The sequence below is a fragment of the Paenibacillus sp. JCM 18996 genome (assembly GCF_055392555.1).
In genome coordinates this window covers 3,761,890-3,875,107 of the sequence record NZ_AP043884.1, presented here as the reverse complement: position 1 = coordinate 3,875,107, position 113,218 = coordinate 3,761,890, and the positions used below count along the sequence as shown (strand labels likewise).

The following is a 113,218-nucleotide window of genomic DNA, read 5'->3' as shown; positions in this document are numbered from 1 at the left end:
GCAGTTCAACCGCTTCCGGATCTTCCGCATAATCGAAATGGAGGGCCGCAGCCATGGCGAGTGCCAGGCGATCCGCGCTCAGACCAAGCTCAAACGCTTGTAAAGCGGGACGAACCAGCCGGTCGTTGGGAGATAATTTGCGGATAGGAGAACGCCCGACGCGGACAACCTCGTCCGTCAAGTACGGATTGCGGAAGCGGTCCAGGATTTTATCGATGTATGCTTTATGCTCCCCGCTGTCAAAGCCATACTTCTTAACCAGCAGCGCGCCCGTCTCTTCCAGCACTTGACGCACCTCGGCGGCGATTTCGCCGTCGGCCATGCTCTCCTGTATCGTCGTGTAACCATGCACGTATCCAAGATAAGCCGCGCAGCAGTGTCCCGTGTTCACGGTGAACAGTTTACGCTCGATGTACGGCTCCAGATTATCGACATAATGAACCCCTTCGATCAGCTTAAACCCTTCGAACATTTGAGAACGGTCGATGACCCACTCATAAAAAGGCTCCACAGTTACATGAAGAGGATCCTCATGATGCTGAATCGGAACGATCCGGTCTACCGCGGCATCCGGAAAGGCGGTGATTTTATCCGCCTCGCTCCGCATTTCCTCGCTCAAATGAGAGTAAACATGCTGTTTGAGCTGACTGCTGCCGCCGATCGCGTTTTCGCAGGCAATGACGGCAAGAGGCCCGAGATCCAGCTTCGTACGCAGCTCAATCCCTTTGGCGATGCCTCCGGCAACATGCTTCAGCACGTTGACACCTACTGCGGTGGTGACAAGATCTGCATGGGCGATGGCTTTCGCCACCTCCTCCAGTTCTTTGCCGTCCAATGCGGAAACGCCGCTTACGGTAAACCGGTCCTGCGACTCGTTCGCCAATGAAACCGTATATTCGCCTTTTTGGTGCAGCAGGTTTACAAGCGAGTCATTGACATCAATGAAACATACCTCATATCCCGAGCGTGACAAAAGAAGCCCGATAAAGCCTCTGCCGATATTTCCCGCGCCAAAATGAACCGCCCTCATGCTTCCAGCCCTCTTTCGAAAATTTGAATCATTTCCTCGGGCGTCGACGCGCTGCGGATGCGCTCCATGTTCTCTTCTTCGGAGCAGATCATAGCGACATTGGTCAAAATCCCCATATGCTCGTCTCCCGACGCTGCGATTCCTATGACCAGGTAAGCAGGCTCGCCCTCGCCGAAGTCCACGCCCGCGGGAATCTGTACGATCGACAATCCAGTGGAAGAGATCATTCCTTTGGAATCTTGGGTGCCGTGGGGTATAGCCAAACCTGCGCCCATGTATGTGGACAGCGACTGCTCTCTTTCAATCATTTTATCTACATAAGCGGGAGCGGCATGGCCTGCGTCAACCAGCAGCTGACCGGCGATGCGGATGGCCTCGAATTTGTCTTTGACATTGATGTTCAGCTTGATTTTTTCTTTAGATAAGATGCTCATGGTGAATTTCTCCCCGTTTCCGTTTTATTTTCGAAAAATCTTGCCAGTTCCATGGACATAAAATGCTTGATTTCGCTCTGTGTCCCTGTTTCCATCAGCTCAACCAATTCAGGCAGCAGCAGCAGGGAGCTGATTTCGCTCAGCACTTCCAGGCTTTCTTTGGACAGCTCCCGGGGACCCAGCATAAGCAGAAGATGCTTGACCTGAGCGGGAGTGTCCTTGTGCAAAGGCAGGCCGTGGCTTAACCGGAACAAAGAAAATGAAGGTTTCCCGATCCGCTCGCTTCTAGTGTGAAAAAGAGCAAGACCCGTGCCGGGAATCACTTGGCTGCTCAGCCGTTCCCGTTCCAGCAAAAGCTCTACGACCGGCTCCACATCTTCGATGATGCCGGCCTGTTGAATAAGCCCGCATACCGTCTCCAGCGTTTCCCGCAAATCGGAGAATCCGCGGTCCAATGTGTATACCTGGAAAGTATCCATGAGCCTTACAATTTCATTCAAGTATGCCTGCAGGCTGCGCAGCCACTCATCCGCAGGCTCATCTGCAGCAGGCGCTTCGGGAACGCCTCTTGTTTTTTTCTTCAAAGTCACTTCATTGATAAAATGCCGCAGTCTCTCCGTCTCTTCCTCTGTCAGCAGTGGAGTCAGCTTAATGTACTGGTCCGGCTCCAAAGGAAGGTCGACGGTGGAGATGATTAAATCGTACTCTTCCTCCGGAATCCGTACGGCTTCGAACCAGGAAGAGCGGCCGATGATGTCGATCTGTGGCAGCTTCCTGGCAAGCCGGACGGCGAGCATTTGCGACGAACCGATGCCGCTGGTGCATACCAGGATCGCCCTCACATTACGACGAAACTGCTTCAGCCGCTCCATGGACGCTCCAAAGTGCATCACCAGAAATCCGATTTCCTCGTCCGGCACATCGATCCCCGTCAAGATTTCATCTGCGGCTTCCCTAATAATGCCGAACAAATAGGCGTAGTCTTTCCTTGTCTGTGCCAAAAGAGGATTGCGTACAGGGTGATCTTCTTTCATTCTCAGCAGCGCAGGCTCCATGTGGTTGATCAATCCTTCGCGCAGCGAACGGTCTTCCCTGAACGCAATGTCCGTCTTATCCTCGATATAATTTATTAACCTTTGCACGGTCTCCATTAAACCCAGATCATCCTGGAGCAGCAGCCGATTGGGATCCGTCTCCGCCTTGGGTTCCAGCAGCCTGACGAGATACGCGAAGTCTTCCGCAGTCAAAGCCAAGTCCAGCGTTTCCGCCAATTGACGCACGGCCTGCCGCAGTGCAGGATCCCGGCTCTCTTGATCCGTCGTCCCGCTTCCTTCCACCCGCTTGCCCTTTCGAATTCGCTCGACCGCAACCGAAACCCGGATGAGAAGGTCCGTATATTCTGCTTCCGTCAGCTTGTTAAGCCATTTCTCCTCCAGCTGCCATAACGAGTCTTCGACTTTCATCATATTTTGCTTTCCGACCATCTGGAGCAGCTTAAGCGTTACGGACTTCCTCCTGTTCCCGGTCAAAGTGCCGAACAAGTCGGAATCATCCAAATGATTTCTCGCAAGCCGGGAGATCAGATTCCGCTTGCTCTCTTCGGCACCGCTGACTTCCACGCCATAACCTTTTTTCCTCACCAGGGCAAGGCCGCTTTTCTCGATCAAATTTTCCAGCTCATCCAGATCGGAAGTGACGGTGGGTACGGTCACCTTCAGGTCGCGGGACAAAGCGTAAAGCTTTGCCGGTTCATCTGCTTCCAGCAGCATGCAAAGCGTCATGACCTTACGCTCATCGGGAGAAAATTCCACGGAACCAGGATCTATCAACAGCTGCCGCATCGCCTCAAGCTTCTCCTCGGCACCGTCGATGTGCACGCCTTTTCCGGATTTTTTATGAAGCTCCAGCCCGAAGCTTGCCAGCTCCTTTTCCAATTCGGACAGCTCTCTGTGGATCGTTCGTGTGCTGACCTTGATGTGCGCGGCAATTTCGCTTGCTGTGATCTCATCCTTGCGGCCCAGCAGCAGCTCCAGAATTTGCCGGTGCCGGTTTGAAAAGTTCATCGCCATTCTTCCTCACAGACAATATGGAGATAACGCTGGCCGCAGCCAGCGTTTAGCTCAAATTTTCAATTATCAGCTCAATCTTTTAACCAGCTCGTCGTACTCCGGACTTTTCATGAAGTTATCGATCGAAACATGCTCCGCCTGCGGCTGTTGGGCTTTAGCGCGGTCCGTCAGCGATTTGTGGGTGATCACGAGATCCGCGTCCTTGGGAATTTCACTGATGGCCGTATTGATCACCGTTACGTCTACCCCGGCGTCTTTCATTTTCTTTCTTAAGATGGACGCGCCCATTGCGCTGGAACCCATGCCGGCATCGCAGGAAAAGACGATTTTTTTAATTTCCGATTTCGGCTTTGGGTCTGCCTCCAATGCTGAAGCCGACACCGCTGCCGCCGTTCCCGTCTGGCCGGAGCCTTTCATTTGCCGCATCTTTTCGGTGGCCTGGTCCAAATCTTCGTCTGCGTCTTTTCTCGAAGTTTTCAGCAGCAGGGCCGAAATCAGGAACGATACGGCGGTCGCCGTAATTACACCGCTGAATATCGGCAGCAGGCCGCCTTTTGGCGCCATCGCGATATAAGCGAATATACTTCCCGGAGAAGGTGTAGCAACCAGCCCCGCGTTAAACAGCGAGAAGGTAAACGTTCCTGTCACTCCCCCCGCGATCGTGGCAAGGATCAAGCGCGGATTCATCAGAATATAAGGGAAGTAAATCTCGTGAATGCCTCCCAGGAAATGGATGATCGCCGCTCCCGGCGCCGATTGCTTTGCCGAGCCCCGGCCGACCAGCCAATATGCGAGCAGGACTCCAAGTCCGGGACCCGGGTTGGATTCAAGCATAAACAAAATGGATTTTCCCGTCCTCGAAGCTTGCTCCAGCGCGATTGGGCTGAGCACGCCGTGATTGATCGCATTATTCAAAAACAGAATCTTGCCCGGTTCGATCAAAACGTTAGCGAGAGGCAGCAAGCCTGCGTTAACCAGAAACTGCACCCCGGCCGCCAGCATTTTGCTGATCACCTGCACGAAAGGTCCTACTACGGTGTAAGCAAGCAAAGCAAGAAGCGCGCCGATGATCCCGGAAGAGAAGTTGTTGACCAGCATTTCAAACCCTGAACGGATTTTGCCTTCAATTGCCCGGTCGAATCTCTTCAGAACCGAGGCCGAGAACGGGCCGACAATCATTGCTCCAAGAAACATCGGAATATCCGTTCCCACGATGACCCCCATGGTAGTTACGGCTCCTATGACACCGCCGCGCGTACCGTGAATCATCTGTCCGCCGGTGTAGCCTATCAAGACAGGCAGCAAATAAGTGATGATCGGTCCTACGAGTTTAGCCAAATAGGCGTTGGGAATCCAACCTGTCGGTATAAATAAAGCGGTAATCAAACCCCAGGCGATGAACGCGCCGATGTTAGGCATGACCATACCGCTGAGAAAACGGCCGAAACGCTGAACCTGAACTCTCAGATCTCCGGACGCGTTTTTCTGGGCTGCCGTCGTATTCATTAGAATGCCCTCCTTTTAAACTAATAATTTCCTTTGCCATGTTTCGACAAAGTTCTTTCTGATCTAATGATACGAAAAAGCGTTTTCAACATCAACCAAAGGAAAATCTGATTCCGTCATGAATACTGTTGCCAAGATTTAAATTTGTACTCCACACAAAAGAAAAAAGACCGCAGCAGCCCTCTCACTGGCTGAAAAACGGTCTTGCACCCGCCGGGCGGCCGTATACATCTTTTTCAATTAGCTTCTAAGCAAATCTGCAGGTATGAGGTAAATCACTTCAACCTCCAGAGTCCTGCTCCCCGCCCTGAGATGCGGCACCTTCCGCTTCCAGCCCCAGCTTCCGCGCAAGCAAACCGGTCGTGCCGGCCTGCAGCAGGATGGTGAGCAGCACCGCCATAAACGTGACCGACGAGATAAGGTCCGCGTGCTTCACCCCCATACCGGCCACCATGCCAGAGAGCGCCGCCGGGATAACCCCCGTCTCCCTTACCCAGAACATAAACGCGATTTCCTTCCACGTCCATCCGGCACTTCGGTCCGGCAGCGCGCTGATGAGTACCGTCAGAGGCCTTGCAATGAACATAAACACGAGGATGATGCCAAGGCTTGGCCACAAGTAAGCCAGAATCAGCGTGAAGTTCACCTGGCTGCCGAGCAGCACAAAAATGAGCATGCGCATCATTACCGTAATATTTTCGGCAAAATGGCCCATCTCCTCCAGCTCTTCTTTCATTTCCAGACGGAACAGATGGGCATTCCCCCATATCAAACCCGCGGCAAAGGTAGCCATAAACCCGCTGACATGCAGCAGATCCCCAAGCAAATAAGCTCCCAAAGCCGCCGTTATCATCATCAAAGCCGCATACGCCCGGAAGTGGCCCAGTTTGGGATGTCCCGCCAGAAATGAGAGCGCATACCCCACGATGACACCCACAGCAATGCCGCCCAAAGCGGTTTTCAGGAAATCGAGGATGCCCCCGCCCAAAGAAATCGACTCCCCGCCGACGATGATCCCAAGCACGGAAAAAGTAAGGATCGAGCCGGTCGCGTCATTAAAAGCGGACTCGCTCTCCACCGCCACCCTTACTTTTTCGCGGATTTTTACCTGCTTGAACACGGGAATCAAGGTCGCGGGATCGGTTGAAGAAATGATCGCCCCGAGCAGCACCGCGTATATCCAGGGCAGGCCAAGGAGCCAGTGGGCGGCCGCAGCTGTTACCGCACACGTCGCAGCCACGCCGGGAACGCTAAGCAGGCTGACCGTGAGCCATACCTTTTTCAATCCTGAAAGGTGGATATTCCTCCCTCCGTCAAACAGGATCAAGGCGGACCCGACTGTCAGAATGAACTGGTTCATGAAGGATGTTCCGGGCACATCGATCCAGTGAAACGCCTGTCCGGCGGCGATCCCCGCCACCAGGAAAAGGGCCACATCCGGCAAACGCAGCCATTCTGACAGCTTCCCGAACACCATGCCGAGTACCAGAATAAGCAGAAGCAGATACAGAATATGCTGCACATCGTGTAATACCGGGTTTTCCATCGGCTTCTCTCCAATCAGGAAATTTTGACGCAGACACCTGCTGCCGGCAGCCTGACAATTTACAGAATCATTTCCCTCTCAAAGTCCGCAATCTGCTCATTCGTTCCGATCAGTACGAGAAGATCATTTTCATGCAGAACATCCTCAGCGCTTGGTGCAATAATCACGCCTTGCCTCTCGCCTTTATTAATGGCGACCACATTGCAGCCAAAACGGGCCCGCGCGTCCAGGTCCTTCAGCGTTGTCCCGTCCAGGCGTCTCGGAACCGAAAGCTCCGCGATCGTATATTCTTTCGACAGCTCGATATAATCCAGCAAATTCGGTGAAACCAGCTGATGCGCCACCCTCACGCCCATGTCCCTCTCCGGGAAAATGACCCGGTCGACGCCGATTTTTTGCAGCACCTTTCCCTGCAGCTCGGACGCCGCTTTGACCACCACATGCCGGACTCCAAGATCTTTTAACAAAATCGAGGTCATGATGCTCGCCTGAATATCGTCCCCGATCGCTACCACAACAACGTCAAAGTTCCGTATCCCTATGGCGCGGAGAACCTCTTCGTCCGTCGTATCCGCTATTACGACGTGAGTGAGGTGATTCTTCATCTCCTCCACCATTTCTTCATCGCTGTCGATTCCAAGCACTTCATAGCCGAGGGTGGTAAGCTCTCTAGCCAAACTGCCTCCAAAACGCCCCAAACCGATTACAGCAAACTGCGATTTCACGGCTGCCGCCTCCTAACCTATTGTAATTTTTCCTTCGGGATACCTGAACAGCTCTTTCTGCGCCTTCGGACCCAGGGCATAAGCAAGCGTGAGAGGGCCCAGCCTGCCGATAAACATCATCGAAATAATCATTATTTTACCGAATAAGGTCAGGGACGTGGTAATGCCCATCGATAAGCCCACCGTTCCGAACGCAGAGGTTACCTCAAACAATATGGCGAGAAAAGATTTATGTTCCGTTGTGGAGAGCACCATGGCAACAAAGACCACAAGAAAAAGCGCGAGCAGAGTTATTGTTATGGCTTTCAAGAGCCTGTCTTTGCCAAGGCGCTGTTCGAAGAACACGATATCCTCCTTGCCCCGGGTCATTGCAAATACAGCGCCGACCAGGGTCGTGAAGGTAGTGGTCTTGATCCCGCCGCCGGTCGAGCCAGGAGAAGCTCCGATAAACATCAGTATAATGATGAAGAACTGCGATGCCTGCCTCATTCCTCCGATATCCACCGTATTGGCTCCGGCTGTCCGGGGCGTGACCGATTGAAAGAACGCGGCGAGCACCTTTCCGCCTGGACTCAGAGGACCTAGCGTTCTGGAATTCGAATATTCAAACACAAAAATCACCACGGCACCGACCAGGATGAGCAGAGCGGTTGAAGCCAGCACCACTTTGGAATGGAGCGACAGCCTGCGCCTAGACCGCTTGTATTCCACTACTTCCGCCATGACCACAAATCCTATGCCGCCAAGAACGATCAGGGCCATCGCCACCGAGTTAACGACAAAATCCTCCGCATATCCGGTCAAACTCCGGTACTCGCCGAACAGGTCAAAACCCGCATTGTTAAACAGCGAAACGGCGTGCCATATCCCATAATAAACAGCTCTGCCGACCGGCATGTCAAAAGACCAGCGGATGGCAAATATGACCGCTGCTATCCCCTCGATGGTCAGAGAATAAATCAGGACCTTGCGAATTAACAGCACAATCCCCTCTATGCTCCCTTGATTGAGCGCCTCCTGAAGAATAAGCCGCTCACGCAGAGAAATCCTCTTTTTCATAACAAAAGCAATCAGCGTAGCCATAGACATAAAGCCCAGGCCGCCCACTTGAATAAGAAGCATAATGACGATCTGGCCGAAAACGGTGAAGTCTCTTCCTGTGTCCACCACCACCAATCCGGTTACGCATGTAGCCGAAGTAGCTGTAAATAAAGCGTTGATAAAGGACACCGGTTTCCCCGTAGATGAGATGGGCAGAGATAATAAAAACGCGCCGATTAGAATGATGGCCGCAAAGCCCAACACCAGAATTCTGGGAGGGGTAAGGTGTAAGAAAGGATTATCCCGTTTAGTCAAAAGATCACCTCTAAGGGTTAAGGAATGCATATATTTACCCGCTTTGCTCGCGGATAAACAATGTGTTCTATGTACAGCAAAAGGATCTGAAGGGTACCGAAGTATCCTTCAGCGCGTTACGCATTCCCTATGCTTCGTACGCATTCCCTCTGCTTCGGCCAGAGCAGCCGGGGAGTTTCCGTACCGTGAAATAGCTAGGTTCAGCCGCGTTCGGCAGCTCCGGCAGACTCGCTAAGTTCGTTCCGCTTCGTCAGGCCCGGCGTGTACAGCCGATCCGGCAGTTCCGGGAGGCTTAGCATCGGTATGCCCGGCAGGCTCCACTTGTGTCGGCGGCCCGGCAGGCTCCGACCGTTCCTCTCCGCCAGCCGCATCCTGCGAATCTGTCACGCGAAGCGCTCTCAGAATCTGCGCGGCCAGCTTTTCCCCGATGCCCACTTCCCTAAAATCTTCCACCGAAGCTTCTTTTATCCGTTTCAACGAGCCAAAATGCTTCAGCATCGCTTTTCGACGCTTTTCACCGACCCCCGGAATTTCGTCCAGCCGGGAAGCGATCATCGACTTGCCGCGCGTATCGCGGTGGAAAGAGATGGCGAAACGGTGCACCTCGTCCTGGATCCGCTGCATTAAATAAAATTCCTGGCTGTCCCTGGGCAGCGGCACCACTTCAGCCGGATCCCCCGTCATCAGCTCGGCGGTTTTATGCTTCGCGTCTTTGACCAGTCCGCACACCGGGATAAACAAGCCCAGCTCATTCTCCAGAACGTCGACGGCAGCGGAAATCTGCCCCTTGCCTCCGTCGACGACCACCAGATCCGGCATCGGCAGATTGTCCTTCAGCACCCGTTCATACCGGCGGCGTATCACCTCCCGCATCGTCTCGTAATCGTCGGGACCCTGCACGGTGCGGATTTTGTATTTGCGGTATTCCTTTTTATCCGGCTTGCCGTCCGTAAACACCACCATCGCCGACACCGGATTCGTCCCCTGGATATTGGAGTTGTCAAAAGCCTCAATCCGGCGGATCGCGCCAGTTCCAAGCCACTGTCCGAGCCCCTCGACAGCCTTGACCGTCCTCCGCTCGTCCTTCTCCATTAAGCGGAAGCGTTCCTCCAGCGCCATCCGGGCGTTGTCATCCGCCATTTTCACCATCTGCTTCTTCAAGCCCCGCCGGGGAATAAACACCTTTACCTTCAGCCAACTTTGAAGAGCTTCACGTTCATCCCGCTTGGATTCCTCCGAAGTTTCGGATGCGTCGGGTTGCTCCGCTAATATCCTGTCTGTGGCCTCCGCATCTTCGGCGGATTCTGCACTCTCAACGGCTTCCGCACTTTCACCGGCATCCTCACTCTCGGCGGCTTCCGACTCTTTGACCGGACTCGGAAGGAATATCTCCTTCGGCAGAGCCGGATTATCGCTGTAATACTGCGTCACATAAGACATAAAATCCTCGTATTCCTCACCGTAGTACGGGAAGAACGAGGCATGCCGCTCCACCAGCTTGCCTTGGCGCATATATAGAATCTGAACGCACATCCAGCCCCGGTCGACCGCATACCCGAACACATCCCGGTCCTTCGCGTCCGCGCTGTTGATCTTCTGCTTCTCCATCACGGCGTCTATGGCGATTACGTGGTCGCGCATCTCTTTTGCGCGTTCGAAGTTCAGCTCTTCCGCAGCGGCCTCCATTTTGCGCATAAGCTCGTATTTGATCTGCTCATGGCCGCCGCTCAGGAAACGGTTAATTTCCTGCACCATCTGCTCGTTACTCTCGGCAGACACTTCCTGCACGCAGGGCCCGAGACACTGTCCGATATGATAGTACAGACAGACTTTGTCGGGCAGAGTCCTGCACTTGCGCAGCGGAAACAGCCGGTCCAGAAGCTTCTTCGTCTGCTGGGCCGCAAAAGCGTTCGGATAAGGCCCGAAGTATTTGCCCTTATCCTTCACCACTTTCCTCGTCACCTCCAGGCGGGGGTGCTCTTCGTGCGTGATTTTGATATAAGGGAAGGATTTGTCATCCTTCAGCAGCACGTTGTAACGCGGCTTATACTTCTTAATCAGGTTGCACTCGAGAATCAGGGCCTCCATATTAGAGGCGGTAATAATATATTCGAAATCGCAAATTTCCCCGACCAGCCTTTGGGTCTTTGCGTCATGGCTTCCCGTAAAATAGGAGCGGACCCGGTTCTTCAGCACCTTGGCCTTTCCCGCGTAGATGATGACTCCGTCTTTGTTCTTCATCAGATAACAGCCTGGCGAATCGGGAAGCAGCGACAGCTTGTTCCGGATTTGCTCCATCCGGCGTCCTGTGTTGTCCCCGTCCAAATGTCCTGTCATGGCTGGCATCCCCTTTCTTCAGAAAACCTTTAAATACAGCAAAAAAACTCCTTTCCCAATATACCAGAAAAAGAGTTTTTTCACACCTACTGGATTTTGAATTATTGATGCCTGGAAAGAACGCTTTTCAACGCTTCCTTCGATTGAAAACCGACGACTTTATCCACCGGCTGTCCATCCTTGAAAACGATCAGCGTAGGAATGCTCATCACGCTGTATTTGCTGGCCGCTTCCGGATTGTCGTCAACATTCAACTTCGCGATTTTTACGGAATCGCCCAATTCCCCGTCGAGCTCTTCCAGCACGGGAGCGATCATTTTGCAAGGTCCGCACCAAGGCGCCCAGAAATCCACCAGAACCGTACCTTGCTGTACCTCGGTATTAAAGGATGAATCCGATACGTTCACGATTGCCATAAAAGAATCTCTCCTTCCGTAAAGCATCCAATTTGTCATCAATATTATATACCACCGGCCCGGCACTGTTCAAACCTGATGAAGCGCAGAAAGAAGAAGCCTGCAGCCGTGTGCCAGTAAAATTTGCTTATTTGTCACTTTCCACAGCTTTACAATAAAGCACACTGTTGGGTATACTTAAAATTAACTAAGTCCAAGCGCATGGAGGAATAGCAATGAGCGATCCCAGAGAGCACGTGAATGAAGAGCCAAGAAACGATTTCATGGATACGGCGATAGGCTTTGGAGCTTTCTTTGGCTTCATGCTGGTTGTTGCGGTTATTGCGACGATTGTGAGCCTGTATAAGTAACATTTTCCGTACATAGGCCGTCTCTCCTTGGGAGGACAGCTACTGAGTGGAAGAGTCTGTCCCAAGGCGATGAAATTCGCTGAAGGACAGATTTTTTTATAGTAAAATGTACGGTTGGGAGAAAATATACATTGTGCACACAAGAAAATCTACCGCTAAAATCGTTTGCAATATCTTCCAATAGACACCGATAGTTTTGTGAAAAGAGCTAAACCGCCACGCAAATCTCTTTGTTACCGGTACGGTGACAACGAGAAACCACCAATCTCGCGGCCTTCCGGGATTAGAGCAGGCGCGTTGCGGCGCTTGCACAATAGTGTTCAGACCATGACACAGCCCCTTCTCACTCGCCAGCCATCCTACACGACTCCTCGCTGATTGCGTCCCTCTACCCGAATCTCTTCCACAAAAGGCCGAATGCGGTCCATAATCCGTCTGCCCTTGAATTCTTCCTCGCCGTCCTTGGACGTGAAGCTGAAATGCCGCTCCAGAGCCGCCAAATCGTAATTCGACGTAAAAAAGGTCGGTTTGCGGTTCATCCGGTAATTGAGGATGACAGCCATCACATGGTCCCTCAGCCAGGGATTCAAATTCTCCGCTCCGATATCGTCAAACACGAGAAGGTCGGTTTCTTTGAGCAGGTCGACCGTCTCCTTCAGCTTCAGCGGATCCCCGAACATCGCTTTCAGGTCCTCTGAAAAATCAGGCATGTATACAATAGCGCCGGTGTAGCCGGATTTGGCAAGCTCATGGAGCATATAGCACATCAAAAAGGTTTTGCCCGTCCCCAGGTTCCCCGACAGATACAGCCCGGACTTCTGCAGCCCTTCTTTCTTCGTCGCCGCCAAATAATTGACCAGTTCGTTGACCGCCCGGCCCCGGTCGAGGTCGCTGCTGTAAATCTCCTCAATATCGTAACCCTCCATCAACGCGCGGTCATCCACGTAGAAGGAGCGTATCCGTTTCCTGATCGCATCCTGCGACTGCTTGGCCAGAAACTTTTTGCAGGAAACCTTGAAGTCGTTAATAAACGTATTGCCGCCCGCCTCCTGCACCTCAAGCATCGTATAATGCCCCTGAAAATCGTTCGGGCAGCGCTCGAGACCGGGACAATGCGTACAGTGAGCGTGCTCGGTCACGTACTGGTATAACCGGTTCATATTTATTTTCAAATGCCGGTCGGTCAATTCGGGATGCTTCGTCCGGAATTTATAGATCAACGGGTCTGCCAAAAGCTCTCTCGCCCGTTCCTCGGCCTGCTTCATAACCTCATTTCTGGGCATATTGCGCAGCAGTTCCCCCAGAGATTCCATCGCTGTTCACCTTCTTTTACTCGCTTGATTGGAGCAGACGCCGCCCCATCCGTTCCCCGCGCCTCTACTTCAACTTTTCTCCCGCAGCCTTGTACCTCGACTGCAACTTTTCCCGCATCCTTGCACCGCTATTTCCGCTCTGCTTCCGTTTCCTCATACCTCTACTTCAACTTTTCTTTCGCTTCCATGATCATCTGGTCCAATTCTTCCCTGGTCAGCTTGTTCGTCTGCGAAACCGCCGTATCCTGGACAAAAGGAATCGCCGGCTTCTTTCTTCCCCTGCTTTTTCCAGCCGACGCTCCGCCGTTTGCCGCTTTGTCCTTATACCTGGTCCTCTCCCGCACAAATTCGACCGCCTGCTCGTAAGTGTTGACCTGCTTGCCCAGCATATCGGTTGCCACCGATTCGATGTAAGGCGCCGCCCACGTCTTCCCATGCATATGGATATAATGGATCAGCACGTTGATGACTTCCTCGTTCATCCTGTAATTCAGGTCAATTTTGTCAAAGAGCTTCTCCAGATTGCCGGGAACCGACCCGTTCGGAAAGAACTTCTTCAGCATTTCTTTGAAAGATAAATTCCGCAGGAACATATTGTATTGATGCGCGTCGCACTGGCCCTGTAGCAAAGGCGGAACCTCCAGGTAGTAGGCCATTTCCACCGTCTTTCCCTCGCCCTCTTCCGCTGTGTTTGCGGACTGTTTGCGCGCAGAGGCGGCAAGCTGCCTGGTCCGTTCCTCGTCCCTCTTTTTTTCCTGGTAGTAAGTCAAATTCGCTCTATGGTGAAAAAGGTCCTCCTGCAAAAGGCCCTCTCCGTCGAACATCCCGTCCTCATCCAGCAGCCGGCAGGTCTCATGGAGTGTAAGATCGTATTTTTTTGCGGCAAAATTGATCTTGGCCATCTCTTCCGGAAGAAACTTCAGGCCTTCGACGTACTCCCGGTTAACGGATTCCCTGGGGAACCTAATAATGATGTCCGAGTAAAGAAAGCCCTTGGCGGTAATGTTCGCCCTGGACTCGTTGTGCCGGCCCGAAGCGGTTTCATACAGCGCCTGCTCCAGCTCAAAATCGATCACCTGGGTGTTCAGCCGGAAAATCTCATAGAAAGGCATCGACAAATTCTCGGAGGAACAGTCCTCCAGTTCCTTGGGCTCGGGAGCCACAATCTCGTCACGCAGCTGCAGCGTCATGTACTTGCCGACTTTATCCCTCAGCAGCAAGCTCAGATGCTGATTCTTGAAAAATTCGTTCGGCGGCAGCGGCTGGAACAACGCATACTCGTAAATATAATCCTCGGAGGCAAGGGCGAATTTCCGCGACGTTTCAAGCAGCCCCACCGCCTCCAGCCGGGACGTGTGTTCGACCAGAAACTTGCGGCCCCTTTCACCGGGCTCCAGCTCGAGAGAAAGAAACAGCCTCCTCTGCTGCTCCAGAGAGGAGTAGCCCGCCTTATCGGCGGGAAGCTGCCCGTACAAGGTCGTATATATACTGACGGCAAAAGCTCCGATCATAGGTTGATAGATTCCGGACAGCATCCGGTAATCCAAAGCGCTCAAGGAGAAATCCCTGTATACGCAGAACCGGTGATTCTCCGTAAAATGCAGCGTATTCGTTATTTTCATTCCATTCATTCCATCCCAAAAACGATAATCTATATCTACCAGTCTACCATAAATATCGACACCATGCGCATATAGAAGTGCACAAAAAAAACCGCGCGTAAAGGGATTGTGACAAAGTCAAACCATTTTGTCAACAGCCCTGAAACCGCCGGTTGGCGCTGTATTATAAATCAAAGACGAAGCTTGTCCGGCTCCACCATCTGGTCAATCAGCGGAGAATGATGCAGATTCTCTTCCCACTCCGCGTTCTTTGCAGCCGGTCCTTCAATATGCTCCTGCTGCAGCTCTACCCAAAGGCGGATCAGATCATTCAGCTGAGCGGCGGCTTTTGTCGGGATCTGGTGTTTGACGTTTTTTATAATTTGTACTTTGCTGTTAGGCAGCCCTTCATAAAGAGTCCGCGCATAACTGAAGAAAGACGAATCCTTGTCCCCGTAAACCAGCAGAACCGGCTGATGGATCCTCCTTAATTTGTCCGTACAATTATAGGCCAAGCTGTATTGGTAATATTCCCGGATATTTTGAATGGAACCGTGCATCGCACTCGTAAACAGATTTTTACGGGTATATGCCATATCCGAGTTGCCCCAAGTGATCGCTGCGGCAATCAGCCTTTTGGTAAACCGGTTTGATAAGACCGCGGCCAACTTCAAGCGGAATTTGTTATAGAAATCTCTAAACTCCGACATCCCGCTGACGATAATGCTGCCTACAAAACGATCCGGATAAGTCAGCATCGCCTCAAGAGCGATCGAGCCGCCTGTCGAATAACCTAATAAATAAGCCTTCTCAATATTCAGAGCGTCAAGGAGCGACTTCATATCCTCCACGATCAGCGGATAAGTGACGGTTTGTTTGGAAGGCGCGCTGGCTCCGTGTCCTCTTATGTCAAAAGTGATGATTTTATACCGGTCGGACAGCTGAGCTTTCTGGTAATTGAAATTTTCACCTGTTAATAATGGAGGATGAATACAAAGAATAGGCGTCCCGTTTCCTGATACGTGATAATGCAGAGAGATGCCGTTTACACTGAGGAAGGGCATAAGAAAACCTCCAGCTATAGATTTCTTACATTTAGGTTGCCCCCTCGCGGAAGATTCATCCGCCCTGTTGCACCCTATTTTCTCCAAACCACATACGTGGAAGCGATACGGTCATGCAGCCCTCTTTTCTCCGGGTCGAAAGCGACCATCAAATAACCGATTCCCAGGATAAGGCCGGACACGAATTTGCCCACCACTTCCCTGAGCAGGGCAGTGCCAAACGAGACGGGACCTCCGTCTTGGCGGATGACCTGGATACCGACGACCATTTTGCCCAGGGTTTGTCCGTACTTGGCTGTTAAGATCACATAATAGGCCAAGGAAATAAGCAGGCTGAGAAGCGATACCCATAAGGGAGTGTCTCCCCTTGTTGTGCCGGTTGCCAGTTTAAGCACATAACCCACGATATTCATGATAATCCCATCCAAAATAACGGCGAGGAACCGGATCCAGAATCCGGCGTAACGCCGCGGAACGGTTTCGCCGGACACCCATCCTTCGCCGATCACAGAATTTTCACCAGAATACGTATTTTCCATGTAAATTCCCTCCTTATTTATTGATATAAGTAAAGCAGCCGCGGTCCGAGTGAAACCTCCGGCATGAAACCCTCAACAAGCTGAGACAGCGGCGATTTCAGCTTCGACTGCATGCCTCCGAACAAGGAACTCAGTGAAAATTTGTCCGAATATTTCACCACCCTGGCATTAGGCTGCCCGGTTTTGTCCTTCGCGTACTGTGTTGCGCTCTCCAGGCTCCCGAATCCATCGATCAAGCCCAATTCCTTGGCCTGCTGGCCTGAATACATTCTTCCGTCGGCTATAGCGAGCACCTTGTCGCGGGGAAGCTTGCGCCCTTTTTCTATGACCGTTACGAACTGCTGATAGCTCTCATTGACCAATCCTTGAAAAATTTCTTTTTCCTTGGCGGTCATTTCGCGCAGAGGCGAGCCGATATCCTTGAATTCCCCGCTTTTTATGGTATTTTCCTTGTAGCCGATTAAGCTGGCGGCTTTTTCATAGTTGGGAACGGAGAAAATGACTCCGAGACTTCCCGTCAGCGTCGCCGGATTGGCGTAAATAAAGTCTGCACCCGCCGAGATATAATATCCTCCGGAAGCAGCCACAGAGCCCATACTTACAGCGATGAGCTTGCCCGATTTTTTCACTTCCTCGATTTTATTATGTATTTCGTCGGAAGCCACCACCTCACCGCCCGGACTGTTCACCCGAATGACCACCGCCTTTACATCGGGGTCCTTCTGCGCCTGGTCCAGCTGCTTGATGAAGCTCTTGGAGCTGAAGCTGCTTGAAAATCCGGCCTGCTCCGCGATTGTGCCTTCCACAAACAGTTGCACGATTTTTTGTTTGCCTCGGCCTTCGCTTACCGTCGTCTCGTCCCAGCTCGTCTTCCCATTGCCGCCTGACGATTTTGGCAGTATCGCCGTCAGTGCAACCGCAGCAACAACGAGCATTCCTATTACTGTCAAAGCCCACCCTCTTCTGCCCATGCTAACCTCCTTTAAATTCCCCAGCAAAATAAAGAAAGCCAGAGAGAAACTCCTCCGGCATTAATTTAGAACATTTTATAGCCTTTCGTCCGCAGCGTATTGATCGCCCACCCGCTGATATAAGCGCCGACCAGACCGCCTATGACAGGAATAAGATCCCCGGCACCGTAATCCGTAATATTCATTCCGCGCGAACCTGTCGAGTAATATACGGCAAGGCCGACGATCAAGCCGACATAACCGAATACGGGAAACCATGTCGTCTTCATCAACATATTGAGGATAAATCCGATTCCAAAAAAAAGCACGAACAGCAGAACCGTCACTATAATGAGCTGAAGCAGATTAATCAAACAAAGCACTCCTTTTTGCCTGAAGATCACTCGTCCGTAAGCTTGTTCTTCAATTAGTGTAATCCGCCGGAACCCCGGTTGTCAACGATTGTCTGTTTGCCCTTTGAAACGGTTTTCGATACAATGAAACAATCATATAATAAGTAAAAGGAGTGTTATTTTCAAATGAGCGAAGCACTGCAGACGTTGGAAGGCTGGTACGCCCTCCACGATTTCCATTCTATCGATTGGCCGCTGTGGCACAGCGCCACCCAGGAGGAACGACGCCAGGCCGAAGATGAGCTTTACACTTTTCTTAAGCAGTGGAACATGGTGGAAGAGGAAAAGCGCGGCAGCCTCGCCGTATACAGTATTGTGGGACACAAGGCCGATTTCGTGTTTATGCACCTTCGTGAGAGCTTGCAGGAGCTCAGCGAGCTGGAAACCTCTTTTAACAAATCCTCTTTCGCCCGCTTCACCATACCGGCGTACTCTTATGTATCCGTTGTAGAGCTCAGCAGCTACATGGCCAAGCCGGGAACCAATCCTATGGAGGATCCGGACATTCTGGCCCGTCTGAAGCCTCAGCTCCCAAAAGCCAAGCATATCTGCTTCTATCCGATGAACAAGAAGCGTGAGGGCAATGACAATTGGTATATGCTTTCTTTAGAAGAAAGACGCGCGATGATGAGAAGCCACGGCATGATCGGGCGCACCTACGCGGGCAAGGTGAAGCAGATCATTACCGGCTCGGTAGGCTTTGACGATTGGGAATGGGGCGTGACTTTGTTCTCCGACGACGCGCTTCAATTCAAGAAGCTTGTCTACGAGATGCGGTTCGACGAAGTCAGCGCGCGTTATGGGGAGTTCGGCGAGTTCTACGTCGGCAACCTGCTCACTGAATCCACATTCAAACAGATGCTGAAAATATAAGTAAGCCATAAAGAAGCGGCAGCGCTAACGATTGTTTTACTAAGAAAAACCGTCAGGTACAGATGATCCTGACGGTTTTTCTTACTATGGTCTTAAGCGCTGTTGAAGCCGCTCCCTTTTATTCCTTGTCCTCTTCCGCCAGAACGGCCATCTCAGCTTCTGCCTGTGCCCGGCGCGATAAATATTCCTCGGTCTCCCGGTCCCGGGAGCGGCTCTTTTCCTTTAAACGTTCGATCGCGGGAAGGATTAGAGTGTCGATTTCCTTTTGCACGACGGCCGCAAGCTCATAGCGCTGTTGTGACTCCAAATAGCTTCCCACATCGATCAAACCGTTGTAACGGTCGAGCTCATGCCTTGTCAGCAGCCCCCGCACCTGTACGCTGCAGTGTCTCATTATTTCTACCCCCAGCCGTAGTATCGAGTTAGTCTAAAACCGCCCCTTGCGAATCACGAGCGGTATCCCTCCGATAATGTATAGGTAGCGAATATCCACCAGCTTCTTCATCCAGGCGGCCGCGTTTCCTTTGAGTTTACGGCTTCCCACGACACCTACAGCTTCGCCTTTGCCCAAAGAAGCTACAACGCCCTTATTATGGAACTGGAACTCCTTGGGCTGGCTGCCGCGGATGGAAGCGACCAGGTTATCGGCCACAGTGTCCGCCTGCTGCATCGAAATTTGGGCTGTAGGCGGATAAGGCCTGCCTTCCTCGTTAAGCACCAGCGAGCAGTCTCCTATAATATAGACATTCTCATATTGAGGGGAACGAAGCTGCGGATCGACCTTAACCCGTCCGCGCATAGCTTCGAATCCGGCTTCCTCCAGAAGACGGTTGCCCCGGACGCCGCCTGTCCATACAACGGTTGCGGCTTTAATGAACTCATCCGCAGCCAGAAGTACGCCCTCCGGGGTGCACTCTTTGATCGCCGTCGCAATTTTAAAGGTAACCCCTTTATTCTCCAGCACTTCCATCGCGTATTTTACAAGTTCGGGGTCAAAGCCCGGCAGAGCGGTCGGAGCGGCTTCGACGTTGATGATTTTGACAAACGCTGGATCGACATCGAAATCCCTGCACAGCTTCGGAATGCGGTCGGCGAGCTCGCCGAGGAACTCGATGCCGGTGAATCCGGCGCCGCCCACCACGAAAGTGAGCAGATCCGTACGTTCGGGAGTCTGCTTGAAGCTGGCGAAGCAGTAATCGATATGCTCTTTAATGAAGCGGACACTGTTGATGCTGCGGATGCTCAGCGCATATTCTTTCAGTCCCGGAATACCGAAAGTCTCAGGCTCGCCGCCCAAGCCGATCACCAGGTAATCGTAGGAGAGCGTGCCGTCTGCAAGGATGACCTTTTTCTCCTGGGGACGGATCTGCACCACTGTGGATTTTATAAAATCAATTTTGAACTCATCGATCAGTTGAAGAATGCTTACGCGGGCATTTTCGGCATTGTCGGTGCCGGCTGCCGGCATATGAAGGTGAGTGGTTATGTAATGGTAGTCATGCTTGTTGACCAGAGTGACATCAGCCTCATTATAGTTGAGTTCCTTCTGCAAACGCAAAGCGGTGCAAATCCCGCCGTAACCTGCACCTAAAATAACGATTCTGGGTATTTTGCTCATGCGGTTCCACTCCATCCATTCGTTCATTTATATATGTCTATTTTGTCCAACAAATATTGTGAAAAATTACACAAACGATTGCACAATTCAAAGTTATTATTTTGCTCGGAAAGGAAAATAATAATAATCGCGCAGTAATTCGCTGACATCTCCTGTTAGGCCATTCACATGCCATCATATAATTTCCATTTTTAAATATCAAGTGTTATTTTTATACAAAAAAATAGAAATACGGTGAATTCGCTTCTTTCCTTCCCGGCTGTCGTTTATAATTAATAAGATGTTCGATCCAAGTCCCGGAGGTGCTTTTTAGTGTCAAATGAGAACTCAGAAATCAATGTAGTCGATATCATCATCATAGGCGGCGGGCCTGCAGGAATGTTCGCCGGTTTTTACGGCGGGATGCGCCAGGCTTCGGTCAAAATTATCGAAAGCATGCCTCAATTGGGAGGACAGCTCGCCGCGCTGTATCCTGAGAAGTACATATACGATGTGGCGGGGTTCCCCAAGATTACCGCACAGCAGCTGGTGGAGAACCTGTCCATGCAGATGAAGCATTTTGACACAGAGGTCTGCCTTGAGGAAAAAGTGCTAAAGCTGCGCAAAGTGGAAGAGCGGCTGTTTGAGGTGACTACGGACAAAGGCGTGCATTACAGCCGGGCCGTGATTGTCACTGCAGGTGTAGGCGCGTTCGAGCCCAGAAGGCTGGAACTGCCGGAAGCCGTTTTATACGAGAAAAAGAATCTTTACTACTTCGTCAGCGACCTTCAGCAGTTTGCGGGGCTGAAGGTCCTGATCAGCGGAGGCGGAGATTCCGCAGTAGACTGGGCGCTGATGCTGGAGCCGATCGCCGCGCAGGTTACGCTTATCCACCGCAGAGACAAGTTCCGCGCGCATGAGCACAGCGTGGAGAATTTGATGAACTCCAGAGTGAACGTGGTCACGCCCAAAGAAATCGTCAAGCTGGAGGGCGCGGACCGCATAGAAAAAGCAGTGCTGGCTGATGTAAAAAGCGGGGAACAGTCAGAGCTGGCGGTCGATGCGGTTATCGTGAACTTCGGGTTCGTTTCTTCCCTCGGGCCCATCGCTGAGTGGGGTTTGAACATTGACAGCGGCTCGATTACGGTAGACTCCAGAATGGAGACGAACATACCCGGCATTTTTGCCGCAGGGGATATCACTACCTATCCGGGCAAACTGAACCTGATCGCGGTAGGATTTGGCGAGGCTCCGACGGCAATCAACAACGCGAAAGTGTATATCGATCCCACCGCCAAGCTTTCCCCAGGCCACAGCAGCAACATGAAGCTGTAGCATCCTTACCGATATTTGTACGAAAAAAGGGTATTCTATTCTTGTTTAGACCTCAAACACCAGTCTAACCAGGAGGGATGCCCTTTGTCTTATTACTGCCCCATCTGCAACGGTTTGCAAAGCTTGTCCGCACAGTGTCCGAAATGCCTTACGAGCGCGGAGGACTGCGGCCGTATGGACGATTATTTAGGCCCCTACTCTCCTTACCGGCAGGCGGAGGACATCAGCTTGTCCAACGGGTATGCGGACGTTCAGAATCATGTATGTATACATTGCGGCTACTGTGCGGAATGCGGCAGCACGTTCCCTGTGAGTGTAGGTCAATGGAGCGGCAATTTCAGCTGATTTTGTCGTATCTTGCCAGTTCTAAGGTCAGCTGTCTTCTCTTGATTTCCGCCAACAATAGCTCTAAAAAATCGGCATCCAATTTTAAATCCACCGCTTTGAAATAAGATTCCAGCAAGGTTTCGTTGGAAATCACTTTCATTTAAGATCACCTGATTTTCCATTTTTTTGGAATATTTTTATCTCGTTCCTTATATTACCATGTATGCAAAAATAGAACAATGTAACCGTTATACACAGCAATCTGTGTATATCTTGTGGACTACCTGTTGATATGTGTCATTTTATGTCTCCCGCCTAGGTGGATAATGTGGACAAAGTTATACACAGCCTCTGATCGGCAAAAAAATAAAAATATTTTGTATACCCTTGACAAGAATAAAGCATACTGCTTATGTACGATGAGTTAAGGAGATGGTAGCGTTGAACCATTCAGCGAAGCAACTCAAGGAGAGTCTTTTCTAACTTCATATAGAAGCGGAGGTGTGTGCCAAAGACACGATCCGGTGTTAGAAGCGATTCACCCGAGATTTCTGTAGCGAGAGTTTGAAAGAAAATCCCTCATCGTACAGGGGGCCCCAACAGGGCCCTTTTTCTTGCGGTCAATGCGTCATCTTTTAATACCCCCTTTGTCCGCGCCCCAAACAGGAAAAAATATCATCCACCTCTGAGCTCCATTGGCTGGCAACAGGATACCATAATGCTGGAATTCACAAAATGTGTTCACGTTTGAAATAAGCTAAAATAAAAACCTCCCAGATTTTGTGTATTTTGCTCATACACAATTCTGAAAGGTTTCAATTAAGAAATCCAACTTAGGCGCCATCAAGGTTGTTGATTCAAAAATCGATGATTATACGACGACCCAAAAGCGTTATACTGTTGCGGGTTCGTCATCGCATTTCTCTATCTTTCCAGCGTCAGCAGCCGTTCTAAAAGAGCTTCCACAGCCGCATGTCGCCACAGCGTTAGGATTGTGGATGGAGAAGCCTCCGCCCATTCCGCTGTCTTCAAAATCGATCTCCACGCCGTTGAGGTATTTGTGGCTTTCCTCGTCCACAACTACCTTCAAACCGTTCATTTCAATCACTTCATCGGATGCGGCCTGTTCGTCGTCAAAGCCCATTCCGTATGAAAATCCGCTGCAGCCTCCGGCCTTTACGCCCAATCGAAGAAACATGTTCGGAGTCTCTTCCGCGGCAAGCAGCTCTTTAATTTTATTTACAGCGGTTTCGCTGATCTTGATCATTGAAAATCCCTCCTGTCAACACTTTAAGGAATCGGTACTGCATTAAGTATACCTGTATTTATAGAATCCCTCAAGTGAACGGAAGAAATTAAATCTTCCGCCTGCAGAATTGAATCAACAGCTTGTCCAATTCCCGGCTGCAGCTCTGCACGTCCGGATGAAGGGGGCCATGTTTTTCACCGAGCCGGTTCATCCGCTCCCTTAAGCTCTCTATTTCCGAAGTCAGGTTTGAGGAATTGTGATTAAACACTAGAACCGTTCCCATTTTATTCACCCTTCCATCGAAATACCAACAGTATAGAATTGTACATGATTTTACAAAATTTGAAAACCGTGTGTTTTGAAAAATCATGTTAAAAAAATGTATATGTCGTCAAAATATTTCATATTGTTGCCGCCAATAGACTAAGGGTTTATAATGATAGGGAGATTTTTGGGGAATTATCGGACTGCATGTACATTTGTGCACCCGTTTCATCAGATAACATTGTACTATAATGGGCTGCGCACGTTTAAACAGGAATCATGGGAGGTAATAGTTTATGAGCTTGACCATAGAAAATGATCAACGCCGGATGGCGGAAATAGCGGAAAAGGTTGAAAACGGCGAAAGGTTGTCATTGCAGGACGGCCTGTTTTTGTATGAATCGGAAGATATACTGAGCATCGGCCAGATGGCGAACAAAATGAACCTCCGCATGAACGGAAAAAAGGTTTACTTTATCGAGAATATGAGCTTGTACTTCACCAATGTGTGCGAAGCCCACTGCGCTTTCTGCCATTTCCGCCGGGACGAAGGCGAAGAGGGAGCGTACACCCTCACACCGGAAGAAATGTTCGAATTTATTGACAACCATTACCATCCCGGCATGAGGGAGTTCCATATCACAGGAGGGCATAATCCTAATGTACCTTTCGAATACTATGTGAACTCCATCAGAGCGCTGAAAGAACGCTATCCCGATGTGACGATAAAAGCTCATACGGCGGCTGAAATCGAGTTTTTCTCGCGGATCAGCGGATTAAGCTACACAGAAGTGCTCCAAACGCTGCTGAAGGCGGGCTTAAGCACTTTGACCGGCGGCGGTGCGGAGATTCTATCCGAAAGATACCGCAAAAAGATGGGGGTAGGCAAAGCCACCACGGACCAATGGCTGCAGGTTCAGCGCAACGCCCATGCTTTGGGGATGCAGACCCACGCTACAATGCTGTACGGGTCGATCGAGACTTTGGAAGAGCGTTTGCAGCATATGATTCATTTGCGCGAGCTGCAGGATGAAACCGGCGGTTTTATGGTGTTTATACCAAACGCGGTGCAGCCTGCCAGCGTATCGGCGGGAATCAAAAGAAGAAACTCGGCCTTCGACGATTTGAAAACTATCGCCATTTCCAGATTGATGGTCGATAACATTCCGCATATTAAAGCCTACTTTATTAATTTGGGCACTCAATTGACCCAGGTGGCTCTTACCTTCGGGGCGTCCGATGTGCACGGTACCATTGTGCAGGAACGGATATCGCATGCGGCAGGAGCTCTGTCCCCGCAAGGATTAACCCGTGAAGAGCTTGTTTGGCTCATCAAGGGCGCGGGACGCATTCCGGTGGAAAGGGACACTTTCTATAACGATATCCAAGTTTACTGATCTCCAGGGAATCCGCATCGTTTGTTCATAGATCCGCGGCGCCCGGGAACGGCGCAGAAGCGGGAATCTATACACAGAAAGGGTTTTACGATGAAAAAGCTTGTTATTTTAGGCGGCGGCTACGGCGGATTGACGATCGCGAACCGGCTGCTGGATAAAGACCTGCCCAAGGACACGATCATCGAGATGGTCGACAGAATGCCTTTCCAAGGGCTTAAAACAGAATATTACGCTCTCGCGTCCGGCACGGTGTCCGAAAGCGAGGTTCGCGTTGCCTATCCTGACGATCCTCGGCTCGCTCTCAGATATGGCGAGATTACTTCGATCAATCTGGAACAACGGCTGGTTCAGCTGGAAGGACAGGAGCCCTTATCGTACGATTCACTCGTAATCGGATTGGGCTGTGTGGACCGGTACCACAATATTCCCGGGGCCCGGCAGTACACGAACAGCATCCAAACGATGTCAGCCACGCGCAAAACCTACCAAAACGTAAATGACGTGAAGCCCTACGGCCAGATTAGCATTATCGGCGGAGGGCTGAGCGGAGTGGAAATGGCGGCGGAGCTGCGTGAAAGCAGGCCGGACCTGAACATCCGGATTATCGACAGGGGGCCCAGCATCCTGTCCGCTTTCCCGGAAAAGCTGCAGAAATTCGCCCGCGGATGGTTCGAAGAGCATGACATCGAAATGCGTTCCCGTGTGTCTCTTTGCCGTATTGAGGGCGGAATTTTGCTGAACGGGGATGAGCCGATCTATACGGACTGTACGATTTGGACAGCAGGCATCCAGCCGGGCGAAGTCGTCCAGAACCTGAGCTTGCCCAAGGATGGCGCCGGCCGCCTGATCATTAACAAGTATCATCAAGTGGAAACGCACCCCGAGGTATATGTCGTCGGAGACTGTGCCAGCCTTCCCTTTTCTCCCAGCGGACAGGCGGCGATGGCACAGGGCGACCAGATCGCCGATGTCATCCTCGACCTGTGGAAAGGCGAAACCCCCAAGCTCGGCCAAATCAAGCTTAAGGGGGTGCTCGGGTCTCTCGGCAAGAAATCGGGATTCGGTTTGTTGGGCAAAAGCACTGTGATGACAGGAACAGTACCCCGGTTTATCAAGAGTGGAGTGCTGTGGAGATCCAAGCACCACTTCGGATGATCAGCCTCTATTCCCCAAGCAGGTTGAACATCTCTTCCGCCTCTTTGATTTTGGCAAGGATGTTTTCATACAGCTCGTCAGCCGTCTCGGCGGACACAATCTCGCCGTTCACCAAGGCGTAAGGGTTTGTGTAGCACTCCCCGCAGTTGCCCAGGCAGCCGTATTCAATCACATCGTATTCGGGGTTATTTTCGAGATTTTTCATAATCTCATCCGTTCCATGATGCATATTGTTCGTACAAAATTCAATGATCGGTCTCATGTTGTGTTCACCAGCCATTTTATTTTTAATGTAATTGTATTATAATAAGGTCATACCGAAGGCATATGTTAAAAATGGACTTCGAGTCTAAAGGGAGTTGATTTGCATGTCCGAGAATACACAAAGTACAACCATGTATGACGAAGTGCTTGAAGTACTTGATAAATTGCGTCCTTTCCTTCAACGCGACGGCGGCGATGTAGAACTGGTCGACGTAGAAGACGGAATCGTTAAATTGAGATTGATGGGCGCCTGCGGCAGCTGCCCAAGCTCCACTATCACTTTGAAAGCCGGTATCGAAAGAGCCCTGCTCGAAGAAGTCGAAGGCATTGAAGAAGTCGTTCAAGTATTCTAACATCATTCTATACACGGAGACTCACCTTAGGGTGAGCTCTTTTTTTGTTTCGGGCATCCTCCAGTGGAAGGGGGTCTGACCAACGGTACAGCGCCGCAAAGCGCCTCAGGAGAACCCGGTCTGTGGCAGTTGCCGCGGCTTGTCCGATTTAACGTTCTTCTCTGGCCCCTTCGATCGTATTGCGGATCGGGTCCAAACCGCCGGAAACGTCAATAATATTCCCTGTCAGAAAATCGGATTGGGACTGACAGAGAAAGGCTATCGTCCGTGCCACATCTTCTCCCGTGCCTGGACGCCCAACCGGAGATTCCTGGTCGGAACCCCGCTCGACGTCCTCGATCCTCTTCTCTTTATTTTCCCCCCGAATGTCTCCCGGACACAGCATATTGACCGTGATGCCGTTGACCGCTTCTTCTACGGCCAGCGATTTGGTGAAGGACACCAGTCCGACCTTCGCTGCCGCGTATACAGCCCGGTGGGGCCACCCTCTCGCCTCAGCCGCATGGCCGAAGCCGAAATGGATAATGCGTCCCCAACGCTTCCGCCTCATCATCGGCAGGACCAGATAATCCAGCTCGATGACTCCCAGCAAGTTGCCGCGCATCAAGTAATCAATCTCTTCCGGCTTGTAGTCGGCAAAAACTCTTCTTTCCCTGATAAAAGGGCCGGCATTGTTTATAAGCACGTCGATTCCGCCGAAGCGGCCCTCGACCTGCCGCACCAGCTGCAGGATGTCTTCCGGCTTGGACACGTCCGCTCGAAAAGCTTCAGCCCGGACTCCCAGCTGTTCGATCATCCCGCATAATTCATAAGCTTCCGGCTCACTGTTCACATAATTCACTGCGATCTCATATCCCTGTTTGGCCAAATGGAGAGCGCTCATCCTGCCTAATCCTTTGGCGCTGCCGGTAATTAAAGCCGTCCTTCGTCCCTCTCCCATCACTTGGCCTCCTGTGCGCCGTTCTTTTAATTACTATACTACAGCGGAGAAGCTGCACTCAAGTTACCGGGGCAGAGGAAGTTCGCCTTGTTCGCTCATCTCCAGCACATATTGAAAAGTCAAGGAAACCGATTGGCACACCAGTTGCAGCCCTTGGCGGAGATCGAGCAAATTTTGGCGGATATCCTCCACCTGTATATGCATGAACAGATCAGGGCTGGTCAGCAGCATGTCATCAATCGATTCCGCGTTAAACGAGTGGATTTCCATATTCCTCTGTGTTCGGAGTCTGTCAAGCGGCTCTTTTACACTCTCTTTCAAGTCGTACAGCTGCTGCTCGAATCGCGCATACTTGGCGTGGCCTCTCATCTGTCTGAGAACGGTAAAATACGAAAATTTGCGTTTGACCGATTCCGTCTTCAGCCCGAACAAGTCGTTCAGAAAAAATCCAAGCTTGTCAAGGATGGAGAACAGACGGATAAATCCGTTTTTATAGAAATAAACGTACCGGTAATATTCGTCGCTCTCTTCCTGCGACATTTCATCGGTGAACTTTTTGTTGATCTTCACTGCACATTTCTCTGCGGCAAACAAGCTTTGTTCGACTTCATCCAATGCTGCGAGAAACATCCTGCAGCGGATTTTGAATTTGTGCTTGCGGTCGCTGTCCCGAATATTGCCGTGGATCCAATTCATCCATTGTTTAATGCTCTGCAGCGCTTCCAGCAGTTCCCCTTCATCGCGCCGCCTTGGCATCCCGAACAGGCTTCTCAGCATTATGCTCTACCCCCGCGTTAAATGGATGGGAAAAGGCTCTTCCCGCCGTCCGCCTGAAGAACTCCTTCGTCCCCGGGCAAGCTGGCAAGAATGAGCCCTCTCCTGCTGCGTTTGTTGAAGATGCCGTGAATCGTACTAAGATAGTATGCGCCGGTAAAAAGGACTGCATTCCATCCCGGTTACGCAGCGTTTAAGCAAAATAATCCTTCCAGCGCCGATCGACGAGCTCGACAATATCTTCTCTGGGGAACAATTCGTCCGGATACCCCGGTTTCATTCTGGCGTCAATCAAAAGAGGCAGCTCGTAACTTACATGATGCCGTTGCAGAGAAGACTTCGCGTACATATCGCTGTCCGGGTTGAAGCGGGTAAATACCGTCCATAAAAAAGCGGTCTGGCTGCCGACAATGCCGGTACTGTCCGCCAGGATCACCAGCGGCCAATCTTGCAGCTGAGCGGCCGACTGCTCCAGCACCCGCTGGGCGAGGCCGGGATCCTGCTCGTAGGACGCGCCGGAGATGACCAGGCAGCCGGCGCAGTAAGGCGCAGCGCCGGTGATGCCCGGAAGCGCGGCGCCTGTGTAGGAGCGCGGCAGCTCCCTGACCAGGGAGCCCACGCCCATAAGCACGGCTTTACTGCCGTGGTTCAGCTTGTGGCCCGTGTAATCCAGCGTGTCGTGTGACGTGTTTCCGAACACGAACAGATCCTGGTGCGGGTTGAAACGCTCCAGTACGGTCTCGAGCAGCCTCGGGAAATCCGAGAGCTCGACCGCCTGATCGGTCACGATCAGGAATTTGGTCAGCGTCAGCTGGCCTTCGCCAAGGATGCGGAAGGCCGAGCCCAGCGCTTCGCGCGAGTAGCTCTCGCGGACGATGGCGGCGGCCAGCGGGTGGAAGCCGGTCTCGGCGTACGTCCACAGCGAACGTACGCCAGGCATCGCCAGCGGGAAAGCGGGTGACAGCAGCCGCTGCAGGAATTCGCCAAGATAGTAATCCTCTTGGCGCGGTTTGCCTACGACGGTCGCCGGGTAGATGGCGTCCTTGCGGTGCCACACATGATTGACGTTGAAAACGGGAAAATCATGTGTGAGCGAGTAGTAGCCGAAGTGGTCGCCGAACGGCCCTTCGGCTCTGCGCATATGCGGCGGCACTTCGCCGCATATCGCGAATTCCGCCTCGGCGACGAGGCGGTGCCCGCCCATGGGGTTATCCACCATGGGCAGCTTGCGGCCGATGATCAGCGAAGCGAGCAGCAGCTCGGGCAGGTGCTCGGGCACCGGCGCAATCGCGGAGGCGATCAGCGCGGGCGGGCCGCCGAGGAATACGGTCACGGGCAGGGAAGCGTTCTTCTTCTCGGCCTCGTGGTAGTGGAAACCGCCGCCCTTGTGGATCTGCCAATGCATGCCGGTCGTGCGGCCATCATATACGTGCATTCGGTACATGCCGAGGTTATGGTCGGCGCCGTCCGGATGCTCGGTGTACACGAGCGGCAGCGTGACGAACGGACCGCCGTCCTCCTGCCAGCTCGTGATCACCGGCAGCTCGGACAGCGGCGACGTACGGTTGCATACCTGCAGAATCGGTGCTTCCGAGCGGCTCGCGCTCCGTATGCCCACTTTCAGCAGGTCGAAGATCATTTGGCGCTGGTTCCACAGCGCCTTGGGTGTGGGAGGAACCATGGTGTCCTTAGCCGCTATAATATCCTTCATCAGCTGCTCAGGCTTGGGACCGAACGCCAGGTCCACCCTGCGGCTCGTCCCGAACAAATTCGTCACGACGGGGAACGGGCTCCCTTTTACATTCGTGAACAAAAGAGCGGAACCTTCTTCCTCTATCACCCTGCGGTGGATCTCCGCGATCTCCAGATAAGGGTCTACTTGCGCGGAGACTTCAATCAATTGATTTTCTTGCCGGAGCGCATCAAGAAATGCGCGTAGATTGCCGAACGACATAGCCTTCTCCCTTTCCCTCAACCGGTTCCCATTGTAACGTCAGCATGCACAAGTAGCTGAGCAAGCCGAAAAGGCATGAAATCAACACTGTATGGAGCAAACTGGCGAGCAAATACCAGTCATGCCCAATCATATAGGTTAGGTAACCCCCGCTGAGCACCTGAAGTACGGTTAGAATTAAAGCGGCTCTCACCCACGAATAAAAATTTGCGTTGCCCCGGTGGCTTTTTCGTACATACAGAAAAAGGGCCAGCACGGAGACAAGAAACAAGATAGCGGCCACTCTGTGAATGAAGACGATTGTCGTGGCTCCTTCGAGAGCGGGAACGAGCTTGCCGTTGCACAGCGGCCAGCCGATGCAGCCGGCGGTGGAGTTCGTATGCCGCACAAAGGCGCCAAGATAAACAACCACATAGCAGTAAACAGCGATGAGCCAAATTCCTGTGCTCAAGCCGCTTGAAAGCTTTAAAGGCTCAGTTTGCCCGGAATCCCATCCGCCATCCGCCGTCTTTTTGCCTCCGTAAGGAGAGTAAATGATGGCGAGCAGAAGAGTAAAGGCGAAAGCGATGAGAGAGAATCCGAAATGGAGCGCCAGAACGGCGGAAGACGTCGGCCAAACGACGGCCAAAGCGCCGAGCACCGCTTGCAGCAAAGTGAACAGCAAGGCGCCGGACACGTAGAATTTGGCATCGCTCCGTTTACTGTATATCCATACCAGAAGAGCCGTGGCCAGCAAAATCATGCTCACCGCGCCTACCACCAGCCGATGGTTATATTCAATGAGAGACTCGATCGTATAGGCCGGAATAAACCTCCCGTTGCACAGCGGCCAATCCTCTCCGCAGCCCCGTCCGGACTCGGTTTTCGTTACCAATGCGCCCATCACCAGAATGAGGAACATTCCAATCGCCGAAGCGTACGAGAATCTTTTCAAGTAGGCTTGCATCCGCTCTTTTATAGTAAAATCAGAAGCTTGTTTCATTCATATCACCTGATTCCGTTATGCTAACATCGTCGAATGATGTCAAGTATTATTATATCGATATTTTTAAGGCAAATCCATTTTGAATGTTACAATGCATTGACGGCACAAAAAAGACACGTTCTTGGAGAAAGTGTCTGATGCGGGAAACTGCCGGGGTTCCGACCTGCGCATAACGGGTTCCAGCCGCTGTTGAACTTTGGTTCCCTGATTATGTCAGGTGGAAGGAACCAAAGTTCAAAGGCGGGCGCTCCGCACTTCCACCCCTTATGCCAGTCCTCCACGCAACGGTTCCCGGCGATATAGAGCACGTTCTAAGCCGAACGCGGCTTTTTTGTTAAAGAGATGGAAGAGAAAAAGGCAAGAAAAACCGTAAAACCGCTACTTTGCCGCCGCGTTGGAAACTTCGATGGCACGGTCGAAGAACTGCTCGATCTCTTCCTTTGTTTTGCGAAGCTTGGAAACGAAGCGGACCAGCTCCTTGCCGCCGCGGAAAGCGATGAAGCTCGGAATGCCGAGGATGTTCAGCTTTTCACACAAATCCGCCATTTCATCCCGATCCAGTTCAATAAAATTGATCCTGTCGCCATACTTTTCTTCCAGCTCGGGCATGAACGGCTCAATGAAATGGCAGTCCTTGCACCAGGTCGCTTTAAAAACGGCTATTGTCAATTTATCGGAGGCTATATTCTGCTCGAACACCTGCTCGTTGTTAACTTTTTGCATGAGAAGCACCAGCCTTTGCCTTTGGATTGTTTTTGCTTTCGGTTTATACCGTTTTAACAAAGAATAGAACCGATGTCAATACATGCGCAAACGAACAGAGAGGCCGCCCATACATCATGGACAGCCACTCTACCTTCGCTTATTGGATTTCTTCGTCCGGTTTTCCCCAGAATTCCAGCAGCTGCCGGTCCTTCATGCAGTTCGGGCAAATATGCAGATGGTTCTGCATTAAGTTAGTGTCCGCTGTTTTTTCGTCGATTCCGCACACTTCACAGACGTTTGGCATTGCCGTTTCCCCCAGCCGAATTTTCGGTATGCCAATCATGCAGGCTGCTTTCGACTATCTGATCCCCGGTTTCAATTTCAAATCCCAGCTCGAGAACAGCCTCCTCAAAATCGTTCAGCGAAGCCGATAACTCATCATATGAGAAAGTGACTTCCCCGCGGTTAAGGCTCACATTCACCTTATTGATGCCCCATATCTCATGCAGGGCTTGACTTACTTTGTCGGCATCGGATTGATCATTCATACCCTGAATAACCATGGTTTTTGTAACCAACTAAACGCACCCTTTCATGAAAATCAGTGAGATTTGTTCAAACCGCGGCCCATGCCCTTTAAAAAATTCGTCAGCATTGACATGGAGGACAGCACTTCGGGTTCGCGCAAGCTTTTGGCCATACCCCATAATCCCGGCTTTTTCTTGTTTGGGTCCTTCTCGACAGCTTGCTCCACGCCCGCAGACACACCGTTCAATATGGTTTGAAGCTTCGCGGGATCCAGTGTGGTCAAAAATTGTACGGCTCCCATCCCGTTTTTTATCAGCCGGTGCGCACCCGGTTTGTTCAACTGGCCCAGCCCGACGAGAGCGATTTGCTTCTTGTTTTTCAGCATGGCCTGGACAGCCTCCAAAATTCCCATTTTATGCAGCTCATCGAGCACATCCATGAATGCGAGCAGCGATTCGCGATGAGTGGAGGCCGCTTTTAGAATTTGTTGAATAGATTGGGCTTCCTCTTCCGCCTGATTCGGGACTTGTTTATCAATGTCGATAATCGCCTTGGCCAATGCTATCCCCCCCGTCGATAATTTCCGGAATCGGTATGTAATCCGACCGTTTCCATTTGTCTTCCACCCTGACGCCCAGCTGCGGCACACGATTTCCGTAACGATGGTTCTCGCGGGGAAGCGGCCGTTCTCCTTTCCGCTCCAAAATCTCCATCTTGACACCCATTTCTTTATAATTCGGAGTGTGCGTGACACGGTCGTGATAACTGCTTGTCAAATAGTTCACAGCCGACTGGTTCTCGTTTGAATTCATCGTCAGATATAATTCGTTGCCGTGTACCCGGTCCGTTACTTCTACCCGTACCTCCACATGGCCGTAAGGCGAGGTAAGCCGGACCAGTGCGCCGCTGTCTATGCCCCGTTCTTTCGCCAGCTCCGGCGATACCTCCAGCCATTCGGTCGGCACCTTGTGCGAAATTCCGTCGGATTTGTACGTCATATTTCCTTCATGGAAATGTTCGAGCAGCCGGCCGTTGTTCAAATGGAGATCGTATTCTTCTCCAGCTTCATAAGGAGGCGTCCACTCCACCGGGAACAATTTGGCCCTTCCGCCGGGGAATCCAAACTTCACGGTGAATAAAAGCGGCGTGTCTTGTCCATCAGGCGCAACAGGCCAAAGCAAACTGCTCCATCCTTCCAGCCGTTCGTAGCTGACTCCGGCGAAAATAGGCGCCAGGCTGGCCGCTTCCGCCATAATTTCGCTTGGATGCGTATAGTTCCAGTTTGCCCCAAAGCGATTGGCCACTTCCTGGAAGATTTGCCAGTCCGGCTTCGAATCGCCGAGCGGCTCGAAAACTTTATGGAAACGCTGGATGCGTCTTTCCGTATTGGTAAACGTCCCGTCCTTTTCCAGGCTTGGCGAAGCCGGCAGCACCACATCGGCAAAATGGGCGGTTTTGGAGAAAAAGATATCCTGCACCACGAAAAAGTCCAGCTTCTCGAAGGCGGCCTGAACGTGATTCGAGTTCGAATCGACAAATGCCATTTCTTCCCCGAATAAATACATGGCTTTCAGCTCGCCATTATGGATGCCTTCCACCATCTGGTGGTTGTTGTAGCCCGGTTTTTCAGGGAGCTGCACGCCCCACGCTTTCTCATAGCGAGCTCTAACCGTCTCATCCTGTACGGCTTCATAGCCCGGAAACCAAGCTGGCATGGTGCCAAAATCACAAGCTCCCTGCACATTGTTATGTCCTCTTAACGGATAACCACCCGTCCCGGGGCGTCCAAAATTCCCTGTGATCAGCAGCAAATTGCATATCGCCGTGCTTGTGTCCGTTGCGCCCATGTGCTGAGTAACTCCCATGGCCCACAGGATGCAAACGGTTTTGGCTTCGTGGATCATAGTGGCAAGATGTACTAAATCCTCTTTCGTGAGACCTGTTCTCTCTGCCGCGTAGTCCAACGTGTATTTTTGTATAGATTGAATGTACTGCTCCACCCCATCCACACGGCTGCCCAGAAACTCCCGGTCTTCCCATCCCTGATCGACAATGTACTTAGTGACGGCGGACAGCCAGATCAGATCCGTGCCCGGTTTAGGGCGAAGGAAAACGTCCGCTCTTTCCGCCAGCTCATGCTTTCTGAGATCGATAACCGCCAATTTTTGACCATGGAGCTTATGGGCGCGTTTGACGCGTGTAGCTAATACGGGATGGGATTCGGCCGGATTGGCTCCGACAACAACCACCAGCTCCGAGCTGGCGATGTCGTAGATGGTCCCCGAATCGCCGCCGATTCCAACCGTCCGCATAAGTCCCGCCGTTGCCGGAGACTGGCAATAACGGGAGCAATTATCCACATTGTTGCTTCCCATGACGGCGCGTGCGAATTTTTGGAATAGAAAGTTTTCCTCGTTGCTGCATTTCGATGAAGCGATATAGCCGATAGAGTCCGGGCCGTGCGTTTCCTTGATCTCTTTCAGCTTGTCCGCAATCAGATTCAAAGCTTCATCCCATGTCGCTTCAAAAAACTTGTCTCCTTTTCGAATCAACGGCTTGGTTAACCGTTCTTCGCTGTTGACAAAATCCCATCCGAATTTTCCCTTGATACAAGTTGAAATTCCGTTGACCGGCGCTTCCGTCAGAGGTTGGATTTTCAGAATATCCCGGTCTTTCGTCCAAACCTCAAAGCTGCAGCCGACGCCGCAATAAGTGCAGACCGTTTTAGTCCGTTTGATGCGGGCCTGCCGCATGGCGGCTTCTACCTCGGATATGGCAAAAATCTCCTGGTAACCGGGTTCCACTTCTTTAGTGAGGTCAATCATCGGCAGCAGTACGTCATTCGGAATCTTCGTCAGAAATCCGGCCTCGCCGAGCATCGATTTTTCCATCAGCGCATTGCATGGACATACGTTTACGCAGTGCCCGCAGGATACGCAGGATGACTCATCAATGGGAACCCCGTTATCCCAAAGCACTCTCGGCCTTTCAAGATTCCAATCGATCGTCAGCGTTTCATTCACCTGCAGATCCTGGCAGGCTTCTACGCAGCGGCCGCAAAGAATGCATTGATCGGGCTCATAACGATAGAATGGGTGCGAGTTATCGGGAGGATACGGCTTTGGTTTAAATTCATATTTTTGATGCTCGACTTCCAAATATTCGGCCGTATTGTGAACGGTGCAATTCCCGTTGTTGTTGTCGCAGACGGTGCAGTAAAGCTCATGGTTCTGCAAAATCCTCTGCATGGCCTCAAGCTGCGCCTCCTTCGCCCTGGCCGACAGGCTGCTCACTTTCATCCCTGGCCGGGCTTTGGTGGCGCACGCCCTTTTTAACTCCCCATCCACTTCCACCATACACGTATCACAGGACTGGATGGCACCCAAGTTACCGTGATAACAGATATGCGGAATGTAATAATCATGGGACTCGGCCGCCTGCAAAATGCTCTGGTCAGGCTGACACAAGTAGTCCGTGTCGTTAATTTGTATAGAAAATGTCTGCTCCTTCATTTCGCACCACCTTGTCACTAGTCCATGTCTACTTATGCCTAACCCATATGGTTTCCGAATGATGGAAAAGCATACGCCGGCAGCAGTAAAAACTTGGGCAGTGTGGCCATGGCCAAATACGAATTAGCGATGCGGGTCTATTGGAGGTATTTTGAACTAAAGCTGTTGGAAGCTCCTTTCTGATCTGAGCTGGATTGTATTTCCTGCAACAGAACTTCCGAATACATCCAATTTCCGGGCTGCCGTTTGCATTTCATACAACGGATTTTCGGTGAAAGCAGGGGAATTGGAAAATTCAAGCGAAAACACTGTACTTTCTCCTAGGCCCCCTAATTAAACTGGAGTCCGAGCCCCCAATAAATTAGACTGAAGGTAATGGGAGGCGGGACAAAATGCGTTCGAAAAAAGTATTTGAAGAGACTCGGTTAAAGATCGTTCGAGAGGCCCTCTCAGGGATCAAGATTGCGGTATTAGCTAGAAAATACGAGATTCATCCCGAGACCATCCGTAACTGGCTTAGGGAGTACCGAGATCAAGTGGGTACCGACGAAATCCCTTCGACTGATGAACAAATTCAGGAGCTGAAAAGGCTTCAAGAGGTCGAAGAGAAATATGAGAAAGCAGTCAAAATTCTTGGTGAAAAAGAGCTTGAGATTGAAATACTGCGTGAACTCTTAAAAAAGAAGAACCCCGCTTATCCGAAAAATACGAAATAGCAGACCGGTTTATTAAGCGGGGTGAACAAGCAGCGCTAGTTCTGCGAATCATAGGTCTGTCAGAGTCAACTTACTACGATCGGAGGAAGCGAGCGGCTACAGAGACAGTTCACGCGTCTAACGGCCAGAAAGGTAGGCCCTGCCCCGGTTATTCATTGACAACCGAAGGGAAGAAAATAAGCGATGAACAGATTAAAGAATGGCTCTTGGAGCTTGTAGAAGGCGAGGAACATGTGTATGGGTATAAGCTCCTCGCCCAATCTCTCCGAAATGAGCGCGCATTGGTGCTGGATAAAAAGAAGTCCTATCGACTTTGTAAGGAACTCGGTATCCTGCAGAAACAGCGGGAGAAGCACACCAAGCACCCTCGCAGACTGCCTAAGAACCGCACAGTGACTGGACCGAACCAGCTGTGGCAAATGGATATTAAATACGGCTATGTTCCTGGTCGTGAACGCTTCTTTTTTGTACTCAGCATCATTGATGTGTTCGACCGTGTCGTCGTCGACTATTATAGAGGTCCTGTATGCGAAGCCAAACATGCCTGTCAAACGTTATGGCGAGCGCTACAGAAGCGAATCCATGCGGGAGAAACGCTACCCGTGATTCGCACGGACAACGGGCCTCAATTCGTCAGCACACTTTTCGGAGATACTTGTGAAAGTCTCGAAATGGTTCATGAGCGGATCCCGCCGCGAACCCCAAACATGAATGCATATATTGAATCCTTCCATAGCTTGCTGGAACGTGACCTCTTTTCAAAGATGGACTTCATGTCCTTTGAGGAGGCTTACGCCGAGATCGATCGTTACATGGACTTTTACAATAATCGAAAAATGCACGGCAGCTTAAAACGAATGCCGCCTGCTAAATTTTCAGAGTGGGTCATGCAACTGGAAGACCGTTCGATCTTCCACAAAGCCCTGTAAAATCTCGAGAAATAGAGCTATTCTGATAAACTACGGTTTTAATTGGTGCGGACTCCGGATTTAGGGGGCCTAGCCGCTTTTTACAATGGGAGCTTTTATCCACTGTCCATGTCCCTTAGTCTGCTGCACAAAATGCAATGGATTGGACGCTGCCCCTTCGTGTTTTTCGGAACTCATCGGAAAACCCTGCTGTTTCAATCGACTTTTTGATGGGTAAATCTATTAGGTCACAACGAGAATAACAGAAGCGAGGAGGAATACAGAAATTGAAAAAAGTAGGAGTATTATTTTTAACTGTTGCTATGTCTTCAGTACTGGCGTTGTCAGGGTGCAGCGACAATGCTAAAAGCGAGAGTGGAACAAGTACCGGCAGCGGTTCGACAGGCAGTGTTTCCAAAGATTCCGGAAGTGCAGGAGGCTCCACTGGTGCTTCCAAAGAAGGTTCCGCTGGCAGCTCCACTAAAGATTCGACAGGCAACAGCGACTCTAAGAGTTCCGGCAGTGCAGGAGGTTCCGCAGGAGCTTCCAAAGAAGGTTCCACTGGCGGTGCATCGGCAAAAAGTCCGACAAGCAGCGACTCTAAGAGTTCCAATAGTGCCGGGACATCGAAAGGCAGCTCCAAAGACGGAGCGACAGGTTCGAGTGGGGGAAATTAACCTACATATATAAGAATAATAATAATCAAGGGAGGTCTTCATTTGTCTCCTCCTAACAATATCTCTTTTACCTTACTTTCTAGCCATCCATTAAATGTAAAGGCGGCGAAGTGCTGATGCCGTTCGAGCGCATGTTCTGGGGCGCGATGTTTGGCCGTGTGCGTGATCCGTTTGGGGTTTGTTGGCAAGTGGTTACGCCACAGGAAAAATAGCATGAATTGAAAGAACACCGGGCCTGCAGCAGGAATGCTGTCAGGCTCGGTGTTCTTTAGGCGATATTAAAATAAAAGGACGGCCGCCCCGACCGTCCTCCAACTCGTTACTCTTTCGTAATCGTCACCGTGCGCGTGGCATTATCCCATTCCACTTTCGCGCCCAGCTGCTCGGCAATAAATCTGGCCGGCACAAAGGTTGAGCTGTTTCTGAACTCCGATGCGGAATCCATTACCTGCTCCTTGCCATTTACCAATGCTGCATTGCTGCCGACGGTAAGGACGATGACAATTCCGTTTGCCTGGTCCGTTATCGTCACCTGATTCAGATTTCCGTTCCAATTTACATCGGCGTCCAGACGTTCCGAGACGAACCGCGTCGGAACCATGGATAATCCATCCCGGTTAATGTAAGGCCGGTTATAGGAAGGGCTCACATCATTGGAATTCATGATCATCTTGATCACTTTCCGGTTCATATGAAGCTCGCCCACCATCAGTTTGTAGAGCTCAGATTGCTTATCCAGCGAGTTCAAAAACAAATTCGGCTTAAATTCATTTCCCACTTCCAGCTTGTTCCGGATATCGATCGGGGTGGCGGTCGTTTTGACGTTCACATTCCACAAGTCGTTCTCGGACACCATCCTGACCGCCTTGATGCCGCTCGCTCCGTCATTTGCAGGGATTTGAAGCTCTGTCTTCACTATGCGGGGGCTTAGCGCACTGTCTATGTAGAGATCCGTTTTCAGGTATAGATCGTCCGTAAGCAAAGATTTGGCGTCCTTTCCCTCCGGACTTGAGAGCCACTGCTCCGCCGACGTATCCAGTGCCCCGAGCGTCTGGGACAAATAGTTTCGGACGGCAGTATAGACGAATTCTACGGCCAATGTCTTATTCTCCATGTAGGGCTGCATCGCCTCGTTCCTGGAAGACTCCGGCCCGGCGCTCGTCATCGCCTCTTTAATTACAGGCAGCACCAGGTCATAAAGCTGGGAAATGAGTTCCTTTAACCCTTTTTCATCCGCCAGGATGTTGGACAGCAGCGCTTGCGCCAAAGGCAGCACCTCGGTCCCTTTCAATTCGGTATGGATTTTTTGCGAGCTTACTGATTCATTGTTCACTTTGACATTAGCCGGCTCGACAGAAACGGTATTCGTATTAGGCATGGTTTTGCTGAAGAAAGAGGCCAAGACAGTTGAGATATCACTGGATTTGGCGTTAAGCTGGTCCTGCATTTTCAAATAAGAAGATCCGAGCATTCCAGGCCTTCCATTCATGACGATCGGCTGAGGCGCCCCTTCGAGCTTGACGACGGTCTGATTATCCGATATCCAGAGCTGAAAAGGAATCCGGCCTTTGGTGTAGACGAATTCTCCGGTGACCGAAATGTTCCGCGCGTCCTGCATTTTGGTATTGATGATGTTTAGCTCGATATTCTTAAAAAGCTCCAGTTTTTGCCGGTCGTCCGCGGACACATTGGAGGTAACTCCCTGCACCAGCTCCAACGACAATTTACCTGAGCCTTCATAGGATTGTACCGACGCATAATTGACCAGCACCTTGCCCAGGTCCACCCCGCCAACGGGCTGACAGCCCGAAAGCAGCATCATCGTACCACCCACTGCTAAATAGCGTTTCTTCCATTGCGCCAAACCTCTCATTCTATCACTCTCTCCTATTTAATCCTGCTATAAATTACTATATCAAACCATTATACGTACGAATAGGAAAAAAATCTCATTTCATCCACCTTATTCCCATAAAATAGACTTAACAGGGCAACCTAACTATAAATGAGTCTTGGAGGCATGCCAATGTCCGCTGTAAAAATACGCCGCCCCCAGTGGAAACAGATGATGGGCACGCTAAAAACTCTTCCCCAGAGCCTGCTCCAGCTGCTGCTCGGCAAATGGGGTTCGCTTCAAACCAATCTGCATACGGCGCCCACCGCCCATACACTTCCCCTCTCCAAAGAGTCTGCGGAGTCGGTCAAATCCAAATTAAGGAAAACGCTGCTGGAGAGTCATTCAAATTCGGAACCTCTCACAGCGGCAGAGAAATCGATGCTGGCCTCTATCCGGCAGGAAACCGCCCGGCTGAACCGGAACAACATCACCCGGACGGCGGCCTATGCTGAGATATACCGGATGCATCCGGAGCTGCACTGGGCCTTCCTAGCCCACTGCGTGTCCCGCAACGGCGGCTGGTCCATGACGGATTTGAAGGGCGAACTGCTTCCGCGCCTGTTGAACGAACGCCAGCGGGAAGCGGTGTTTGTCTTCTTGGAGACTGCCAACTCGCTCATCTTCGGCGACGCCTATCCTCAGCTGCTGCTGTACCGGGAAGGACAGAAGCACCAAACAAACTTATCCCATTTGCTGCCACATTTGAGCGTATCCAAATTTATGCGTCCGGTATGGAACACGTTCTGGGAGCATCAGGATTCTGCGCTGCTCACAACCGGGCTCATTATAAACGAGCAAAATTACATAGAAGGAAGGATCGTGAGAAGTGACCACTTCAAGGCGAGCGTCCTGGAAACGATGTTTTTTCAAACTCAATCGATGCTTCAGCTGAACCATGTGGTCTTTCCTTATGAGGAAACGGATGGCGCGGCAAGCCTTCGCCTGGCTGGACTAATCCTTGAGAATTTCGGTGATCTGCAGGAGCGCATTGAAATAGGGAAAAAGCTGTACGGCATGTTGTTCGGTATTCCGGCGGTTCATGAGGGGGCCCGCCGCTTCACCGCAGCGGTTCCGCATACGGGTTCCCGCGCGGACTATTGGCCGCAGCTTTACACAAGCACAAAAAAGACGGCTCGCGGTGCCGTCCAGAAAGAGGCTGCGCGAGCCGCCTGTAAAATCAACGGTGTTCCCCAGCCCCGGCCAGGTGTAGAACCGTCAGCCGCCCGTCTGGTGAACTGCTCCCTCAAGCCGGGAGCGGAGCGTTACTACAGCCCGAAGCTGGAAGACGCGTGGCCTGACAGACCGCTACCTGAACCGGCGCCCGGAGACTGGTGCCGGGATTTAAGCCCGCTGGCCTTCTTTGAAAGCATCCGGCCTCCGCTGGCCTTCGATATGACGAATGAATGCTGCTTCGGATTAAACAAGCTGGAGATTGCGGTGATGACGGGAACGCAGTTCAGATGAAACAGGTTGACCACTCCCGCGCACCGCCTGCTCACCACCGTCGTACAACGCCGCTGACGCGCGCCAAGAGAACCGCACGTTGGGGTTATAACATCTACTTCAAGACTTGGCCCGTTTGAACAGCCGGCCGATGCGGGACACCAGCTTTTGTACGGCGCCCGGCATCGCATCCAAATCATGCGCCGTGACAACCTTTGTTGCCATTAGAAGCAGAGGGTACAGCAGCCCGACAACCCCGCACACTACAATAGTGCTGACCATATCGTTCAGCCTTTGCCATGCGAACCAATGGATATGGTGATACGTCACATACTCCAGCCCGGAGCCGGCCAGAACAATCAGCACAGTTGTGAGGATGAGACCGGGCCACCTATTGCCTAGAACCGAGTAGTTCACAGTCTTTTTCAATACCCGCATGTTGAGCCAGGTCATGACAATAAAACACATCAACGTCCCAGTTATAATTCCGTGGATTCCAAATGTAGGCGCCAGAATATAAGTAAATGCCAGCTTGACGGCAATGCCAGTAAAAACGTGTATGACCAAAGCTTTCATTTGGCCTAATCCCATAAGCACGGCGCCGGTCGTCTGCATCATAATTTGGAACATTGAGCTGATGGTCAGGTAGATGATAATTGAAATGACCATGCCGATCGATAGTTTGCTATCATATCCGAAGAGAAATCCGTTGAGCGGACGGGCCGCTATACAAACGAGCAGAACGGCAGGCAGACCGCTTAGCACGGAGAGCTGCATGACCCTTGTCGTCTGATTGTTCACTCTCGCCATATCTTTCTTCGAAAAAGCCGAGGAAATAATCGGCACTACCGACTGGCTCAAAGCGATGGCCAGAATGATCGGCAAACCCGCCAGCGATTGCGCTCTGCCTGTCAGCACACCGAGCGTTTCTTTAGCAATCGCGTGGGTCATCTGATTCTCCAACAATCCGATCGTAATCGTCGAGTCAATAAAATAGATAAGCGTCACGGTGACCGAAAATAAAACGATCGGGATAGAAAGGGTAAACAGTCTTTTGTAGATCTGCATAAAACCGGTTTGGGGCCGTCCGGCCTGTGAAGCGATCGATTCGACCACCTCAGGCTGCTTAAGGTCCGATCTGCGCAGCTTTACAGCATAATAGAGCATCACAGCGAACGCCGCGATACTGCCCATCACTCCGCCGAATGACGCTCCCGCAACAGCGGCCTCATCGCCGTAATTCAGCTTCAGCAGCATATAGGCGAGCCCTATCGCCGTGGACACCCGCAGAATCTGTTCGATCACCTGTGACAGCCCGTTCGGCAGCATGTTCTGCCTGCCTTGAAAATATCCCCGCATAATCGCAATCAAAGGAAACAGCAGCAGCGCGGGAGCGAGAGCCCTGATGGAGAGCGCAGCCGAAGGGTCCTTACTATACACGGCATAATAAGGCGCGGCCGCAACCAGCAGGACGGTCATGACCAAGCCCGCAGCGAGCGCGAAATAGACAGCCGCCCTATAGATCCGATTAGCCTCGGCGTAATTGCCAAGAGCGGTCTGCTCGGATATCATCTTGCTGAGCGCGCTCGGGATTCCGGCTGTTGCCACAACCAAAAGAATCGAGTAAATGTTAAACGCAATACCATAGGTAGCCATTCCCGGATCGTGAAGCAGGTAGAGAAGCGGAATCCGCTGGAACACGCCCAGGAAACGGGCCACAAGAGCGGCCACCGTCAGGATGATCGTTCCTTTAACTAATGAGTCCTTCGACATGAATAAATCTCCTCTGCTAACTCACTGTTTCTAATTGTCCCTTGGAGGGATATCTGAATTATTTAAAGCTTACCGTCCAAATGACAAACAGCAGAATCATCAGCGCCTGAAAAATGATTTTCACGGCAACGCTGGAAAAAAAGCCGAGCAGCGATCCCCATCCTACCCGTACCGCCTTGTGCAGGCTTGCTCCCTGCGTCAATTCTCCCAGCATCGCCCCCAGAAAGGGACCCGCGATCAAACCGACGACCGGGATGACGAAAGGCCCGATGATAATCCCGATCGTGCTTCCGATGACGGATGCGCGGGAGCCCCCGAATTTCTTGACTCCCATCGCGCCTGCGATATAATCAGCTGCAACAATGACCGCCGCAATCGTAGTCTGGATAAACCAGAACCAGAATCCAAACGGAGCAAAGCTGAAGAACAGACCGTATACGAAAAAAGCAGCGTAAATTGCCACTACTCCCGGAAGTACCGGCACAACGGCTCCGGCCATGCCGACGGCAAACAGCGCGATAATCAAGATCCAGCCCACAATGCTCATAACATTCCTCCTTATGGTCGGCATGATGGAAGATCCGCATGGCAGTGTTGTGCACCCCGCTGCTGCAGACGTCGGCACGATTAACCCAACACGTATTCGTTGATGATCTTGGCCACACCGTCTTCGTCGTTCGTCGCCGTAACCAGATCGGCCAGCTTCTTAACCTCTTCCTGGGCGTTGCCCATCGCCACTCCCAGGCCGGCGGCCAGGATCATGGAGCTGTCATTGAGGCTGTCGCCCATCGCTATCACTTCCGACATGTCGATGTCGAGAAGATTGCATACCTCTTTGACCCCGTTCGCTTTGCTGATGCCTTTCGGGTTGAGCTCCAGATTGTCCGGGTGAGAGTTGGTAATTTCAAGCAAATTCCATGATTCCAGCTCCTGCCGAATTTCGGAAAGAACCTTCCGGTTTTCGATAAAAAACCCGAATTTCAGCCACTCCGCCTTATCGATGTCGTCAGCCCACTGCTCCTTGTTGAACATGCCCTGCACCGAATAGGCCCAATACCAGGTATCATACTTAACGGCCATCCCGTGCATTCTGCGCACCAGCTCCACATCCAGCAGATGGCGGCGCAGCAGCACATGAGGCTCGCTCCACACTTCGCCGCCGTTAACCGCAACGATAGGCGTCTTGAGCTTCAGCTCGTCCGCGTAAGGCTGTACGTTCTGTACGCCCCGCCCGGTGGAAAAAATAACGGTAACTCCCGCATTGAGCGCGGCGTAGATTGCTTTGCGGTTCGCCTCCGAAATTTGTTTCAATTCATTGAGCACAGTGCCGTCCATATCCAATGCGACTAATTTATATTTTCCCATGGTCTCTCTCCATCCAGTTCCTCGATTATCTATAAGAAGCTGCAGCTAGCATAGGCACATCTTCCATATAAGCCATGTGCCACAGGGCGAAAATATAAACGATCCACAATCTTCTAGCGTAATCGCCCTGCCCGCTCTGGTGCTTGGCCAGCATGTTCTCTACGGCTTTTATATTGACATAGTCCTCAATCCCGCTCGCTTTAATTCTCTCCAGCAGCAGCGTTCCCTGCGAGCCTTGGAGCCAGTCCCTTAAAGGCACAGGGAAACCGAGCTTGGGGCGGTTCAGGATGAAGTCCGGAATGATCCCTTCCATCGCTTTGCGGAAGATGTATTTTGTCGTTCCTTGCGCAATCCGGTATTTGGCCGGAATCCTTCTCGCCACCTCAAACAGCTCCTTGTCCAGGAACGGCACCCGGAGCTCCAGGGAGTGGGCCATCGTCATTTTGTCGGCTTTCATGAGAATGTCGCCCGGCATCCACAGATTCATATCGATATACTGCATGCGGCTGACCGGATCCAGATGCTTCGTGCGGTCATAGAACGGCTTTGCGATGTCAAAAGGGTTCCTGTATTCCTGAAGCATCTCCTCGTCAACGCGCAGCACTTCGCTTTTCATGTCTTCGCTGAATATTTTGGCGTTGCCGATAAAACGCTCCTCCAGCGGAGTCGTGCCTCTCAGCAAGTAGTTGCGGCCTGTCAGTCCGCTTGGCAGCCTGCGGGCGATTGCATGCAGGATGCGGCGGACGCCCAGCGGCATCATTTCCAGCGGACGGAGCGACAGCGGCTCCCTGTAGATCCGGTATCCGCCGAATAGCTCGTCCGCTCCTTCGCCGGACAAGACGACGGTAACGTGTTCTCTTGCCAAACCGGCCACATGGTAAAGAGCGATCGCCGATGGATCCGCGACCGGTTCGTCCTGATGCCATACCGCTGTGGGAAGGGTGTTGAAATAATCATCTTTGGTGATCATTTTGTTGTAATGCTCCGTACCCAGCGCCTCCGCAGTTTGCGAGGCAATGATCGTTTCGTTGTTCGGCCCTTCGAACCCGACGGAGAAAGTGCGGATCGGCTCGATCGCTTTCATATGGGCCGCAATAGCGGTGGAATCGATGCCGCTCGACAAGAAGCAGCCGCGGTCGACATCGCTGTGCATGTGGTGGATGACCGAGTCCTTCAGCGTCTCCCTTAGCAGCTCGACATAATAGTCAAAAGGCTTGTCTTCCGGCTCGAGCATGGGGTCCCAGTATTTGCGCACCGTCATCTGTCCGTCGAAGGTAACGGTAACCGTATGCCCCGGGGGAAGCTTATGGATGCCTTCGAACATCGTGTCGGGCTCCGGTACGTACTGGAATGTGAGGTAGTTCAGCAGGCTTTCCGTGCGAATCGACCTTTCCAGTGTGCCGGACGCGATCAAGCTTTTGATTTCAGAGGCGAACATGAACCGATCTGCGCTTTTGCAGTAATAGAACGGCTTTATGCCGAAGTGGTCCCTTGCGCCGAAAAGCACCTTTTTCCTGCGGTCCCAAATGACAAATCCGAACATCCCCCGCAAATGCTTGACACAGTCCTCGCCGTATTCCTCATATAAATGCACGATCACTTCCGTATCGCTGTGCGTTTTGAATTGGTGCCCTCTCGAAATTAACATCTCCCGCAACGCCTTATAGTTATAAATTTCGCCGTTGAATACGATCCAGACGGTTTCATCTTCATTCGCCATAGGCTGGTGGCCTTCCTTAAGGTCGATGATGGACAGGCGGCGAAAACCCAGCCCGATCCTGTTCTCCGTCCAGAAACCCGAATCGTTTGGCCCTCTATGCTCGATCACATCGGTCATTTTCTTCAATAATTCGTGTGTCGGTTCTCTATCTTCAAAATATAGCAATCCCGTGATTCCGCACATACTGTGTCCTCCCGCCAAACTATATTACGCTACCCGTTTCGATACAATAGTATATCATACCATGGAGCGATTGACGAAACGTTCTTCTTCATATTTGGCCTTCTCATGGTTCGAATCTTTGTTTTCTTCTTGATGTTTGCGCTTTCTTCCGCTAATGTGAAATTAGACAGGGTCATGTACGTGATGCAGGGCCCTGGTTCGCTCAACATCCTCTATCGATGAATTGAATTTGAAAGGAGAATGTGAAAATGATCAAAGGAGTAACATCAGCAGGCTTGGGACGAGTAGGGAGTTTGGAAGAGTTCATCGTCCTCGCGGGAGAGAACGGATTTGGCGCCGTCGATACGGACGGCAGTTCTTTGGAGCAGTGGATTGCAGGCAAGGGATTGTCCGCCTGCCGTGAATTTCTTAAGGAGCATAGGGTGGTCATCGGTGCCATCGGACTGCCGCTGGAATGGAGAAATGATGAAGAAAGTTTTGTGAAAGGGCTTTCACGTTTGATCAGGGATGCCGAGGCCGCCGCTGCGATAGGCTGTACCTCCTGCTGTACTTATGTGCTGCCTTCCACAGATTATAACGCGGCCCATTTCATGGCGATCGCGACCCGCCGTTTGCGCACCTGCGCGCAGCTGCTCCGCCCGTACGGGATTCGGTTGGGACTTGAATTTGTAGGTCCCCATCATTTGCGCACGCGCTGGGAGCACCCTTTTATCTGGGATATGGACAGCACTCTGGATTGGATCGAAGCGATCGGCGAAAGCAATGTCGGCCTGCTGTTCGACTCCTACCACTGGTACACGACGGAGGCCGACCTGAATGACATTCTCCGCCTCCGCCCGGAACAAATCGTTCACGTACATATCAATGACGCACCGAATGTGCCTGTGGAAGAAGTTCTCGACAACAACCGGCTGTACCCGGGAGAAGGGGTCATCGATTTGACGAGCTTCCTGCAGGGGCTCCGGCGGATCGGATATAAAGGAGCCGTTTCGCAGGAAATTCTCACTCCGGAGCCGTTGACCGAGTCCAGCGAAGTGCTGATGCGGAAATCTGCAGAAGCTTTCCGCCGGGTCTTCTCCGAGGCCGGGTTGGAGTAGCGGACTCACTCCGGACGGAGGGGGCTTGGTTGAATATCATGCTTTTATGATTAGATCCTGGGGACAAGAAACGAATGTGAAGGGGTTTGCTAAGCAGCAGCTCCTTTTTTGCTTGTTCGGTGTAATACCATTCGAAATGTGTGGGATACGTTTTTACCCGTCTAAAATATCCGAAAAAAATCGGAAGAGCTTCCATAAGGGCTCTTCCGACGTTCAAGAGTGCTCCATCAGTTGAAAGTCGAGGCCGATTTCGGAGGTGCGGTGCCACGGCTGGTAGATATCTTCAATCTTCAGTGAATACGAGATGCCGTCAACACACGCGAACAGCTGTCTGTGCAGACCTTCCACCAACGGCTTGAGCCGTTTCTCCACTTCATCCTTCAACTGGCCGATTGTCAGATTATTATGCGTTTGAAGCCACTCGTTCAGCTCCGGACGGACGACAGACTGATAGAGGTAGTCGTCGGCGATACGCAGCATAAGAAGCTCCATATGGGACTGCTGGCTATAATCGTCCACCAATCGGCAGCAGATTTGGCCTATACAGGTCCCCAGCGTATTTCCCGCCGTATTCCAGCCGGCAAAACCGGCCAGCCGCGTGATTTCCACCTGGGCCTTGAGCAGTTCGTAAAACACCGGGTCCACTCCATAGGCGTAAGCCAAGTCCGCTATGCCCACCTTTTTGCCTTGGAGCAGGTAGTATTTAATCTTATCGATGAATGCCGGAATGTTCCGGTCCGAAGTATTGACCTGCGACAGATTATGGCTGTTCAACATGTCTCCCTGCTCCTTTCCGGGAGTGTTCACCGCCAGGATGATATCCGCATAGTCCGGATGGTCCACAATCATCCCGCCCGCCGCAAAAATATGTCCGACGACACTTTCCCCAATTGGCCTGTCTTCATACAATGCGCGGATAAACGGCCCCTTCATGCCGGAATAGATCGGGAAGAACCGCGGCCGCCTGCCTGCAGCTTCATTCAATAATCTGGTGATCAAGGTGCTCGCCACTTCCTCCGCTCCAGGGTAGACAAGCACCTTCATCCCCAATCCGTACTGATGGATCAACTCCCGGATTCTATGCTGTTCCTGGATATTCATACCATATTCGCTCGTGTCATCTTGCGAGAACACAAGAAAATCGATGACCCCTTCCTTCGCCAGGCCGAGAATCCATTGATTGATGGAAAATCGGCGGGCCCGCGTTTCCACATAATCCTGCCAAATCTGCACGGGAATCGCTTCCCTTGCCTTCTTTGCCGCTTCGGCACTGGACGTCTCCCCTGTCGCCTCATAACGGTGCGTATGGTACGAGCATGTCCAGATCAACTTCCCATACTTGGCCCAGTATTCCCTCTCTTCCTCAATGTCGTTCGTATTCGCGATCCTCATCGTCATACTGAAGGCGAATATCCTTTTCTGGGGAAACCGCTTTTTGAGCGAACGGATGACCTGAAGATTCGATTTAATCTGCCTCTCGGTCAGAGTGGAAACACGCGAAGGTACTAATCCTCCATATCCCAGCATATCGCAAGAGATGACAAACGCATCCGCTTCTTCGCTGACCTCGGTGAGCCAGGAAATGATTTCTTTCCTATTTCCGGGATTTTTGAGATGGCCCAGCCATTCCTTCGAGGGGACCAATACGTCCCAGCCGGCTATTGAGGCGATCCGAACAGGCAGATCTCTCGTCACCGGTCTCGCGTCAAGCGGAACCAGAGCAATCTTACCCATTATTGTTCCACCCCCTCGGGATCATATCATTGAGCAATTTACATTAAGATAACGATTACCCGAACGCGGCGCATGCGAAACTGTTTGTATTATTTTACCAGACACAAAGTCATTTTCTTCCATTCGGTGAAACGCAAAAAGGCCGCCCTCCAGCCGCAATGGTTACACCACGGAGAAAGGCCAGCCAATTTTCAATAAGCGTCATCCAGTCGTTCAATTCGTACATCTTGTTCCGATTACTCCGAGATTTGTATGGCCGGATTCGGCGCTGCGCCCAGTCCATAAAATTTATCGTAAGCGTCGAACATCTTCCGTGCAATCGGAGCGGCGCCCCATGAACCGTATCCACCTTCCGGAATAACGATGGCAACCGCCAGCTTGGGATCTTCTACAGGCGCAAACGCGATAAATACGGCGTTATCCACCGATTTGCCGCCTACCGTCTGGGTTGAAGTACCCGTCTTGGCCGCCACGGAATAGTTAAAGCCCTCAAACCCCTGCTTGCCGACCTTCTGCATTCCTGTGAATATAGCATTCCAATACTGCTCCGGAAACTGCTCCTGATCCATAATAACCGGTTCCAGAGTCTTGACAGGGACGCCGTCGTAAGTTGTGACTTTATCTACAAACTGCGGCTTCATCCGCTTCCCTTTGTTAGCCAAAGTGGCCGCATATTGTGCCAGCTGCAGCGGCGTATACCTTTCATTCTGCCCCCAGGAAGCATAGATCAGAGCGGACATGGCGGAGTCTCTTTTGGCGTTGGCAAAAAACTCGTTCTGAATATTGTTATCAAAGAACTCTCCGGGCAGACCGCTCCCTGTGTCAACTCCCAGGCCAAACCTGGCGAGGAAATCCGCCCACATCTGCATGCCCTTTGCCCCGTACCTTGAATACAGCTGCGAGCCTACCATGGCCGACATAAACGTATTCGACGAGTGCTCAATAGCCTGCGATGGAGTGATGGGTCCCCATGCATGTCTGTCCGAGTTGGAAATCGCTGAATTATCGAGACCGAATTTAAATGTGCCTACATCGTTATACTGGTACGAGGTGTCAAAGAATTTATTGTGCAACCCGAACAATACCGTCAGCGGTTTAATGGTCGAACCCATATAGACCAGAGAGGACGGGTGCTTGTTTCTTTCCTTCTCAGGCCAGTCCGGGTAAGACGTCCTGATCGTGCCGTTGTTTACAAACGGTTGAATTTTATTTAAATTGTCTTGTGAAATCCCGCCATTCCATACGTTCGGATCGTAATCCGGCATGCTTGCCATCGTCACCACACGCCCTGTCTTCACTTCCATAGCTACGGCATAGCCCGCTCTCGCATTAGGCGCGTAGCCGTAACCGCCCGAAATCCTTCGGGCCTCCTCAGTGTGAAGAAACTCGATCTGGTCCGTAATCGCTTTTTCCGTAACCAACTGAATGTCTTTGTGGATGCTCAGCTGCAGGTTGTTCCCCTTCTGGGGCTTGGAAATGCTGACTTTGCCGATAATTTTGTCGGAGGCGTTGACCGGATAGCTCTTCGCTCCCGTCTCTCCGCGCAGCTCCTTCTGGTACATCAGCTCCAACCCGCTGTAGCCCACATCTTCCGAGTCAAGGTAATTTTCGGTGTTATCTTTATTTTTATAAAAGGGCAGTCCGTGGGTCGGTTCCCTCGCTGCAGAGAAGGACTTCATATAGCCGACCAGCTGCACGGCAATTGTCTTGGGATCGTAAGTACGGATGCTTTCCTCCGTCACGTCGATCCACCTGAACTCGTCGCGGTGCTCCATAAGATAAGCGATTTCCTCTTTGGTCAAATCCGGCTTGATTCTGCGGGGCACCCAGTTATAGCTCGGCTTCTTGGTCTCCTTCTTGTCCAGGTCATAGCCGACATCCATCGTCTTGATAATGTCATCCGCCGTCAGCTGTTTTTTGTCCTTACGCCCGAATTTCTCAAATACATCCGCCAGACGTTTGGCCAACGCTATGACATCATCTTTTTTCTGGGGAGATTCTACGCGGAAGAACAAAGATTGCGTCGGGCTCGTATATGCAATCGGATAGCCGCTGCTGTCGAGAATATTCCCCCGTACCGGAGGAATCAGAGTCTTCCTTTCCGTAACGGAAAGCTTCTTGGCGGCCAAATCCTTGCCTTCGACAAACTGCAGCATCGCCAAACGCACAATCAGGACGGAAAAAAGAATAAAAGTGCAGAAAAAGAACAGATTAATGCGCGTCATGAACTTGCGCCGCTTCAATTTTTCCACTTTTTGGGGTTCGTCGATTTGAATCGTTGTTTTCATTGCCCGATTTCCTTTCCTTTCAAAAAACACCGCTCAAACCTCGCGGCAGACTAACTTAAGTGTACCAAATTCTGCGTGCTAAAAAAAGAACACCGCCTTCCTTTTTACGGGAAATCTGGTGTTCCTTTCATCCGGCGTACAGCGCCGCAACGCGCACCCGGAGAGGAACGCGTCGGCTCATGCCTCTCTTATGTGCGTTTGGTTGAAATTAGGAGGATTGAACCAGTTGCCGCCGCTCGCCACCCAGGTGGAATCCAGAGGCACCCATTTGTTCTGCTCGTTCAGCTTGACTTCATTCCAGGCGTGAGGACCGTAGCTTCCGCGGCCGTCATAACCGAGTCCTGTGACGACCTTGACGTCCAGATTCACCGCACGGGCCATCACCGCGTACAATCGGGAGTAATCTATGCATACGCCTTTGCGGGTTTGGAAGGTATCCTCGGGCGTCTGCTCTTTCCATATCCGCTTCTGTTCGTACAGATTCACTTTGTCCCAATCGTACTGTACTCTCGTGCCGACCCAGCGGTATAGAAGCCTCGCTTTCTCCTCGTCCGTCTTGGCGTCAGCGGTAATCTGCCTGGCCGCCTCGGTAATGTTGTCGGGAACTTTGGCGTCGATCACTTCATATTTACGCTGTATAATTTGGTTGAATTCCTGCTCTACGGCACGGGTGAACACCGGAATTTTGTTCGCGATAAAATCCCCCGTGATAGGCTTCACCACCTCGGACGCGCCCTTCTGATAGATGGAAGAGGCGCCGATATAGCCCGCCAGCGTCGTTTGCGGAAATAAGGTGGCATAGGCGAACAGCAGCGCGATCAGGATCAATGCCCGGCCTGCGCCCATCAAAGCGCCAAGAACGCCTCCCACCAGCGAGCTCCAAAAGGAAGAAGATTGCTCTTCAGGCTGCTCACGATACGCCAGGCTGTACAGGAAGGGGGAACAAATCCAGCGTAGTATATATTTAGTCACACTGTAGCCGACAAGGAAAAGCACGGAAATCCGCAGCAGGGAAAAATCTCTTATCCCAGTCACGAAGGTGTAAAACATCTGCTGAAAAAATCCCATCTGCTCCTGCGGAATGATGATTGCGCTGTCCGTCAGGTAGGCCTGCAGCTTGGGCGAGCCCCAATTGGCAAGCAGCCAGGCCGCATAAAGGCTCAGCAGCGTCAAGGCCACATCCGTGATCTGCTGCAGCAGGCGTTTGGCCGATCCCGAAGCGCCGCGGCGCAATCCCTGGATAATTGATGCGGCGAAAAGAATTACTATGAAAACGGAAATCCAATTCATAGAAGAAAAGAACCTTTCGTTCACTCTGCTGTTCCTCCTTTCTCATAGGACTGTTCAAAATCAGTTAATTTGTGTTTTTCTTTGCCTGTTCGATGAAGGCTTTGATCATTTCGTCCGTTTTGACGGAGAAGCTTTGTTTCATAAAAGTCACTTTCACCTCGTCCGCTCCGGGCTTGCCTTCCACAGTAATGCTTTTGGCAGTGATCGTAAAAGTCCCGTCCGGGTTCTGGTTGTACTTCGCGTCTTTCATTTCCGCAGTAATAGCTTTTACCGCACCTTCTTTGGCGCTGAGCGCCACCGTTTCCACAGCTTTGTTAGAGAGCCCGGTAAGCTGATCTTTATAATTCGCGCCGTAATATAGAACCACAGCGATGATGGCGAGAACCAGCACCCATTTGAGCACCGTCTTGACGATCGAAATCACGATTAGCAGAGCGATGATCGCCCCTACGATAATAAACCAACGGTCTTGCGCAAAAGCCGCCAACTGATCCAAAAAGGATCCCTCCCCTATCTGATTCCTGCTATTCTATCATACTATAGGGCCTGATTACTCTTCATCCCTTTTTTTGCGCAGCATCTCCAGCTTCCGCCTGATCTCCTCCCCGCTACTCCCTCTGCTGTTTTTATAAGTTCTGGCCAATCTGAAGACAATCGATAACGCGAGCAAAACAAGCGCCGATAAAATGACCGGGTCCATAGAGAGCCTCCTTTCGGACTGCTTGTATAAATTTTCGTACTAACCGGAAGACAAGCAGCGTACAAGTAAGTAAACCGTCCAATGGACAAATCGGGGGAGAGCCGCTGAAGCAAAATGAGAAGGCAGCGCCCCTGTCAGAAGGCTATCAAAATGTCGCTGTGGCGCGGATATGTTCATTGGAAAAACAGAAACCAGATGTCCAAGGTGGTGAAGCCCGTGAAAACGGCGGTATGGCTGTATCTATTTATGTTTGTCGCTTTCTTTGATCTGCACGCGCAGTACCCGATCCTCTCCCCATTTGCTCTGTCGCTGGGGGCGGCGCCTTCATTTATCGGATTTATCCTTGGAATGTACTCGATCACCCACCTGCCCGGAAATCTGATTGCGGGATACGGCGTCGACCGCTACGGCAGCAAAATGTTTATCGTGACCAGCTTGATTGTAGCAGGGATTGTGCTTATTTTTCAATCCAAGGTGACGGATCCCTGGCAGCTGCTCATTATCCGGTCCATCAGCGGATTCGTGCTGGCATTCCTGTCGCCGGCTTGCCTGGCAATGCTCGCCAAAATCGCCAAAGACCGGGTGCATCAAGGAAAATTGATGGCGGGCAACGGTTTGGTACATACGCTGGCTTCCGTGGTATCGCCCGCAGCCGGAGCCTACCTGGTAGCCAAGTTCGGTTTTGCCGCTTCCTTTTCTTTCCTCGGCTGGGGCCTCATTATTACCGGTCTTCTGGCGATTCCAGGGGTGAAGGAGCACAGAGCGGGCTCAGGCGGCAAAGAAGCCGGAATGCTCATTGGGCATATGCACCACCATAACAGCCACGGCCCAGCGGCACATGGCGCCCGGGGACAGGGCCATGCGGGCCGCAATAACACGGGCAGCAGGCCCAGTGGTATGTCTGAGCCGGATCCTGCGCAGAACGAGACGATCCCGTGGCTGTTCTTTCTTATCCCTCTGGCCATCTCCTGCTCCCAAGGGATTCTGTTCTTTGAACTGCCCTTGATGAAATCGACGCAGAACTCTGTGCTCACCTCAGGAATCCTGTTCTCGCTGGTCAGCCTTGGTGCATTGGTTACGCTCAGCATGCTGTTTCTCAACCGGATTTCTTCTTTCACTCGCACCATATTCGGCAGCTTGGCGCTCGCGCTCATCTTTTTCGGCATGTCCGTTCATTGGCCTGTCCCGCTGTACGCCTCGCTGTTCCTGATTGGAATGACCAAGGGAGTGATCTTCCCGGCGATGTCCACCCTGCTCGCTGCCTTGACCAGCGCCTCCCGATATGGACGGATGTTCTCGCTGCTCTCCATTTCCTTCTCCATCGGCGCGTTTATAGGCCCGGTCGTTGCCGGACAGCTCAGGCTGCATATGTCTTCGTACTTTCTCGCTTTTGCCTGCTTGATGCTGGCTTTGACGCTGCTGCCGTTCCGGACGATGCGTTCGATGGCCTAGGCGGCTGTAAGAGTGAGTGCGCGCACGAGTTGATCACGTACAGTGTTTTCGCCGATGCGTTGATGTCCTAGGCCGCTGTGGAGTGAGGCGCTCAGGCGGATTTCATGGAAAAAGATAGGTTCAGAGAGAGTACCGTGGCATTATCGCTTGGAGGCATGGACCATAACGGCAAAAATTTGCCGTTATGGTCCATTTTTGTGCTCGCACTTTCGCTCCCTTTAATTTACCTGAATATATCCAGCGGGATCTGTGAGTGAGTCTACTTATACCAAGAATCGCGACTTCCCAGTCAAAAAACTAAAAAAGAGCAAGCATCATCGCTCCCTCTCCTCCATATATTTCGTTCAAAGCGCATACCGATGATCCATTCCAATCTAACTTGCCTCTTAATTTTTAAGTTTGCTTTTAATTCTGGAGGTTTCCTCAAGAGCGGTTATAGCCAACCCCTTGCTTACTTGTAGTTCATCTTTCAATTCTTCGACTTCGCCGTTCAAATTTGCGACACTATGAATTAATTGCGTGGTCATTTCCATGTGTTGTTGCTGCGCTTTCTTTATGTCATTCACTTCTGACTTTATTTCCTTCATTTCTGACTTTATTTCCTTCATTTCGTCTAAAATACGATTCAAAATTTCATCCACTCTTGAACACCCCCTATTTTCATTATATATTATTCCGATCCAAAACCCCAATCATTATTTGATGTTGACTTCGTACAAATAGTACGGCCACGATGCTGTGCGCCTGTTTGTCGCTTCCCTTCTCTGTTTGTTGTATATTGGGTTAATAAATACCATCCGAGGAGAACGACATGCATCCGGCGATCATAGTGGAAGGCAAAAACGACAAAAGCCGCCTAAAGAGGCTGCTGCACGATGAAGTGTCTATCTATTGCACCTTCGGTACGCTGAATACCCATAAACTGGAGTCCCTCCGCAAAAAGATCGGTGAGCGCGAAGTGTATGAAGTGTACCTGTTCATGGACAACGATCCCTCAGGCAAAAAAATCCGGAGCGCGCTCAGAGACCTTTTTCCCGATGCGGAGCAGATTTACACTAGAAGAGGCTATGCCGGGGTAGAAGGGACGCCGGACGAATACCTCATCCAGCAGCTGGAAAAAGCGGGCCTCGACGATTACATTGTCTACCCTCCCCAAGACCCGTATAAAGTGCTAATGAATAAACCCGATTAACACCGTGCAGGAAAGGACAAGCGCCTGTAGCCATCGGGCCGGTGATGCCTATGTCGGCAAGAAAAATACGAAGGCAGAAGCTACTGCCATCCCCCTTTATTTTTTTGTTTCCTTGCTCACCTGCACCATATCACTCACGATTCTATCTATATTAATGGTATCTTCGTCGGCGGTATAATAGGTGCGGAAATCCCCTTTGCCGTCGACCAGCAGCAGCACATTGGAATGGGTGAAGCTGCCGTCCTTTTCCTTATTGACGAATACGCCGTAATCCTTGGCAAGCGCCTTCGTCTTCTCCTCGTCCCCCCGCAGGAAATACCATCCCTTCCATTCAGCTTGAAAGCGCCCTCCAAACTCTTTGAGCGAACTCGCCGTGTCGCGCTGCGGATCGATTGTAATCGATACGAGTGCCGTATTGCCGGGAAAAACTCCCTTCTCTTTCAGCTTCTCCTGGATTTGGGAGATTCGATAGGTTGTAGGAGAACAGACGTCGGGACAATTCGCCCAGAAAAAATAGAGCAGCGACGTTTTCCCCTTCAAATCCGCCAGGCTCACCGCTGTTCCGTCTACGTTCTGCATTTGGAAATCGGCAGCCTTTTTCATGTAAGGGACTTCTTGTTTCTTGCCCGCCGTCAGCTTGTAAGCCATCACTCCGATAAGAACGATCAGCGCAGCCATGACGAGCATTTTGTACCAATTTTTCGCGAAAAATGACGTATTCATCAGACATTCCTTTCTGGACGGGAGATAATTCAAGAAAAAAGGAATCCCCGGAGGAAATTCCTTTTGCATTCTTGGCGCTTATTTGGACACGGTGTCGAGCACCATGATGATGAACAGCAGCGTAAGATAATTAATCGAGAAAATAAACACTTTCTTCGCCCACTGGTCTTCGTCCTTCGCGTTAAAGCCCTTCACCACAAGATACGTCCAGTAAAGGCCCATCGCGATCGCCGACGCCAGGTAGATATAGCCCGTGTAGCCGTAGAAGAACAGCAGCATCGATACCGGCACAAGCAGCACCACATAGCGGACCATCGAAATCTTGGTGACATAAGTGCCTTTCACTACCGGCAGCAGCGGGAATCCGGCGTTTCTGTACTCTTCCATTCTGCGGATGCCGAGAGCCCAAAAGTGAGGCGGCTGCCACAGGAACAGGATGCCGAACAGGATCCAGGCTCCCGCGTCGAGGTTCGGATGTACTGCCGCATACCCGATCATAGGAGGAACAGCACCCGAGAAGCTTCCCGCCACGGTGCTCCACACCGAAGTGCGCTTAAACCAGGCGGTATAAATCCATACGTACAGGAACAATCCGATCAACCCAAGCAGGGAAGCCATTGGACTGGCTCCGAAAAAGAGCACCATCAGTCCGATAACCCCAAGCGTAATTCCGTAGACGAGCACAACCTCCGGTTGGACGCCGCCTCTGACGAGGATCCGGCCCTGTTTGCTGTCCATTTTGGCGTCCATTTCCCTGTCCAAATAGTTGTTCAGCACGCAGCCCGAAGCCATAACGAGCGCCGTGCCGATCATCATGAACAGCAGCGTCCACCAATGGATGTCCCACTTCGAAGCGACCCAGAATCCGCCGAAAGCGGTGATGGAGTTAGAGAAAATGATCCCGGGCTTGGTTAGTATAATAAAATCCTTTAAAGTCGCCGGCTGGGCCTGGGCCCGAGACGATTCCTCCGCAGGAAGCGAATTTGGCAGTATCTCTCCTGTTAAAATTTTATCCAATTCTTGACCTCCTCAAAATCTTCCTAAAACAAACGACTTATTTCATAAAAGTAATCATATCAATCCCGCCGTGGTTTGACAACAGACTGCAAATAGAGTTCATACATTGTTCGAATTACATTCACAGGATGTTTGCATTCTCCCTATCGCTTTGATACGGTAAAATTAGGATGCCCTTTTCGAGGGAATATTCTTCATTAATATGGTAATTTTGTGGATTGCCGCAATAAATTGCCGAAGGGGGAAGTGAGGATCCGTGTTCAGCAAATTGCCGCGTGAAAAAAAAGAACGGATGATGGAGTCCGTCCAGCAGTATTTTATACAGGAACGTTCGGAGGAGATCGGAAGCATTGCAGCGGAGGCGCTTTTGGACCATATGATCAAAGTGATCGGGCCGTATATATACAACCAGGCGGTGCAGGATGCGCGAAAACTGCTGCACGAGCGGATGCTTTCTATAGAAGATGAGTTGTACTCGCTGGAACGGCCGGAGACCGAAGTCCGGAGATAGACCTATGATCAACATTCGACGGAATCGCAATAGTGGATCTTGGAGCGCCACCATACATTGAGCGAAAGTTATTTTCTAACCGCGAGGGGCGGGAGCCCGAACAGTATTTGCCTGACGGACGCCCATGCCGCGGAGAGAAAGCTTTGCAATTCCCACACCCGGCCTCCGAGCACATTGAGGGCCAACCCGTATTTATAGGTCAGGCTAACCCCGAAGCGCAGATGTGCCCAGTCATTGAGAGCATCCCGCAGCTGCCCTGCGTGACAAGGTTCGATTTTATCCGAAAAAACAAAGAACGAACCGTAATGCGTATGCTCTGCAAACAAACCGGGAGACTGTAAACAATGCTCACCGGGTTCCATCCTCTGCCGGTTATAATAGATCATTTCATCCTCATAAAACACGGTCAGCCGGTTATCGTACAGCCGGTATTGGAACAGCTCGCCCCGCAGCGATCTGCCGGGGCAAACGATCTCCGCCATCGCCAGGGAGGCGCCGGCCCCCATCCGTACCTCCGTCGAGCCCACATAGTGTGCGGCCTTATACAGCGTAATTGGCTCCGGAAAGTATTCAAGCGACGCTTTTTCTTCTATTATAATTGTCTGCTGCAGGACACTCGGCGACGTATGGCTGGGATGGACTTTGGTAAACGATTGGTTGGTCAGGTACACACTGGAGTCCGGCTTCAGGTTCCAGTTCATGCGGTAATGGTCGCTGTCCATCATCCCCGGCGAGACATCCATCATATACACCCCAAGCTGGCCGTGGTCAAAAGGGAACGCTTTGGCGATTTTGAGCGGCGCAGTGTGATATCTTTCACTCAGCCGGGTTCCGCCGCCAGCGGGCCGGTCGAAGGAAGCGGCTAATGTCGCTTCACGCATGTCTCAATTCATGTTCAAGCCAGTGATCGATCTCATCCAGCCCTTGACCGCTGAACAGATTGGTGAACACGAACGGCCGATCGCCTCTCATCCGCTTCGTGTCGTTCTCCATCACTTGAAGACTGGCGCCCACATGCGGGGCCAGGTCGATTTTGTTAATAATCAGCATGTCCGAACGCATAATGCCGGGACCGCCTTTGCGCGGAATTTTCTCGCCCTGGGCGACATCGATAATATAAATAAAACGATCGACCAGCTCCGGGGAGAACGCGGCCGCCAGATTGTCTCCTCCACTCTCGATAAAAATCAGCTGGAGGTCTTCGAACCTCTCCTCAAGCTCTTCCACCGCCTCGAAATTCATTGAAGCGTCCTCGCGGATCGCGGTGTGCGGGCAGCCGCCGGTCTCGACCCCGATGATTCTTTCCGCAGGCAGCGCCTCGGACCGGATCAGGATCTCCGCGTCTTCCTTCGTATAAATATCGTTTGTTATAACCGCAACGCTGTAGCGGTCCTTCATTCTTTTGGCCAGTCGCTCCACCAGCGCTGTCTTTCCGGAACCTACCGGTCCTCCGATGCCGATGCGTATGGGCCTGTTTTTTCCCAATATGGGTGTCTGCCACTCTTGATGGTGATGATTTTGTCCCTGGCACATAAAAATTCCTCCTTTAAGATGGCTATCAAACGCTAGCATAAGAGAAAAAGAGTCAAGACATGAAAAGCCGGGAATACAGCGATGCATGCTTCATCATATCGATCTCGGCCCCCACCGAGTTGGAGTAGGCCTCCAGCGGCGATTGCCCTTCAACCTGCTTGCACGCCTCAATCGTATAAGGGAGCACGTCGGCGAGCACCTTTTGCCCCTCGGTCTGCCCCATCGACATCAATCTGAGCGCGCTGTTCACGCAGGCTGCCGCACAGCAGTACAAGTATCCTTCGGCCGCCATGTAGAGCGGTACTCCCAATTGATAGGAGATCCAGCCGTGCACCAACGGATGGGTTCCGAAGCAGCGCTGTTCGCTGATCGCCGTCTCCAGTGGCGCAATATCCATGTCAGGGTACAGGGAACGGGCCAACCTGTGAAGCCTTTTGCCCATTTTGTGGAGGCCCTCCCTGGTTTCCAGCGCGTTCCTCTGGATGTGGAGCATCCGGTCGACAAGCCAAATGGCTTCGTAATCTCGGTCAGGCGCGTAAACATAGACCGCCTTGACGGCCATGGTGTCCCCGGGTGCCCAGCTGTGGAAAAGCATCGCCCGAATGTATTCTTTGAGCTGCGTCGTATCGGACAGCCTGCCCTCCTGTACCATCGACTCCAGGCCGAAGGAATGGGAGAAGCCCCCGACGGGCAGGGCGGTATCGAGAAGCTGCATATAGGATAGCCAATGAAACTGCTCCGGTCGGTTCAGCGTTAGTTCACCTCCTTACGGCATGCGGCGGGAAGAACGACACCAAAGGCGTCCCGTGAAAATTTCCACCCCATACCCTGTTTCTCTTTTGGATGTAGGCCGAGATGTCTTGCGTTTCCCGGATATTTCCGGGAATTAACGGAATGTGCTTCCGTTATTTATGGCCAAGACGCTGACATTGATGGGTAAAAACCCTGTTTTCCCAAAATAGAGGAATTGCGTTCCGTTAATGTCAGGCGGGGAGCTGGAAATCTGTGAATTACGGAAAAAATGACCGGTTAAAAAAGAAAGTACCGCTGTGCCATCGGAAGCACCTCCGCAGGTTCGCAGGTTGCAAGTTCCCCGTCCACTTTTACCTCATAAGTCTCAGGATTGACTTCTATTTGCGGCGTCGAATCGTTATGGATCATATCTTTCTTCGTCAAGCTCCGGCAGTTCTTCACCGGTTCCACCCGCTTGCGCAGCCCCAGCTTCTCGTGGACGCCCGCATCGTAAGCCGCCTGGGAAACGAAGGTGATCGAAGAGCTGTGCAGAGCTCCGCCGAACGCTCCGAACATCGGCCGGCCGTATACCGGCTGCGGCGTCGGAATCGACGCGTTGGGATCGCCCATCTGGGCGTAGGCGATGACGCCGCCTTTGAGCACCAGCTCCGGCTTCACGCCGAAGAACATCGGATGCCACAACACGAGGTCGGCGAATTTGCCTTCCTCGACGGAGCCGACCAAATGCGATACGCCGTGAGTAATGGCGGGATTGATCGTATATTTGGCAATGTACCGTTTGACGCGGAAATTGTCCTTGTATTCGGAATCCGCGGACAGCGGACCGCGCTGTTTTTTCATTTTATCCGCCGTTTGCCATGTGCGGATAATGACCTCCCCGACCCGGCCCATGGCCTGGGAGTCGGAAGATATCATGCTGAACGCGCCGAGGTCGTGCAGGATATCCTCCGCCGCAATCGTCTCGGGACGGATGCGGGAATCCGCAAAAGCGACATCCTCCGGTATGGAGCTGTCCAGGTGGTGGCACACCATCAGCATGTCGAGATGCTCCTCGATGGTGTTGACCGTGTACGGCCTCGTCGGGTTGGTGGACGAGGGAAGCACGTTCAGCTCGGCGGCGGCCCGGATAATATCCGGGGCATGCCCGCCGCCCGCTCCCTCCGTATGATACGTATGGATCGTACGGCCGCCGATCGCGGCGAGGGTGTCCTCGAGGAAGCCGGACTCGTTCAAGGTGTCCGTATGGATGGCCACCTGCACGTCGTACCTGTCGGCCACGCCTAGACAGGTGTCGATCGCTGCCGGCGTCGTTCCCCAGTCCTCGTGCAGCTTGAGGCCGATCGCTCCGGCCTCGATCTGCTCGATCAGCGGCTCGGGGAACGACGCGTTCCCTTTCCCGGTGAACCCGAGGTTCATCGGGAACGCCTCCGCCGCCTCGAGCATCCGGCGCATATGCCATGCGCCGGGCGTGCACGTGGTGGCGTTCGTGCCTGCGGCGGGGCCGGTGCCGCCGCCGATCATGGTGGTCACGCCGGAGGCGAGCGCCGTTTCAATCTGTTGCGGGCAGATGAAATGGATGTGCGAGTCGACGCCTCCGGCGGTGACGATCCGGCCTTCGCCGGCGATCACTTCGGTGCCGGCGCCTGCAATCATGTTCGGGTCCACCCCGTCCATGATGTCCGGGTTGCCCCCTTTGCCGATGCCGACGATCTTCCCGTCGCGGAGCCCTATATCGGCTTTTATGATCCCCCAATGGTCAATAATGACGGCACCCGTGATCAACGTATCCAGCACTCCGTCGGCCCGGACAGCCCGGCTCGATTGGCCCATCCCGTCCCGGATGACCTTTCCCCCGCCGAACTTGCACTCATCTCCATAGACGGTGTAATCCTTCTCTATCTCCACCCACAGTTCGGTGTCGGCCAGCCGGACGGCATCGCCCGTGGTCGGCCCGAACATCTGGGCATAAGACTTGCGATCCATCACATTCATCTGCCTCCGTCGCCTCCAGCTTCCCAGTTCTTCCACGCGTCGCGCGTTTCCTTGCTCATCTGCCCTTTCAAGGCCTCGCCCCGGCTTAATCCGTTCAGTCCGAAGGACATCTTGCCGCCCCCAAGCTCCACAAGCTGCACCGGCTTCTCTTCCCCCGGTTCGAAACGGACGGCTGTACCCGCCGGAATATCGAGCCTCATTCCAAAGGCCAGCTCCCTTGCGAATTTCAAACCCCGGTTGACTTCAAAAAAATGAAAATGCGAGCCGACCTGCACCGGCCTGTCGCCCATATTGACCACAAGGATCGTCTCCGTTTTTCTTCCCGCATTCAACTCGACGGTTCCTTGCACCGTTCTGTACTCTCCAGGAATCATTGCCGCCGCCTCCTCTCTAAGCTGTAATGGGATGATGGACAGTCACCAGCTTAGTTCCGTCGGGGAACGTCGCTTCGACCTGGACCTCATGGATCATATGAGGAATTCCGTCCATAACCTGGTCTGCGGTCAACACTTTAGTCCCAAGCTCCATCAATTGCGCAACAGTCAATCCGTCCCGAGCTCCTTCCAGGATTTCCGAAGTGATCAATGCCACGCTCTCCGGATAATTCAGCTTCACGCCTCTGGCCTTTCTTCTGCGCGCCAGATCGGCCGCGATCGTCAGGAGCAGTTTCTCCTTCTCTCTTTCCGTAAGCTGCACATCGACCATCTCCTCACTTTTTAAATGAAATTGCGGCACATTTCCCGAATAATGGGAGTTTTTTACACCATTATATTCGGATTTGTTTAACTTGTAAATGAATTTATGTAAGTTTTTATTACATTAAATCAAGAATATATTCGATTTTCAAGCTTAAATTCATGAAAAGTGACTAATTTCATATAAATTTAACATAAATTAATAAAAATACTTAACATGAAAAAATTTGTGTTAAATATATTGACATAAAAATCACACTGCCTTTATGATTTCTCGTGTAAACCAAAATTTGCTAAAGGGAGTGGGACGTAATGAGACACACCAGAAAAAGCTTCGCAACCGCATTAGCGCTGACGATGACGTTCGCGTCCGTACTTGCGGGCTGCGCCAAACCGGCCGACTCCAAACCGGCAGCGGCAGCCGCCGATTCCAAGCCTGCAGCGACGGCAGCCGGTGAGGATACCATTCCGGTCGGAATTCTGCACTCCTTGACCGGCACGATGTCGATCAGCGAGGTGTCCGTGAAAGACGCCGAATTGATGGCAATCGAAGAGATCAACGCTAAGGGCGGCGTGCTCGGCAAGAAGCTGAAGCCGGTCATCGAAGACGGGGCGTCGGATTGGCCGACGTTTGCGGAGAAAGCGAAGAAGCTGCTGCAAAAAGACAAGGCCGCCGCCATCTTCGGAGGCTGGACCTCCGCCAGCCGGAAAGCGATGCTTCCCGTGGTCGAACAGAACAAAGGTCTGCTTTGGTATCCCGTTCAATACGAAGGCCTGGAAACGTCGCCTAACATTTTCTACACAGGGGCGACAACCAACCAGCAGATCGTGCCCGCCGTCACCTGGCTGCTTCAGAATAAGGGCAAAAAGTTCTATCTGCTCGGCTCCGACTACGTTTTTCCCAGAACTGCCAACAAGATTATCAAGGAACAGCTGAAAGCCGAAGGCGGCAGCTTGGTTGACGAAGAATATACACCGCTCGGACATACCGATTACAACACCATCATCAGCAAAATTAAAAAAGAAAAGCCCGACGTCATCTTCAACACCTTGAACGGAGACAGCAACGTAGCTTTCTTCAAGCAGCTGAAGGATGCGGGCATTACCTCCAAAGACATCACAACGATGTCCGTTTCAATCGCAGAAGAAGAAATCCGGGGCATCGGCGCACCGATTCTGGAAGGCCATTATGCGGTATGGAATTACTTCCAAACCACAGATACGCCGGAGAACAAAAAATTTGTTGAAGCCTACAAGGCCAAATTCGGCAAAGACCGGGTAACCGACGACCCGATTGAAGCGGGGTATTTTGGAGTCTATCTGTGGGCGGAGGCGGTCAAGAAGGCGGGCTCTACGGATGTGGAAAAAGTAAAAGCCGCAGCCAAAGGAATCGAGTATAACGCGCCGGGAGGCAAACTTCAGATCGACGGCGACACCCAGCATGTATACAAAACCGTGCGCATCGGTGAAGTGCAGAAAGACGGCCAATTCAAAGAAATATGGAACTCCGGCAAGCCGGTAAAACCGGATCCGTGGCTGAAAACGTACACTTGGGGAGCTGCAGTCGCCCCTTCCAAATAACCGAACCTTGGACTGCTCCGGCAGTCCTTTTTCTCCAGAGGGCAGGCAAAGCGCTGTCCCGGTAACTTTTTCACAGGGCAATATCTTAAAAGGAGGCGTCATGATGAATCTGCTGCTGCTCCAACTGTTTAACGGCATCTCCCTCAGCTCGGTCCTTTTGCTCATCGCTCTGGGCCTTGCGGTCACCTTCGGACTCATGAATGTCATCAATATGGCCCATGGAGAATTTATTATGATCGGGGCTTACATGGCGTACTTGATCCAGAGTTATTTCCAAAAGTTTCTCCCGGCTTCCGCGTTTGGATGGTATTTCGTTCTGTCGCTAGGCGCCTCTTTCCTTGTTGCGTTTGCGGTGGGATGGCTCTTGGAAACAGTTTTGATCCGTTTTCTGTACGGAAGGCCGCTGGACAGCCTGCTTGCCACATGGGGCGTGAGCCTTGTCCTGCAGCAGCTTGCCCGTCAAATCTTCGGAGCTCCGAATGTCGCGGTCAAATCCCCAGCCTGGCTCGAAGGGGCGCTAACCATTAACGCGGATTTGATGCTTCCTTACAAAAGGCTGTTCATCATCGCCCTGGCTGCCGTCTGCATGCTGGTCATCTACTTCTATCTTTACCGCACAGCCGGCGGCCGCAGATTGCGGGCCGTGATGCAGAATCGGCCGATGGGTTCCTGCCTCGGCATTTCCACCCGGCGTATCGACGCCCAATCGTTCGCATTCGGCTCCGGTATCGCCGGTGTTGCCGGCTGCGCCCTCACCCTGCTCGGACCCATTGGCCCGACGATCGGCACGTATTACATCGTGGATGCGTTTATGGTCGTCGTGCTGGGCGGAATCGGCAAGCTGGCCGGGACTGTCGCCGGCGCCCTCGGTATCGGTGTCTTGGGCACCGCCCTGGAGTACGGCACCAGCGCCACTTTGGGTAAAGTGCTTGTGTTCACGCTGATGATCGCTTTCCTGCAGTGGAAGCCTGCCGGATTGTTTACCGTAAGATCAAGGCAGTTAGACTAACGTAAGGATGTGATCGCATGATTCTTAACCTCAAGACTACCCGTTTGAAAATCGTATTGGGCGGCGTCCTCGTTGCACTGATGCTGCTTGCTCCCCTGCTGCTGTCCGACTTCCGCCTTTCTCTGCTGGGCAAATTTCTGGCTTATGCGATTCTGGCTGTGGGACTGGACCTGATCTGGGGCTTCACCGGCATCCTGAGCCTGGGCCATGGCGTATATTTCGGGCTCGGAGCTTACTGTATCGCAATGCATCTGAAGCTCGAGGCTTCCCATGGGCAGCTGCCCGATTTCATGGCATGGAGCGGAGTGGATCGACTTCCGTGGTTTTGGGCGCCCTTTCACTCCGTCATCGCCTCCATCCTGCTCGGCGTGGCCGTTCCCGCTTTGCTCGCGATGGCGCTGGGTTATTTCACTTTTTGCAGCCGGATCAAAGGCACTTTTTTCTCGATCCTGTCCCAAGCGCTCGTTATCATTATGGTTACATTGTTCATCGGACAGCAGGGCTACACCGGAGGAACGAACGGGCTGACGAATTTTGAAACGTTTCTTGGGATGGATTTCAATTCCGCGCAAACGAAGCTGTCAATGTATTATTTGACTGTCGTCGTATTGGCCGCGGTTGTCGCTTTGGCCATATGGCTCACAGGCAGCCGTTTAGGCAAAATCCTCGTGGCGATCCGCGACGGAGAGAACCGCGTGCGTTTCCTCGGGTACAATCCTGTCACCTTCAAAATGTTCGTCTACAGCCTCTCGGCCGCTCTGGCGGGACTTGCGGGTATGCTGTTCGTCCTGCAGGAGGGAATCGTTTCACCCGCACAGATGGGTATCGTCCCTTCGATCGAAATGGTGCTTTGGGTGGCCATCGGAGGGCGTGCTACGATAGTCGGCGGTTTGGTCGGGGCCGTGCTGACGAATTCCGCCAAAACTGTATTCAGCGAAATGTTTCCCGACGGCTGGCCGATTATTTTGGGCGGGATGTTTATCGTTGTCGTTCTGTTCCTTCCAAGAGGGATTGTAGGAACCTTGCGCGACGCAGTGGAAAAACGGGTGGGACTTGAACCATCCCCCTCCATGGAAAAAAGAGCCGTTCCTGAGTTAAAAGAGGGGCTTTCCCCGCAGCCGAAGCAAACTTTTGTGGATTGACGCTGCCACAGTAGACGTAAACCAAACGATTGCTGTTAAATTTTTTATCAGGAGGCGAGAAACATGATCGAAACAACTCCCCGCAAAATGAGCCGGAGTCAGCCCATTCTTAGGACCGCGCAGCTGGAAGTGGAATTTAACGGCTTTAAAGCGCTGCGGGGTGTGGAGTTTGAACTCGATTCGGGCGAGCTCCGCTTTCTTATCGGACCGAACGGGGCCGGCAAGACCACGCTGCTTGATGTGATTTGCGGCAAAATCAAGCCGAGCAGAGGCAGGATCCTGTTCAAAGAAAATTTGGATCTGTCAAAGTTTCAAGAGCATCAGATCGCAGGGCTTGGGGTAGGCCGCAAATTTCAAGCCCCTTCGATCTTCGCAGCCCTGACCGTTATGGAAAATCTCGCGTTATCCATGAAGCAGAAGCGCGGCCTCCTGAGCTCCCTGGTCGCCACGACGACGAAAGAACAGAAAGACCGCACCCTTGCCAACACCCAGATGATCGGCCTGTCCGGAAAAGCCAGGGAAAAAGCAGGCTCTCTGTCGCACGGTGAAAAGCAATGGCTCGAGATCGGCATGCTGCTGATGCAGGAGCCGGAACTGCTGCTGCTCGATGAGCCCGCGGCCGGAATGACGGACAAGGAAACCGAAAAAACCGGGGAGTTGCTTCATAAAATCAGCGAAAACCAGACGGTCATCGTCGTCGAGCATGACATGGAGTTTGTCCGGCAGTTTGCGAGAACCGTCACTGTTATGCACGAGGGAACCATTTTGAAGGAAGGGACGATGGAAGAAGTGCAGCAGGACGACCGGGTTACGGAGGTTTATCTGGGAAGGCGGGGTGAGCGGCATGCTTAAGCTCAGCGGAATTGAAGCCGGGTACGGAGAGAGCATGATCCTCCGCGGTCTGGACCTGGCCGTCCCTGCCGGCCAGGTCGTATGCTTGATGGGGCGCAACGGCGTCGGCAAAACTACCCTGATGCGCTGCATCATGGGCCTCCTGCGCCCCCGCAAGGGCACGGTCGCGTTCCACGACCGCGACCTCACCGCCGCCCTGCCGGAGCAGCGCGCCAGGGCGGGCATCGGCTGCGTGCCGCAGGGCCGGGAGATTTTCCCCCAACTCACGGTGGGGGAAAATCTCCTGCTTGGCCTGGAGGCACGCAGCGATGGCAGCCGCGAGCTGCCCGAGGCGGCGCTCGCCCTGTTCCCGGCGCTGCGCGGGATGCTGCACCGCAAGGGCGGCGACCTGAGCGGCGGGCAGCAGCAGCAGCTGGCGATTGCTCGGGCGCTGGTTTCCGAGCCGAAGCTGCTGCTGCTCGATGAGCCGATGGAAGGCATCCAGCCTTCCATCGTGATGGAGATCGAGTCGGTCATCGAGTCGATCAAGCAAAGCAAAGAGATGGGCGTCCTGCTCGTCGAGCAGAGCCTCACTTTCGCCACCGCGGTCGCGGATTACTATTACGTGCTTGACAAGGGCACGATCGTCGACGAAGGCACCGCGGCCGAGCTGGACGAGGAGAAGGTGCGGAGGCATTTGGTGGTGTGATCACGCAATTTATTCCAGAACAGACCCTGATTCCTCAATTCAAGGTCTGTTCCGTTTTACCGCACCTGCTGCTCCATCGCCGGCTCGGCCTTCGTCACCATTCTCGCCTTCTTCCAATTGCCGAAAAAATAGTACAGCACGTTCAGCACCGCGGCCACAGTAAAGCCGATGGGAAAGCTCCACCAGATTGCGCTGAAGCCAAAGGCATGGCTCAAAAAAAAGGCCAGCGGCACCCGGAAGAACAGCAGCGCGATGAAAGTGACGACAAGCGGAACTACAACCGACCCGGACGACCGCACCACACCCGCCACAACATTAAAAATGCCGAAAATAATAAAGGACCATAGCGTAATATTATTGATCTCAATTCCCACATCAATCGCCTTTCCCCCGGCAGGAAGGAACAGCGCCAGCGCCTGGCGGTTCAGCAGATGGACAAGCACCACGAGAAAGCCGGTGAGCAGCACGTTGAAACCTACTCCAATCCAGGTGATCCGGGACACACGGTCCCATTTTTCGGCCCCTATATTTTGCGCCGCCATCGACGTGACAGCCCCTCCTATCGCCATCGCAGGCATTTGGATGTAGCTTGAAATCTGGCTCGCCACCCCAAAAGCGGCCGCCGCTTCGGAGCCATATGAATTGACCAGCTGAAACAAAAACAGATTGCTCAGGGAGACGACCACCATATTCAGGCCCATTGGAACCCCTTTGCGTATGGTGGTGCCGATGATACCCCAGTCCAGATGCAGCAGGGGGATATCCTCCCGGGTAATGCGCAGAAAATATTTCTTCCGGTACAAAAACAGAATGAGCAGCACAAAACTGACAAACTGGGCAATCAAGGTAGCCACCGCCGAACCGGAAATCCCCATCTTCGGGAACGGGCCGATGCCCACGATAAGCAGCGGGTTCAACGCCACATCCAGCACCGCCGACAAAAGCAGGAAGTAAAACGGAGTCTTCGCATCGCCCGAGCCGCGGAGCACCGCCATAATCAGGTTAAAACCGAAGATGAACGGAACTCCCGCAAACATGATCCGGGTGTACAAAACCGCCATTTCCTTTGTGTCGGCAGGTGTGTTCATCAAATCGAGGATCGTCGAAGAAAAAATCAGGCCGATGCCCCCAACTATAATGGAGAGGATAAGAAAAAACACCGAGCTCGTCCCGACCACTTTCTTGGCTTCGTGAATCTTTTTCGCTCCCAGATTTTGCCCGATCAGAATAACCGAAGCCATAGCGATCCCGAAGATCGCGCTGATGAGGAAGAACATAATTACGTTGGCGTTGGAGGTAGCGGCGAGAGCCTGTTCCCCGAGAAACTTCCCGACCCAGACGGAATTGATGGAACCGTTCAACGACTGCAGTACATTCCCCAACAAAATTGGCAGGGAAAACATGAAAAGCGTTTTGGCTATCGGTCCTTCGATTAAGGATGGCCGTGCTTTGGTATTGGTTGCGAGCGAATTCATGACAGTCCACCTCCATTGACTTCTTCCCACTCTATGCCTTGCACTTTGGGTTTGCACCTATGGTTTGCACTTCTGACTTGTACTTTATATGTACAAACTGCGGCTTACAATCCTGTTGGCTTGCAATCTATGGCTTAAAAGTAATGGCGAGTTCAATAATTTCCGAACGGCTGCCGATGCGGATCGGCGGCCCCCACGTACCGTACCCCGACGATACGACTGCGTGGAGCTGCCCTTTGCGCAGATAGCCCCAGTCCAGCTCGAACAGCCTGCGTGTAATCCAATGATTTGGCGCCATCTGCCCTCTGTGGGTATGCCCCGAAAGCATCACATCGACGCCGGCGGACTGCGCTTTGTCCAGTTCATAAGGCTGATGATCCATCAGGATGAGCGGCAGCGAACGATCAAGCCCCTCGAGCAGACTTTGCAGGTCTTCCCGTTTGCCTTTTCCAAAGCGCTGGACCGCCCTGTCCTTTCTTCCAACCAGATAAAAGCTGTCATGAATTTTCACCGAACGGTCCAGCAGCACTACGACCCCGATCGCTTTCATCTGCTTCACAAACTCTTCGATGTGCCCCCCGATGTACTCATGGTTTCCGAGCACCGCGTAGGTTCCAAACCGTGAATGCAGATGCTTCATCACCTGAGCCATCTTCTTCCGGATAAAAGGCTCAATATCGTCATCAATAATATCGCCTGGCAGCAGAATAATGTCTGGCGTTAGCCCGTTGATCCGCTCGACCAGCAGCTTCAGATGTTTGTTTCCCACAATGGTCCCGAGATGAATATCGGACGCAACCGCCACCCGCAGCCCCTTTAAAGGACCGGCGGCTTTGGCCACAGTCAGCTCATACCTCCGCACAATCGGGTTCCAGGCGTTCCACGAACCGAAAGCAAACACAACCAGCAGAATCAGCAGGCATGCCAGGCCGAGCATGGGTATGTAAAAATCTTTGCTCACGCCGCACAGCTCCAGCACCAACCCGCAAATATCGGCAACAGGCAGGAGAAGGATCGAATACAGCATAACAGCCATCCAGTAGGAGCCTGTCACCTTCATAAAGCCGGACATCGATCCGGGGAGAAACCGCGACCCCACTCTGGCGAGAATATACGAAAACGCTGCCAACCAGAAAAGAGCCCAGTACCAAGTCTTGTGTGATACATGAAAAATATAGCCGAGCAGCAGCGCTCCATGCCATCCGATGTAGTAATTTATACCCGCATAGACAAGAAAAGCCGCAGCGATGCCCGCAATCAGTCGAAACCTCAAGATGAACACTCCTTATAAGAATACAGTCTCTACCATTAGTATCATATCTGCGCAGAAAAAGACAGCCTTATCCAAGCTGCCATCTCCCTTAAGAGAATTTACGTGAAACGGGGCTTTTCACGCTTCCTGCCACAGACGGAACTTCGGCCCTTCGTTTCGGCTGCACCGCTGCCTACATTGCCGGCTACCCGACCGTTCCAGCCACCCGACTGCCAGGGCCGCTTCGCCCTTCACTCGCAGCGCCGCTCTCGGTTTCCCTGGCCTCCTGCGCTGCCTCCGCCTTGTGTCCCCGTTGAAGCTGGTACATTTGGAAATATCGGCCCTGAAGCCTCATCAATTCCTCATGGTTGCCGCGCTCCACGATCTCGCCCCGGTGCAGCACGAGAATTTGATCCGCACTGCGGATCGTGGAAAGCCTGTGCGCGATAATAAAAGTCGTGCGCCCCTGCTTCAGGACATCCAGCGCTTTCTGGATGACCGCTTCGGTCTCCGTATCGATGCTGGCTGTCGCTTCGTCCAGGATAAGAATTGCGGGGTCAAAAGCCAAAGCCCGCGCGAATGATATCAGCTGCCTCTGTCCGGCGGACAAGGTGCTTCCTTTTTCCAGCACCGGTTCGTCCACGCCGCCGGGCAACCCGGCAATCAGCGGCCCCGCTCCCACGTCCTCGAGTGCCCGCTCTACCCGCTCCCTGCTAATCGCAGGATCGTCCAGCGAAACATTGCTCGCCACGGTCCCGGTGAACAGGAAAGGATCCTGCAGGACGATGCCCATATGCTGGCGCAGCCCTTGCTTCGGCCACTCGCGGATGTCGGTGCCGTCGATGCGGATCGACCCCTGCTGAGGGTCGTAGAACCGGAACAGCAGGTTCATGATCGAGCTTTTGCCCGAACCCGTATGTCCGACCAGCGCCACCGTTTCGCCCGGATTTGCTTTAAAGGAGATGTTCTTCAGCACCTTCTCCTTTTCCCTGTAAGCGAAGGACACAGCATCAAATTCGACGCGGCCTTTATACCTCGGAATCCTTTCCTCCGACACGTCGAGCCCCGGCTCATCCATCAGCTCGAACACCCTTCCGGCCGACACGAGAGACTGCTCCAGGTTCGCCAGCTGATTGACGATACCGACCACAGGATTGAACAGCCGGTTCAAATAGTCGATAAAAGCGTACAGCACTCCAAGCGATATCACCGTGGTCCCCGTCAATGAAGCTCCGCCGAAATACCAGATCAGGGCGATAAAAGTCAGATTTTTCAGCACACCGACCAGGTTATGGCCTGTCAATGAGTTAAGATTCAGCATTTTATTCTGGTAAGTGTAATATTCTTCGTTCAACTGCTCGAACTCGCGCGTGGTCTCCTTCTGCCTGCGGAACGCGCGGATAATCGGCATCCCCTGTATGGACTCGTTGATCAACCCGTTGATGTCGCTGTTGCGGGCCCGCAGCACAATATTATACTGGGTGGCAAATTTCCGGTAGACCACGACCCACAAGGCAAGAGCCGGCACAATCAGCGAACAGAGCAGCGCCATCCGGACATCGAGCAGAAACAAAGCGCCAAGAATCCCAAGAATATACACCATACCCGTGAAAAAATTGGACAGCACGCTGACGAACAAATCTTTGACCGCTTCCGTATCGTTCGTCACCCGGGAGACGACTTTTCCCGCCGGCAGATTGTCAAAGTATGAGATCGGCAGCCGCTGGATCTGCTTGTAGACGTCATATCTCAGCTTGCGGATGACCCGGTTTGCCGAGGTCTGGAACAAATACCGCTGGCCGTAATGAAAAAGGGAAGAAACTCCGATAAGTCCCATATAAATGCCGGCCAGCTTGTAAAGCCACGGCAGCTCCGGCTTGTAAAAGGCGAACAGTTCTCCGGCGCTCAGCTTCCTCGCTTCATAAGTTTCCGACCTGTCTTTATTTGAAATCGTCAGCTTGCCGTTTTTCCAGTCGCGTTTGCCGTCGAAAGCGAGTGCTCCGTCCACAAATACAAACTGCCGCCCGACCTGCAGCACCCGGACCTCCTTCCCTTTGGCTTCGCCCGGCTGGAAGCGGTCCTCTCTTTTGTACCCCTGGCCGTTATAGCTTACGCTGGCCGCGTCCGGCGCCGCTGCATACCAAGGCTTTTCTATGCCGACTATGTTTACATCAATCATTTGTTTGGCGATAAAAGGTCCCGCGAGCTCCGCGCCTATAGAAACGCAAAGCATCAGAAAAGCCAACACGAACGCTCTTTTAAACATCCAACCATAATGAAACAGCCTTTTGCCTATACCCACAATTTCACTTCCTTTCGGACTTTTATCCTAAATTGGCCTCCGCCTGCTGCCTCACGAACTGCTCCTTGTACCAACCGCCGAGCTCCATTAGCTCTTCATGCGTTCCACGTTCGGCGACAGCTCCGTCCTCCATCACCAGAATAAGGTCCGCGTGCTGCACGGCAGACAGGCGGTGCGTTGCGATGATCGTCGTTTTTCCCTGCCGCTCCCGGCGGATGCTGTCGACGATTCTTGTCTCCGTTCGGGCATCGACCGCCGACATGGCGTCGTCCAGAATGAGGATTTCCGGCTGGGAAATCAAGGCTCTGGACAGCGACACCCGCTGCTTCTGGCCTCCGGAAAGGGCGACCCCTTTCTCGCCGACCAGCGTATCCAGCCCTTCGGACAGCGTGCCGATATCCTGATTGAAAGCCGCCCATTCCATCGCCTGCCAGATGTCGTCCTCCGTGCCGTCCTGTTTGCCGAACAGAATATTTTCCCGGACGGTCTTCGAGAACAGGATCTGCTCCTGCGGCACATAACCGATCCAGCCGTACAGCTGCTCCATAGGCAGCCGGTCTATCGGAATCCCGGAAAGGGTCAGCTCCCCCTCTCCTTTCGGATATTCCCTCAGCAGCTGCTTGATCAAGGTCGACTTGCCGCTTCCCGTCCGGCCGACGATGCCGAGTGTGGATCCGCGCGGCAGCCGGAACGAGACGCCCCTCAGATTCTCCGTAGTGGAAGACGGATAACGAAAGCCCACCTCACGGAACTCAATCCGGCCCGGCTGCTCCGCTTCTTCGGGCTCTTCGTGCTCCCTCACATCGGCTTTATAGGCAAGCGTCTCGTTTACCCTGTCGAGAGAAGCGTCTCCCCGCGTCATGATGTTAATCAGCTCGCCCATGGCAAACATCGGCCAAATCAGCATCCCCAAATACACGTTGAAAGAGACCAGTTCTCCAAGCGTCATATCGTTATGGAATACGAGATAAGCTCCGTATCCCAGGCCCACCATGTAGCTAGCTCCCACAAGCAGCTTGATCGTAGGCTCGAACAAGGCGTCCACCCGGGCGACGGCGGCATTCTTCTCATACACGTCGTCCGTCAGCGCGCCGAATCGTTTTTGGTCCGCCGTTTCCTGCACGTACGCCCGGTTCACCCTTACCCCGGATACCGCCTCCAGCACATGGTCGTTCAAATCTCCAAAGGAGTCCTGAGCCGCGGTGAATCTTTCGTGTATCTTTTTCCCGTAAAATCTGATCGCAAGCGCTATAAACGGCAAGGGCAGCATCGAAGCGAACGTCAGCTTCCAGGAGGTCAGGAACACCATAGTGATAAGGATCGTGCACATAAAGATGCTGGAGTCGACAAGCGTCAGAATGCCGAAGCCCGTCGTTTGGGACACCGCTTTCAAGTCGTTAGTCGCGCGCGCCATCAAGTCCCCCGTGCGGTTGCGTTCGTAGAATGTAGGCGTCATCCGCAGCAGATGCCCCATGAAGCGGGAGCGCAGTATCCTTTCTACGAGGAACGATCCTCCGAACAACCGGTACATCCAGAAATAAGTGATCAGATAGAGCGCGGCAAGCAGCAGTCCGTAGAACAGCAAAGTCCCTCCCAGATCCCACCTCGTGAGCGTGCCCTGCGAAATTTGGTCCACCGCGCGGCCCAGCAGTTTGGGAGGAATCATCTCGAGCATACCCGCCAGGATCAATAAGCCGACCGCCGTAATATAACGGGTGCGGTACATCGAGAAAAACCATTTTAATTTGAAAAGAATGCTGAACACAATCCCCACTTCCTCTCGTTAATGAAAAAAGAGACAGGCCGGCGCGTACCGGAATGCCTCTTCTAATCCCTGGTCTTTAAATGGTGCAAATTCGGTGAAAAAGGGAATGTCATGGAGTAATGACGCTTATGTATAGCGGATATGAGCTGGGCAGAGGCAAACCGATATTCAGTTGTCGGTCACAAACATAGCCGATATGGAAGTGAATCATCGGTATTGCCCTCCTTTTTTTGTAAATTGTGGCGGATACTATGTGATTCTAACATCGAAGGTGAGGCCAGTCAATAAGACAGAACGATTATAATGTTTTTAACCTCTTTGTTTTGGTATCCACAACCGAACAAAGCTGAGAAGAAGCAAAGGTTGTGCCTACTGCAACGACAATACGTCTATACCACTTTGCTTTGTTTTCAAGCATCTTTCTGAATTGATGCCAAGACACTTCACTAATCGCTTTGGCAAGTTTGTGGTTTTTCATCATGTTCTTAACGTGTCAAAAGGCACGTCTTATCCGAATCCGATTCATTTCATTATTAAAATCACGAGTGTTCTCGGCGAAACATAAAGTTGCATGCTTGCTAATACATTAATTAATGGGAAATTTCATATACAATAAGGAGGCTTGTCAATTATGAACGCTCCGAACAAACCCGGTTTTGTTTCGCCCGCTTCCACTAAGCCCAACCCGCCCGGACCGCCAGTCATTTCGCCGGCTGGGGCGAATCCTCCGGCACCGCCGCTCGTTTCGCCGTACGGAGCGAATACGCCGCCGATGGTTTCACCTTTCGGGCCTAATGCTCCTTCTCCGGCCGTGTCGCCTTACGGGCCTAATGCTCCGTCCATGGTCTCGCCGTTCGGGCCCAACGCTCCGTCCATGGTCTCGCCGTTCGGGCCCAACGCTCCGTCCATGGTCTCGCCTTATGGGCCCAACGCTCCGTCCATGGTCTCGCCTTATGGGCCCAACGCTCCGGCTATGGTCTCGCCATTCGGCCCAAACGCTCCAGCTCCGGCCGTGTCGCCTTACGGCCCGAACACTCCGCCCATGGTTTCGCCTTACAGCACACAGCCTAATGCCAAAGCAGCGCCCCTCGGCGGCGGTCTGAACGCCCCTCCAGCGGGAGCGCCACTGCCGGGAGCCGGATTCCCAGGCACAGGTATGCCTGGAGCTGGTATGCCTGGAGCCGGCTTCCCAGGCGCAGGCTTCCCTGGAGCGGGCTATCCCGGAGCCGGTTATCCGAGACTGCCTGCTGGCCCGCATACAGGCGGCATGCCAACTTCCCCCGGCCATCATCCGTCGGCTGGCGCAGCCCCGGGCGCCATACCATTCGAGGAATCCTATATAGAAAACATCCTCCGTTTGAATCGGGGTAAAGTAGCGACGGTCTATATGACATTCGAGAACAACAGCCAATGGAACGCCAAAATTTTCAAAGGCGTAGTAGAGGCCGCCGGGCGCGACCATATTGTCATAAGCGATCCTCACACAGGAATGCGCTATTTGCTGTTGATGGTAAATCTGGATTACATCACGTTCGACCAGGAATTGAAATATGCTTACCCTATGCGGGACTCAAGCAGCGAATAACAATACTTAGCGGTTTTCCTGCCTCTGCGAGGGGCGTTTTTCTTCGGCCGCAGGATGCAGGCTCATATCCTCGAAGGGCTATTCCGGAACCTGGGATAGCCTTGGTTTTTTTCCGGGCTTCGGGCATAGCTTTGCTCTGCTGTCACGAGCCTTCATTTTACTGCTCCAAAATGCCATATGTTCAGCTTGTCCGCGGAAACCCACCGGTGAAGCCGCCCCCAGTCCGGATGTGCGGGATCAAGCCTCATTTTCTTCACCGTCAAATAGTCCACATACTCCAATCCCTCCCATATCTCCATGAACAAGCCGGGCTGATCGGTTCCTTCATACAGCTCTGCCGACCCCTGCAGGGAAAGACTGCTTTTCATCCATGAAACAAATTCCTCGCGGTCTTCTGCAGATATTTTATATTCCAAAAAAACTTTTCCCATAGTGTGGCTCCTTTTATTATTTTTGGGTAATAAATAAGGATGCTGCCCAAAGTCATTCTAACACGGGTATAATGAGTTATAAACGCTCGGTTTTTGAAGGAGGACTGTTCATGGACACAGGAACACATTTGGTCATCGGCCTGGGGCTGGCAGGGCTTGCAACCGTCGATCCCGTCGTAACCACAAGCTCCGGAGTATTTGCCGCCGTACTGCTGGGAACCGTGCTCGGCTCTCAGGCTCCCGATTTTGACGGTCTGACCCGGTTCGGGGGGAATGCCACGTATATCCGGAACCATAGGGGGATGAGCCATTCTTTGCCGGCGATTGCAATCTGGACCGCGGCGATCACGCTTTTGCTCGAACTTATTTTTCAAGGCCTTCCGATCCTTCATGTGGCAATGTGGGTGTTTATCGCTGTCGCTTTTCACGTGTTCACCGATTTGTTCAATACTTACGGCACCCAGGCTTTCCGGCCCTTCACGGAAAAATGGATTTCCTGGAACATTATGCATATCTTCGATATGTTCATTTTCGCGGCGCATGTGGCCGCTTTGGCGCTCTGGCTGTTCCAGCTTGCCCGGCCCCAGGTCATTTTTCCCGCGTTATACGTTATTATCGGATTCTACTACATTTGGCGCTCCCTCATTCACTACAGGCTTGAAAAAGGCTTGAAGGAGCAGGACCCGGCTTATGCGGAAGGCGACGTCTATTACCTGCTGCCGACATACGATGTCCGAATTTGGAATGTGGTGAAAAAAAGGCCGCACGGGGAATACCAGCTGGGAGAGCTGAAAGGCACCCGGCTCAAGTGGGTGGACAGCACCCGCTGCTCTGACCACCCGGCGATCGAACATTCCAAGTCCAATCCGAACGTGGCGGCGCTGCTGTACTTCTCGTCGTTTGCGTGCGCCGAGGTGAAGGAGCATCAGTGGGGCTACGAGGTGCGATGGAGCGATATCCGCTACCGGTATCGCAAAAAGTACCCGTTCGTGGCGGTAGTCCATATGGACCGGGATTATAGAACGATCGATTCCTACGTCGGCTGGGTCAGCGAATCCAAACTGAACAAGAAGCTGAAAGTCGATTTATACTAAAACCCGCATGCAAAAACAAAGCTCAAGGGCGGCAAACCCTTGAGCTTCTATTATGCTAACTTCTGGTAAAGTAAAGATTAACGAAACCCGCCTGCAAGCTGCTCTTCAGCTATTTGAATCATTCGGCGCACCATATGGCCTCCGATAGCGCCAGTATCGCGCGTAGCCATATAACCGTAGTACCCGTCTTGAGGCATTTGGATACCTAATTCTTGAGCGACTTCATATTTCAACTGCTGCAAAGCTTGGTTCGCCTGAGGAACAACCAGAATGTTCTGATTTCCGCCGCCTTGACGTCCTTGACCTTGACCCATTAGAAAGCACTCCTTTCAATCTGTCTCTGATCTGAGATGTATTTGCAAGCTTGCAAGCTTATTATGTTACCTGAAGCAAAGAATATACACCGGTTTCATGAAAAGTTTGATATAATTTATGGACTACTTACAGAAAGAGTTGAGACTGATATGAGCTCACGGCTAGCGCTATTCTTCTCCATCGTCGGAATCATGCTGCTCACCGGCATCGGCATATCCTTAAGCTACGGCAGGCCGTGGCTTGTCCTGTTTTTTTCCGCGGCTGCGCTGTTTTTTATCGGATACGGTTTTATCCTGAAAGCGAGACTTCGGAGGAAGGCGGAAGCCGGAAAGAAGTCCGATTGACACTCCTCACGCCTAAAGGCGTGGATTCTTGGGTAGTTAGCGACCTCAATTCATTTCTGCTTCGGACAACTCCCAAGTTCAGGGTTGTGCCATCAGCCCGTCCTACGGCAGAGTCCTATAGCTCCGTAGGCTGGCAGAATGTTGCTATGTGCCACAGGTGTCTATTTCGCTCGAATGTTTTTAAGTCTTTTGCTTGACGGACTCCATAGATTTTACGCTCGAAAAGTCTGCTTTAAGTTCCAGCAAAGTTCAACTAAAGTTTGAAATAAATACGGCTACGCATCAAGTTACAGTAAAAGCTTCCTCTAATCTGTTTTCTTAGCTGTATGTATCGGATTGAGCGGAATTTTCTTCCTGTAATTTCGCACGTTGAGCCTGCAGGAGACATTTTCCACAACATTAACGGGAGCTTTTCCAGCAAAAGAATCCTTCAGAGCGCATCAGGGCAAGATTAGCAGGAACTTTTCCTGTTCGTATTGTCAGGTGTCATTGCGCTGAAGTGGGAGCCGTGCCAAGCCGCGCAGATGGCTGCAGAGTAATCAAGTAACACGTGTGTTTCACTGAGTTCAACTTATATAGTTGACTGATTACGCAAAACATCCCGTACCCGCCGGATGAGCGGGACGGGATGCGTTATTCTACAGAAGAAAGCCCATGCGCTCCCGGGCTGTGCGCAGCACTTGTTCCGCGACCGGAGCCGCCTTCTCGGCGCCTTTTCGCAGGATATTCGGCACTTCGCCGGATTCGCGGATCTCGCGGTACTTTTGCTGGATTGGCTCGAGCACGGATACGACTACCTCGGCCAGCTCCTTTTTAAACGGCCCGTAGCCTTGGCCTTCGTACATAGCTTCGATCTCCGGAATGCTTTTGCCCGTAAAAACGGAGTAAATGCTGAGCAGGTTGCTCACTTCCGGTTTGCTGTCCGGATCGTACTTTACTTCGCGCCCGGAATCCGTTACCGCTCGGCTGATCTTTTTACGAATCACCGCCGGTTCGTCCAGCATCGCAATATAGCTGCCTGCGTTCGGGTTGCTTTTGCTCATTTTCTTCGAGGCATCGTCCAGGGACATAATTCTTGCGCCTACTTCAGGAATATAAGGCTCAGGAACGCGGAACGTATCGCCGAAGCGGTTATTGAACCTCTGCGCCAGGTCGCGGGTCAGTTCGATATGCTGCTTCTGGTCGTCTCCTACAGGAATCAGGTCAGCGTTGTACAGCATTATATCTGCGGCCATAAGCGAAGGATAAGTGAACAGCCCTGCCCCTACGGATTCCTTGCCTGCGGATTTATCTTTATACTGCGTCATCCGCTCCAATTCTCCCATATAGGTGATCGTCGTCAGCAGCCATCCCAAATAGGCGTGTGCCGGAACGTGCGATTGCAAGAACAGAATCGCCCTGTCCGGATCGAGACCCGCCGCCAAATAAAGCGCGGCCAGCGATTCCGTCTGCTCGCGCAGCGCCGCCGGATCCTGCGGCACAGTTATCGCGTGCAGGTCTACCACCATAAAGAAACACTCATAGTCGTACTGCATCTTTACATGGTTGCGCAGCGCCCCGATATAATTGCCGATGGTCAGAAAGCCGCTGGGCTGGATGCCGGATAATACTCTTTTGTCCATTGATAAAACCTCCTTGTCAGTGATTCCCGGTAAATACAAAAAGGCCTTCCGCCGAAAGGGACGAAAGACCGTGGTGCCACCCTAATTGTCTCCCTGCCAAGCCGGCCGGGAAACCTTGAGCTCCTGTAACGGGGAGAACCGTGCCGCCTACTTCCGCGCCCGCCGCGCCGGCGGACAAGCCGGATTTCGGCTTTAAGCTCGGAGGCCCATTCAAAGGCTCAGTCCCGCCGGTTTGCAGCGCCACCGGCTCTCTGTGGAGACTTTGCTGCCCTTTACTCTTCCTCGTCATCGCAATTTGTATTGTTACATATTATACCCGACTTCCAAACAATGTCAACTCTGCTTCCCGCCGGAAATAGTTGTCCTCTATTCCCGGCAAGCCGCATAGCTTATAATAATGATTACAAGAAGAAAACCCCTTCCAGACCTTTCAGAAAAGGAGTCACGCTCGTGCAAACTACTATATATCGGATTGGAATCAACATCAGCGCCGCGGTATGCCTGCTGCTTTTCCTTATTTTGACCGACCGCGGAATTTCCCTGCCCTCCTTGCCTTCTATCGATCTGCAGACCTTCAAAACCCTTTTTCTCAGCATCATCCTTGAAGCCTTCCCGTTCGTGCTGCTTGGCGTCGCCGTTTCCGCGGTGCTGCAGGTATTCGTCTCGGAGGAGACCATCCAGAGGTTCATTCCCAAAAATCCGGTGCTTGGCATTTTGTTCGCCTGCCTGATGGGGATTATTTTCCCTCTCTGCGAATGCGGGATGATTCCCGTCGTCCGCAGGCTGATGAATAAGGGAATGCCCGTGTATATAGCAATCGTCTTCATCCTTGTCGGCCCGATCATTAATCCGGTCGTATACGCCTCAACCTATATGGCTTTCCGCAGCAGGCCCGAAATCGCCTATTCCCGTATGGGACTGGCGTTCACGGCGGCAGTAATCATCGGGCTGGCCGTGTACCGGTTTGGTAAAATCATGCAGCCTCTGCGCACCGCAAACAGCGGCGGATTTTCCGGCAACGGGCAGGCGCGGCACCATCAGCACGAGAGCATTCACCCGCATTTGCACGCTCAGAGCGGCTCTCGCCCAGGCGACCCTCAGGCTCACACTCACGATCGCCACCGCCATTCGCACGCTGGCGGAGGGCAACACGCCTCGGGCGGCCATTCGCACGCTCACGGAGGCCGTCTGTCAGGGCTGCTGAGCCACGCCTCCGATGAATTTTTCGAGATGGGCAAGTATTTGATGTTCGGAGCTATTCTCACCGCCCTGATCCAAACCTGCGTTAACCGCGAAAGCCTCGTCTCCGTCGGACAGGGACCGATCGTTTCGCACCTGTTCATGATGGGCTTCGCCTACGTGCTGTCGCTTTGTTCGACTTCGGACGCTTTTGTGGCGTCATCCTTCAGCACTACGTTTACGGCCGGCTCCCTGCTAACCTTTCTCGTGTTCGGGCCGATGCTGGATATCAAAAGTACACTCATGCTGTTGTCGGTATTCCGCACCCGTTTCGTGCTGCTTCTTTTCCCTCTGGTTGCCGCGGTGGTATTAGCCGGATCCTTGGTCTTCGAAAGGTTTGTCCTTCATTAATTTGTCAGGAGTGGTACAATGTCCGCCAAAACTTTAAGCCTTCATCATCTTCTCAAAGGGGCCATCCTGCTCGGATTTGCCGTATACATCGCCTATCTTGCCAAAACGGACCGTATCCTTTACTACATAGCCCCACGGATGGCGGATTATGTGAAATGGTCTGCCGTCGCCTTTTACGCAATGGCTGTTTATCAAATCTATAGCGGGATCATCTCACTGTGGGGATCAAGAGAGCCGGACTGCGACTGCGAGCACCTTCCCTCCACTTCCGCGCTTAAAAACACGCTGCTGTACGGCCTGTTCGTGCTCCCCCTTGCTTTCGGCTTCCTGCTGCCCGACGCCTCTATGGGAAGCTCCCTCGCAGCCAAAAAAGGGATTAACCTGAACAGCGCAAGCAGCGTGAAATCCTCCTCCGCTTTGCCGGCCGGCAAAGGGGGAAATGGAGCGCCCGACGGCCAGTCCACAAAAAGCGCGGCTTCCGGCGCTTCGGATTTGGATGCCAATCGCAACGAGCTTTTTCCTTCGGACAAATTTACGGAGCACTACGCCAAATTTGCCATGCAGCTCTACCAAATGGGCACAGCCATTCCCGTAAAAGATGAGCTCTACATGGAAACGTTAACGACGATTGACCTCTACTTGAACCCTTTTATCGGCAAAAAAATGGAGATCAGCGGTTTTGTACACAGGGAAAATAATATGTCTCCGAATCAGTTTGTAGTAGGCCGCTTTGCCGTCTCCTGCTGCTCTGCCGACGCTTCGCCGTTTGGCGTACTGGCAGACTACAGCCGCGCTTCCGCCCTTCCGAACGACACGTGGGTGAAAGTTACCGGGACCATCGGGAAAACGAACTTCGAGGATAACGAAGTGATGCAGCTGAAGGTGGAAAAAGTGGAAAAAATCACTCCTCCCACCACGCAGTACGTATATCCGAACTATGATTTCGGCCGGTAATTTCATATAATGGAAGCGTTATTCATACTTTATTTGGCAAAGGAGTCTCTATAGCTGATGATCAAACAAGACATTTGGCAAGGCACCCCCGTGTACAAAATAAGCAATGAACTGCTGACCGTAACCTTATGCCCCGGCATCAACAACAACGTGATTTCCGTGTACGACCAGGTGTTGGACAGGGAAATGCTGCGCGTCCCGCCTTCCCCTCAGGAACTGAAGGACAATCCCATCCAGTACGGAACCCCGATCCTTTTTCCCCCGAACCGGATTCGCCAGGGCCGCTTTTCTTTCGACGGCAGAGAGTATCAATTTAACGTGAACCATCCGCAAGGCAACCATATCCACGGGCTGTTCCGCACTCAGCCGTGGCAAGTGACGGGAACCGGCGAGCAATCGGGAAGCGCTTCCATCACCTGTGAAATCCGCACCCGGGATTATGAGAATGTGCTTAGACAGTATCCACACTCTTTGAAGCTGGAGGTCACTTACGAGCTGAAAGGATCTTCACTTGTGCAAAAGCTCGCCGTTACCAACGAGGGAGACGCCACAGCACCGATCGGATACGGCTTGCATACATGGTTCCTGCTGGGCGGCGAGCCCGACCGCTGGACTTTGCAGCTCCCCGTATCGGGAATATGGGAATTGGACGAACAGAATATTCCGACAGGGCAGATTGCCGGGCTGGGTATGTACGAGGGACTTGCACAAGGATTGAACCTCAAGGGACAGAATATGGATACCGTTTTCCAAATCGGGAACAATCCGTGCCTGGCCGTCCTCTCCGGTCCGGATTGTGATATCCGTTACAGCGGCTCTGACGATTTCAAGCATTGGGTCATCTACACCAAGGGAGAGGCCGATCAGTTTATTTGTCTCGAGCCCTACACATGGGTAACGGATGCGCCGAACGTCGATCGGGACTATTCGACTACCGGAGTTATCGGTTTAGAGCAGGGCGCTTCACGGCTTTTCGAGGTAACCTTGGAAGTTGTACATAAGTAAAAGACATTGTTGTGTGCCGCGCTGCAGCCGCCAAAATCCTGCCGGGACAAGCTCAGCAGTCAGAATACCTTCGGCATCATACCCGGACTTTTGGGCATCGGGCAACAGCCTGCTGAGACAAACTCAGCAGGCTGTTTTGTGCAGGCAGTACCCGTTCGTCATCCCGCCAACGTATTGGGAGCTGCGGCAGGTACATCTTTTTTCTCCCTGAACAGGGCAAAACCGAACAAAGAAGCCAGCATCTGCTGAAACAGCATTCCGATAATGACAGGCATAGCCACAGTGGGCGGAAAATACGCAATCGCGAGGACGGCACCCGCGCTGATGTTACGCATGCCGCAGTTAAACGTCATGGTGACGGCCAGCTCCCTGCTCCATTTTAGCGCCCTCGACAGCAAGTAAGCCCCCATATATCCGGCCGCGACAACGGCAACAATCAGAATCCCCGTCCAGACCAGTTTCGCTGACATTTGGGTCAGATAAGGCGAGATTACCGCGCTGTTGATGATAATGACCGCCGCCAATCCCACCTTTGATAAAGGAGCCAGCGCGGGGCCCCAACTCTTCTTGATCTTTCCGGCCGTCCATTGATTCAGCAGCATCCCAAGTATGGAAGGCGCGACAACCATAATGAGCAGGCCTTTCATCATTCCCCACACGTCCATCTGCACCTCGGCCCCAACCATAATGGACAGAATGCCCGGCACGATAAAAGGCGACAGCAACGTGTCGATCAGAATAATGGAAAGCGTGAGGGCAATATGACCTCTATAGATCGAAACCCACATAAAGCTGACGATGCCGGTAGGAACCGCGAGCAGCAGGACGAGCCCCGTTACGAGCAACGGATCCCCAGGCAAAAACAGCTTGCCCATCCCCCACGCGGCAAGAGGCATAATACCGTGAAGCAGCATCAGCGATACTATAATGGGAAAAGGCTGCTGCAGCGCCCGCTGCAAATCCTTAAAATTCAGGCTCAAGCTTCCGTTCAAAGTAATAAACCCGAAAATCCACGGAACCAGAAAGGTCAGATGTTCGATCCGATAGGCCAAAAGGATTCCGATGAACACACTGCTCGGAGTAATCAGCGGCATCCATTTTTCAAGCGTTTTGTTCAGCTTCTGCAGCAATGGATTCTCCCCATTCCGTTCGTTTTTTCCATTATCTCACACAAAGGAGATAAGTAAAGGGAAAGATACACCGGCTTGTAGCGTGTTTCAAAAGTCTATTCATCTTGCCCCAGTATGGTCAAAATTACCAATTTCTTATATGAGTAACATTTCCAAACTGGTTTATACTACCTATCACAGGAGGTGATTATAATGGGTCAAGGTCAAGGGCGCCAAGGTGGCGGCGGCAACCAGAATATTCTGGTAGTTCCTCAAGCTAACCAAGCTTTGCAGCAGTTGAAATATGAAGTTGCACAAGAGTTGGGTATTCAGATCCCTCAAGACGGCTATTACGGGTACATGGCTACTCGCGATACAGGTGCGATAGGTGGTCATATGGTACGTCGTATGGTCCAAATCGCTGAACAACAACTTGCTGGCATGTTCGCCAGATAGTCGATTCCTCCATACTTAACGTTCAAAGTGGCCCTTCACAGGCCACTTTCTTTCATGGACAAAACTCCCAAATGCGGATTGATGCCATGGTCCCACTCCCCTACACAAAAAAAAGCCTCCTCACCCTGATGTGACCCCTGTCAAGTAGACAGCTATTAAAAAGAACTTTTAAGCAGCCTGAGTCTTGTATTCATAAGGACTCAGGTTGTTTAATTTTTTCTGGAAACGTTCATTGTTATAAAAATGGATATAACGTTGAACAGCGTGCTTTACTTGTTCAACCGAATGAAAGGAATAAAGATCAAAGCACTCTGACTTAAAATGACTGAAAAAGTTCTCCATACATGCATTGTCCCAACAGTTTCCTTTTCGGGACATGCTACCTTTCATATGGTATCGTTTAAGCAAGTTGTTAAATTGACGAGACGTGTACTGGAAGCCTTGGTCGCTATGCAGGAGGATCCCTTTCACATTCCGTTTTCTCTTTGCCTTCCTGATCGTGTCAAACACCAGCTTTAAATCGTTTCTGCGACTGATGTGGTAGGCTACAATCTCATTGTTGTACAGGTCTTTAATCGCAGACAAATAAAGTTTCTGTCCATTGAAAATTAGATAAGTAATATCGGTTACCCACTTCTCATTTAGATTAGAGGCTGTAAATTCCCGGTTAAGGTGGTTGTCCGAGATAACGTAAGCCTCTTTCTTGCCGTAGTAAGGTCTTTTCTTTCGAATGACTGCCTTTATCCCTAGCTCTCGCATGAGCCTTTGCACACGCTTATGGTTGAGGTGCAGCCCATGTTTCCGCATAAGCCAGACCTTTACACGACGGTATCCATAAATCCCTTTCAATTGTCCATGGCATTCTAACATTTTCCCTTTAATTGCCTCGTCTTCCCGTTGTTTTTGGGACACAAATGTCTGTCGTTTTTTCCATCTATAGAAACCACTTCTGGACACTTGGGCCAGCTCACATAGCAAGATGACATCGTAACCCTTGCTGGCTAATTCCTGGATAATGGCAAACTTTTTACCGCTTTGTACAGCATCCATGCCTCCTTTCACATTTTTAAGAGCTTTTTTAGCAGTTCATTCTCCGCTTCAAGACGTTTCAGCTTCACCTCCGGATCTTCGGGTCGTGTTCTCGGTCTGCCTTTTCCAGGGCCATTTGCTTTTCCCCGTTTTTCCTCAAGCCCCTTTATGCCCTCTGCCTCAAAATTCTTCACCCACCGACGAACAAGGGAAGGGTCAATCGCTAATTCCCTCGCTACGGTCTTATAGCCCATTCCTTCTTTAAGATAAAGGTCTACTGCCTTTTTCTTGAATGCAACATCGTATGTTCTCGCTATTTCGCCCATAGAAAAAATCCCCTCCACAATAGACATAGTAAATGGCTTTCTTTTTTCTGTCTACTATGAGGGGATCGTATCACCCCGACAGGATGAAAAGGAAGGCTCAACGTCGTATGTAATAAGATAGAATAATGGCTAAAACTTATCTCTCTGTTCTTGAACTCAAAGCCGAGGTGCCTACAGCGGCCATATTGTAATTCGATTCAAACTGAACACTGGCATTCAACGCGCCTTGTCTTACAGCAAAATCGAAACAAATCTCACCGTGCGTCCACTTTCTCTTAAAAACCAGGGACTCCACCGCCATCTTCCGGAAGGAAACCTGTTGGATAGCGGACAAACCGCTCTGTGTCTTTCTGACCTCGCCGCCCGTGCTCTCGAAAAAATGCCTGACTCCAAACTTTCCGATAATGTTGTTGCGGATTTGCACAAAAACCGTGCCGGAATCCACAACCGACAATTCATCGCCAATCTCTCTAAACACGACATCTAGCTGCCTAGCCAATGGCAACTGCTCAAACATTAAATCCCTCCATTTTTTTTGGAATGCTGTCGATGCTGTGAAATTCTACCTGGTGTAGTACTAATATACTGCGTCACTCGGCCCAATTTCAACATATTTTCACAAAAAGTGAGGTTAAGTTGGAATAATATTTTCCACAAGACTTTTATTGTGAAAAAAATGTCCATTTTTTATCGTTATTTATAAGTTTGTGTAAATTCACTTTGCTGGCCATGTCAGTTTAAGACCTGGTTCAGTAATAAGCAGCTTAAGCCGGGTTAAAGGTGATAAAGGAAAAAAAATCCGCTAAAATATCGGGAAATAAATCGTATTAAGGTTGTCCGGATCCAGCATGTCTGCGTCGAACTTCCTTACTTCTCGTCCAGCACCTCTGCGTTAAATTCGATGATGTTATTGTCGGGGTCCAGCACGTAAATCTGCGGGAATCCAGCCCTTGCGTGCGGCCTGGCATCAGGCTCCAGTCCGCATTGCCGCAGCCAGTCCAACGTCTCCCGGTAGCTCCGCACCCGGATAGCGAAGTGGCCGTCCCTCGTGTTTATCGGTCCCTGCCTTAATGTTTCGCCGTCGTGCCGGATCAAGTGAAGCTGCTGACCCGTGTCACCCACGGCAAACCAGGCCCCTGCGAAATCGAAGTCCGGCCTGTCAAGCTCTTGCAGACGGATAATGTCCCTGTAAAAAGATTTGGACTTCTCCACATCACGCACATCAAGACTAACATGATGCAGCCCTTCTATTCGAAACATTACGGCAACCTCCCCGCGCGGAAGCGCATGAAATCTCATGAGAGCGAAATATATTCCTTTTGCAGTTCAATCAGCTTGGAAATGGCAATGCCAGTGCCCGCATGGATATCAAGCAGCGTGCTCTTGGGGTGCTTTTTCAAATAATCCCTCACCTCATGGTACAGAGCTTCCTGCTCCTGCGAGCACTCCGGACAGTAGCTTTTAGCGGCTTTGACAAAAATCTTTCCGCATACTGTGCAGTTTTCAATATTCATTATCCATAACCTCACTTGTAGCGTGGAGAGCAAAAGACGCTTTCTCTCCAAGTATTGTTATTTAGAAAGCACCTGGCGCCAGAGTCCTGTCTAAACCTTCAAATCCTCGATAACCGCGTTGAACTCGTGCACGTCGGCGATGGTCAAATTGACTGCATCCTGCCAAAATTCCGGCTGAGTCAGGTTCACTCCCAAATGCTTCAAGGCCAGCTCTTCCACCGTCATACTCGCCGTGTCGCGCAGCAGCGCCTCGTACTTTTGCTCAAAACCTGCTCCTTGCTTGATCGCGGCCGCATAGATCCCTGTACTGAACAAGTAGCCGAACGTGTACGGGAAATTGTAGAAAGGCACGTCTGTGCTGTAAAAATGCAGCTTTGCCGCCCAAAAGTGAGGGTGATATTGACCCAGCGCATCCTGGAAAGCTTCCTTCTGGGCATCCACCATCAGACCGTTCAGCTTTTCCACGCTGACAAGGCCTTTGCGGCGCTCCTCATAGAAGTTCGTTTCAAAAATAAACCGCGCGTGGATATTCATGTAGAATACGATCGAGCGGCTGATTTTGTCATCCAGAAGGTTCAGCTTCTGCATCGGATTGGCGGCCGCTTTTACCACTGCGTCGGAAACGATCATCTCGGCAAAAGTTGAGGCCGTCTCCGCGACATTCATCGCATACTGCTGGGCCAGCGCCGGCATGTCCGTCATCACATGCTGGTGGTAACCATGCCCAAGCTCATGGGCCAAAGTGGACACATTGGAGGCCGTGCCGGAGTAAGTCATAAAGATTCGGGTCTCCCCTTTCACCGGAAAAGAGGTGCAGAACCCGCCGGGTCGTTTGCCGGGGCGGTCTTCCGCCTCAATCCAGCGGTCTTCGAAAGCGCGCTGCGCAAAATCGGCCATCTTCGGAGAGAAGCGCTTGAACTGGTCGTAGATCAGCTGGGCCCCTTCGGCATAAGAGATTGTGCCGCCGGATTCGCCCACAGGAGCCTCGACATCGTTCCAGTCCAGCTTCTCTTTGCCGAGCAGCTTGGCTTTCTTGTTCATATAGTCTGCGAACACCGGCTTGTTGCGGCTAATGACATCCCACATCACCTGCAGCGTTTGTCGGGACATCCGGTTGAGCGCGAGCGGCTCCTTATGCACGCTGTCCCAGCCTCTCCGGTCGTACACCTTCAAACGGAAACCGGCCAGCCGGTTCAATGCTTCCGCGCAAAAATCGGCCTGCTCCGCCCAAGCCCGCTCCCAACGCTCGAAAAGCTCGTGACGGACCGCCGCTTCGGGATGCAGCAGCTTGTTGAAGAACTGTCCTGCCGACAGCTGTCTGGTCTCTCCGTCCTCTTCATAAGGGATTTTGATGCCCGCCACAGTTGTATCATACACATTGTTCCACGCGTGATAGCCGTCTACGGAAAGCTCGTTGATTAGCGATTCCATCTCCGGAGACAGCTTTTCGGCGGCGAGTTTTCTTCTTTCGTTGAGCGCAAACCGGATTGCACTGAGCTCATTGCTGTTCATCCATTCCGCCCATTGTCCGTCCGGCACAGCGTCCAGAAGCTGGTCCATCCGAGTCAGCGAAGAAGCGTATTCGGCACGCATGCTCTGGACTCGGCCGCCGAGCAGGATCGCTTTCTTATCCTTGTCGTTCTGGGCGGCCAGGCAGGCGCAGAAGGATCCCGCTTCTTCCAGTTTCACGAGTATGGTTTGCAAATTTTGAGCCAAAGCGGCCAGTTCCCGCACCGACTTCAGCTGCTCTGCCTTGGTGCCGTTTAACGCCTCGCGGAAGGAGGCAATTTCCTGATCCAACGAGTCAAGAAAGGTTTCGAATTGTGCCGAATCGCTTCCTCCGGGAAAAATCGTATCCAGGTTCCAGTTTGCATCCAATTGGTTTTTCATAAAACGACTCACCTTTCCGTATGCAGACGTTTTGAATTTCGCGGACAAAATTTGGAATTCCGAAAACAGGGTTTGATTCCGTGTGCACTTTTGTGTTAGATTCAGGAAAGCAATCCCGTAAAGAAAGGATGAGGATCCATGAAGCCGCTGCAAATTTCACCCGAAACGGCGCAAAAGCTCGCCAATAAGCTGAATGTGCCTTTGGAACATTTAATGCATATGCCGCAGCATATTCTAATGCAAAAACTGGCCGAGCTAGCCAAAGAAGACAAAGCAGGACAAGACGGCGGGACGGATCAGTAAAGGAAACCGCCATGATCCCTTTTGAAAACGCGTGGCCTTACGAAACGGTTATGGGAGACATCTATGTACACGAATGCCCGTTTTGCGGGAAGGCGAACGTGCTGCTTCCCTTGAGGCCCAAGGAATTAAAGAGTATCCGCGAAGGCCGCAAGAAGCTGCTCGTCTTTCCCTGCTGCCATAATAAGATCACATTGGTAGACAATGACTCCGACTATTTGCTGGCTGACCGTCCGGTCAGGAAGAAATAACCATCCGGAACCGCAAACGCTGAAACCCACCGAAGCTGCAATTACAGTTAAAGCGGGACTCGGCGTTTTGTTATTCCCGCGGACGTCATCCCTGCAGCTTCATCTCTTCAGGCAATTCCATCCGCTTCTCGATCATCTCTTCCCTCGCGGCGCTCCACTGCTCCTTGCAGGCTCTGATCATCGCGGCATCCATAATGCTCTTGTCGTTAATGACACGTCCGTACCATCTGACCGCTTCCTTGAAATCGCCGGTTCTGCGGCTCAGCTCCCCGATCAAATACATCAGCTTTGCGTTGTTGACATCGAGCCCTTCGTACTCGAATACGGCAATGTACCGTTCCAAAGCGTAGCGTAGGAAACGATCCTCCTGCTCTTTGTCCTCCCGGTAGCGGTAGAGCCATGCGATATGGTGAAGAAGCCCGGCTACGACGCGGTCCTTCTCCGAATTCAGCTGTGCACAGACGAGTGCAAGCTTGTAAACCGCCAAGGCGTCCTCCCAGCTCCGCTCCCCTCCGTAATCCTTCATCGCCCACCGATTGCCGATTTTTTCCCGAAACAGCTCCCTTTGAAGGGGATTGATAGCGGTGCCGGAATGCTCCGTGGAGGCATAACCGCAGGCGGGACACACCCTCACCACATAGTAATCGGGATTAAAATCCTTGTAGTGTACGCAAAAATCGGTGTCTGTCTTCACGCTCTTTTTAAAGCTGGGGCGCACTTTCATCGTTTGAAAGGGAACCTCGCACATAACGCAGCGGATTGTGACGGGATATAACGGGTCTACCATGGTGTGCACGCCCTTTGGACAAATAAATTAATGTTTATTGATAAAATGGGAAGCAGGCCCCGAAAGACGTTCCAGGACGACTTCACTCTTGTAGGCATCCAGCCCGGCCTCGGCCAGCGCTTCTTTCATGCACTGGAGCCAATTGTCCGCCTTCTCGCGGTCTATCTCGAAAGGCAGGTGCCTTGCTCTCATCATCGGGTGCCCGTACTGCTCGGAGTAAAGCATCGGACCGCCCAGAAACTGGGTGAGGAACAGATACTGCTTCTCCATTACGGGACGGATATCGCCCGGAAATAGAGGGGACAGCACGGCATTCTCCTGCACCTTCGGATAGAAGGCCTCCACCACCCGCCGGACGGTGTCCGCGCCTCCGATCCACTCGTATATTGTCTGTCTGCTCTCCTCTGTCATGTCTATCTTCCTTTACTTTCAAACTAACCCCGGGCAAAGTGAACAGAAGCTTCGCAGCTTGTTCCGGATACTTCGCGGGGACAGCCAAAATTTAAAAAAAGATGCTAATGCGGACATTAGCATCGGCGTTAAAATTACATCTTGCGCTCGAGATCTTCTTCCTTGGCATTCATTTCCCTGATCACATAGATGAACCCACAAACGAGAAGTCCGGTTACAATCGCTGCCATTACGGATCCCTCCAATGCTTTATCGGTCCATTAAGGAATGGATAGTCTTATTGTAACATATTTTTGCCGGGATTCCAGTAGGCATGTCTGTCCCGGCCGGAACATAAATATAATTCAGCCAAGACAAAGCGACTCGGAAAGAAGGATGGTAATGGGGAAAAATCGGGTTACCCTTGTGCATTGGGCTGGCCTCTTGACTTTCGGAGTGGCCGCGATGCTCCTGCTGTTTCCGGAACAAAGCCTGCACGCCGCGCTGCGCGGAGTTTCTATATGGTGGGACGTGCTGTTTCCCGCCCTGCTGCCCTTTCTGGTCATATGCGAGGTTATGCTGGGCTTCGGAATCGTCCATTTTTTCGGCACTCTGTTCGATCCGATGATGAGGCCGCTATTTCGCGTTCCCGGAATCGGCGGCTTTGTGATGGCTATGGGCTTCGCCTCCGGCTACCCGGTGGGCGCGAAGCTGGCCTCCAAGCTGTGGGAGCAGAAACTGGTCACCCGCGATGAGGGGGAGCGGCTCGTCGCTTTCACAACGACCTCCGATCCGATATTCCTGATCGGTGCCGTTTCCGTCGGCTTTTTTCATAATGGCGGCCTTGCCGTCCTGCTTGCGGCGGCGCACTACGGCTCAGCCCTGCTGCTCGGACTGCTCATGAGGTTCCACGGCAGCCGGGAGATCCATCGTAAACCGGCGGGCGTCAAATCGGACCGCTCCCTTCTTTTCAACGCTTTGAGAGCGATGCACCGGGCCCGGCTCGCCGACGGCCGGGACCTTGGCACTCTGCTGCGGCAGGCTGTGCAATCGTCGCTTCAGCTTATTTTTGTCATCGGGGGGTTGGTGGTCTTCTTCTCCGTTGTGCTCGAGGTCCTGACCGCGGGAGGAATCATGCGGCTCCTCTACGTCTGCGTCAGCTCGGTGCTGCACATGACCGCCATACCGCAAGCGTTGTCCGAAGCGGTCGTGAGCGGCCTGTTCGAAGTGACGCTGGGAGCCAAAGCCGCAGGACAATCCGGGGCGGCCATTTCGCTGCAGCATAAAGCGGCCATTGCCGCTTTTGTCCTGTCCTGGGGCGGCCTTTCCGTCCATGCGCAGATCATCTCCCTTGTCAACCACACGGGCATGCGCTACGTCCCTTTTTTGCTCGCCCGATTGATTCATGGTCTGTTGGCAGTGGTAATGGTATATATATTATGGAGGCCGCTTCGGTCCCTGATGGCCGTGCAGCCCGCTTTTCTCCCGGAGGATTTGACATCTTCGTCTTTTCCGTCCCTCCTCCCCCCGCTGCTTACGCTTTCGGGAACGCTGATGATCGGAGTTCTTGCGCTGATTCCGGTTCTTCACCTCATTTATGCTTTGTTCAGTCGCACCGTCCTCATGCTTCACCGACAAAAAAACAAACTATAGTTTATTGGAGTGGAATCTATGAGCAATCTTAGCTTGCCGCCGTCCCTGCAGCCTTTAGCCGAGATCGCCTATAATTTGTGGTTCAGCTGGAACGAAGAGGCATTGTCCTTATTCCGGGAAATCGATGCAGAACTATGGGAACAAGTGCACCACAATCCGGTTCAGCTGCTGTCCGAGATGCCTCCCGCCGAGATCGACCGTTTGAGCGAAAATACACTATTTTTGGATAAACTCCGGCAGGTAACCGCTGTATGGGAAAATTACCGCGCCGGCGCCGCCTGGTTCCGGATAGCTCACCCACAATACGCCGTACATACCATCGCTTATTTTTCCGCAGAATTCGGTTTCCATGAGTCGCTGCCGATCTATTCCGGGGGGCTTGGCGTCCTCGCGGGAGACCACTGCAAAGCGGCCAGCGACCTGGGCGTGCCTTTGGTGGGAGTCGGGCTTTTATATAAAGAAGGATATTTCAAGCAAAAAATAGATAGCGAGGGCAAACAGAGCGCGGAGTACCCGAGCTACGATTTTTCCAGGCTGCCGGTGTGCCCCGCCAAATATAAAGATGAAGATGTCTTCATTTCATTGGAAATGCCCGGCAGAACGCTCCACGCCCAGGTATGGATGGTGCGGGTCGGCACGGTTCGCGTGTATTTGCTAGATACGGACCTGAGCAGGAACAGGCCTGAGGACAGGAGGCTTACTTCCCGCCTGTACGGGGGCGACCATGAGCTGCGCCTGCAGCAGGAAATGCTTCTCGGCATCGGCGGAATGAGAGCGCTTCAAGCGGCGGGCATCCGGCCTAAAATGTGCCACATCAACGAAGGGCATGCCGCTTTCCTGTCTTTTGAAAAAATCAGGGAGCTTATGCTCTCCGGCAACTCTTTCGATACGGCTTTTGAAGCCGCCAAAGGGAGTACGACGTTTACCACGCATACTCCCGTGCCGGCGGGACATGACGCTTTTTCCCCTGCACTCTTGGAGCATTATTTTCGGCCCTTTTTTGACCGGTATCAGCTGAATGCTGGAGATTTTCTCAAACTGGGAATGGACTACAAGCGCAATGTGTTCAATATGACGTATTTGGCGCTGAACACGGCCTCCTTCTGCAACGGGGTGAGCAAGCTGCACGGCCAGGTGTCGAGGGAGATGTTCCGCGAATTTTACGGCTGCATCGAACCGGAAAGCGTCCCGATCCGCTCGGTTACGAACGGAGTACACGGAGGTACCTGGACGGCCCCCGAGATCAAGAGGCTTTATGCCGAGTCGGCAGGCAACTCGCACGATAATGCAAATTCCGGGGATGTTGTGGGCCGCGCGGCGTCGTATTCGAATATCCCGGACGACCTGCTGAGGGAGACTCATGCAGGATTGAAGCGGCAAATGATGGAGGAAGTCCGCAGACGGCTTAAGGTTCAATATGCGAGGAACAACGAAACGCAAGCTCACATAGACGCTGTGGACAGCGACCTGTCCGGAGAGGAGTTGACGGTCGGCTTCGCGCGTCGGTTCGCCACTTACAAGAGGGCTAATCTGCTTTTCAGCGATCTCCCCCGCCTGGAGAGGCTGCTGAATGATCCTGAACGTCCGCTGCGGTTTATTTTTGCAGGAAAAGCCCATCCGGCGGACCTGCCGGGTCAGAGCTTCATACAGCAGATTTACCAGTACTCCCGCATGGACGCTTTCAGGGGCAAAATCGTGCTGGTGGAAAACTACGATATGGAGCTCGCGCGGTTTCTGGTTCGGGGCGTGGATGTGTGGCTCAACAACCCAGAACGTCCTTTGGAAGCGAGCGGCACGAGCGGCCAAAAAGCGGCGATGAACGGAGTGGTCAATCTCAGCGTGCTGGACGGCTGGTGGGAGGAAGGTTACGACGGGAGCAACGGATGGGCCATTGGCGGAGACGGCTTGGGCGATGCGGAGTCGCTTTACAAACTTTTGGAGGAGCAGGTTATTCCGTTATATTACGGCGCTTCTTCCCCATCCCCCCAGTGGGTCGGCTTGATGAAGCGGTCAATGGAAACGCTGGCCCCCGTGTACAATACGGAACGCATGGTAAAGGAATATGTGGAAAAAGCCTACATTCCCGTCATTGAGAGGTCCGCACGCCTTGAGCATAACCGTTATGCCCTGGCAGAGCAGCTCGGAAAGTATAAACGGTTCATCCGTGAGAATTGGCGGAATGTGGCCATTCTAGGAGTCGACGACGATCCCGCGAGCAGCTATGCCTTCGTCGGGAAAGGGTCTGGCGGAAGCCCGGCTGGCGCTGGCACAGGCGGCGGTGGTGGCTTAAGCGGCAGCACGGTCGCAGCGGGCTCAGGCAGCGGTGGTGGCTTAAGCGGCAGCTTAATCGCAAAAGTGTCAGCCGTAGAAGGCTTAAACAGAGCCTCTCTCTCCTCCCCGGCGGCGGATGGCACCCCTCCGAAAAAGGTGACGGCCAGAATCAGATTCGGCCCCGTTTGGTACAAAGATACTTCTGTCGAAGTCATCTACTACGAAGAAGTGAAAGCCGGGGTTTGGAAGCCTGTCATTGCTGTGATGGAGCTCTCGCACATCCATGACGGTGTCTGCGTGTACGTGGCGGAGGTGCCCTCGCATTTGAAGCATGGGCCGCATTTTTCCGTGCGTGTCCGTCCGGTGTCACCGAATTTCAGCGATTCTTTCGAGCTGCCGTTGATTACGACCACATAGTGTGCATAGGCCAAATGTATCGGCACATACATGGCGGTTGCACATGGACAAAAGCCTGTTTAAAGCGCTACAATCCGGCGGCCGAATTCATTGATACATGACATGCCGGTTACGCGCCCATCCACACACTATGGCTTTAGCCGGGGGAATTCCTCCGGCTTTTTTCACGTTCATACTAGCACATTGTATTATAGGCACATTTTGATTATGATGGAGAGGACTGCACCACAACGACTATCAGCCTAGGAGGTACAATCTTGAATTATCATGTTGTCGATCGCGGGGATGAGGACTCTATCCGTTTAGCCGAAAAATTTCATAAGCTTGTTGAGTCTTTCGGGTGGAATCACAATGAGGAGAATCCGGAAATCGTGCTTTCGATCGGCGGGGATGGTACTATGCTGCGGGCTTTTCATAAGTATATCAGCCAGTTGGAATGCATAGCGTTTGTCGGTATCCACACGGGCAAGCTCGGTTTTTTTGCCGATTGGCAGCCGGAGGATCTGGAGCATCTTGCATACTTGATGCATGAAAAGACGGCGGAAGCCCAGATCGTCAGATACCCTCTGGTTGAGATCGAAATCCGGACTAGTTCCGGTGCGATTGAAACCCACCTCGCCCTTAATGAATTCACGTTAAAAGGCATCGAGGAAACTTTGGTTGCGGAGCTTCATGTGAACGATGTGCCTTTCGAAAGCTTTCGCGGCGACGGCATCTGCATATCCACCCCTTCAGGCAGCACCGGCTACAACAAAAGCTTGGGCGGGGCGATGCTGCACCCTTCCATCGAAGCGATCCAGATCGCCGAAATCGCCTCGATCAATAACCGCGTATACCGGACGCTCGGATCATCGATGATTCTGCCAAAGCATCACCATTGCGACATTTATCCGAAGGAGCACCAAATGCTGCTCATTTCCCTGGACCATAAATATATCCAGCGGAGCGATATTGAGTCCGTACGGACGATGGTCTCGGCGTCCACAAAGGTGAGATTTGCTCGATACCGTCCACATCCTTTCTGGAACCGCGTGAGGGATGCTTTTGTCGGGTGCAATGTGAAGTAAAGCGGACTCATTATGATGAAAGGAATCAATGTGTACCTTTATTTGACCATGGTATGTGCTTGTTCGGTGGATGCGGAAGCGCAAGTAGGTAAGGTTGAAGTAATGAATGACGCCGCAACACTAAAAACAATTTAAATAACGCCCTCTGAGTCCGCTTTTCCTCTGCCCTAGGCTAATGGTAGGAGCATGCCAGCCCCAATCGGGACTACTCACCCTGGAGAAGTCGCCATGCTGGGCGTACACAGAAAGAGCCCCACTCCTACACTATGGAGAAGGGCTCTTTGTAAGATCAAGCCGGGGTGTTCTCTTTCTCTTTCTCACGAGAGCTGTAATTATCCTTGGCATTTTCTTTAGCGTTGTCGCTAGCGCCGGCCTGCTACTTCACGTGCTGCTTCGAACCTTTTGCGCTGGCCTGCTCCTGCACATGCTCCTTCGCGCCAGCCTGCTCCTTCACGTGCTTCTTACCGCTATTAGCATTGGCCTGCTCCCTCTCGTGCTCCCTGCCGCTATTCGAGCCTCCAGAGCTCGCTCCGGCCTGTTCCTTGCCGCCCCCCGCCTTGCCGGGGACTTTCTCGATAATAAAATAAGGGCAGCCAAAATTGCAGTATTCATTCAAATAGTCCTGTAAACTCGCAATGCTGTTTTCTTTGGTCGCCTTAGGGTGGTTTTCTTTAAAAAAACCTCTCAGCCGAAGCTGGTTATAGCCCCAGTCCCCGACAATATAGTCATAACGCTCCAACACTTCGCTAAACCGTTCCTTAAAAGCATCCGGCTTCCACCCGTCGCGGTAATCCGTGACGACTTCATAGGTTTTGCCTGCGATCTGATACATGTGACACCTCCTGGGTGGTTTTACGCTTTCCGGGCGGACTGAACCTGTTCATGGGCGTGATAGGAGCTGCGCACCAGCGGACCGGATTCCACATGGCTGAAGCCGCGCTTCATACCTTCCTCTTTGAGCTCCGCAAACTGCTCGGGGGTGTAATATTTTTTCACTGTGAGGTGGTTGGGCGTAGGCTGCAAATATTGGCCGATCGTCATGATGTCGCAGTTCACGGCTCTCAGATCGTCCATCGTTCGCAAAATTTCGTCCCACTCCTCCCCTACTCCGATCATGATGCTGGATTTGGTGGGAATGGCAGGGTAGCTTTTTTTGGCCCGGTCAAGCAGCTCCAGAGATCTCGCATATTTCGCTTTGGAACGGACACGGTCCGACATTCTTTCCACGGTCTCGATGTTATGGTTGAGGATATCCGGCTTGGCCTCCATCACCACACGCAGTGACTCTTCGTTCCCCATAAAATCCGGAATCAGCACTTCCACACTGCACATCGGAAGCTTGCGGCGGACCGCCTTGATCGATTCGGCAAAAATAGAGGCGCCCCCATCCTGAAGATCGTCACGAGCTACGGAAGTGATCACGCAGTGCTTCAGCATCATCTGCTCCGCCGCTTCCGCCACGCGCTCCGGCTCCTGCAGGTCAAGCTCGGTAGGCAGGCCGCTCTTCACGGCGCAGAAACGGCACGCTCTTGTGCAAATATCCCCCAGAATCATGAATGTAGCCGTGCGGTTGGCCCAGCATTCGTGTATATTAGGGCATTTCGCTTCCTCGCAGACGGTGTGCAGCGTTTTGCTCCGCATCATGCTTTTCAGTTCTTTGAAATTTTCGCCTTGCGTGAGTTTTATCTTTAACCAATCGGGTTTTCTTTCACTGGTAATGGCCATAAGCTACCCTTCTCTCTTTTGGATAAAAAGCTCTGTTCGGGCACGGAAAGTAAGTTGGAATCAAGCCTTTTGACTCTTCTGCACTTTCTTGCATAATTTTCGGCCGTTCTTGTAATGTATTATACCAAAAAAGCTGAAACAGTCCACAACAACGGCAAAGTTCAGTTAAGTACCGGAGGATGCACGCCCATCCCAGACCCAAAAATCCGCTACGTTAGAGCATTTCCCAGCTAATCCGCCAGATAGAGGTGGAGGATATCCGGGCTGATATGTTAAACTAGACAAGGAATTAATTCAGCTGGAAAATGAGGAGATCGCCCCTATGAAAGATTTGGAGACTCTACTTGGACGGGTGCGGTCCGGAGAACTGCCGGTTGAGGAAGCAGCGGGCCTCATAGCCGCTCTGACGACTACCGGTGATAGGGTGGAGGATCTAGGATTCGCCCAATTGGACGTGGACCGCGAAGCAAGGACAGGCTTTCCGGAGGTCATCTTCGGGGAAGGAAAGACGCCTGAGCATTTGACTGCCATTTTTAACAAGCTCATGGAACATTCGGACCGGGTACTGGCGACAAGGATCGATCAGGGCAAGGCCGAATACGTGCTCTCCCAAATTGACGGAATCACATACCACAAAGCCGCCCGAGCCTTAACCTGGTTCAAGAAGCCGATACTGGCCGTGCACGACGGATATGTCGCTGTGGTATGTGCGGGCACTTCGGATCTGCCGGTCGCGGAAGAAGCGGCTTTGACGGCGGAATGTATGGGAAGCCATGTGGAAAGAGTGTATGATGTGGGGGTAGCCGGCATCCACCGCCTGTTTCGCAGGCTTGATGTAATCAGGGGAGCCAATGCGATAGTCGCGGTGGCGGGGATGGAAGGCGCACTGGTCAGTGTGGTCGGCGGCCTCGTGTCCAAACCCGTGGTAGCGGTACCGACCTCCATCGGCTACGGGGCCCATTTACAAGGGATTGCTCCGCTGCTCAGCATGCTTAACGCCTGTGCTCCGGGTGTTGCGGTTGTCAACATCGATAATGGGTTCGGGGCGGGGTATTACGCAGGCCTAATTAATAAAAATATGTCAGAAAGGTTGTGAAACTGTTGCGTATTCTTTTTTTCGACTGCTTCTCCGGCATTTCCGGGGATATGACATTAGCCGCCTTGGTGGACGCGGGCGCAGACCGGGCTTACATAGAAGAAGAGCTGCAGAAAATCAAGCTGGAGCCTTACACCATTGAATGGAAACGCGTAAACAAAAAAGGAATCTCCGCCATGAAAGCGGACGTGCTGCCGGATCCCGAGCATCCGCCTACCCGCCACCGCCATTATTCGGAGATCGTAAAGGTGATTGCCCAAGCGGGATTTAATGAAAGAGTGACCGCGCTAAGCCTGGCTATCTTCGCCAAAATTGGCGTAGCGGAAGCGAAAATCCACGGCATCCCCGTGGAAAAGGTGCATTTTCACGAAGTAGGAGCGATCGACTCCATCGTTGACGCTGTCGGTGTCGCCTTGGCTATCGACTCTTTGAATGTGGAGAAAATTATATCCTCCCCTGTACCGTTAGGCTCCGGCATCGTTCACTGCGACCACGGCATTTATCCCGTACCGGCTCCCGCCACACTTGAAATGATGAAAGGGCTGCCGATCACAAACACGAAATATACTTTGGAAATGACTACCCCTACTGGCGCAGGAATCATCTCCGGCCTGGTGGACGAATTCAGCTCCGGCCTGCCGCCGATGATCGTTGAGACCATTGGCTACGGCGCAGGCACGCGCGACCTGCCGAACCAGCCGAACGTGCTTCGGGTCATCGTGGGCAACAGCGATCCGTACCTGACGAAGTTCCATGTCCACCACGATATCGTGTCCTGCGAAGATGAGCATGTGCACGAGCACCATCATGAGCATCACCACCATGGACATGACCATGGAGACGGTCACAGCCACGAGCATGAGCACAGCCGCGAAGGTGATCACCACGATCATAAGCATGACGGCCGTCATCCGAAGGATCAGCATTTGCACGAGCACAAACACAGCCATGTACATGGGCACGATTACAGCGAAGATCCCGACCTCGCGGAAGAACTCCCGCATCCCGTCCATGCGCATACACACCAATAACTTTAAAAAAAAGAACAGAATCCACGGGATTATCCGGAATTTCTGTTCTTTTTTTGAACGTTAACGCATTAATAAAATACTACTTTTGTTCTGTTGCCAACACTAAGGGGACGTTACATTCCCTATCCGCGTCTTGTCCGCGCGCTTCAGGATTGTGAGTAAAATGCTGCATGCTTTTATACAAGGTCTGTACATTGTCTGTCAGCACTGCATCCGGAATATCTACGGCAGAAATACGAATCTCTTCCTGTTCAATATCCACGATCCGTACGGCATGCTGATCCAGGCAGGCGGAAACCTGCACAAAAGTCCAGTTATTCTGCGTTACAATGGAGTCGACATGCGTATGTCCGTTGAAATAAATACCTGTTCCTTGTTTCTGGCTCAGAATCCTCCACATATCGATGCCCGGATGAATCGAGCCTTTGTCCTCATTAGAACGGGTTGTCGTATCGTATACCGGATGATGAGCGAAAACTAAAAGCGGCTTGGTGCCGGAGGATCTTACAATAGCTTCAAGCCAGTGCAATTGTTCTTCGTCAATCCAGCCTCCCCAGTCCTCATAGTCCATTTCTCTTGCCGTGTCTATGAATGCAAGCACTGCGCGGTCAGTCGTTATGGCATGATAGCGGGCTTGTCCGGTCAAGCTCAGAACTTCCCTGCGGGTTTGCGCATACAGGTCATGATTTCCCAAAACATGATAAAAGGTTCTGTCGCTGTGCTGAAGCATTCCGTAAACTTCCTGAAGCTCGGAAGGAGTACCATAATTAGTTAAATCCCCGAGTGAAATATGGGCATCCGCTTCAATCTCTAAAAACCGTGCCAGAAACGTTTGGTAGAAGCCATTACGCGCATCCAGCCATCCAGGAACCGTTTCATCGGTAGCGTGATAATGCAAGTCTCCCATTACTACAATCTTCACAACAACCTCTCCTTCTCATTAAAAAATTGATATGGAACGATCACACACGGATTATAATTCACAAGTGTTAAATGTAAATATGGTTTTGGCCTGTTTAATGTAAAACTATTATTCATATTTAGTGAATTTTACTTTTAAGAAGAACCGTGGACATTTCCCGGATTTGGAGGAATTTTATTCCGCTGATGTGGTGTTTCCGGTTATTTCCCGGAATTAACGTACTGTGTGACCATTACGTTACCGCCATAAATGTTGCCCGGAATGTGCTGGCCCGCGGCATGCTGGATTGCTTTGATTAACAGGAAAATATGCTGATATTTGCTCAGTTTGATTGCCTCCCCATCCGTATCCATGGAAAATTTCCCGTTAATTCAACCCATTCGGGTCAAATATTAGAATAACCGCTGATTTTGATGGAACTTTTCCAGTTAAATGCATCTCCAACCAAATCGAAGTCAAATTAAATGGAGGAATTCCCTTTAATGGAATATCCGCTGAAGCTGAATCGATCCAACACAACTATAACGCTAAGGTGACCTTCTGGTTTGGAATAGAGGGGATTTACCAAAACAACATCTCCCAGCGGATGAATGTATCTACCCATCCACAGCCACTGAAAATCATAATTTCCTATACAACAACGAAAAAAGCCCGCAAGGGGCTTGTTTACATTTGATGCACTTTCGCCGAATCGCCCTAAAAAATCTTCTTCGTCTCCCTGTCTTCCTTCAGCATCTCCACCGCTTCGCGGAACCTCATAGAGTGGATCACTTCACGCTCCCGCAAAAACCTAAGTCCGTCTTTCAAATCCTCGTCGTCCGTCAGGTCGATCAGCCACTGATAGGTTGCCCTGGCCTTCTCCTCCGCAGCAATGTCCTCGTATAAATCCGCGATGGGATCTCCTTTGGCCTGAATATAAGCGGCAGTCCACGGCACTCCGCTCGCATTCTGATAGAATAACGCTCTGTCGTGACTCGCATAATGATCTCCCAGTCCCGCCGCTTTCAATTGATCTACCGTCGCGTCCTTCGTTAATTTGTACACCATTGTGGCAATCATTTCCAAATGAGCAAATTCTTCCGTGCCTATGTCCGTTAATAAACCTATTACTTTATCCGGAATCGAATACCGCTGATTCAAATAACGCAGTGCAGCAGCAAGCTCGCCGTCCGCTCCTCCATACTGCTCAAGCAGTAATCTGGCCATATGGGGATCGCATTTGCTGACCCTCACCGGATGCTGCAGCTTTTTCTCATAAATCCACATATTGGACCTCCTCTATACCTGCCAGGGCCAGGGGGATTTGGCCCAATCCCATGGGCTTCTGGTGTAGCTGTGGCCATACTGCAGCAGCGGGCCGTATTCTTTTTCGTACCTGCCAGCCAACGCGTGTCTCGCATGGGCGAACTGGTTGAACTGCTGAAGCGCGTTAACATCCGCAGGATGCGTGTCCAGATAGAGTGTCAGCTCGACCAGCACAAAATCGACGGCTTGAAGCTCCTCCAGCAGCTTGTAATAAGCTTCGGACATCGTATGCGGCGCGTTAGGGAAACTGTTCGGCATTACATTGGGCACTGCGTTAGGGATACTGTTCGGCATTACATTGGGCACAGTGTTTGGCATGAGATTCGGCATCTCATTAGGCACAATGTTCGGCGTTACATTGGAGACAAGGTTCGGCATATAAGGCGATACCGCATTGAGCCCCGGACCCATTGCCGCACCCTGCATCATGTTCTGGGAAGCGGGTGAAATTTCGTTCCGCAAGGTCTGCCTCCTCCTCTCCTAATTCTGTTTGCTCTCGTAAGGGCTGTACAATGACGGCCACAATGTGCCCTTCTTCAACGCCTCCATTGGACTGAACTGCGGTAAATTCATCGGCTGATAAGTCAAGTAAAGCTCCGGCGGAGTGTTGTAAACTTTGGGGGTGAGTGGCGGACAGGGATCGAACGGGCTGTGATACGGATAGTAAGTTTTGAACTGGTTCACGCTGATCCTCCTTGATTTGTAGGGTCTAATTCATTGTTATGTCGAATGGCTGGACGTTATCACCAAAAAGCGGGGCGGACACAAAAAAACTACCAATCTTTTACAAAGACTGATGGCGGTTCATATAAATCCTTCTCACTTCTTCGTAGACCTTCTTCAAGGGAACTCCATGCCGCTTTGCCGCGGCTTCGCATTCTTTGAATTCTGGCGCGAACTGCACCGTTTCCCCGTTATAAATGCCCGCCTTGACCGTAATCGGTCCCCATTCGGTGTCTACCTGTTCGAGCTGCCGCCCAAGCCTGTGGCAAGCCGCGTTCATATAGCGCAGCCCTAACGTAGTCGTTTCCGTAAAAATAATGCTCTCCGCCGCCTCCAGCCTTTCTTTCGATACGAGCACATTGAGCATGATTCCCGGACGCCCTTTTTTCATTACAATTGGAACGTAATACACGTCATTCGCGCCGGCCTCCAAGAGCAAATCCAGCACATAGGAGCAGTATTCAGGGTTCATGTCGTCCAGGTTGGCCTGCACCAGAATCATATGGTCGTCGCGGTGTTCTTCCCGATGGTCAAATTGCATTTCGTACCCCTCCTCATCTTCAAATGATAACAAAAGCCTCCGTCAAAAGGAAAGGAAACCTTTAGCATAAATTGACAAAATATGTACAACCTATACCATATAGCCAAAATCCGACATGATTTGCATTAAAAGTGTACACGGAGGTATTTCCCAATGAAACGCTGCACCCGGTTGTTGCGCCCGATTCTGCTGTCCATGGTGAGCTTCGGGCTTCTACTGTCCCCTACCGTCGGTTCCGTCCCGGCAGCAGCTGCACCTGCTCCCCCTCCCACGGATATGGCTCAAATCTTTACGCAGCGCAAGCAGCTGTACGATCGAATCAGCGCCTCCACCGGTATTCCCTGGCACTATTTGGCCGCGGCGGACCAATACGAACGGACGATTGCAGCGGCTAAGAAACGACCTAAACGGGACGGAGCGATCGGGGTCTATTATTCTGAGCCGGAATGGACAGGACTGCTCAATCCCGACCACTCCGACACCGACCCGGTATCCATCGCCTTCTTCCATGGGAAAGGAAAAGACGGCGACGGCGACGGCAAAGCGGACCCCAATAACGACGCCGACCTGCTGTATTCTTTCGCCTATGCCATGAAGCAGCGGGGAACGAACGAGGAGGACCTGCTCATTTCCCTTTGGGAAATCTACCATAATTCGCGGAGCGTACAAAGGATCAAACAGTTCTCCTCGATCTACAGCGCTTTTGACAGTCTGGATCTGCATGCCCATGCATTTCCTCTGCCCTTGACCGCAGACTACTCCTATCGAAGCACCTGGGGAGCCAAGAGGGGCTGGGGCGGGCGACGCATCCACGAGGGGACGGACCTTTACGCCGGTTACGGCGTCCCGGTTCTCAGCACATGCTATGGAATCGTTGAAGTCAAGGGTTGGAACCCGTACGGGGGCTGGAGAATAGGTCTCCGCGACTTGAACAACGTATACCATTATTATGCGCATTTGTCCGGGTTCGACAAGCAGCTGAAGCGGGGGGACATCGTCCGGCCGGGACAGGCCATCGGTTGGATGGGAAGCTCGGGCTACGGCAAGCCGGGAACGTCCGGCAAGTTTCCGCCGCATCTGCATTTCGGGCTTTACAAGGATAACGGGTTGACGGAATGGGCTTTCGATCCTTATCCTCATTTGAAAAAATGGGAACGGGAATCCCGCAGCCGCAGCACGGAGAACAAGCAAAAACCCGGCAGCCCTTAAGCCTATGGAGCCTGGTTTTTGTTCGTTTCTAATGCTTTGCCTCCGGTTTGCTTGCGGAATCCGTCAAGCCGCCGGCGCCTGCGGAAGGCGTAAAAGGAAGATTGGGCACACTGCCGGACGGAGGGGCTCCGGAAGCCGAGCCGACGGGATTTCCCTTATTGTCAAAATAGTACATAGGCACGTCGCCCACAATCAGCGAGTAAGAGAGCGGAAGCTCCGTCTCCACAATTTCCGTCTCCGAGTCGAAAGGCACGATGACAGTGACGGCGGCTACAATTTTAACGTACACCTCCACCACAACCATATTGATCCCGTTGTTCTGTGACCTGGTTTTCAGATCTACATTAACGTCACCGGCAGGAATCAGCCTGATCGGAATGTGCGGGCCGAAGGACGCCAGAATAGGGCTGTTCATAGCTTGGCCGAGCGGGATATACTCCTTCGTTTCCTTCAATCCGTGCAGCAGCCTCCGGGTCACATCGATCGTGTCGGCGGTAATCCTCGTATGCTCCGCGTAATTGATCATCAGCCCTTTTACCTTGCCCGTACTGTCCGTGCGCCAATCGATCAGCTTGTCGAAATTCGTGTTCTGAGAAATCCGCTCCGTGATGGCGTCCCTGATAAACTCGGTGGCGATCTGCTTCGATCTGATTTTGGCCAGATTCATCAGGGGCGGCTTGATGTTTTTTTCTATGAAGATAAAAAATTGCAAGCAAAACAGCATCAGGATAAACAACGCTAAAAAAATTTTCCGCTTCCTGCTCGTGCGAACCGAAGGTTTGCTCCTCCACCTGCGCGTCTTGAACATGGCGTTCCTCCTGCCGGGACTGCGTAGGTGCAAGCAAATGGAAGCAACGCAAGCAGTCAAATCGCTACTACCTACAGTATGCTGCCGGACGGTAAAAAAGAAGAAAGGCCCGCTAACCAAAATTCCCTCCCCTGCACGGATATGGTAAAATAAACGTTGGAATTGTCCATTCATAGTACGAAACAGAGGTGTAATTAAATGGAAAACAAAGCGCTATATCTGCAAAAGCACGGAGTCCCCGCCAGCCGCCTGGTTATGGGATGCATGGGCCTTGGCGGCGGTTGGGACCCCGGCCACGTCCTTAACGCGGAAGATGTCACAAACGCCCATGCGGCGGTCGAAGCCGCTCTATCTGCGGGAATCAACATGTTTGACCATGCGGACATTTATGCCCGCGGGAGGGCTGAGCAGGCATTCGGCAAAGTGCTGCAGGAACGTCCCGAGCTCCGGGAACGGATGATCATTCAATCCAAATGCGGAATACGCCAGAACTCATTCGACTTCTCCAAAGATCATATCCTCTCCAGCGTCGATGGCATACTTGGCAGACTGGGCGTCGAGTATATCGACATCCTGCTGCTTCACCGTCCGGATCCGCTTATGGAGCCTGAAGAAGTGGCGGAAGCATTCGGGAAATTGAAGCGGGCCGGCAAAGTAAAAGGCTTCGGCGTGTCCAACATGAGCGCGGAGCAAATGAAGTTCCTGCAGGCCCATCTGGACGAGCCGCTGCTCGTAAACCAGCTGGAGCTGAGTCTCGCCAAGCTCGATTGGGTTGACTCCGTCATATCGGTGAACCAGGCCGCCGGCACCAGTGTAAGCTTTCCGCACGGCACTTTGGAGTACTGCCGGAAGGAGAACGTACAGATCCAGGCCTGGGGCCCGCTCGCCAAAGGCATCCACACCGGAAGCGTGAACCTGGACGACCAACCCGCGAACGTTCGGCAGACCGCGGAGCTCGTCCGGGACATGGCCGCACAGAAGGCTGTATCGCCGGAAGCTATTGTGCTGGCATGGCTTATGCGTCATCCCGCCGGCATCCAGCCCGTCATTGGAACCTCCCGTCCCGAGAGGATCCGCGCCTGTGCGGAGGCTCTGCAGGTGGAGCTTTCGCGCGAAGAATGGTACTCCCTCTATATCGCTTCCAGAGGAAAACGGCTTCCTTAAAACCGCCTGCCCTCGGATATATGCTTGCTTAACTCTGAATGAAAGGAAGGATACCATAACTGTATGGTATCCTTCCTTCATTTTTCCGGTGATCCGATTATTAATTTACTTGCCTTTCTTATATTCGGCAATCTTCTGGTTTGCCTTCACATTAATGGTCTTCAACGTTTCGTCCAGCTTGCCGTCCTTTAACCAAAGTGCTTCCAACTCATCTGTGATAATTTTGGTCAAACCCGGAATTCCCGATTCCATTGGCGTCAGCGCGTAACCCACCTCACGGGCGTCCAAAAAATATTTGGCATGCTGGGGCAGATTGCCTTCCAACACCACCTGATCGGCATTGGCAACGGAAGGAACCGCGTTTCCTCCGCCCTGCAGACGGAAGATTTGTCCTTCCTTCGAAACGAATTCGCTGAGGAATTGGTATGCTTCGTTCGGATACTTCGTATTCTTGTTAAGAACCATATATGCTGTAGAGACAGCGGCAGGTTCAATCTTTTTGCCAGTATTCGTCGGGTAAGGAACAATATCATACTGAAGATCCTTATTTTGCTTGAAGATCGGCAGATACCAGCGGCCGGCAGCTACAAATCCAACCTGGTTGGACATAAACATCGCGTCTGCGCCTTGCCCTTTCGGAAGTGTTCCGCCGAACGTAATATTTTTCGCTTTTACGTTATCATATAGAAATTGAAAAGCTTCTACGAATTTACTGTCTTTATCGCCGATCCATTCTCCCTTGTCATTGTAAATTTGTCCGCCGTTGCTGGTCACCCAGCTGTAATACCGGTTCCAGGCGCTATCAAGCACCAATCCGTGCTTGCCGCTCGCGCGCAGTTTTTCAATCATTCCTTTAAATGTATTCCAGTTCCACTGCCCCTTTTCGTACAGGTCAGCAGGCATTTCGGCAATTCCGGCATCCATCAGCAGCTTCTTATTGTACCAGATAATGTTGGGATTACAGTCGACGGTCGCTCCATACACTTTTCCGTCTTTTTTGGCCGGTCCCCACAACCCTTCAAAGAAATCGCTTTCCCTGATTTTACTGTCCGGGCTTTTCATGAGCGGCGTTAATTCTGCAATCGTTTGGTTTTCAATCAGCTTGCTCATCGTCTCCAGACCGGAATAAAACAGATCCGGAGCCGTCCCTCCGCTGAGCTGGGTCAATATTTTTTGCTCATAGTCGCTCGGGATCGGGATTAATTCAAACTCAACTTTGGGATGCCTGGAGTTATATTCTTTTGTAAATTCCTGGAACCTCGTCAATTCTCCGGGATTTCCCCAGGTTGACCATTTCAGTTTTATTTTTTGTTCCGACTTAGATGCTTTCCCATCAGAAGATGCCGATTGCCCCCCGTCTTTACTGCACGCTTGCAACAAAGGAAACACAGCCATGATTGCAGTCAATAACGCCAACGGTAATTTCGCTTTCAACTTCATTGGATCACCCTTTCGGAAAATTGAATACGCTTACATTATATATTCATTTCTTTGTTCCGAAAAGGTGTATTATTTTCCGATTACCTATATCATAAAGGAAAATCAACTTGTTCTTAGAAGGTGGCGGGCAAGCTGCTCTTACTGTTCTATGTAACGCTTGGCGCCTGTCATTCTGGCAACGGGAAACACCCGTCTTACGGGAAGTGCAATGAGCGCCGCAAGGACCGCTTTCAGCGCGTCGCCCGGCAAATACGGATAACATCCGAGGACAAGAGCCTTGTCGATAGAGATCTTGGCGACATGTGCAAGCCAAGGCACTCCGGTGACATACAGGAGCAGGGACCCGAATAGCTCAAGCACGACAAAAGTATACAGGAAAGTCAGTACCCCCCTGCCTTTTACACGGCTTACAAAGAAACCGATGAGCAGTGCCGCAAAAGGATATGCCCAGATAAATCCGCCTGTCGGCCCGAGAATCAGGGACATTCCGCCGCTTCCGTGCAGAAGGGGAATCCCCAACGCGGTTAACACTACCACCAATGCCACGCTGAAAAACCCGTATACCGCTCCCAGAACCGACCCGGCCAGCATAACAACCAGATTTTGCAGCGAGAGCGGAATCGGGGTGAAGCCCAAATGAATGTTAAAAAAGCTGGATACTACGAGCAGGGCGCTGAACAGCGTGCTGAACACAAGGCCCCTCACGGAAAACATTTTATACATTGAAATTTCCCCTCTCTTTTGTTAACCTAATTACTGATTAACTGGTTAACAATTGGATGTTATCACAAAATTTCGCTGTTGAAAAGGTGCCTGCCTATATGAAAATGATAAATTCTCCCGCCATAACGCTTGGCCGTGTCAGCTGCTCCATTGACGCTTTCGACGGCACGAAGACGATCCTCAAGGATGTGGATTTGACTGTTCAGCGGAACGAGTGGACTGCTATTGTCGGAGCGAACGGCAGCGGCAAAAGCACCTTGGCGAAGGTGCTGGCCAATCTTTTTCCGGTGTCGTCCGGCACGGTGGCATACAGTTCGCCTGCGCAGCCGGCTGCACAGCTCATTTTTCAAAATCCGGAAGCGCAGATCATCGGAGAGACGGTATACGAAGACGTCATCTTCGGTATGGAAAATTACGGTGTGGAAGCGTCCCTTATGCATGCGTGTGCGGGAGAAGCTTTGCGGAAAGTAGGGCTCGCTTCCTTCAAAGAAGTGCCTGCTGCCCAGCTTTCCGGAGGCCAAAAGCAACTGCTGGCGATAGCCGGCGTTCTGGCGGTCAATCCGTCCGTGCTTGTTTTTGACGAGGCGACCTCCATGCTGGATCCCCTGTCCCGCGAGGTCATTCTCCGTCTGGTCCGGGAGCTGCACCGGGAAGGAAAGACCATTGTGTGGATCACCCAGCTGCTCGATGAACTCGCCTGGTGCGAACGGGTTGTGGCTGTTCGGGACGGAAGCATCGTGTTTGACGGGACGAATCGGGATTTCTTTTACGGAGGGTCAGGGAAAGAACCTGGTTTCTGTACGGAGCTCGGCTTTATTCCGCCTTTTACCGTGCAGGCCGCTTGCGATTTGCTTCGACAGGGATTCATGCTGAGCCCGCTGCCCTTAACTCCGGCGGAACTTGGCAAGGCTGTGAGCGCATTATGACGATACGTGTGAACCAGGTTTCCGTATTCAGCGGATCAGATGCCGTTTCTCCGCTGCTTGAGAATATCCGATGTACATTCGAAAAGGGTACGCTGACACTGCTGATAGGACGTACAGGTGCCGGAAAAACCACCTTTCTCAGCGCATTGGGGGGGCTTATTCCTCTTGGCTCAGGCTGCATCGAATATGATGGAATTTCTTTATGGAATGGCAGCAGGATAGAGAGCAAGGTTGGATTAAAGACGGGAATCGTGTTCCAGTATCCTGAGCGCCAGCTTTTTGCGGAGAATATTTCAAAGGAATTCAGGTATTCGCTGCGCCCTTACCGATTATCCGCACACGAAATGAACGCCCGTATGCGGGAAGCGCTCCACCGGCTCCACCTTCCCGAATCGATTGTAAATGAGTCCGCGCTGACTTTGTCTGACGGAATGAAACGGAGAGTGGCCTTAGCGACTACACTGGCGGTAAAACCGGAATGGCTGCTGCTGGATGAACCGACTGCGGGGATCGATCCCCAAGCAATAAAGCCGCTGACCGAAGCCATCACGTTAAGCAAGCTTGAAGGCGGAGTCATCATTGCCAGCCATGACCTGGACACGTTCCTCCCTCTCGCCGACCGCGTCATCCTTCTGGACAACGGGAAGATTGCGGCGGATACCACGCCAAGGGAGCTCTGCCAGAGCCCCGAACTTCTGCTGCGGGCGAGTGTGGGCTTGTCCACGAATATACAGATTTATATGTCGCTACTGGAGCACGGCGTCAGGCTGAACGGCGTCCCCCTGTCGCCCGCCGAAACGGCGGACGCTATAGCCCGTTGCGTCAACAGGCCTGCGGGAGACCGTGAGCCGGAAGCCGGAAAAGAGTTGGCAGCCGTCTGTACGGCGGACCATTGCAAGCCGGCGGCGAGGCCGTTTTTGTCCGCGTCCGCGCCGACGGAGCAGCCGTCTTCGTCTGCGCCCATGCCGGCAGGGCAACCTTCTTTCTCCGCGCACACGCCGACAAAGCCGCTGACGCTCATTGAAAAGCTGCATCCGATCTCCAAATGGCTGTTCTACATAATGGTTTCCGCCGGCATTCTGATGCAGGAGCATTGGGTCGGCCTCCTGCTCGCCGCCGTTGTTACTTTAGGTCTCGTAAGATTAACCGGTTCGCCATACCGCATACTTGCAAAAACGCGCCCTTTTGTGTATTTCCTTCTGCTTTCGACCTTGATATCGGGGCTTAGGTTTAATTTTGACGGGAATTCATCGGTTGCAGACTCTGTCTCTTTTTCTTTTCTGCCGGCGGTCCAAACTTTTAAACAATTAATCCTTTTCCTGCTGGTCATGATTCTGGGTTCCCTATTTGCCTCAACCACGAACGGAAGATCTATGCAGATGGGCATGGAACAGGCTTTCTCCTTCCTTGAAAGATTCAGGATTCCGGTCGCCGCCGTTACTTTCTCCGCGTCGCTGCTGCTTAAATTTATCCCCATGCTGCAGCGGGAAATGGAGAAAATGTCTCTTGTGGTCCGAGCTCGCGGAAAATCGCACGTCAAAAAAGGATCGATCCGGTGGCGGGAGGTTCATATCTTCCTTGTTCCGTTGCTTTTATCCATGATGAAAAATGCCGAGGAC

At 52.1% G+C, this 113,218-nt stretch carries 114 protein-coding genes, 1 pseudogene and 1 other annotated feature (2 of these 116 running past the window's edge); of the genes and pseudogenes, 38 read left to right on the top strand and 77 right to left on the bottom strand.

Annotated features, from left to right (window positions below):
• The 9 genes from ACZ5N7_RS19190 to trxA all read right to left on the bottom strand — a co-directional run.
• A protein-coding gene (locus ACZ5N7_RS19190; protein ID WP_464656188.1) for a mannitol-1-phosphate 5-dehydrogenase crosses the window boundary here: on the bottom strand, nt 1-1,030 show its 5' portion. Its footprint begins 128 nt before the window's first position; 1,030 of the gene's 1,158 nt are visible here — the first part of the coding sequence; the start codon lies at nt 1,028-1,030; its stop codon lies off the left edge, out of view.
• Complete coding sequence (locus tag ACZ5N7_RS19185; RefSeq protein WP_464656187.1) at nt 1,027-1,464, bottom strand: PTS sugar transporter subunit IIA; 438 nt, start codon at nt 1,462-1,464, stop codon at nt 1,027-1,029. The genes ACZ5N7_RS19190 and ACZ5N7_RS19185 overlap by 4 nt, the downstream gene beginning before the upstream one ends.
• Nucleotides 1,461-3,527, bottom strand: coding sequence for a BglG family transcription antiterminator (locus tag ACZ5N7_RS19180; RefSeq protein ID WP_464656186.1), 2,067 nt, complete (start codon nt 3,525-3,527; stop codon nt 1,461-1,463). The genes ACZ5N7_RS19185 and ACZ5N7_RS19180 overlap by 4 nt, the downstream gene beginning before the upstream one ends.
• A gap of 72 nt (nt 3,528-3,599) precedes the next feature.
• Complete coding sequence (locus ACZ5N7_RS19175; protein ID WP_464656185.1) at nt 3,600-5,039, bottom strand: PTS mannitol transporter subunit IICB; 1,440 nt, start codon at nt 5,037-5,039, stop codon at nt 3,600-3,602.
• 280 nt (nt 5,040-5,319) lie between these two features.
• Nucleotides 5,320-6,585 (bottom strand): cation:proton antiporter, encoded by a 1,266-nt coding sequence (locus ACZ5N7_RS19170; RefSeq protein WP_464656184.1) that lies wholly within the window; start codon nt 6,583-6,585, stop codon nt 5,320-5,322.
• Between the two features lie 59 nt (nt 6,586-6,644).
• Complete coding sequence (locus ACZ5N7_RS19165; protein ID WP_464656183.1) at nt 6,645-7,310, bottom strand: potassium channel family protein; 666 nt, start codon at nt 7,308-7,310, stop codon at nt 6,645-6,647.
• 12 nt (nt 7,311-7,322) lie between these two features.
• Nucleotides 7,323-8,666, bottom strand: coding sequence for a TrkH family potassium uptake protein (locus ACZ5N7_RS19160; protein WP_464656182.1), 1,344 nt, complete (start codon nt 8,664-8,666; stop codon nt 7,323-7,325).
• Between the two features lie 231 nt (nt 8,667-8,897).
• A complete protein-coding gene (uvrC, locus tag ACZ5N7_RS19155; RefSeq protein WP_464656181.1) occupies nt 8,898-11,012 on the bottom strand; it encodes an excinuclease ABC subunit UvrC in 2,115 nt (704 codons plus the stop codon).
• Between the two features lie 92 nt (nt 11,013-11,104).
• Nucleotides 11,105-11,419, bottom strand: a complete 315-nt coding sequence (gene trxA / locus ACZ5N7_RS19150) for a thioredoxin (protein WP_464656180.1) — start codon at nt 11,417-11,419, stop codon at nt 11,105-11,107.
• A gap of 215 nt (nt 11,420-11,634) precedes the next feature.
• Here trxA and ACZ5N7_RS19145 point away from each other — a divergent pair, with 215 nt between their 5' ends.
• Nucleotides 11,635-11,769 (top strand): YqzM family protein, encoded by a 135-nt coding sequence (locus ACZ5N7_RS19145; protein WP_464656179.1) that lies wholly within the window; start codon nt 11,635-11,637, stop codon nt 11,767-11,769.
• A gap of 359 nt (nt 11,770-12,128) precedes the next feature.
• Here ACZ5N7_RS19145 and dnaI read toward each other — a convergent pair whose 3' ends face one another.
• The 6 genes from dnaI to ACZ5N7_RS19115 form a co-directional block, all read right to left on the bottom strand.
• Nucleotides 12,129-13,082 (bottom strand): primosomal protein DnaI, encoded by a 954-nt coding sequence (gene dnaI / locus ACZ5N7_RS19140; RefSeq protein WP_464656178.1) that lies wholly within the window; start codon nt 13,080-13,082, stop codon nt 12,129-12,131.
• Between the two features lie 161 nt (nt 13,083-13,243).
• The gene (locus tag ACZ5N7_RS19135) at nt 13,244-14,704 is read right to left on the bottom strand and encodes a DnaD domain protein (RefSeq protein ID WP_464656177.1); all 1,461 of its coding nucleotides are present in this window, start codon (nt 14,702-14,704) and stop codon (nt 13,244-13,246) included.
• A gap of 170 nt (nt 14,705-14,874) precedes the next feature.
• The gene (locus ACZ5N7_RS19130; protein ID WP_464656176.1) at nt 14,875-15,747 is read right to left on the bottom strand and encodes an alpha/beta fold hydrolase; all 873 of its coding nucleotides are present in this window, start codon (nt 15,745-15,747) and stop codon (nt 14,875-14,877) included.
• A gap of 74 nt (nt 15,748-15,821) precedes the next feature.
• Nucleotides 15,822-16,286, bottom strand: a complete 465-nt coding sequence (locus ACZ5N7_RS19125) for an RDD family protein (RefSeq protein ID WP_464656175.1) — start codon at nt 16,284-16,286, stop codon at nt 15,822-15,824.
• Between the two features lie 17 nt (nt 16,287-16,303).
• Nucleotides 16,304-17,257: a signal peptide peptidase SppA gene (gene sppA, locus ACZ5N7_RS19120; RefSeq protein ID WP_464656174.1), complete on the bottom strand. Its 954-nt coding sequence runs from the start codon at nt 17,255-17,257 to the stop codon at nt 16,304-16,306.
• Between the two features lie 65 nt (nt 17,258-17,322).
• A complete protein-coding gene (locus ACZ5N7_RS19115; protein ID WP_464659366.1) occupies nt 17,323-17,601 on the bottom strand; it encodes a YuiB family protein in 279 nt (92 codons plus the stop codon).
• Nucleotides 17,602-17,775: 174 nt separating this feature from the next.
• Here ACZ5N7_RS19115 and hemQ point away from each other — a divergent pair, with 174 nt between their 5' ends.
• A complete protein-coding gene (hemQ, locus tag ACZ5N7_RS19110; protein WP_464656173.1) occupies nt 17,776-18,522 on the top strand; it encodes a hydrogen peroxide-dependent heme synthase in 747 nt (248 codons plus the stop codon).
• Between the two features lie 118 nt (nt 18,523-18,640).
• On the opposite strand, the gene ACZ5N7_RS19105 is transcribed toward hemQ, so the two are convergent.
• Nucleotides 18,641-18,916, bottom strand: a complete 276-nt coding sequence (locus tag ACZ5N7_RS19105; protein WP_464656172.1) for a hypothetical protein — start codon at nt 18,914-18,916, stop codon at nt 18,641-18,643.
• 33 nt (nt 18,917-18,949) lie between these two features.
• On the bottom strand, nt 18,950-20,140 hold the full coding sequence (locus tag ACZ5N7_RS19100; RefSeq protein ID WP_464656171.1) for an NAD(P)/FAD-dependent oxidoreductase: 1,191 nt from the start codon (nt 20,138-20,140) through the stop codon (nt 18,950-18,952).
• A 312-nt stretch (nt 20,141-20,452) separates the two neighbouring features.
• Between ACZ5N7_RS19100 and ACZ5N7_RS19095 the strand changes: the two genes are divergently transcribed.
• Nucleotides 20,453-21,454: an NAD(P)/FAD-dependent oxidoreductase gene (locus ACZ5N7_RS19095; protein ID WP_464656170.1), complete on the top strand. Its 1,002-nt coding sequence runs from the start codon at nt 20,453-20,455 to the stop codon at nt 21,452-21,454.
• Nucleotides 21,455-21,538: 84 nt separating this feature from the next.
• On the top strand, nt 21,539-21,799 hold the full coding sequence (locus tag ACZ5N7_RS19090; RefSeq protein ID WP_464656169.1) for a hypothetical protein: 261 nt from the start codon (nt 21,539-21,541) through the stop codon (nt 21,797-21,799).
• Here the strand turns inward: ACZ5N7_RS19090 and sda are convergent.
• The 3 genes from sda to ACZ5N7_RS19075 form a co-directional block, all read right to left on the bottom strand.
• Nucleotides 21,792-21,941: a sporulation histidine kinase inhibitor Sda gene (sda, locus tag ACZ5N7_RS19085; RefSeq protein ID WP_464656168.1), complete on the bottom strand. Its 150-nt coding sequence runs from the start codon at nt 21,939-21,941 to the stop codon at nt 21,792-21,794. The two genes, ACZ5N7_RS19090 and sda, sit on opposite strands and share 8 nt — an antisense overlap.
• A 732-nt stretch (nt 21,942-22,673) precedes the next feature.
• Nucleotides 22,674-23,048, bottom strand: coding sequence for a HesB/IscA family protein (locus ACZ5N7_RS19080; RefSeq protein WP_464656167.1), 375 nt, complete (start codon nt 23,046-23,048; stop codon nt 22,674-22,676).
• Nucleotides 23,049-23,136: 88 nt separating this feature from the next.
• The gene (locus tag ACZ5N7_RS19075) at nt 23,137-23,313 is read right to left on the bottom strand and encodes a Spo0E family sporulation regulatory protein-aspartic acid phosphatase (protein ID WP_464656166.1); all 177 of its coding nucleotides are present in this window, start codon (nt 23,311-23,313) and stop codon (nt 23,137-23,139) included.
• A gap of 277 nt (nt 23,314-23,590) precedes the next feature.
• On the opposite strand from ACZ5N7_RS19075, the gene mqnE reads away from it, so the two are divergent.
• Together mqnE and ACZ5N7_RS19065 are read left to right on the top strand one after the other, a co-directional pair.
• The gene (gene mqnE, locus ACZ5N7_RS19070) at nt 23,591-24,691 is read left to right on the top strand and encodes an aminofutalosine synthase MqnE (protein WP_464656165.1); all 1,101 of its coding nucleotides are present in this window, start codon (nt 23,591-23,593) and stop codon (nt 24,689-24,691) included.
• A 90-nt stretch (nt 24,692-24,781) separates the two neighbouring features.
• Nucleotides 24,782-25,846: an NAD(P)/FAD-dependent oxidoreductase gene (locus ACZ5N7_RS19065; RefSeq protein WP_464656164.1), complete on the top strand. Its 1,065-nt coding sequence runs from the start codon at nt 24,782-24,784 to the stop codon at nt 25,844-25,846.
• A gap of 7 nt (nt 25,847-25,853) precedes the next feature.
• Here the strand turns inward: ACZ5N7_RS19065 and ACZ5N7_RS19060 are convergent, their stop codons facing one another.
• Nucleotides 25,854-26,108, bottom strand: coding sequence for a YuzB family protein (locus ACZ5N7_RS19060; RefSeq protein WP_464656163.1), 255 nt, complete (start codon nt 26,106-26,108; stop codon nt 25,854-25,856).
• Between the two features lie 106 nt (nt 26,109-26,214).
• Here ACZ5N7_RS19060 and ACZ5N7_RS19055 point away from each other — a divergent pair, with 106 nt between their 5' ends.
• Nucleotides 26,215-26,463 carry a NifU family protein gene (locus ACZ5N7_RS19055; RefSeq protein WP_464656162.1) on the top strand — a complete coding sequence of 83 codons (249 nt, stop codon included), beginning with the start codon at nt 26,215-26,217 and terminating at the stop codon, nt 26,461-26,463.
• A 148-nt stretch (nt 26,464-26,611) separates the two neighbouring features.
• On the opposite strand, the gene ACZ5N7_RS19050 is transcribed toward ACZ5N7_RS19055, so the two are convergent.
• From ACZ5N7_RS19050 to fdhF, 9 genes are all read right to left on the bottom strand, one after another.
• The gene (locus tag ACZ5N7_RS19050; RefSeq protein ID WP_464656161.1) at nt 26,612-27,403 is read right to left on the bottom strand and encodes an SDR family oxidoreductase; all 792 of its coding nucleotides are present in this window, start codon (nt 27,401-27,403) and stop codon (nt 26,612-26,614) included.
• A gap of 63 nt (nt 27,404-27,466) precedes the next feature.
• A complete protein-coding gene (locus tag ACZ5N7_RS19045; protein WP_464656160.1) occupies nt 27,467-28,180 on the bottom strand; it encodes a Cthe_2314 family HEPN domain-containing protein in 714 nt (237 codons plus the stop codon).
• 190 nt (nt 28,181-28,370) lie between these two features.
• The gene (locus tag ACZ5N7_RS19040; protein WP_464656159.1) at nt 28,371-30,131 is read right to left on the bottom strand and encodes a UbiD family decarboxylase; all 1,761 of its coding nucleotides are present in this window, start codon (nt 30,129-30,131) and stop codon (nt 28,371-28,373) included.
• Nucleotides 30,100-31,113, bottom strand: coding sequence for a COX15/CtaA family protein (locus tag ACZ5N7_RS19035; RefSeq protein WP_464656158.1), 1,014 nt, complete (start codon nt 31,111-31,113; stop codon nt 30,100-30,102). Before ACZ5N7_RS19035 ends, ACZ5N7_RS19040 begins: the two co-directional genes overlap by 32 nt.
• A gap of 381 nt (nt 31,114-31,494) precedes the next feature.
• Complete coding sequence (locus ACZ5N7_RS19030) at nt 31,495-31,866, bottom strand: thioredoxin family protein (RefSeq protein ID WP_464659364.1); 372 nt, start codon at nt 31,864-31,866, stop codon at nt 31,495-31,497.
• 112 nt (nt 31,867-31,978) lie between these two features.
• On the bottom strand, nt 31,979-32,125 hold the full coding sequence (locus tag ACZ5N7_RS19025; protein WP_464656157.1) for a hypothetical protein: 147 nt from the start codon (nt 32,123-32,125) through the stop codon (nt 31,979-31,981).
• Nucleotides 32,109-32,399, bottom strand: a complete 291-nt coding sequence (locus tag ACZ5N7_RS19020; RefSeq protein WP_464656156.1) for a heavy-metal-associated domain-containing protein — start codon at nt 32,397-32,399, stop codon at nt 32,109-32,111. The genes ACZ5N7_RS19025 and ACZ5N7_RS19020 overlap by 17 nt, the downstream gene beginning before the upstream one ends.
• A 23-nt stretch (nt 32,400-32,422) precedes the next feature.
• Nucleotides 32,423-32,908 carry a helical membrane plugin domain-containing protein gene (locus ACZ5N7_RS19015; RefSeq protein WP_464656155.1) on the bottom strand — a complete coding sequence of 162 codons (486 nt, stop codon included), beginning with the start codon at nt 32,906-32,908 and terminating at the stop codon, nt 32,423-32,425.
• Nucleotides 32,883-35,861, bottom strand: a complete 2,979-nt coding sequence (fdhF, locus tag ACZ5N7_RS19010) for a formate dehydrogenase subunit alpha (protein ID WP_464656154.1) — start codon at nt 35,859-35,861, stop codon at nt 32,883-32,885. Before fdhF ends, ACZ5N7_RS19015 begins: the two co-directional genes overlap by 26 nt.
• Nucleotides 35,862-36,253: 392 nt before the next feature.
• Between fdhF and ACZ5N7_RS19005 the strand changes: the two genes are divergently transcribed.
• Both ACZ5N7_RS19005 and ACZ5N7_RS19000 read left to right on the top strand, forming a co-directional pair.
• Nucleotides 36,254-36,577 (top strand): transposase, encoded by a 324-nt coding sequence (locus ACZ5N7_RS19005; RefSeq protein WP_464656153.1) that lies wholly within the window; start codon nt 36,254-36,256, stop codon nt 36,575-36,577.
• Nucleotides 36,574-37,506 carry an IS3 family transposase gene (locus ACZ5N7_RS19000; RefSeq protein ID WP_464659363.1) on the top strand — a complete coding sequence of 311 codons (933 nt, stop codon included), beginning with the start codon at nt 36,574-36,576 and terminating at the stop codon, nt 37,504-37,506. The genes ACZ5N7_RS19005 and ACZ5N7_RS19000 overlap by 4 nt, the downstream gene beginning before the upstream one ends.
• 115 nt (nt 37,507-37,621) lie before the next feature.
• Here the strand turns inward: ACZ5N7_RS19000 and ACZ5N7_RS18995 are convergent, their stop codons facing one another.
• Nucleotides 37,622-38,098 (bottom strand): hypothetical protein, encoded by a 477-nt coding sequence (locus tag ACZ5N7_RS18995; protein ID WP_464656152.1) that lies wholly within the window; start codon nt 38,096-38,098, stop codon nt 37,622-37,624.
• A gap of 153 nt (nt 38,099-38,251) precedes the next feature.
• Here ACZ5N7_RS18995 and ACZ5N7_RS18990 point away from each other — a divergent pair, with 153 nt between their 5' ends.
• The gene (locus ACZ5N7_RS18990; protein ID WP_464659361.1) at nt 38,252-38,374 is read left to right on the top strand and encodes a VOC family protein; all 123 of its coding nucleotides are present in this window, start codon (nt 38,252-38,254) and stop codon (nt 38,372-38,374) included.
• A gap of 107 nt (nt 38,375-38,481) precedes the next feature.
• Here ACZ5N7_RS18990 and ACZ5N7_RS18985 read toward each other — a convergent pair whose 3' ends face one another.
• Nucleotides 38,482-40,035 carry a copper amine oxidase N-terminal domain-containing protein gene (locus tag ACZ5N7_RS18985; RefSeq protein ID WP_464656151.1) on the bottom strand — a complete coding sequence of 518 codons (1,554 nt, stop codon included), beginning with the start codon at nt 40,033-40,035 and terminating at the stop codon, nt 38,482-38,484.
• A 153-nt stretch (nt 40,036-40,188) separates the two neighbouring features.
• Between ACZ5N7_RS18985 and ACZ5N7_RS18980 the strand changes: the two genes are divergently transcribed.
• Nucleotides 40,189-41,523, top strand: a complete 1,335-nt coding sequence (locus ACZ5N7_RS18980) for a DUF2515 family protein (RefSeq protein WP_464656150.1) — start codon at nt 40,189-40,191, stop codon at nt 41,521-41,523.
• Nucleotides 41,524-41,622: 99 nt separating this feature from the next.
• On the opposite strand, the gene ACZ5N7_RS18975 is transcribed toward ACZ5N7_RS18980, so the two are convergent.
• From ACZ5N7_RS18975 to asnB, 4 genes are all read right to left on the bottom strand, one after another.
• On the bottom strand, nt 41,623-43,275 hold the full coding sequence (locus ACZ5N7_RS18975; protein ID WP_464656149.1) for a putative polysaccharide biosynthesis protein: 1,653 nt from the start codon (nt 43,273-43,275) through the stop codon (nt 41,623-41,625).
• Between the two features lie 58 nt (nt 43,276-43,333).
• Nucleotides 43,334-43,822 carry a DUF456 domain-containing protein gene (locus ACZ5N7_RS18970; RefSeq protein ID WP_464656148.1) on the bottom strand — a complete coding sequence of 163 codons (489 nt, stop codon included), beginning with the start codon at nt 43,820-43,822 and terminating at the stop codon, nt 43,334-43,336.
• 80 nt (nt 43,823-43,902) lie between these two features.
• Complete coding sequence (locus tag ACZ5N7_RS18965; RefSeq protein ID WP_464656147.1) at nt 43,903-44,640, bottom strand: Cof-type HAD-IIB family hydrolase; 738 nt, start codon at nt 44,638-44,640, stop codon at nt 43,903-43,905.
• A gap of 25 nt (nt 44,641-44,665) precedes the next feature.
• A complete protein-coding gene (asnB, locus tag ACZ5N7_RS18960) occupies nt 44,666-46,543 on the bottom strand; it encodes an asparagine synthase (glutamine-hydrolyzing) (RefSeq protein WP_464656146.1) in 1,878 nt (625 codons plus the stop codon).
• 248 nt (nt 46,544-46,791) lie between these two features.
• Here asnB and ACZ5N7_RS18955 point away from each other — a divergent pair, with 248 nt between their 5' ends.
• On the top strand, nt 46,792-47,640 hold the full coding sequence (locus ACZ5N7_RS18955; RefSeq protein ID WP_464656145.1) for a sugar phosphate isomerase/epimerase family protein: 849 nt from the start codon (nt 46,792-46,794) through the stop codon (nt 47,638-47,640).
• A gap of 213 nt (nt 47,641-47,853) precedes the next feature.
• Here ACZ5N7_RS18955 and ACZ5N7_RS18950 read toward each other — a convergent pair whose 3' ends face one another.
• From ACZ5N7_RS18950 to ACZ5N7_RS18930, 5 genes are all read right to left on the bottom strand, one after another.
• Nucleotides 47,854-49,374 (bottom strand): DUF4127 family protein, encoded by a 1,521-nt coding sequence (locus tag ACZ5N7_RS18950; protein ID WP_464656144.1) that lies wholly within the window; start codon nt 49,372-49,374, stop codon nt 47,854-47,856.
• 236 nt (nt 49,375-49,610) lie between these two features.
• On the bottom strand, nt 49,611-51,662 hold the full coding sequence (locus ACZ5N7_RS18945; RefSeq protein WP_464656143.1) for a peptidoglycan D,D-transpeptidase FtsI family protein: 2,052 nt from the start codon (nt 51,660-51,662) through the stop codon (nt 49,611-49,613).
• Nucleotides 51,663-51,839: 177 nt separating this feature from the next.
• Nucleotides 51,840-52,952, bottom strand: coding sequence for a transglutaminase domain-containing protein (locus ACZ5N7_RS18940; RefSeq protein WP_464659360.1), 1,113 nt, complete (start codon nt 52,950-52,952; stop codon nt 51,840-51,842).
• A gap of 64 nt (nt 52,953-53,016) precedes the next feature.
• Nucleotides 53,017-53,448, bottom strand: coding sequence for a hypothetical protein (locus ACZ5N7_RS18935; protein ID WP_464656142.1), 432 nt, complete (start codon nt 53,446-53,448; stop codon nt 53,017-53,019).
• 54 nt (nt 53,449-53,502) lie between these two features.
• Nucleotides 53,503-53,652, bottom strand: a complete 150-nt coding sequence (locus ACZ5N7_RS18930; protein WP_464656141.1) for a hypothetical protein — start codon at nt 53,650-53,652, stop codon at nt 53,503-53,505.
• Between the two features lie 216 nt (nt 53,653-53,868).
• Here ACZ5N7_RS18930 and ACZ5N7_RS18925 point away from each other — a divergent pair, with 216 nt between their 5' ends.
• A complete protein-coding gene (locus ACZ5N7_RS18925) occupies nt 53,869-55,104 on the top strand; it encodes an MFS transporter (protein WP_464659358.1) in 1,236 nt (411 codons plus the stop codon).
• Between the two features lie 386 nt (nt 55,105-55,490).
• Here ACZ5N7_RS18925 and ACZ5N7_RS18920 read toward each other — a convergent pair whose 3' ends face one another.
• Nucleotides 55,491-55,745 (bottom strand): hypothetical protein, encoded by a 255-nt coding sequence (locus ACZ5N7_RS18920; protein ID WP_464656140.1) that lies wholly within the window; start codon nt 55,743-55,745, stop codon nt 55,491-55,493.
• A 170-nt stretch (nt 55,746-55,915) separates the two neighbouring features.
• On the opposite strand from ACZ5N7_RS18920, the gene ACZ5N7_RS18915 reads away from it, so the two are divergent.
• Nucleotides 55,916-56,296, top strand: a complete 381-nt coding sequence (locus tag ACZ5N7_RS18915; RefSeq protein ID WP_464656139.1) for a toprim domain-containing protein — start codon at nt 55,916-55,918, stop codon at nt 56,294-56,296.
• Between the two features lie 96 nt (nt 56,297-56,392).
• On the opposite strand, the gene ACZ5N7_RS18910 is transcribed toward ACZ5N7_RS18915, so the two are convergent.
• Both ACZ5N7_RS18910 and cyoE read right to left on the bottom strand, forming a co-directional pair.
• Nucleotides 56,393-57,019 carry an SCO family protein gene (locus ACZ5N7_RS18910; protein WP_464656138.1) on the bottom strand — a complete coding sequence of 209 codons (627 nt, stop codon included), beginning with the start codon at nt 57,017-57,019 and terminating at the stop codon, nt 56,393-56,395.
• 78 nt (nt 57,020-57,097) lie between these two features.
• Complete coding sequence (gene cyoE / locus ACZ5N7_RS18905; RefSeq protein WP_464656137.1) at nt 57,098-58,036, bottom strand: heme o synthase; 939 nt, start codon at nt 58,034-58,036, stop codon at nt 57,098-57,100.
• Between the two features lie 256 nt (nt 58,037-58,292).
• Here cyoE and ACZ5N7_RS18900 point away from each other — a divergent pair, with 256 nt between their 5' ends.
• Nucleotides 58,293-58,547, top strand: a complete 255-nt coding sequence (locus ACZ5N7_RS18900; RefSeq protein ID WP_464656136.1) for a DUF2164 domain-containing protein — start codon at nt 58,293-58,295, stop codon at nt 58,545-58,547.
• A 68-nt stretch (nt 58,548-58,615) separates the two neighbouring features.
• Here the strand turns inward: ACZ5N7_RS18900 and ACZ5N7_RS18895 are convergent, their stop codons facing one another.
• From ACZ5N7_RS18895 to ACZ5N7_RS18870, 6 genes are all read right to left on the bottom strand, one after another.
• Complete coding sequence (locus ACZ5N7_RS18895; protein WP_464656135.1) at nt 58,616-59,428, bottom strand: urease accessory protein UreD; 813 nt, start codon at nt 59,426-59,428, stop codon at nt 58,616-58,618.
• Nucleotides 59,421-60,080, bottom strand: a complete 660-nt coding sequence (gene ureG / locus ACZ5N7_RS18890; protein ID WP_464656134.1) for an urease accessory protein UreG — start codon at nt 60,078-60,080, stop codon at nt 59,421-59,423. The genes ACZ5N7_RS18895 and ureG overlap by 8 nt, the downstream gene beginning before the upstream one ends.
• Before the next feature lie 52 nt (nt 60,081-60,132).
• Entirely contained in the window at nt 60,133-60,795 is a 663-nt protein-coding gene (locus ACZ5N7_RS18885; RefSeq protein ID WP_464656133.1) for an urease accessory protein UreF, read from the bottom strand.
• 314 nt (nt 60,796-61,109) lie between these two features.
• Nucleotides 61,110-62,825 (bottom strand): urease subunit alpha, encoded by a 1,716-nt coding sequence (gene ureC, locus ACZ5N7_RS18880; protein WP_464656132.1) that lies wholly within the window; start codon nt 62,823-62,825, stop codon nt 61,110-61,112.
• Nucleotides 62,822-63,199, bottom strand: a complete 378-nt coding sequence (locus ACZ5N7_RS18875; RefSeq protein ID WP_464656131.1) for an urease subunit beta — start codon at nt 63,197-63,199, stop codon at nt 62,822-62,824. Before ACZ5N7_RS18875 ends, ureC begins: the two co-directional genes overlap by 4 nt.
• A gap of 16 nt (nt 63,200-63,215) precedes the next feature.
• Nucleotides 63,216-63,521 carry an urease subunit gamma gene (locus ACZ5N7_RS18870; protein WP_464656130.1) on the bottom strand — a complete coding sequence of 102 codons (306 nt, stop codon included), beginning with the start codon at nt 63,519-63,521 and terminating at the stop codon, nt 63,216-63,218.
• A gap of 311 nt (nt 63,522-63,832) precedes the next feature.
• Between ACZ5N7_RS18870 and urtA the strand changes: the two genes are divergently transcribed.
• The 5 genes from urtA to urtE all read left to right on the top strand — a co-directional run bounded on the left by urtA (nt 63,833) and on the right by urtE (nt 68,792).
• On the top strand, nt 63,833-65,101 hold the full coding sequence (gene urtA / locus ACZ5N7_RS18865) for an urea ABC transporter substrate-binding protein (RefSeq protein WP_464656129.1): 1,269 nt from the start codon (nt 63,833-63,835) through the stop codon (nt 65,099-65,101).
• A gap of 103 nt (nt 65,102-65,204) precedes the next feature.
• A complete protein-coding gene (gene urtB, locus ACZ5N7_RS18860) occupies nt 65,205-66,110 on the top strand; it encodes an urea ABC transporter permease subunit UrtB (RefSeq protein ID WP_464659357.1) in 906 nt (301 codons plus the stop codon).
• A gap of 17 nt (nt 66,111-66,127) precedes the next feature.
• A complete protein-coding gene (gene urtC / locus ACZ5N7_RS18855; RefSeq protein ID WP_464656128.1) occupies nt 66,128-67,252 on the top strand; it encodes an urea ABC transporter permease subunit UrtC in 1,125 nt (374 codons plus the stop codon).
• 63 nt (nt 67,253-67,315) lie between these two features.
• Entirely contained in the window at nt 67,316-68,104 is a 789-nt protein-coding gene (urtD, locus tag ACZ5N7_RS18850; protein WP_464656127.1) for an urea ABC transporter ATP-binding protein UrtD, read from the top strand.
• Nucleotides 68,097-68,792, top strand: a complete 696-nt coding sequence (urtE, locus tag ACZ5N7_RS18845; protein ID WP_464656126.1) for an urea ABC transporter ATP-binding subunit UrtE — start codon at nt 68,097-68,099, stop codon at nt 68,790-68,792. The genes urtD and urtE overlap by 8 nt, the downstream gene beginning before the upstream one ends.
• A gap of 56 nt (nt 68,793-68,848) precedes the next feature.
• On the opposite strand, the gene ACZ5N7_RS18840 is transcribed toward urtE, so the two are convergent.
• The 5 genes and pseudogenes from ACZ5N7_RS18840 to ACZ5N7_RS18820 form a co-directional block, all read right to left on the bottom strand.
• Nucleotides 68,849-70,267 (bottom strand): MATE family efflux transporter, encoded by a 1,419-nt coding sequence (locus ACZ5N7_RS18840; RefSeq protein WP_464656125.1) that lies wholly within the window; start codon nt 70,265-70,267, stop codon nt 68,849-68,851.
• A 127-nt stretch (nt 70,268-70,394) separates the two neighbouring features.
• Nucleotides 70,395-71,549, bottom strand: a complete 1,155-nt coding sequence (locus ACZ5N7_RS18835; RefSeq protein WP_464656124.1) for a metallophosphoesterase — start codon at nt 71,547-71,549, stop codon at nt 70,395-70,397.
• A 175-nt stretch (nt 71,550-71,724) separates the two neighbouring features.
• Nucleotides 71,725-73,821, bottom strand: a complete 2,097-nt coding sequence (locus ACZ5N7_RS18830) for an ABC transporter ATP-binding protein (protein ID WP_464656123.1) — start codon at nt 73,819-73,821, stop codon at nt 71,725-71,727.
• 22 nt (nt 73,822-73,843) lie between these two features.
• Nucleotides 73,844-75,586: an ABC transporter ATP-binding protein gene (locus ACZ5N7_RS18825; RefSeq protein WP_464656122.1), complete on the bottom strand. Its 1,743-nt coding sequence runs from the start codon at nt 75,584-75,586 to the stop codon at nt 73,844-73,846.
• A 302-nt stretch (nt 75,587-75,888) separates the two neighbouring features.
• Nucleotides 75,889-76,076, bottom strand: a pseudogene (locus ACZ5N7_RS18820) (zinc ribbon domain-containing protein); the annotation flags it as partial.
• Nucleotides 76,077-76,742: 666 nt separating this feature from the next.
• Between ACZ5N7_RS18820 and gerQ the strand changes: the two are divergent.
• Nucleotides 76,743-77,171 carry a spore coat protein GerQ gene (gene gerQ, locus ACZ5N7_RS18815; RefSeq protein ID WP_464659355.1) on the top strand — a complete coding sequence of 143 codons (429 nt, stop codon included), beginning with the start codon at nt 76,743-76,745 and terminating at the stop codon, nt 77,169-77,171.
• Nucleotides 77,172-77,323: 152 nt separating this feature from the next.
• On the opposite strand, the gene ACZ5N7_RS18810 is transcribed toward gerQ, so the two are convergent.
• Nucleotides 77,324-77,602 carry a hypothetical protein gene (locus ACZ5N7_RS18810; protein ID WP_464656121.1) on the bottom strand — a complete coding sequence of 93 codons (279 nt, stop codon included), beginning with the start codon at nt 77,600-77,602 and terminating at the stop codon, nt 77,324-77,326.
• Nucleotides 77,603-77,712: 110 nt separating this feature from the next.
• On the opposite strand from ACZ5N7_RS18810, the gene ACZ5N7_RS18805 reads away from it, so the two are divergent.
• Nucleotides 77,713-78,696, top strand: coding sequence for a metal-dependent hydrolase (locus tag ACZ5N7_RS18805; RefSeq protein WP_464656120.1), 984 nt, complete (start codon nt 77,713-77,715; stop codon nt 78,694-78,696).
• 77 nt (nt 78,697-78,773) lie between these two features.
• Here the strand turns inward: ACZ5N7_RS18805 and ACZ5N7_RS18800 are convergent, their stop codons facing one another.
• The gene (locus tag ACZ5N7_RS18800) at nt 78,774-79,010 is read right to left on the bottom strand and encodes a small, acid-soluble spore protein, alpha/beta type (protein WP_464656119.1); all 237 of its coding nucleotides are present in this window, start codon (nt 79,008-79,010) and stop codon (nt 78,774-78,776) included.
• A gap of 150 nt (nt 79,011-79,160) precedes the next feature.
• Between ACZ5N7_RS18800 and ACZ5N7_RS18795 the strand changes: the two genes are divergently transcribed.
• A complete protein-coding gene (locus ACZ5N7_RS18795; protein ID WP_464656118.1) occupies nt 79,161-79,355 on the top strand; it encodes a DUF5325 family protein in 195 nt (64 codons plus the stop codon).
• Nucleotides 79,356-79,993: 638 nt separating this feature from the next.
• Here the strand turns inward: ACZ5N7_RS18795 and trpS are convergent.
• On the bottom strand, nt 79,994-80,977 hold the full coding sequence (gene trpS / locus ACZ5N7_RS18790) for a tryptophan--tRNA ligase (protein ID WP_464656117.1): 984 nt from the start codon (nt 80,975-80,977) through the stop codon (nt 79,994-79,996).
• A 53-nt stretch (nt 80,978-81,030) separates the two neighbouring features.
• Nucleotides 81,031-81,275 (bottom strand) — a binding site (T-box leader).
• 152 nt (nt 81,276-81,427) lie between these two features.
• Here trpS and ACZ5N7_RS18785 point away from each other — a divergent pair.
• Genes ACZ5N7_RS18785 through ACZ5N7_RS18775 form a run of 3 tightly spaced genes read left to right on the top strand, consistent with a single transcriptional unit; the run spans nt 81,428 to nt 84,526 of the window.
• Nucleotides 81,428-82,567, top strand: a complete 1,140-nt coding sequence (locus ACZ5N7_RS18785) for a permease (protein ID WP_464656116.1) — start codon at nt 81,428-81,430, stop codon at nt 82,565-82,567.
• A gap of 18 nt (nt 82,568-82,585) precedes the next feature.
• Nucleotides 82,586-83,521: a TIGR03943 family putative permease subunit gene (locus tag ACZ5N7_RS18780; RefSeq protein ID WP_464656115.1), complete on the top strand. Its 936-nt coding sequence runs from the start codon at nt 82,586-82,588 to the stop codon at nt 83,519-83,521.
• A gap of 57 nt (nt 83,522-83,578) precedes the next feature.
• The gene (locus tag ACZ5N7_RS18775) at nt 83,579-84,526 is read left to right on the top strand and encodes an aldose epimerase family protein (protein WP_464656114.1); all 948 of its coding nucleotides are present in this window, start codon (nt 83,579-83,581) and stop codon (nt 84,524-84,526) included.
• A gap of 158 nt (nt 84,527-84,684) precedes the next feature.
• On the opposite strand, the gene ACZ5N7_RS18770 is transcribed toward ACZ5N7_RS18775, so the two are convergent.
• Nucleotides 84,685-85,656 carry a bile acid:sodium symporter family protein gene (locus ACZ5N7_RS18770; protein ID WP_464656113.1) on the bottom strand — a complete coding sequence of 324 codons (972 nt, stop codon included), beginning with the start codon at nt 85,654-85,656 and terminating at the stop codon, nt 84,685-84,687.
• A gap of 192 nt (nt 85,657-85,848) precedes the next feature.
• On the opposite strand from ACZ5N7_RS18770, the gene ACZ5N7_RS18765 reads away from it, so the two are divergent.
• A complete protein-coding gene (locus ACZ5N7_RS18765) occupies nt 85,849-86,091 on the top strand; it encodes a small, acid-soluble spore protein, alpha/beta type (protein WP_464656112.1) in 243 nt (80 codons plus the stop codon).
• Between the two features lie 168 nt (nt 86,092-86,259).
• Here ACZ5N7_RS18765 and ACZ5N7_RS18760 read toward each other — a convergent pair whose 3' ends face one another.
• From ACZ5N7_RS18760 to ACZ5N7_RS18735, 6 genes are all read right to left on the bottom strand, one after another.
• The gene (locus tag ACZ5N7_RS18760) at nt 86,260-87,141 is read right to left on the bottom strand and encodes an IS3 family transposase (protein WP_464654018.1); all 882 of its coding nucleotides are present in this window, start codon (nt 87,139-87,141) and stop codon (nt 86,260-86,262) included.
• Nucleotides 87,142-87,149: 8 nt separating this feature from the next.
• Complete coding sequence (locus ACZ5N7_RS18755) at nt 87,150-87,446, bottom strand: transposase (RefSeq protein ID WP_464659191.1); 297 nt, start codon at nt 87,444-87,446, stop codon at nt 87,150-87,152.
• Nucleotides 87,447-87,582: 136 nt separating this feature from the next.
• Nucleotides 87,583-87,963 (bottom strand): O-methyltransferase, encoded by a 381-nt coding sequence (locus ACZ5N7_RS18750; RefSeq protein WP_464656111.1) that lies wholly within the window; start codon nt 87,961-87,963, stop codon nt 87,583-87,585.
• A 350-nt stretch (nt 87,964-88,313) separates the two neighbouring features.
• The gene (locus tag ACZ5N7_RS18745; protein ID WP_464656110.1) at nt 88,314-88,706 is read right to left on the bottom strand and encodes a VOC family protein; all 393 of its coding nucleotides are present in this window, start codon (nt 88,704-88,706) and stop codon (nt 88,314-88,316) included.
• A gap of 35 nt (nt 88,707-88,741) precedes the next feature.
• On the bottom strand, nt 88,742-88,960 hold the full coding sequence (locus tag ACZ5N7_RS18740) for a hypothetical protein (RefSeq protein WP_464656109.1): 219 nt from the start codon (nt 88,958-88,960) through the stop codon (nt 88,742-88,744).
• A gap of 90 nt (nt 88,961-89,050) precedes the next feature.
• Nucleotides 89,051-90,850, bottom strand: a complete 1,800-nt coding sequence (locus ACZ5N7_RS18735) for a M3 family oligoendopeptidase (RefSeq protein WP_464656108.1) — start codon at nt 90,848-90,850, stop codon at nt 89,051-89,053.
• 138 nt (nt 90,851-90,988) lie between these two features.
• On the opposite strand from ACZ5N7_RS18735, the gene ACZ5N7_RS18730 reads away from it, so the two are divergent.
• Together ACZ5N7_RS18730 and ACZ5N7_RS18725 are read left to right on the top strand one after the other, a co-directional pair.
• Complete coding sequence (locus ACZ5N7_RS18730; RefSeq protein ID WP_464656107.1) at nt 90,989-91,153, top strand: YycC family protein; 165 nt, start codon at nt 90,989-90,991, stop codon at nt 91,151-91,153.
• 11 nt (nt 91,154-91,164) lie between these two features.
• On the top strand, nt 91,165-91,401 hold the full coding sequence (locus ACZ5N7_RS18725) for a hypothetical protein (RefSeq protein ID WP_464656106.1): 237 nt from the start codon (nt 91,165-91,167) through the stop codon (nt 91,399-91,401).
• Between the two features lie 85 nt (nt 91,402-91,486).
• Here ACZ5N7_RS18725 and ACZ5N7_RS18720 read toward each other — a convergent pair whose 3' ends face one another.
• Nucleotides 91,487-92,188 carry a DUF2225 domain-containing protein gene (locus ACZ5N7_RS18720; RefSeq protein ID WP_464656105.1) on the bottom strand — a complete coding sequence of 234 codons (702 nt, stop codon included), beginning with the start codon at nt 92,186-92,188 and terminating at the stop codon, nt 91,487-91,489.
• Nucleotides 92,189-92,215: 27 nt separating this feature from the next.
• The gene (locus tag ACZ5N7_RS18715; RefSeq protein ID WP_464656104.1) at nt 92,216-92,599 is read right to left on the bottom strand and encodes a globin domain-containing protein; all 384 of its coding nucleotides are present in this window, start codon (nt 92,597-92,599) and stop codon (nt 92,216-92,218) included.
• 444 nt (nt 92,600-93,043) lie between these two features.
• Here ACZ5N7_RS18715 and ylbJ point away from each other — a divergent pair, with 444 nt between their 5' ends.
• From ylbJ to ACZ5N7_RS18700, 3 genes are all read left to right on the top strand, one after another.
• Nucleotides 93,044-94,231: a sporulation integral membrane protein YlbJ gene (gene ylbJ / locus ACZ5N7_RS18710; protein ID WP_464659353.1), complete on the top strand. Its 1,188-nt coding sequence runs from the start codon at nt 93,044-93,046 to the stop codon at nt 94,229-94,231.
• Nucleotides 94,232-94,249: 18 nt separating this feature from the next.
• Complete coding sequence (glgP, locus tag ACZ5N7_RS18705) at nt 94,250-96,919, top strand: alpha-glucan family phosphorylase (RefSeq protein WP_464656103.1); 2,670 nt, start codon at nt 94,250-94,252, stop codon at nt 96,917-96,919.
• 257 nt (nt 96,920-97,176) lie between these two features.
• Entirely contained in the window at nt 97,177-97,986 is an 810-nt protein-coding gene (locus ACZ5N7_RS18700) for an NAD kinase (protein ID WP_464656102.1), read from the top strand.
• A gap of 376 nt (nt 97,987-98,362) precedes the next feature.
• Here ACZ5N7_RS18700 and ACZ5N7_RS18695 read toward each other — a convergent pair whose 3' ends face one another.
• Together ACZ5N7_RS18695 and lipA are read right to left on the bottom strand one after the other, a co-directional pair.
• Entirely contained in the window at nt 98,363-98,818 is a 456-nt protein-coding gene (locus ACZ5N7_RS18695; protein WP_464656101.1) for a YutD family protein, read from the bottom strand.
• Between the two features lie 20 nt (nt 98,819-98,838).
• Nucleotides 98,839-99,711 (bottom strand): lipoyl synthase, encoded by an 873-nt coding sequence (gene lipA, locus ACZ5N7_RS18690; RefSeq protein WP_464656100.1) that lies wholly within the window; start codon nt 99,709-99,711, stop codon nt 98,839-98,841.
• A 322-nt stretch (nt 99,712-100,033) separates the two neighbouring features.
• On the opposite strand from lipA, the gene larB reads away from it, so the two are divergent.
• Together larB and larC are read left to right on the top strand one after the other, a co-directional pair.
• Complete coding sequence (gene larB, locus ACZ5N7_RS18685) at nt 100,034-100,807, top strand: nickel pincer cofactor biosynthesis protein LarB (protein WP_464656099.1); 774 nt, start codon at nt 100,034-100,036, stop codon at nt 100,805-100,807.
• Nucleotides 100,808-100,812: 5 nt separating this feature from the next.
• Nucleotides 100,813-101,838 carry a nickel pincer cofactor biosynthesis protein LarC gene (gene larC, locus ACZ5N7_RS18680; protein WP_464656098.1) on the top strand — a complete coding sequence of 342 codons (1,026 nt, stop codon included), beginning with the start codon at nt 100,813-100,815 and terminating at the stop codon, nt 101,836-101,838.
• Between the two features lie 79 nt (nt 101,839-101,917).
• On the opposite strand, the gene ACZ5N7_RS18675 is transcribed toward larC, so the two are convergent.
• The 5 genes from ACZ5N7_RS18675 to larC2 all read right to left on the bottom strand — a co-directional run bounded on the left by ACZ5N7_RS18675 (nt 101,918) and on the right by larC2 (nt 105,329).
• Nucleotides 101,918-102,760, bottom strand: coding sequence for a metallophosphoesterase family protein (locus tag ACZ5N7_RS18675; protein WP_464656097.1), 843 nt, complete (start codon nt 102,758-102,760; stop codon nt 101,918-101,920).
• 696 nt (nt 102,761-103,456) lie between these two features.
• Nucleotides 103,457-104,026: a manganese catalase family protein gene (locus ACZ5N7_RS18670; RefSeq protein WP_464656096.1), complete on the bottom strand. Its 570-nt coding sequence runs from the start codon at nt 104,024-104,026 to the stop codon at nt 103,457-103,459.
• Nucleotides 104,027-104,038: 12 nt separating this feature from the next.
• Complete coding sequence (locus ACZ5N7_RS18665; protein WP_464659351.1) at nt 104,039-104,323, bottom strand: spore coat protein CotJB; 285 nt, start codon at nt 104,321-104,323, stop codon at nt 104,039-104,041.
• A 222-nt stretch (nt 104,324-104,545) separates the two neighbouring features.
• Nucleotides 104,546-104,749, bottom strand: coding sequence for a spore coat associated protein CotJA (locus ACZ5N7_RS18660; RefSeq protein WP_464656095.1), 204 nt, complete (start codon nt 104,747-104,749; stop codon nt 104,546-104,548).
• A gap of 100 nt (nt 104,750-104,849) precedes the next feature.
• A complete protein-coding gene (gene larC2, locus ACZ5N7_RS18655) occupies nt 104,850-105,329 on the bottom strand; it encodes a nickel pincer cofactor biosynthesis protein LarC2 (RefSeq protein ID WP_464656094.1) in 480 nt (159 codons plus the stop codon).
• Nucleotides 105,330-105,482: 153 nt separating this feature from the next.
• Here larC2 and ACZ5N7_RS18650 point away from each other — a divergent pair, with 153 nt between their 5' ends.
• Nucleotides 105,483-106,538 (top strand): M23 family metallopeptidase, encoded by a 1,056-nt coding sequence (locus tag ACZ5N7_RS18650; RefSeq protein ID WP_464656093.1) that lies wholly within the window; start codon nt 105,483-105,485, stop codon nt 106,536-106,538.
• Nucleotides 106,539-106,566: 28 nt separating this feature from the next.
• On the opposite strand, the gene yunB is transcribed toward ACZ5N7_RS18650, so the two are convergent.
• A complete protein-coding gene (gene yunB, locus ACZ5N7_RS18645; RefSeq protein WP_464656092.1) occupies nt 106,567-107,346 on the bottom strand; it encodes a sporulation protein YunB in 780 nt (259 codons plus the stop codon).
• A gap of 198 nt (nt 107,347-107,544) precedes the next feature.
• Between yunB and ACZ5N7_RS18640 the strand changes: the two genes are divergently transcribed.
• The gene (locus tag ACZ5N7_RS18640; protein WP_464656091.1) at nt 107,545-108,510 is read left to right on the top strand and encodes an aldo/keto reductase; all 966 of its coding nucleotides are present in this window, start codon (nt 107,545-107,547) and stop codon (nt 108,508-108,510) included.
• 105 nt (nt 108,511-108,615) lie between these two features.
• On the opposite strand, the gene ACZ5N7_RS18635 is transcribed toward ACZ5N7_RS18640, so the two are convergent.
• Both ACZ5N7_RS18635 and ACZ5N7_RS18630 read right to left on the bottom strand, forming a co-directional pair.
• Nucleotides 108,616-109,950: an ABC transporter substrate-binding protein gene (locus ACZ5N7_RS18635; RefSeq protein ID WP_464656090.1), complete on the bottom strand. Its 1,335-nt coding sequence runs from the start codon at nt 109,948-109,950 to the stop codon at nt 108,616-108,618.
• 138 nt (nt 109,951-110,088) lie between these two features.
• Nucleotides 110,089-110,673, bottom strand: coding sequence for a biotin transporter BioY (locus ACZ5N7_RS18630; RefSeq protein ID WP_464656089.1), 585 nt, complete (start codon nt 110,671-110,673; stop codon nt 110,089-110,091).
• A 98-nt stretch (nt 110,674-110,771) separates the two neighbouring features.
• Here ACZ5N7_RS18630 and ACZ5N7_RS18625 point away from each other — a divergent pair, with 98 nt between their 5' ends.
• Together ACZ5N7_RS18625 and ACZ5N7_RS18620 are read left to right on the top strand one after the other, a co-directional pair.
• Entirely contained in the window at nt 110,772-111,599 is an 828-nt protein-coding gene (locus ACZ5N7_RS18625) for an ATP-binding cassette domain-containing protein (RefSeq protein ID WP_464656088.1), read from the top strand.
• A protein-coding gene (locus tag ACZ5N7_RS18620) for an ATP-binding cassette domain-containing protein (RefSeq protein WP_464656087.1) crosses the window boundary here: on the top strand, nt 111,596-113,218 show its 5' portion. Its footprint extends 153 nt past the window's final position; only the first 1,623 of its 1,776 coding nucleotides appear in the window; its start codon is at nt 111,596-111,598; its stop codon lies beyond the right edge, outside the window. Before ACZ5N7_RS18625 ends, ACZ5N7_RS18620 begins: the two co-directional genes overlap by 4 nt.

What these genes read in the sequence shown, in the direction of transcription:
- ACZ5N7_RS18745 (WP_464656110.1), bottom strand. Translation starts at nt 88,706, where the DNA reads ATGTTTCGAATAGAAGGGCTGCATCATGTTAGTCTTGATGTGCGTGAT.
- ACZ5N7_RS18805 (WP_464656120.1), top strand. Translation starts at nt 77,713, where the DNA reads ATGGACACAGGAACACATTTGGTCATCGGCCTGGGGCTGGCAGGGCTT.
- ACZ5N7_RS19105 (WP_464656172.1), bottom strand. Translation starts at nt 18,916, where the DNA reads ATGAGACACTGCAGCGTACAGGTGCGGGGGCTGCTGACAAGGCATGAG.
- urtC (WP_464656128.1), top strand. Translation starts at nt 66,128, where the DNA reads ATGATTCTTAACCTCAAGACTACCCGTTTGAAAATCGTATTGGGCGGC.
- ACZ5N7_RS18650 (WP_464656093.1), top strand. Translation starts at nt 105,483, where the DNA reads ATGAAACGCTGCACCCGGTTGTTGCGCCCGATTCTGCTGTCCATGGTG.
- ACZ5N7_RS18735 (WP_464656108.1), bottom strand. Translation starts at nt 90,850, where the DNA reads ATGAAAAACCAATTGGATGCAAACTGGAACCTGGATACGATTTTTCCC.
- ACZ5N7_RS18910 (WP_464656138.1), bottom strand. Translation starts at nt 57,019, where the DNA reads ATGAATACGTCATTTTTCGCGAAAAATTGGTACAAAATGCTCGTCATG.
- ACZ5N7_RS18730 (WP_464656107.1), top strand. Translation starts at nt 90,989, where the DNA reads ATGAAGCCGCTGCAAATTTCACCCGAAACGGCGCAAAAGCTCGCCAAT.
- ACZ5N7_RS18980 (WP_464656150.1), top strand. Translation starts at nt 40,189, where the DNA reads ATGTCCGCTGTAAAAATACGCCGCCCCCAGTGGAAACAGATGATGGGC.
- gerQ (WP_464659355.1), top strand. Translation starts at nt 76,743, where the DNA reads ATGCCTGGAGCTGGTATGCCTGGAGCCGGCTTCCCAGGCGCAGGCTTC.
- ACZ5N7_RS18695 (WP_464656101.1), bottom strand. Translation starts at nt 98,818, where the DNA reads ATGTATCAGATCGCAGGCAAAACCTATGAAGTCGTCACGGATTACCGC.
- ACZ5N7_RS18975 (WP_464656149.1), bottom strand. Translation starts at nt 43,275, where the DNA reads ATGTCGAAGGACTCATTAGTTAAAGGAACGATCATCCTGACGGTGGCC.
- ureG (WP_464656134.1), bottom strand. Translation starts at nt 60,080, where the DNA reads ATGTGCCAGGGACAAAATCATCACCATCAAGAGTGGCAGACACCCATA.
- ACZ5N7_RS18755 (WP_464659191.1), bottom strand. Translation starts at nt 87,446, where the DNA reads ATGGGCGAAATAGCGAGAACATACGATGTTGCATTCAAGAAAAAGGCA.
- ACZ5N7_RS18760 (WP_464654018.1), bottom strand. Translation starts at nt 87,141, where the DNA reads ATGGATGCTGTACAAAGCGGTAAAAAGTTTGCCATTATCCAGGAATTA.
- ACZ5N7_RS19185 (WP_464656187.1), bottom strand. Translation starts at nt 1,464, where the DNA reads ATGAGCATCTTATCTAAAGAAAAAATCAAGCTGAACATCAATGTCAAA.
- ACZ5N7_RS19145 (WP_464656179.1), top strand. Translation starts at nt 11,635, where the DNA reads ATGAGCGATCCCAGAGAGCACGTGAATGAAGAGCCAAGAAACGATTTC.
- ureC (WP_464656132.1), bottom strand. Translation starts at nt 62,825, where the DNA reads ATGAATGTGATGGATCGCAAGTCTTATGCCCAGATGTTCGGGCCGACC.
- ACZ5N7_RS18840 (WP_464656125.1), bottom strand. Translation starts at nt 70,267, where the DNA reads ATGAATTCGCTCGCAACCAATACCAAAGCACGGCCATCCTTAATCGAA.
- urtB (WP_464659357.1), top strand. Translation starts at nt 65,205, where the DNA reads ATGAATCTGCTGCTGCTCCAACTGTTTAACGGCATCTCCCTCAGCTCG.
- ACZ5N7_RS19135 (WP_464656177.1), bottom strand. Translation starts at nt 14,704, where the DNA reads ATGAAAATAACGAATACGCTGCATTTTACGGAGAATCACCGGTTCTGC.
- ACZ5N7_RS18915 (WP_464656139.1), top strand. Translation starts at nt 55,916, where the DNA reads ATGCATCCGGCGATCATAGTGGAAGGCAAAAACGACAAAAGCCGCCTA.
- ACZ5N7_RS18885 (WP_464656133.1), bottom strand. Translation starts at nt 60,795, where the DNA reads ATGCAGCTTCTCGATACCGCCCTGCCCGTCGGGGGCTTCTCCCATTCC.
- ACZ5N7_RS19170 (WP_464656184.1), bottom strand. Translation starts at nt 6,585, where the DNA reads ATGGAAAACCCGGTATTACACGATGTGCAGCATATTCTGTATCTGCTT.
- ACZ5N7_RS18740 (WP_464656109.1), bottom strand. Translation starts at nt 88,960, where the DNA reads ATGAATATTGAAAACTGCACAGTATGCGGAAAGATTTTTGTCAAAGCC.
- ACZ5N7_RS18795 (WP_464656118.1), top strand. Translation starts at nt 79,161, where the DNA reads ATGAGCTCACGGCTAGCGCTATTCTTCTCCATCGTCGGAATCATGCTG.
- ACZ5N7_RS18640 (WP_464656091.1), top strand. Translation starts at nt 107,545, where the DNA reads ATGGAAAACAAAGCGCTATATCTGCAAAAGCACGGAGTCCCCGCCAGC.
- ACZ5N7_RS18955 (WP_464656145.1), top strand. Translation starts at nt 46,792, where the DNA reads ATGATCAAAGGAGTAACATCAGCAGGCTTGGGACGAGTAGGGAGTTTG.
- ACZ5N7_RS18765 (WP_464656112.1), top strand. Translation starts at nt 85,849, where the DNA reads ATGGGTCAAGGTCAAGGGCGCCAAGGTGGCGGCGGCAACCAGAATATT.
- ACZ5N7_RS18800 (WP_464656119.1), bottom strand. Translation starts at nt 79,010, where the DNA reads ATGGGTCAAGGTCAAGGACGTCAAGGCGGCGGAAATCAGAACATTCTG.
- ACZ5N7_RS18965 (WP_464656147.1), bottom strand. Translation starts at nt 44,640, where the DNA reads ATGGGAAAATATAAATTAGTCGCATTGGATATGGACGGCACTGTGCTC.
- lipA (WP_464656100.1), bottom strand. Translation starts at nt 99,711, where the DNA reads ATGGCCATTACCAGTGAAAGAAAACCCGATTGGTTAAAGATAAAACTC.
- trxA (WP_464656180.1), bottom strand. Translation starts at nt 11,419, where the DNA reads ATGGCAATCGTGAACGTATCGGATTCATCCTTTAATACCGAGGTACAG.
- ACZ5N7_RS19075 (WP_464656166.1), bottom strand. Translation starts at nt 23,313, where the DNA reads ATGGGAACGGTTCTAGTGTTTAATCACAATTCCTCAAACCTGACTTCG.
- ACZ5N7_RS19045 (WP_464656160.1), bottom strand. Translation starts at nt 28,180, where the DNA reads ATGCTGAGAAGCCTGTTCGGGATGCCAAGGCGGCGCGATGAAGGGGAA.
- ACZ5N7_RS19125 (WP_464656175.1), bottom strand. Translation starts at nt 16,286, where the DNA reads ATGGAAAATACGTATTCTGGTGAAAATTCTGTGATCGGCGAAGGATGG.
- sda (WP_464656168.1), bottom strand. Translation starts at nt 21,941, where the DNA reads ATGAAAGTGATTTCCAACGAAACCTTGCTGGAATCTTATTTCAAAGCG.
- ACZ5N7_RS18725 (WP_464656106.1), top strand. Translation starts at nt 91,165, where the DNA reads ATGATCCCTTTTGAAAACGCGTGGCCTTACGAAACGGTTATGGGAGAC.
- ACZ5N7_RS18895 (WP_464656135.1), bottom strand. Translation starts at nt 59,428, where the DNA reads ATGCGTGAAGCGACATTAGCCGCTTCCTTCGACCGGCCCGCTGGCGGC.
- ACZ5N7_RS18985 (WP_464656151.1), bottom strand. Translation starts at nt 40,035, where the DNA reads ATGAGAGGTTTGGCGCAATGGAAGAAACGCTATTTAGCAGTGGGTGGT.
- ACZ5N7_RS18810 (WP_464656121.1), bottom strand. Translation starts at nt 77,602, where the DNA reads ATGGGAAAAGTTTTTTTGGAATATAAAATATCTGCAGAAGACCGCGAG.
- ACZ5N7_RS18630 (WP_464656089.1), bottom strand. Translation starts at nt 110,673, where the DNA reads ATGTATAAAATGTTTTCCGTGAGGGGCCTTGTGTTCAGCACGCTGTTC.
- ACZ5N7_RS19180 (WP_464656186.1), bottom strand. Translation starts at nt 3,527, where the DNA reads ATGAACTTTTCAAACCGGCACCGGCAAATTCTGGAGCTGCTGCTGGGC.
- ACZ5N7_RS19100 (WP_464656171.1), bottom strand. Translation starts at nt 20,140, where the DNA reads ATGAGCAAAATACCCAGAATCGTTATTTTAGGTGCAGGTTACGGCGGG.
- yunB (WP_464656092.1), bottom strand. Translation starts at nt 107,346, where the DNA reads ATGTTCAAGACGCGCAGGTGGAGGAGCAAACCTTCGGTTCGCACGAGC.
- fdhF (WP_464656154.1), bottom strand. Translation starts at nt 35,861, where the DNA reads ATGAAGGAGCAGACATTTTCTATACAAATTAACGACACGGACTACTTG.
- ACZ5N7_RS18750 (WP_464656111.1), bottom strand. Translation starts at nt 87,963, where the DNA reads ATGTTTGAGCAGTTGCCATTGGCTAGGCAGCTAGATGTCGTGTTTAGA.
- ACZ5N7_RS19130 (WP_464656176.1), bottom strand. Translation starts at nt 15,747, where the DNA reads ATGCCCTTCCTCAGTGTAAACGGCATCTCTCTGCATTATCACGTATCA.
- dnaI (WP_464656178.1), bottom strand. Translation starts at nt 13,082, where the DNA reads ATGGAATCTCTGGGGGAACTGCTGCGCAATATGCCCAGAAATGAGGTT.
- glgP (WP_464656103.1), top strand. Translation starts at nt 94,250, where the DNA reads ATGAGCAATCTTAGCTTGCCGCCGTCCCTGCAGCCTTTAGCCGAGATC.
- ACZ5N7_RS18945 (WP_464656143.1), bottom strand. Translation starts at nt 51,662, where the DNA reads ATGAAAACAACGATTCAAATCGACGAACCCCAAAAAGTGGAAAAATTG.
- hemQ (WP_464656173.1), top strand. Translation starts at nt 17,776, where the DNA reads ATGAGCGAAGCACTGCAGACGTTGGAAGGCTGGTACGCCCTCCACGAT.
- ACZ5N7_RS18720 (WP_464656105.1), bottom strand. Translation starts at nt 92,188, where the DNA reads ATGGTAGACCCGTTATATCCCGTCACAATCCGCTGCGTTATGTGCGAG.
- ACZ5N7_RS19065 (WP_464656164.1), top strand. Translation starts at nt 24,782, where the DNA reads ATGAAAAAGCTTGTTATTTTAGGCGGCGGCTACGGCGGATTGACGATC.
- ACZ5N7_RS19040 (WP_464656159.1), bottom strand. Translation starts at nt 30,131, where the DNA reads ATGTCGTTCGGCAATCTACGCGCATTTCTTGATGCGCTCCGGCAAGAA.
- ACZ5N7_RS19055 (WP_464656162.1), top strand. Translation starts at nt 26,215, where the DNA reads ATGTCCGAGAATACACAAAGTACAACCATGTATGACGAAGTGCTTGAA.
- ACZ5N7_RS18665 (WP_464659351.1), bottom strand. Translation starts at nt 104,323, where the DNA reads ATGCCGAACAGTTTCCCTAACGCGCCGCATACGATGTCCGAAGCTTAT.
- ACZ5N7_RS19175 (WP_464656185.1), bottom strand. Translation starts at nt 5,039, where the DNA reads ATGAATACGACGGCAGCCCAGAAAAACGCGTCCGGAGATCTGAGAGTT.
- ACZ5N7_RS19050 (WP_464656161.1), bottom strand. Translation starts at nt 27,403, where the DNA reads ATGGGAGAGGGACGAAGGACGGCTTTAATTACCGGCAGCGCCAAAGGA.
- ACZ5N7_RS19005 (WP_464656153.1), top strand. Translation starts at nt 36,254, where the DNA reads ATGCGTTCGAAAAAAGTATTTGAAGAGACTCGGTTAAAGATCGTTCGA.
- urtA (WP_464656129.1), top strand. Translation starts at nt 63,833, where the DNA reads ATGAGACACACCAGAAAAAGCTTCGCAACCGCATTAGCGCTGACGATG.
- mqnE (WP_464656165.1), top strand. Translation starts at nt 23,591, where the DNA reads ATGAGCTTGACCATAGAAAATGATCAACGCCGGATGGCGGAAATAGCG.
- sppA (WP_464656174.1), bottom strand. Translation starts at nt 17,257, where the DNA reads ATGGGCAGAAGAGGGTGGGCTTTGACAGTAATAGGAATGCTCGTTGTT.
- uvrC (WP_464656181.1), bottom strand. Translation starts at nt 11,012, where the DNA reads ATGCCAGCCATGACAGGACATTTGGACGGGGACAACACAGGACGCCGG.
- ACZ5N7_RS18780 (WP_464656115.1), top strand. Translation starts at nt 82,586, where the DNA reads ATGTCCGCCAAAACTTTAAGCCTTCATCATCTTCTCAAAGGGGCCATC.
- ACZ5N7_RS19025 (WP_464656157.1), bottom strand. Translation starts at nt 32,125, where the DNA reads ATGCCAAACGTCTGTGAAGTGTGCGGAATCGACGAAAAAACAGCGGAC.
- ACZ5N7_RS18875 (WP_464656131.1), bottom strand. Translation starts at nt 63,199, where the DNA reads ATGATTCCTGGAGAGTACAGAACGGTGCAAGGAACCGTCGAGTTGAAT.
- ACZ5N7_RS18970 (WP_464656148.1), bottom strand. Translation starts at nt 43,822, where the DNA reads ATGAGCATTGTGGGCTGGATCTTGATTATCGCGCTGTTTGCCGTCGGC.
- larC2 (WP_464656094.1), bottom strand. Translation starts at nt 105,329, where the DNA reads ATGCAATTTGACCATCGGGAAGAACACCGCGACGACCATATGATTCTG.
- urtD (WP_464656127.1), top strand. Translation starts at nt 67,316, where the DNA reads ATGATCGAAACAACTCCCCGCAAAATGAGCCGGAGTCAGCCCATTCTT.
- ACZ5N7_RS18930 (WP_464656141.1), bottom strand. Translation starts at nt 53,652, where the DNA reads ATGGACCCGGTCATTTTATCGGCGCTTGTTTTGCTCGCGTTATCGATT.
- larB (WP_464656099.1), top strand. Translation starts at nt 100,034, where the DNA reads ATGAAAGATTTGGAGACTCTACTTGGACGGGTGCGGTCCGGAGAACTG.
- ACZ5N7_RS18950 (WP_464656144.1), bottom strand. Translation starts at nt 49,374, where the DNA reads ATGGGTAAGATTGCTCTGGTTCCGCTTGACGCGAGACCGGTGACGAGA.
- ACZ5N7_RS18625 (WP_464656088.1), top strand. Translation starts at nt 110,772, where the DNA reads ATGAAAATGATAAATTCTCCCGCCATAACGCTTGGCCGTGTCAGCTGC.
- ACZ5N7_RS18775 (WP_464656114.1), top strand. Translation starts at nt 83,579, where the DNA reads ATGATCAAACAAGACATTTGGCAAGGCACCCCCGTGTACAAAATAAGC.
- urtE (WP_464656126.1), top strand. Translation starts at nt 68,097, where the DNA reads ATGCTTAAGCTCAGCGGAATTGAAGCCGGGTACGGAGAGAGCATGATC.
- ACZ5N7_RS19080 (WP_464656167.1), bottom strand. Translation starts at nt 23,048, where the DNA reads ATGATCAAGATCAGCGAAACCGCTGTAAATAAAATTAAAGAGCTGCTT.
- ACZ5N7_RS18940 (WP_464659360.1), bottom strand. Translation starts at nt 52,952, where the DNA reads ATGAATTGGATTTCCGTTTTCATAGTAATTCTTTTCGCCGCATCAATT.
- asnB (WP_464656146.1), bottom strand. Translation starts at nt 46,543, where the DNA reads ATGTGCGGAATCACGGGATTGCTATATTTTGAAGATAGAGAACCGACA.
- ACZ5N7_RS19060 (WP_464656163.1), bottom strand. Translation starts at nt 26,108, where the DNA reads ATGAGACCGATCATTGAATTTTGTACGAACAATATGCATCATGGAACG.
- ACZ5N7_RS19035 (WP_464656158.1), bottom strand. Translation starts at nt 31,113, where the DNA reads ATGAAACAAGCTTCTGATTTTACTATAAAAGAGCGGATGCAAGCCTAC.
- ylbJ (WP_464659353.1), top strand. Translation starts at nt 93,044, where the DNA reads ATGCTCCTGCTGTTTCCGGAACAAAGCCTGCACGCCGCGCTGCGCGGA.
- ACZ5N7_RS18715 (WP_464656104.1), bottom strand. Translation starts at nt 92,599, where the DNA reads ATGACAGAGGAGAGCAGACAGACAATATACGAGTGGATCGGAGGCGCG.
- trpS (WP_464656117.1), bottom strand. Translation starts at nt 80,977, where the DNA reads ATGGACAAAAGAGTATTATCCGGCATCCAGCCCAGCGGCTTTCTGACC.
- ACZ5N7_RS18635 (WP_464656090.1), bottom strand. Translation starts at nt 109,950, where the DNA reads ATGAAGTTGAAAGCGAAATTACCGTTGGCGTTATTGACTGCAATCATG.
- ACZ5N7_RS18670 (WP_464656096.1), bottom strand. Translation starts at nt 104,026, where the DNA reads ATGTGGATTTATGAGAAAAAGCTGCAGCATCCGGTGAGGGTCAGCAAA.